The 113762-nt window shown below is 66.9% G+C and carries 108 protein-coding genes, 1 tRNA gene and 1 pseudogene (2 of these 110 running past the window's edge); 66 read left to right on the top strand and 44 right to left on the bottom strand.

The features are described 5' to 3' along the window. From ABQF30_RS17490 to ponA2, 6 genes are all read right to left on the bottom strand, one after another. Window positions 1-148, bottom strand: partial view of an SHOCT domain-containing protein gene (locus ABQF30_RS17490; RefSeq protein ID WP_448466008.1) — the 5' portion only. 116 nt of this gene lie to the left of the window's left edge; the window shows 148 of its 264 coding nt (coding positions 1-148); the start codon lies at window positions 146-148; its stop codon lies off the left edge, out of view. Window positions 149-226: 78 nt separating this feature from the next. Continuing rightward, the gene (locus ABQF30_RS17495) at window positions 227-892 is read right to left on the bottom strand and encodes a response regulator transcription factor (RefSeq protein ID WP_448466010.1); all 666 of its coding nucleotides are present in this window, start codon (window positions 890-892) and stop codon (window positions 227-229) included. Next, complete coding sequence (locus ABQF30_RS17500; RefSeq protein WP_448466012.1) at window positions 892-2046, bottom strand: sensor histidine kinase; 1155 nt, start codon at window positions 2044-2046, stop codon at window positions 892-894. The genes ABQF30_RS17495 and ABQF30_RS17500 overlap by 1 nt, the downstream gene beginning before the upstream one ends. 185 nt (window positions 2047-2231) lie before the next feature. Continuing rightward, a complete protein-coding gene (locus ABQF30_RS17505) occupies window positions 2232-3338 on the bottom strand; it encodes an L-cysteine desulfhydrase Cds1 (protein ID WP_448466014.1) in 1107 nt (368 codons plus the stop codon). A gap of 12 nt (window positions 3339-3350) precedes the next feature. Further along, complete coding sequence (locus ABQF30_RS17510) at window positions 3351-4325, bottom strand: metallophosphoesterase (RefSeq protein ID WP_448466016.1); 975 nt, start codon at window positions 4323-4325, stop codon at window positions 3351-3353. 81 nt (window positions 4326-4406) lie between these two features. Next, a complete protein-coding gene (ponA2, locus tag ABQF30_RS17515) occupies window positions 4407-6833 on the bottom strand; it encodes a transglycosylase/D,D-transpeptidase PonA2 (RefSeq protein WP_448466018.1) in 2427 nt (808 codons plus the stop codon). 295 nt (window positions 6834-7128) lie between these two features. On the opposite strand from ponA2, the gene ABQF30_RS17520 reads away from it, so the two are divergent. Further along, entirely contained in the window at window positions 7129-7479 is a 351-nt protein-coding gene (locus ABQF30_RS17520) for a WhiB family transcriptional regulator (RefSeq protein WP_448466020.1), read from the top strand. A 9-nt stretch (window positions 7480-7488) separates the two neighbouring features. On the opposite strand, the gene ABQF30_RS17525 is transcribed toward ABQF30_RS17520, so the two are convergent. Together ABQF30_RS17525 and ABQF30_RS17530 are read right to left on the bottom strand one after the other, a co-directional pair. Continuing rightward, window positions 7489-8619 carry an ATPase BagB gene (locus ABQF30_RS17525; RefSeq protein ID WP_448466022.1) on the bottom strand — a complete coding sequence of 377 codons (1131 nt, stop codon included), beginning with the start codon at window positions 8617-8619 and terminating at the stop codon, window positions 7489-7491. 2 nt (window positions 8620-8621) lie between these two features. Further along, window positions 8622-9662, bottom strand: coding sequence for an ATPase BagA (locus ABQF30_RS17530; RefSeq protein WP_448466587.1), 1041 nt, complete (start codon window positions 9660-9662; stop codon window positions 8622-8624). 44 nt (window positions 9663-9706) lie between these two features. On the opposite strand from ABQF30_RS17530, the gene ABQF30_RS17535 reads away from it, so the two are divergent. The 3 genes from ABQF30_RS17535 to ABQF30_RS17545 all read left to right on the top strand — a co-directional run bounded on the left by ABQF30_RS17535 (window position 9707) and on the right by ABQF30_RS17545 (window position 11150). Next, the gene (locus ABQF30_RS17535) at window positions 9707-9868 is read left to right on the top strand and encodes a Sp36 family protein (protein ID WP_317154953.1); all 162 of its coding nucleotides are present in this window, start codon (window positions 9707-9709) and stop codon (window positions 9866-9868) included. Then, window positions 9865-10329: a RidA family protein gene (locus tag ABQF30_RS17540; RefSeq protein WP_448466025.1), complete on the top strand. Its 465-nt coding sequence runs from the start codon at window positions 9865-9867 to the stop codon at window positions 10327-10329. Before ABQF30_RS17535 ends, ABQF30_RS17540 begins: the two co-directional genes overlap by 4 nt. Window positions 10330-10418: 89 nt before the next feature. Beyond that, window positions 10419-11150: an MBL fold metallo-hydrolase gene (locus ABQF30_RS17545; RefSeq protein ID WP_448466589.1), complete on the top strand. Its 732-nt coding sequence runs from the start codon at window positions 10419-10421 to the stop codon at window positions 11148-11150. Window positions 11151-11154: 4 nt separating this feature from the next. Here ABQF30_RS17545 and crp read toward each other — a convergent pair whose 3' ends face one another. Together crp and ABQF30_RS17555 are read right to left on the bottom strand one after the other, a co-directional pair. Next, entirely contained in the window at window positions 11155-11829 is a 675-nt protein-coding gene (crp, locus tag ABQF30_RS17550) for a cAMP-activated global transcriptional regulator CRP (RefSeq protein ID WP_003883807.1), read from the bottom strand. An 87-nt stretch (window positions 11830-11916) separates the two neighbouring features. Then, window positions 11917-12240, bottom strand: coding sequence for a hypothetical protein (locus ABQF30_RS17555; RefSeq protein ID WP_448466027.1), 324 nt, complete (start codon window positions 12238-12240; stop codon window positions 11917-11919). 107 nt (window positions 12241-12347) lie between these two features. Between ABQF30_RS17555 and nth the strand changes: the two genes are divergently transcribed. The 4 genes from nth to marP are packed head-to-tail and all read left to right on the top strand — an operon-like array spanning window position 12348 to window position 15760. Continuing rightward, entirely contained in the window at window positions 12348-13121 is a 774-nt protein-coding gene (gene nth / locus ABQF30_RS17560; protein ID WP_448466029.1) for an endonuclease III, read from the top strand. A 3-nt stretch (window positions 13122-13124) separates the two neighbouring features. Next, on the top strand, window positions 13125-13784 hold the full coding sequence (locus tag ABQF30_RS17565; RefSeq protein ID WP_448466031.1) for a TlpA family protein disulfide reductase: 660 nt from the start codon (window positions 13125-13127) through the stop codon (window positions 13782-13784). Then, window positions 13781-14569: an NUDIX hydrolase gene (locus ABQF30_RS17570; RefSeq protein ID WP_448466033.1), complete on the top strand. Its 789-nt coding sequence runs from the start codon at window positions 13781-13783 to the stop codon at window positions 14567-14569. The genes ABQF30_RS17565 and ABQF30_RS17570 overlap by 4 nt, the downstream gene beginning before the upstream one ends. Further along, complete coding sequence (marP, locus tag ABQF30_RS17575) at window positions 14570-15760, top strand: acid resistance serine protease MarP (protein ID WP_448466035.1); 1191 nt, start codon at window positions 14570-14572, stop codon at window positions 15758-15760. On the opposite strand, the gene ABQF30_RS17580 is transcribed toward marP, so the two are convergent. Then, a complete protein-coding gene (locus ABQF30_RS17580) occupies window positions 15761-16720 on the bottom strand; it encodes an alpha/beta fold hydrolase (protein WP_448466037.1) in 960 nt (319 codons plus the stop codon). After that, on the bottom strand, window positions 16720-17229 hold the full coding sequence (locus ABQF30_RS17585) for a phage holin family protein (RefSeq protein WP_448466039.1): 510 nt from the start codon (window positions 17227-17229) through the stop codon (window positions 16720-16722). The genes ABQF30_RS17580 and ABQF30_RS17585 overlap by 1 nt, the downstream gene beginning before the upstream one ends. Before the next feature lie 148 nt (window positions 17230-17377). On the opposite strand from ABQF30_RS17585, the gene ABQF30_RS17590 reads away from it, so the two are divergent. Continuing rightward, window positions 17378-18073, top strand: a complete 696-nt coding sequence (locus tag ABQF30_RS17590) for a S1 family peptidase (protein ID WP_448466041.1) — start codon at window positions 17378-17380, stop codon at window positions 18071-18073. An 88-nt stretch (window positions 18074-18161) separates the two neighbouring features. On the opposite strand, the gene acs is transcribed toward ABQF30_RS17590, so the two are convergent. Beyond that, on the bottom strand, window positions 18162-20123 hold the full coding sequence (gene acs, locus ABQF30_RS17595; protein ID WP_448466043.1) for an acetate--CoA ligase: 1962 nt from the start codon (window positions 20121-20123) through the stop codon (window positions 18162-18164). Between the two features lie 151 nt (window positions 20124-20274). On the opposite strand from acs, the gene ABQF30_RS17600 reads away from it, so the two are divergent. Next, complete coding sequence (locus tag ABQF30_RS17600; RefSeq protein WP_448466045.1) at window positions 20275-21015, top strand: Fic family protein; 741 nt, start codon at window positions 20275-20277, stop codon at window positions 21013-21015. A 413-nt stretch (window positions 21016-21428) separates the two neighbouring features. Here the strand turns inward: ABQF30_RS17600 and ABQF30_RS17605 are convergent, their stop codons facing one another. Beyond that, complete coding sequence (locus ABQF30_RS17605; RefSeq protein WP_448466046.1) at window positions 21429-22298, bottom strand: HAD-IB family hydrolase; 870 nt, start codon at window positions 22296-22298, stop codon at window positions 21429-21431. A gap of 405 nt (window positions 22299-22703) precedes the next feature. Between ABQF30_RS17605 and ssd the strand changes: the two genes are divergently transcribed. The 7 genes and pseudogenes from ssd to ABQF30_RS17640 all read left to right on the top strand — a co-directional run bounded on the left by ssd (window position 22704) and on the right by ABQF30_RS17640 (window position 27179). Further along, on the top strand, window positions 22704-23786 hold the full coding sequence (ssd, locus tag ABQF30_RS17610; protein ID WP_448466048.1) for a septum site-determining protein Ssd: 1083 nt from the start codon (window positions 22704-22706) through the stop codon (window positions 23784-23786). After that, window positions 23783-24943 (top strand): TadA family conjugal transfer-associated ATPase, encoded by a 1161-nt coding sequence (locus ABQF30_RS17615; protein WP_448466050.1) that lies wholly within the window; start codon window positions 23783-23785, stop codon window positions 24941-24943. Before ssd ends, ABQF30_RS17615 begins: the two co-directional genes overlap by 4 nt. Continuing rightward, window positions 24940-25722 carry a type II secretion system F family protein gene (locus ABQF30_RS17620; RefSeq protein ID WP_448466052.1) on the top strand — a complete coding sequence of 261 codons (783 nt, stop codon included), beginning with the start codon at window positions 24940-24942 and terminating at the stop codon, window positions 25720-25722. The genes ABQF30_RS17615 and ABQF30_RS17620 overlap by 4 nt, the downstream gene beginning before the upstream one ends. Continuing rightward, complete coding sequence (locus ABQF30_RS17625) at window positions 25719-26294, top strand: type II secretion system F family protein (protein WP_448466054.1); 576 nt, start codon at window positions 25719-25721, stop codon at window positions 26292-26294. Before ABQF30_RS17620 ends, ABQF30_RS17625 begins: the two co-directional genes overlap by 4 nt. A gap of 18 nt (window positions 26295-26312) precedes the next feature. Beyond that, window positions 26313-26516, top strand: a complete 204-nt coding sequence (locus tag ABQF30_RS17630) for a DUF4244 domain-containing protein (RefSeq protein ID WP_448466056.1) — start codon at window positions 26313-26315, stop codon at window positions 26514-26516. 20 nt (window positions 26517-26536) lie between these two features. Further along, window positions 26537-26839 (top strand): annotated as a pseudogene (locus ABQF30_RS17635) (TadE family type IV pilus minor pilin); the annotation flags it as partial. Next, the gene (locus tag ABQF30_RS17640; RefSeq protein ID WP_448466058.1) at window positions 26829-27179 is read left to right on the top strand and encodes an Rv3654c family TadE-like protein; all 351 of its coding nucleotides are present in this window, start codon (window positions 26829-26831) and stop codon (window positions 27177-27179) included. The pseudogene ABQF30_RS17635 and the gene ABQF30_RS17640, both read left to right, overlap by 11 nt. 2 nt (window positions 27180-27181) lie before the next feature. On the opposite strand, the gene ABQF30_RS17645 is transcribed toward ABQF30_RS17640, so the two are convergent. From ABQF30_RS17645 to ABQF30_RS17655, 3 genes are all read right to left on the bottom strand, one after another. Continuing rightward, entirely contained in the window at window positions 27182-28846 is a 1665-nt protein-coding gene (locus tag ABQF30_RS17645) for a SulP family inorganic anion transporter (RefSeq protein WP_448466060.1), read from the bottom strand. 18 nt (window positions 28847-28864) lie between these two features. Continuing rightward, window positions 28865-29890 carry a PAS domain-containing protein gene (locus ABQF30_RS17650; RefSeq protein ID WP_448466062.1) on the bottom strand — a complete coding sequence of 342 codons (1026 nt, stop codon included), beginning with the start codon at window positions 29888-29890 and terminating at the stop codon, window positions 28865-28867. Between the two features lie 268 nt (window positions 29891-30158). Then, window positions 30159-32513, bottom strand: a complete 2355-nt coding sequence (locus ABQF30_RS17655; RefSeq protein WP_448466064.1) for a DNA 3'-5' helicase SftH — start codon at window positions 32511-32513, stop codon at window positions 30159-30161. Window positions 32514-32813: 300 nt separating this feature from the next. On the opposite strand from ABQF30_RS17655, the gene ABQF30_RS17660 reads away from it, so the two are divergent. The 3 genes from ABQF30_RS17660 (at window position 32814) to topA (ending at window position 36632) form a co-directional block, all read left to right on the top strand. Beyond that, a complete protein-coding gene (locus tag ABQF30_RS17660; RefSeq protein ID WP_006243848.1) occupies window positions 32814-33017 on the top strand; it encodes a cold-shock protein in 204 nt (67 codons plus the stop codon). Window positions 33018-33116: 99 nt separating this feature from the next. Next, window positions 33117-33713, top strand: a complete 597-nt coding sequence (locus ABQF30_RS17665; RefSeq protein ID WP_448466066.1) for a hypothetical protein — start codon at window positions 33117-33119, stop codon at window positions 33711-33713. A gap of 102 nt (window positions 33714-33815) precedes the next feature. Beyond that, window positions 33816-36632 (top strand): type I DNA topoisomerase, encoded by a 2817-nt coding sequence (gene topA / locus ABQF30_RS17670; RefSeq protein WP_448466591.1) that lies wholly within the window; start codon window positions 33816-33818, stop codon window positions 36630-36632. Here topA and ABQF30_RS17675 read toward each other — a convergent pair. Continuing rightward, window positions 36629-38248 carry an adenylate/guanylate cyclase domain-containing protein gene (locus ABQF30_RS17675; protein ID WP_448466068.1) on the bottom strand — a complete coding sequence of 540 codons (1620 nt, stop codon included), beginning with the start codon at window positions 38246-38248 and terminating at the stop codon, window positions 36629-36631. The two genes, topA and ABQF30_RS17675, sit on opposite strands and share 4 nt — an antisense overlap. Window positions 38249-38330: 82 nt before the next feature. Between ABQF30_RS17675 and ABQF30_RS17680 the strand changes: the two genes are divergently transcribed. Further along, window positions 38331-39539 carry a DNA polymerase III subunit delta' gene (locus tag ABQF30_RS17680; protein WP_448466070.1) on the top strand — a complete coding sequence of 403 codons (1209 nt, stop codon included), beginning with the start codon at window positions 38331-38333 and terminating at the stop codon, window positions 39537-39539. 234 nt (window positions 39540-39773) lie between these two features. Further along, a tRNA-Thr gene (locus ABQF30_RS17685) sits at window positions 39774-39846 on the top strand. Here ABQF30_RS17685 and ABQF30_RS17690 read toward each other — a convergent pair. From ABQF30_RS17690 to galE, 6 genes are all read right to left on the bottom strand, one after another. Continuing rightward, on the bottom strand, window positions 39820-40722 hold the full coding sequence (locus ABQF30_RS17690; protein WP_448466072.1) for an alpha/beta fold hydrolase: 903 nt from the start codon (window positions 40720-40722) through the stop codon (window positions 39820-39822). The two genes, ABQF30_RS17685 and ABQF30_RS17690, sit on opposite strands and share 27 nt — an antisense overlap. Continuing rightward, window positions 40719-41084, bottom strand: coding sequence for a carboxymuconolactone decarboxylase family protein (locus ABQF30_RS17695; protein ID WP_448466074.1), 366 nt, complete (start codon window positions 41082-41084; stop codon window positions 40719-40721). Before ABQF30_RS17695 ends, ABQF30_RS17690 begins: the two co-directional genes overlap by 4 nt. 125 nt (window positions 41085-41209) lie before the next feature. Continuing rightward, window positions 41210-42106 carry a hypothetical protein gene (locus tag ABQF30_RS17700; RefSeq protein ID WP_448466076.1) on the bottom strand — a complete coding sequence of 299 codons (897 nt, stop codon included), beginning with the start codon at window positions 42104-42106 and terminating at the stop codon, window positions 41210-41212. Continuing rightward, entirely contained in the window at window positions 42103-44529 is a 2427-nt protein-coding gene (locus ABQF30_RS17705; protein ID WP_448466078.1) for a TPR repeat domain-containing protein, read from the bottom strand. Before ABQF30_RS17705 ends, ABQF30_RS17700 begins: the two co-directional genes overlap by 4 nt. 89 nt (window positions 44530-44618) lie before the next feature. Next, window positions 44619-46370 (bottom strand): hypothetical protein, encoded by a 1752-nt coding sequence (locus tag ABQF30_RS17710; RefSeq protein WP_448466080.1) that lies wholly within the window; start codon window positions 46368-46370, stop codon window positions 44619-44621. Beyond that, entirely contained in the window at window positions 46367-47350 is a 984-nt protein-coding gene (gene galE / locus ABQF30_RS17715; RefSeq protein WP_448466082.1) for a UDP-glucose 4-epimerase GalE, read from the bottom strand. The genes ABQF30_RS17710 and galE overlap by 4 nt, the downstream gene beginning before the upstream one ends. A 94-nt stretch (window positions 47351-47444) precedes the next feature. Between galE and ABQF30_RS17720 the strand changes: the two genes are divergently transcribed. Continuing rightward, window positions 47445-49226: an N-acyl-D-amino-acid deacylase family protein gene (locus ABQF30_RS17720; protein WP_448466084.1), complete on the top strand. Its 1782-nt coding sequence runs from the start codon at window positions 47445-47447 to the stop codon at window positions 49224-49226. Between the two features lies 1 nt (window position 49227). Then, a complete protein-coding gene (locus tag ABQF30_RS17725; RefSeq protein WP_448466085.1) occupies window positions 49228-49809 on the top strand; it encodes a TetR/AcrR family transcriptional regulator in 582 nt (193 codons plus the stop codon). On the opposite strand, the gene ABQF30_RS17730 is transcribed toward ABQF30_RS17725, so the two are convergent. Genes ABQF30_RS17730 through ABQF30_RS17740 form a run of 3 tightly spaced genes read right to left on the bottom strand, consistent with a single transcriptional unit; the run spans window position 49806 to window position 56316 of the window. Continuing rightward, window positions 49806-51062 (bottom strand): lipopolysaccharide biosynthesis protein, encoded by a 1257-nt coding sequence (locus tag ABQF30_RS17730; protein ID WP_448466593.1) that lies wholly within the window; start codon window positions 51060-51062, stop codon window positions 49806-49808. The genes ABQF30_RS17725 and ABQF30_RS17730 overlap by 4 nt on opposite strands. Continuing rightward, window positions 51059-52396, bottom strand: coding sequence for a M1 family metallopeptidase (locus tag ABQF30_RS17735; protein WP_448466087.1), 1338 nt, complete (start codon window positions 52394-52396; stop codon window positions 51059-51061). Before ABQF30_RS17735 ends, ABQF30_RS17730 begins: the two co-directional genes overlap by 4 nt. Continuing rightward, on the bottom strand, window positions 52393-56316 hold the full coding sequence (locus ABQF30_RS17740; protein WP_448466089.1) for a Pls/PosA family non-ribosomal peptide synthetase: 3924 nt from the start codon (window positions 56314-56316) through the stop codon (window positions 52393-52395). The genes ABQF30_RS17735 and ABQF30_RS17740 overlap by 4 nt, the downstream gene beginning before the upstream one ends. A gap of 225 nt (window positions 56317-56541) precedes the next feature. Here ABQF30_RS17740 and ABQF30_RS17745 point away from each other — a divergent pair, with 225 nt between their 5' ends. Next, window positions 56542-57519, top strand: a complete 978-nt coding sequence (locus ABQF30_RS17745) for a TerC family protein (RefSeq protein ID WP_448466091.1) — start codon at window positions 56542-56544, stop codon at window positions 57517-57519. A gap of 12 nt (window positions 57520-57531) precedes the next feature. Here the strand turns inward: ABQF30_RS17745 and ABQF30_RS17750 are convergent, their stop codons facing one another. Beyond that, window positions 57532-58707: a serine hydrolase domain-containing protein gene (locus tag ABQF30_RS17750; protein ID WP_448466093.1), complete on the bottom strand. Its 1176-nt coding sequence runs from the start codon at window positions 58705-58707 to the stop codon at window positions 57532-57534. A gap of 90 nt (window positions 58708-58797) precedes the next feature. Between ABQF30_RS17750 and ABQF30_RS17755 the strand changes: the two genes are divergently transcribed. From ABQF30_RS17755 to ABQF30_RS17780, 6 genes are all read left to right on the top strand, one after another. After that, complete coding sequence (locus ABQF30_RS17755) at window positions 58798-60396, top strand: aldehyde dehydrogenase (NADP(+)) (RefSeq protein WP_448466095.1); 1599 nt, start codon at window positions 58798-58800, stop codon at window positions 60394-60396. Between the two features lie 28 nt (window positions 60397-60424). Next, on the top strand, window positions 60425-61348 hold the full coding sequence (locus ABQF30_RS17760; RefSeq protein ID WP_448466097.1) for a 5-dehydro-4-deoxyglucarate dehydratase: 924 nt from the start codon (window positions 60425-60427) through the stop codon (window positions 61346-61348). Then, window positions 61348-62613, top strand: a complete 1266-nt coding sequence (locus ABQF30_RS17765) for a glucarate dehydratase family protein (RefSeq protein ID WP_448466099.1) — start codon at window positions 61348-61350, stop codon at window positions 62611-62613. The genes ABQF30_RS17760 and ABQF30_RS17765 overlap by 1 nt, the downstream gene beginning before the upstream one ends. 350 nt (window positions 62614-62963) lie before the next feature. Next, a complete protein-coding gene (locus ABQF30_RS17770) occupies window positions 62964-64184 on the top strand; it encodes a PP2C family protein-serine/threonine phosphatase (protein ID WP_448466101.1) in 1221 nt (406 codons plus the stop codon). After that, on the top strand, window positions 64181-65758 hold the full coding sequence (locus ABQF30_RS17775; protein ID WP_448466103.1) for a sensor histidine kinase: 1578 nt from the start codon (window positions 64181-64183) through the stop codon (window positions 65756-65758). Before ABQF30_RS17770 ends, ABQF30_RS17775 begins: the two co-directional genes overlap by 4 nt. Further along, window positions 65755-66201, top strand: coding sequence for a response regulator (locus tag ABQF30_RS17780; protein ID WP_448466105.1), 447 nt, complete (start codon window positions 65755-65757; stop codon window positions 66199-66201). The genes ABQF30_RS17775 and ABQF30_RS17780 overlap by 4 nt, the downstream gene beginning before the upstream one ends. Here the strand turns inward: ABQF30_RS17780 and ABQF30_RS17785 are convergent. Together ABQF30_RS17785 and ABQF30_RS17790 are read right to left on the bottom strand one after the other, a co-directional pair. Beyond that, window positions 66174-66629 carry an ATP-binding protein gene (locus tag ABQF30_RS17785; RefSeq protein ID WP_448466107.1) on the bottom strand — a complete coding sequence of 152 codons (456 nt, stop codon included), beginning with the start codon at window positions 66627-66629 and terminating at the stop codon, window positions 66174-66176. The genes ABQF30_RS17780 and ABQF30_RS17785 overlap by 28 nt on opposite strands. A 33-nt stretch (window positions 66630-66662) precedes the next feature. Further along, a complete protein-coding gene (locus tag ABQF30_RS17790; protein ID WP_448466109.1) occupies window positions 66663-67049 on the bottom strand; it encodes an STAS domain-containing protein in 387 nt (128 codons plus the stop codon). A gap of 217 nt (window positions 67050-67266) precedes the next feature. On the opposite strand from ABQF30_RS17790, the gene ABQF30_RS17795 reads away from it, so the two are divergent. Next, complete coding sequence (locus ABQF30_RS17795; protein ID WP_448466111.1) at window positions 67267-68193, top strand: LysR family transcriptional regulator; 927 nt, start codon at window positions 67267-67269, stop codon at window positions 68191-68193. A 224-nt stretch (window positions 68194-68417) separates the two neighbouring features. On the opposite strand, the gene ABQF30_RS17800 is transcribed toward ABQF30_RS17795, so the two are convergent. Next, window positions 68418-69398 carry a 2-hydroxyacid dehydrogenase gene (locus ABQF30_RS17800; RefSeq protein ID WP_448466113.1) on the bottom strand — a complete coding sequence of 327 codons (981 nt, stop codon included), beginning with the start codon at window positions 69396-69398 and terminating at the stop codon, window positions 68418-68420. Between the two features lie 296 nt (window positions 69399-69694). Between ABQF30_RS17800 and ABQF30_RS17805 the strand changes: the two genes are divergently transcribed. Genes ABQF30_RS17805 through ABQF30_RS17845 form a run of 9 tightly spaced genes read left to right on the top strand, consistent with a single transcriptional unit; the run spans window position 69695 to window position 79026 of the window. Then, window positions 69695-71248 (top strand): ABC transporter substrate-binding protein, encoded by a 1554-nt coding sequence (locus ABQF30_RS17805; protein ID WP_448466115.1) that lies wholly within the window; start codon window positions 69695-69697, stop codon window positions 71246-71248. Between the two features lie 19 nt (window positions 71249-71267). Further along, complete coding sequence (locus ABQF30_RS17810) at window positions 71268-72197, top strand: ABC transporter permease (RefSeq protein ID WP_448466117.1); 930 nt, start codon at window positions 71268-71270, stop codon at window positions 72195-72197. A gap of 11 nt (window positions 72198-72208) precedes the next feature. Then, complete coding sequence (locus ABQF30_RS17815) at window positions 72209-73201, top strand: ABC transporter permease (protein ID WP_448466119.1); 993 nt, start codon at window positions 72209-72211, stop codon at window positions 73199-73201. Next, window positions 73198-74184, top strand: a complete 987-nt coding sequence (locus tag ABQF30_RS17820) for an ABC transporter ATP-binding protein (RefSeq protein WP_448466121.1) — start codon at window positions 73198-73200, stop codon at window positions 74182-74184. The genes ABQF30_RS17815 and ABQF30_RS17820 overlap by 4 nt, the downstream gene beginning before the upstream one ends. Continuing rightward, window positions 74177-75166, top strand: coding sequence for an ABC transporter ATP-binding protein (locus ABQF30_RS17825; protein ID WP_448466123.1), 990 nt, complete (start codon window positions 74177-74179; stop codon window positions 75164-75166). Before ABQF30_RS17820 ends, ABQF30_RS17825 begins: the two co-directional genes overlap by 8 nt. Then, the gene (locus ABQF30_RS17830; RefSeq protein WP_448466125.1) at window positions 75163-75885 is read left to right on the top strand and encodes a sulfite exporter TauE/SafE family protein; all 723 of its coding nucleotides are present in this window, start codon (window positions 75163-75165) and stop codon (window positions 75883-75885) included. The genes ABQF30_RS17825 and ABQF30_RS17830 overlap by 4 nt, the downstream gene beginning before the upstream one ends. A 1-nt stretch (window position 75886) precedes the next feature. Continuing rightward, on the top strand, window positions 75887-76675 hold the full coding sequence (locus ABQF30_RS17835; RefSeq protein WP_448466127.1) for an IclR family transcriptional regulator: 789 nt from the start codon (window positions 75887-75889) through the stop codon (window positions 76673-76675). Window positions 76676-76691: 16 nt separating this feature from the next. Beyond that, a complete protein-coding gene (locus ABQF30_RS17840) occupies window positions 76692-78035 on the top strand; it encodes an enolase C-terminal domain-like protein (protein WP_448466129.1) in 1344 nt (447 codons plus the stop codon). A 1-nt stretch (window position 78036) separates the two neighbouring features. Beyond that, window positions 78037-79026 (top strand): 2-hydroxyacid dehydrogenase, encoded by a 990-nt coding sequence (locus ABQF30_RS17845; RefSeq protein WP_448466131.1) that lies wholly within the window; start codon window positions 78037-78039, stop codon window positions 79024-79026. Window positions 79027-79103: 77 nt separating this feature from the next. Here ABQF30_RS17845 and ABQF30_RS17850 read toward each other — a convergent pair whose 3' ends face one another. After that, window positions 79104-79574, bottom strand: a complete 471-nt coding sequence (locus tag ABQF30_RS17850) for a 2-oxo-4-hydroxy-4-carboxy-5-ureidoimidazoline decarboxylase (RefSeq protein ID WP_448466595.1) — start codon at window positions 79572-79574, stop codon at window positions 79104-79106. Between the two features lie 76 nt (window positions 79575-79650). Continuing rightward, a complete protein-coding gene (locus tag ABQF30_RS17855) occupies window positions 79651-80139 on the bottom strand; it encodes an inorganic diphosphatase (protein WP_448466133.1) in 489 nt (162 codons plus the stop codon). Between the two features lie 127 nt (window positions 80140-80266). Between ABQF30_RS17855 and dacB the strand changes: the two genes are divergently transcribed. The 4 genes from dacB (at window position 80267) to hpt (ending at window position 84290) form a co-directional block, all read left to right on the top strand. Beyond that, window positions 80267-81649: a D-alanyl-D-alanine carboxypeptidase/D-alanyl-D-alanine endopeptidase gene (dacB, locus tag ABQF30_RS17860; RefSeq protein ID WP_448466135.1), complete on the top strand. Its 1383-nt coding sequence runs from the start codon at window positions 80267-80269 to the stop codon at window positions 81647-81649. Continuing rightward, window positions 81646-82698, top strand: a complete 1053-nt coding sequence (locus ABQF30_RS17865) for an Rv3626c family coenzyme F420 biosynthesis-associated protein (RefSeq protein WP_448466137.1) — start codon at window positions 81646-81648, stop codon at window positions 82696-82698. Before dacB ends, ABQF30_RS17865 begins: the two co-directional genes overlap by 4 nt. Then, window positions 82677-83639, top strand: coding sequence for a tRNA lysidine(34) synthetase TilS (gene tilS, locus ABQF30_RS17870; protein WP_448466139.1), 963 nt, complete (start codon window positions 82677-82679; stop codon window positions 83637-83639). The genes ABQF30_RS17865 and tilS overlap by 22 nt, the downstream gene beginning before the upstream one ends. Window positions 83640-83714: 75 nt before the next feature. Beyond that, entirely contained in the window at window positions 83715-84290 is a 576-nt protein-coding gene (gene hpt, locus ABQF30_RS17875) for a hypoxanthine phosphoribosyltransferase (protein ID WP_448466141.1), read from the top strand. 1 nt (window position 84291) lies between these two features. Here hpt and ABQF30_RS17880 read toward each other — a convergent pair whose 3' ends face one another. From ABQF30_RS17880 to ABQF30_RS17895, 4 genes are read right to left on the bottom strand one after another with little or no spacing between them, the layout of a single operon-like run. Beyond that, window positions 84292-85014 carry an SIMPL domain-containing protein gene (locus ABQF30_RS17880; RefSeq protein WP_448466143.1) on the bottom strand — a complete coding sequence of 241 codons (723 nt, stop codon included), beginning with the start codon at window positions 85012-85014 and terminating at the stop codon, window positions 84292-84294. Window positions 85015-85035: 21 nt separating this feature from the next. Next, on the bottom strand, window positions 85036-86052 hold the full coding sequence (locus tag ABQF30_RS17885) for a zinc-binding dehydrogenase (protein WP_448466145.1): 1017 nt from the start codon (window positions 86050-86052) through the stop codon (window positions 85036-85038). Further along, on the bottom strand, window positions 86052-87242 hold the full coding sequence (locus ABQF30_RS17890; protein WP_448466147.1) for an LLM class flavin-dependent oxidoreductase: 1191 nt from the start codon (window positions 87240-87242) through the stop codon (window positions 86052-86054). Before ABQF30_RS17890 ends, ABQF30_RS17885 begins: the two co-directional genes overlap by 1 nt. Beyond that, the gene (locus ABQF30_RS17895) at window positions 87239-88201 is read right to left on the bottom strand and encodes an alpha/beta fold hydrolase (RefSeq protein ID WP_448466149.1); all 963 of its coding nucleotides are present in this window, start codon (window positions 88199-88201) and stop codon (window positions 87239-87241) included. Before ABQF30_RS17895 ends, ABQF30_RS17890 begins: the two co-directional genes overlap by 4 nt. Before the next feature lie 135 nt (window positions 88202-88336). On the opposite strand from ABQF30_RS17895, the gene ftsH reads away from it, so the two are divergent. From ftsH to ABQF30_RS17980, 17 genes are all read left to right on the top strand, one after another. Next, complete coding sequence (ftsH, locus tag ABQF30_RS17900; RefSeq protein WP_448466151.1) at window positions 88337-90655, top strand: ATP-dependent zinc metalloprotease FtsH; 2319 nt, start codon at window positions 88337-88339, stop codon at window positions 90653-90655. An 18-nt stretch (window positions 90656-90673) separates the two neighbouring features. After that, a complete protein-coding gene (gene folE / locus ABQF30_RS17905; protein WP_448466153.1) occupies window positions 90674-91291 on the top strand; it encodes a GTP cyclohydrolase I FolE in 618 nt (205 codons plus the stop codon). Between the two features lie 14 nt (window positions 91292-91305). Next, window positions 91306-92145, top strand: coding sequence for a dihydropteroate synthase (folP, locus tag ABQF30_RS17910; protein WP_448466597.1), 840 nt, complete (start codon window positions 91306-91308; stop codon window positions 92143-92145). After that, window positions 92138-92506, top strand: a complete 369-nt coding sequence (folB, locus tag ABQF30_RS17915) for a dihydroneopterin aldolase (RefSeq protein ID WP_448466155.1) — start codon at window positions 92138-92140, stop codon at window positions 92504-92506. The genes folP and folB overlap by 8 nt, the downstream gene beginning before the upstream one ends. Beyond that, window positions 92503-93030, top strand: coding sequence for a 2-amino-4-hydroxy-6-hydroxymethyldihydropteridine diphosphokinase (gene folK, locus ABQF30_RS17920; protein ID WP_448466157.1), 528 nt, complete (start codon window positions 92503-92505; stop codon window positions 93028-93030). Before folB ends, folK begins: the two co-directional genes overlap by 4 nt. Further along, window positions 93030-93506, top strand: coding sequence for a DUF3180 domain-containing protein (locus ABQF30_RS17925; protein ID WP_448466159.1), 477 nt, complete (start codon window positions 93030-93032; stop codon window positions 93504-93506). Before folK ends, ABQF30_RS17925 begins: the two co-directional genes overlap by 1 nt. A 77-nt stretch (window positions 93507-93583) precedes the next feature. Further along, window positions 93584-94984 carry a DUF6779 domain-containing protein gene (locus ABQF30_RS17930; RefSeq protein ID WP_448466161.1) on the top strand — a complete coding sequence of 467 codons (1401 nt, stop codon included), beginning with the start codon at window positions 93584-93586 and terminating at the stop codon, window positions 94982-94984. An 80-nt stretch (window positions 94985-95064) separates the two neighbouring features. Next, window positions 95065-96009 (top strand): Rossmann-like and DUF2520 domain-containing protein, encoded by a 945-nt coding sequence (locus ABQF30_RS17935; RefSeq protein ID WP_448466163.1) that lies wholly within the window; start codon window positions 95065-95067, stop codon window positions 96007-96009. Further along, window positions 96009-96953, top strand: coding sequence for a pantoate--beta-alanine ligase (panC, locus tag ABQF30_RS17940; RefSeq protein ID WP_448466165.1), 945 nt, complete (start codon window positions 96009-96011; stop codon window positions 96951-96953). The genes ABQF30_RS17935 and panC overlap by 1 nt, the downstream gene beginning before the upstream one ends. Then, a complete protein-coding gene (gene panD / locus ABQF30_RS17945) occupies window positions 96953-97387 on the top strand; it encodes an aspartate 1-decarboxylase (RefSeq protein ID WP_448466167.1) in 435 nt (144 codons plus the stop codon). The genes panC and panD overlap by 1 nt, the downstream gene beginning before the upstream one ends. A gap of 6 nt (window positions 97388-97393) precedes the next feature. After that, window positions 97394-98209 (top strand): type III pantothenate kinase, encoded by an 816-nt coding sequence (locus ABQF30_RS17950; protein WP_448466169.1) that lies wholly within the window; start codon window positions 97394-97396, stop codon window positions 98207-98209. 58 nt (window positions 98210-98267) lie between these two features. Beyond that, window positions 98268-99791 carry a lysine--tRNA ligase gene (gene lysS / locus ABQF30_RS17955; protein WP_448466171.1) on the top strand — a complete coding sequence of 508 codons (1524 nt, stop codon included), beginning with the start codon at window positions 98268-98270 and terminating at the stop codon, window positions 99789-99791. A 119-nt stretch (window positions 99792-99910) separates the two neighbouring features. After that, the gene (gene lsr2, locus ABQF30_RS17960) at window positions 99911-100255 is read left to right on the top strand and encodes a histone-like nucleoid-structuring protein Lsr2 (RefSeq protein ID WP_448466173.1); all 345 of its coding nucleotides are present in this window, start codon (window positions 99911-99913) and stop codon (window positions 100253-100255) included. 286 nt (window positions 100256-100541) lie between these two features. After that, window positions 100542-103088 (top strand): ATP-dependent protease ATP-binding subunit ClpC, encoded by a 2547-nt coding sequence (gene clpC1, locus ABQF30_RS17965; RefSeq protein ID WP_448466175.1) that lies wholly within the window; start codon window positions 100542-100544, stop codon window positions 103086-103088. 186 nt (window positions 103089-103274) lie between these two features. Next, a complete protein-coding gene (locus tag ABQF30_RS17970) occupies window positions 103275-103490 on the top strand; it encodes a CbtB domain-containing protein (RefSeq protein ID WP_448466177.1) in 216 nt (71 codons plus the stop codon). 3 nt (window positions 103491-103493) lie between these two features. Beyond that, window positions 103494-104288 carry a CbtA family protein gene (locus ABQF30_RS17975; RefSeq protein ID WP_448466179.1) on the top strand — a complete coding sequence of 265 codons (795 nt, stop codon included), beginning with the start codon at window positions 103494-103496 and terminating at the stop codon, window positions 104286-104288. 6 nt (window positions 104289-104294) lie between these two features. After that, window positions 104295-104843, top strand: a complete 549-nt coding sequence (locus ABQF30_RS17980) for a histidine phosphatase family protein (protein WP_448466181.1) — start codon at window positions 104295-104297, stop codon at window positions 104841-104843. Here the strand turns inward: ABQF30_RS17980 and ABQF30_RS17985 are convergent. Together ABQF30_RS17985 and mhuD are read right to left on the bottom strand one after the other, a co-directional pair. Further along, a complete protein-coding gene (locus ABQF30_RS17985) occupies window positions 104840-106204 on the bottom strand; it encodes a serine hydrolase (protein ID WP_448466183.1) in 1365 nt (454 codons plus the stop codon). The two genes, ABQF30_RS17980 and ABQF30_RS17985, sit on opposite strands and share 4 nt — an antisense overlap. Next, a complete protein-coding gene (gene mhuD, locus ABQF30_RS17990; protein ID WP_448466185.1) occupies window positions 106179-106496 on the bottom strand; it encodes a mycobilin-forming heme oxygenase MhuD in 318 nt (105 codons plus the stop codon). Before mhuD ends, ABQF30_RS17985 begins: the two co-directional genes overlap by 26 nt. 39 nt (window positions 106497-106535) lie before the next feature. On the opposite strand from mhuD, the gene ABQF30_RS17995 reads away from it, so the two are divergent. After that, complete coding sequence (locus ABQF30_RS17995; protein WP_448466187.1) at window positions 106536-107297, top strand: alpha/beta fold hydrolase; 762 nt, start codon at window positions 106536-106538, stop codon at window positions 107295-107297. On the opposite strand, the gene ABQF30_RS18000 is transcribed toward ABQF30_RS17995, so the two are convergent. Beyond that, the gene (locus ABQF30_RS18000; RefSeq protein WP_448466189.1) at window positions 107280-107498 is read right to left on the bottom strand and encodes a hypothetical protein; all 219 of its coding nucleotides are present in this window, start codon (window positions 107496-107498) and stop codon (window positions 107280-107282) included. The two genes, ABQF30_RS17995 and ABQF30_RS18000, sit on opposite strands and share 18 nt — an antisense overlap. A 71-nt stretch (window positions 107499-107569) precedes the next feature. Between ABQF30_RS18000 and ABQF30_RS18005 the strand changes: the two genes are divergently transcribed. Then, the gene (locus tag ABQF30_RS18005) at window positions 107570-108550 is read left to right on the top strand and encodes a GlxA family transcriptional regulator (RefSeq protein WP_448466191.1); all 981 of its coding nucleotides are present in this window, start codon (window positions 107570-107572) and stop codon (window positions 108548-108550) included. 56 nt (window positions 108551-108606) lie between these two features. On the opposite strand, the gene ABQF30_RS18010 is transcribed toward ABQF30_RS18005, so the two are convergent. Next, the gene (locus ABQF30_RS18010; RefSeq protein ID WP_448466193.1) at window positions 108607-109497 is read right to left on the bottom strand and encodes an iron-sulfur binding domain-containing protein; all 891 of its coding nucleotides are present in this window, start codon (window positions 109495-109497) and stop codon (window positions 108607-108609) included. Window positions 109498-109522: 25 nt separating this feature from the next. Between ABQF30_RS18010 and ABQF30_RS18015 the strand changes: the two genes are divergently transcribed. Both ABQF30_RS18015 and ABQF30_RS18020 read left to right on the top strand, forming a co-directional pair. Then, window positions 109523-110149, top strand: coding sequence for a carbonic anhydrase (locus ABQF30_RS18015; RefSeq protein WP_448466195.1), 627 nt, complete (start codon window positions 109523-109525; stop codon window positions 110147-110149). A 65-nt stretch (window positions 110150-110214) separates the two neighbouring features. Then, on the top strand, window positions 110215-110982 hold the full coding sequence (locus tag ABQF30_RS18020) for a hypothetical protein (RefSeq protein ID WP_448466197.1): 768 nt from the start codon (window positions 110215-110217) through the stop codon (window positions 110980-110982). A 7-nt stretch (window positions 110983-110989) separates the two neighbouring features. Here the strand turns inward: ABQF30_RS18020 and disA are convergent, their stop codons facing one another. The 3 genes in view from disA to ABQF30_RS18035 are tightly spaced (at most 45 nt apart) and all read right to left on the bottom strand, a layout consistent with a single transcriptional unit that may run on beyond the window. Continuing rightward, window positions 110990-112108: a DNA integrity scanning diadenylate cyclase DisA gene (disA, locus tag ABQF30_RS18025; RefSeq protein ID WP_448466199.1), complete on the bottom strand. Its 1119-nt coding sequence runs from the start codon at window positions 112106-112108 to the stop codon at window positions 110990-110992. Between the two features lie 21 nt (window positions 112109-112129). Continuing rightward, window positions 112130-113521, bottom strand: coding sequence for a DNA repair protein RadA (gene radA, locus ABQF30_RS18030; RefSeq protein ID WP_448466201.1), 1392 nt, complete (start codon window positions 113519-113521; stop codon window positions 112130-112132). Between the two features lie 45 nt (window positions 113522-113566). Further along, on the bottom strand, window positions 113567-113762 hold the final stretch of the coding sequence (locus ABQF30_RS18035) for a copper chaperone PCu(A)C domain-containing protein (protein ID WP_448466203.1). 380 nt of this gene lie beyond the right edge of the window; 196 of the gene's 576 nt are visible here — the last part of the coding sequence; its start codon lies off the right edge, out of view; its stop codon occupies window positions 113567-113569.

Raw genomic sequence — 113762 nt, forward strand, 5'->3', positions numbered from 1 at the left:
GGAGCAGGTAGACGACGCCGACGATCACCAGCGTCCAGAACGTGATGGGGATGAGGACGAACCACGGATTCCAGTCATGGTCGGCGAACCGCCCGCCGTGTTCGGCCAGGAATGCAGTTGCAGTGGGGGTGATTTCGTAGATGCTCATGCCTCAAGCCTGCGGCGTGCGAACCCCCAAAGCATCGGCCCGCGGGCGTCGATTCTCCTACGCCGCGGCGCGTACCCGTCACCCCTGCCAGCCGGGGCGCACCAGCCCGCTCTCGTAGGCGAGCACCACCAACTGGGTGCGGTCCCGCGCGCCGAGCTTGGTCAGGATGCGGCTGACGTGGGTGCGGGCGGTGGCCGGGCTCATGAACAGCCGCTCGCCGATCTCGGCGTTGGTCAACCCCTCGGCCACCAAGGCCATCACCTCACGTTCGCGTGCGGTCAGGTCGGGCAGCGCAGGGGCGATCGGCGTCTTGGCGTGCGCGGCGAACTCCGACACCAGCCGGCGGGTCACCGAAGGTGAGAGCAGTGCGTCACCGGCCGCGACCACCCGGACCGCCCGCACCAGTTCGGCCGGCTCGGTGTGCTTGACGAGGAAGCCGCTTGCCCCCGCCCGCATGGCCTCGAACACGTACTCGTCGAGCTCGAACGTGGTCAGCACCACGACCCGCACCGCGGACAGGGTCGGATCCTCGGCGATCGCCCGGGTGGCGGCCAGCCCATCCATCTCGGGCATCCGGATGTCCATCAACACGACATCGGGCCGCGTCTCGACGGCGGCCGCCAGCGCAGCGGAACCGGTATCCGCTTCGGCTACCACCTCGATGCCGTCCTGAGCATCGAGCAGCGCGACGAACCCGGCCCGCACCAGCGCCTGATCGTCTGCAACCACAACCCGAATCGTCATCAGCCATGGTCACTTTCGTCGAGCGGGAACCTGGCCCGCACGCTGAAACCGCCGGGTACGCGGTTGGCGGTGAAGACCCCACGCAGTGCCCTGACCCGCTCTCGCATGCCGGTGATTCCGCTGCCGCCTGCCGGCGGTCCGTCGCCGCGCGGGCGGCCGTCGTTGTCGATCGACACCGCGAACTCGGCAGGCCCGTACTCGACGGTGACTCTCGCGTCCGTCGCCGTGGAGTGCCGAACCACGTTGGTCAGCGATTCCTGCACGATGCGCGCTGCCGCCACATCGATCACCGCGGGCAGCGGCCGCGGCTCACCGTGCACCGCCGTCGTCACGGTCAGTCCGGTGGCGCGCGCGGGGCTCAGCAGCCTGTCCAGATCGGCGATGCCCGGTGTCGGCGCGGTGGGCTCGCCGCCGTCGGTGCGTAGCGCCGTAACCAGCGAGTGCACATCCGAAATGGCTTGGCGGCTGGCCTCTTTGATCGCTGCGAGCGCGGGGCCGGCGCGCTGCGGCTGGGCATCGAGGAGTTCCAGGGCGACCGAGGACTGCACGTTGATCATCGACAGGCTGTGGGCAAGCACGTCATGCAGCTCGCGGGCGATGGCCAGCCGCGCGGCGGTGGCCTGGCGCTGCTGCTCGGACCGCGCCTGCAGCGCCATCGCATCACGACGTTGCCGGCGCGCCACCAGGACCGAGCGGCGCTGCCGCAGCCCCTCGGCGATGGCGATCAGCACCAGCAGCCAGGACCCCAGCGCGCCGATGACCTCCAGCGGAGGGCCCGGCGCACCCCGCAACCAAGGCACGAGCCATGCCATCGCCACCCAGCCGAGCACCGGCAGCGGGTAGGTCCACCACCGCGGCCCGCTGGTGGCGGCCTGCAGGAATGCCACCACCAGCGACAAGAAGGCCGGCCCGGGACCGAACCCGGCCAGGAGGTAGGTCAGCGTGATCGCCAGCACCGCCAGCAGCACCGGATAGGGGTGGCGGATGCGGGCCAGCAGTGCCACCGGCCCGGCGATCAGCAACAGGTAGCCGAACCAGTTCAGCGGCAGCCAATGCGCATCGGGAACGCGATGTCGCATACCCGTGCTGCCGAACACCTGAATGGCCGCTACGACCAGCGGCACCAGCCAAACCACCGGGCGGCGGAGGTCCATGACTCCAGAACCTAGTCCGACGCCGGACGCCCCGGCATCCGCTCAGCGGCGTATGTCACCGTCCGCGCAGGGAAGGATGTGACGCGTCATGGCGTTGTAGAGGGCATGACCGTGTTGGGCGCCGCCATCTATCTGGGGTTCTTCGCCGTCGCTGCGTTGTGGTTGTTCCTGACGGCCGACGCGGATCAGGACCAGGAACCGGACCGCTCGAACTCGGCCAGCACCGCAGCCGGGCCCGACGGATCCAATCCTTGGTTGGTCAGCCAGTCGTCGTCGAAGTAGGTATCGGCATAGCGGTCGCCGCTGTCGGCCAGCAGGGTCACCACCGAACCGCTGCGGCCGTGCTTGATCATCTCGGCCAGCAACGCGAACGCCCCCCACAGGTTTGTCCCTGTCGACGGCCCGACCCGTCGGCCAAGGACCGTGCTGACGTGGTGGGCGGCCGCGACTGAGGCGGAGTCCGGAACCGCAATCATGCAATCCACCACGTCTGGCAGGAACGACGGTTCCACCCGCGGGCGGCCGATGCCCTCGATCCGTGACGACCCGGCGGTGACGACGTCGTCGCGACCCTGCGAGTAGCCGGGAAAGAACGCCGAGTTCTCCGGGTCGACGACGCAGAGCTGGGTGGCGTGCCTGCGGTAGCGGATGAACCGACCGATGGTCGCACTGGTGCCGCCGGTGCCCGCGCCCACCACGATCCACTCCGGAATCGGATGCGGCTCCAGGCGCATCTGCTCGAAGATCGACTCCGCGATGTTGTTGTTGCCGCGCCAGTCGGTGGCCCGCTCGGCGTTGGTGAACTGATCCAGGTAGTGGCCGCCCGTCTCCTCGGCCAGCCGCTGCGCTTCGGCATACACCTGCGACGACTCCGCGACGAAATGGCAACGGCCACCCTGAGCTTCGATGAGGGCGATCTTCGATGCGCTGGTCGACGACGTCATCACCGCGATGAACGGCAGACCCAGCAGCGCCGCGAAATACGCCTCTGAGACCGCCGTCGAACCGGACGACGCCTCGATCACCGTGGTGTTCTCTTCGATCCACCCGTTACACAGTCCGTACAGGAACAGTGACCGCGCCAGCCGGTGCTTGAGGCTGCCGGTGATGTGGGTGGATTCGTCCTTGAGGTACAGCGCGACATCTGAATCAGGACCGATGCCGTCGCACCACGCCGCGGGGAGGGGATAGCGCAGCAGATGAGTGTCGGCGCTGCGTTTGGCATCTGCCTCGATCAGCCGCACCGCGTTGTCAACCCACTGGCGCGGCCGGGTGCGCGACGCGGTCGTCATACCGTCAGCAGATCAGCGCGCCGAGACCGCCGGCGAAGATTGACCGGCACGTGACCCGGCGTGCCCACCGCCCGTCGGCGCGGCCACCAGGGTCAACAGCGAGGCCTCCGGGCGGCAGCAGAACCGCACCGGCGCGAACGGCGAGGTGCCGATGCCCGCCGACACGTGCAGTGCCATGTTGGCGCCCCACCGGGACGCGCCCTTGGCTCGCGACCGATCCAGTTCGCAGTTGGTGACGACCGCACCGTAGAACGGCAGGCACAACTGGCCGCCGTGCGTGTGCCCGGCCAGCACCAGCTGATAGCCGTCGGCGGCGAAGCGGTCCAGCACCCGCGGCTCGGGTGAGTGGGTGAGCCCCAGCGTCAGGTTCGCCACGGCATTCGCCGGACCGGCGATCGTGTCGTACCGGTCCCGTTTGAGGTGCGGATCGTCGACACCGGCCACCGAGATGTGCAGCCCGCCAACCTCGATGTCGCGGCGGGTGTGGGTGAGGTCGAACCAGCCCCGTTCGGTGAACGCCGCCCGCAGGTCCTGCCAGGGCAGCGGCTCACCGTGTACCCGATGCTGTGGATTGGTCAGGTAGTTCAGCGGGTTCTTGAGCCGCGGTGCGAAGTAGTCGTTGCTACCGAACACGAACAGGCCGGGCACCGAGAGCAGCTCGGTCAGCGACTGCACGACGGCAGGCACCGCCTTCGGGTGCGCCAGATTGTCACCCGTGTTGACCACCAGGTCGGGTTCCAACTTGGCCAGCTCCCGCAGCCAGGCCTGCTTGCGGCGCTGGTTGGGCCGCATGTGCAGATCGGAAAGATGCAGCACCCGCAGCGGCGAGGAGCCCGGTGCGAGCACCGGCATGGTCGCTTCCCGCAGCACGAAGGCGTTCCGCTCGATCAGGGATGCGTAGCCGATCCCGGCCACCAACGAGCCTGCGGTGACGGCGGCTGCCTTCTTGACTACCGAGGCGGTCTTGACGACTGAAACGGCTGACATGCACGCAGCCTACTGCCCCATGCTGTGACTGACCGATTTCACGCAGGCCCACGTGGGCAACTGCACATTACGGTGCGTCGATCACGGTGGCGGCGGCGGTGGGCCCAGCACCGGCACGGTGATCGGCGGCAGTCCGGGGATCTGAACGACGGTCTGGCCGATCTCCGGCGGCAGCGGGATCGAAATCGGCGGCGGCGGTGGCGGTGGCGCGATGCCGTTGCTGACCTGGATCGTGACGATCGAGCCCGGGATGGTCTGCCCGCTGGGTGTGGTGCCGACGACGGTGCCGTACCGCGAGCTGCTGTTCACCATGGCGGCCCCGTCGGCGACCTGGAACCCGGCCTCCTTGATCCGCTGGCGGGCGGCTCTCTCGTCGAGGCCGGACACGCTGGGCACCTGCGAGCCGGGCCCGCCGTCGACGAAGCGCGGATCCGTGGGCGGCAGGACGACCGGCCCGAAGTTGTTGGCGATGGGCTTCATCGCGGTGAACCAGGTGCGGGCCGGCTCGTTACCGCCGTACAGGTCGCCGTCACCGCACTTGCGCAGGGGGAATGAGCACAGCTCGCCCGGGCTGGAGGAGTCGTCGTAGATGTAGTTGGCGGCGGCGTACTGATTGGTGAAGCCCAGGAACCCGGACGAGCGGTGCGCCTCAGTGGTGCCGGTCTTGCCCGACATCGGCAGATCCCATCCGACCGACCCGGCCGCGCCGGAGGCGGTACCGCCGGCTTGATCGTCCTTGCTCATCGCGTTGGCGAGGGTGTTGGCCAGGCCCTCGGGGACCGCCTGCTCGCAGGTCTCGGTGGTCACCGACACCTCCTGGCCGCGGCGGTCGATCACCTGGGCGATCGGGTTGGGCGGGCACCACGTGCCGCCGGAGGCCAGGGTCGCCGCGACATTTGAGAGCTCGAGTGCGTTGATCTCGATGGGACCCAGCGTGAAGGAGCCGATGTTCTGGCGTTTGACGAAGTCGGCCAGGCTCTCGTTGCTGTCCGGGTCGTAATCGCGGGCGGTTCCCGGCAGGGCGTAGGAGCGCAGACCCAGACGCACCGCCATGTCGACCGCGCGCTGCACGCCGACCTGTGAGATGAGCTTGGCGAATGCGGTGTTCGGCGAGGTGGCCAGCGCCTTGGTGACGTCCATGGTGCCGCTGGTGCCCCCGACGTTGCTCACACACCAGGTGGCTGCCGGGCATCCAGGGGTGTCGCTGCTGCCCAGCCCCTTGGCCTGGAAGGAGCGGGGCACCTGCAGCTGGGTGTTGATGCCCATCCCCATGTCCATCGCCGCGGCCGTGGTGAAGAGCTTGAAGATCGACCCGGCGCCGTCACCCACCAACGAAAACGGTTGTGGCTGCATGGTTTCACCGGCATCGATGTTGAGGCCGTAGGTGCGGTTGCTCGCCATGGCCAGGACCGGGTGGGATTCCTTGCCGGGTTTGATGACGCTCATGACGCTGGCGCCGTCGCCGGTCGGGCTGGCGACACTGTCGACCGCGGATTTCACCGGCACCTGCACATCGGGATCCAGTGTGGTCTTGATCAGGTATCCGCCCCTGGCCACCTGCTCCTTGGACAGGCCGGCGCGCGCCAGGTACTCCAGCGCGTAGTCGCAGAAGAACGCCCGGTCACCGGCCGCGATGCAGCCGCGGGGCAGCTGGTTGGGCTGCGGCAGAATGCCCAGCGGCTGCTGCTTGGCCGCCCGCAGCGCCTCGGCCTCCTGCGGGATGTTGTCGATCATCGTGTCCAGCACCAGGTTCCGGCGGGCCAGTGCACCGTCGGGATTGGTGTACGGATTCAGCGTGCTGGTGGACTGGACCATGCCGGCCAGGAGCGCGGCCTGCTGCCAGTTGAGCTCGGAGGCGTTGATGCCGAAGTACGTCTGGGCAGCGTCCTGGACGCCGAACGCCCCGTTACCGAACGAGACGAGGTTCAAGTAGCGGGTCAGGATCTCCGGTTTGGTGAAAGTCTTGTCGAGCGTGAGCGCCATCCTGATCTCACGCAGCTTGCGCGCCGGGGTGGTCTCGATCGCCGCGCGCCGCTCGGCATCGGTCTGTGCGACCACCAGCAGCTGGTAGTTCTTCACGTACTGCTGCTCGAGCGTCGAACCACCGCGGGTGTCCAGGTCGCCACGCATGTAACCGGCGAGGCCGGTCAGTGTGCCCTGCCAGTCCACACCGTTGTGTTCGGCAAACCGTTTGTCCTCGATGGACACGATGGCCAACTTCATCGTGTTGGCGATCTGCTCGCTGGGCACCTCGAACCGGCGCTGCGAGTACAGCCACGCAATGGTGTTGCCCTTGGCGTCGACCATCGTCGACACCTGCGGTACCTCACCCTCCACGAGCGCTGCCGACCCGTTGGCAACCACGTCGGAAGCCCGGTTGGACATCAGGCCGAACCCACCGACCACCGGGAACATGAACGCGGCCGCCAGCACGCTGGCAAGCAGGCAGCACCAGGCGAGCTTGGTGACCGTGACCGCGGTGGGCGGTCGAGTCGACGGCTCCGGCATGCGTACAGAGTAACGAGCTTGCTGGCGCGGACTCCGGGCGAGCAGGCCGATCGCGACCAGGGGTTCTCGCTGGGGAAACGTCGACGGTTGCCGTAACCCGGTCAGACGGCACGCCCGTCCCAAAAAAGTGGGTCGCAAACTGTTGCGTTAATACCCTCTGACCACCTAGCTTGGACACACAGTGCGATCCAGGTAACACACTCTGGCGCAATGTGGTGCAGATCGCATCCGCGTTCTGCATCGGAGGGCTCGATGCCAGCCATCAGGGGTAGATGGCAGGAACGAAGGGATCGCTGTGTCAGGTACACGGACTGTCAACGTGAGCACTTCCACTCCAACCTCCCACTTGGTCCACGGTGGTGAGACCGAAGCCCGGATTGCATGGGTGTCGCAGGCGCGATGCCGGCAGGCCGACCCTGACGAGTTGTTCGTCCGTGGTGCAGCGCAGCGCAAAGCCGCAGTCATCTGCCGGCACTGCCCGGTGATCCTCGAATGCGGCGCTGACGCGCTCGACAACCGCGTGGAATTCGGTGTGTGGGGCGGCATGACCGAGCGCCAGCGCCGCGCCCTTCTCAAGCAACATCCCGAGGTCAGTTCCTGGGCGGACTTCTTCGCCGCCCAGCGCAAACATCGCAGTGCTGTTTAACGCAAGTGTCTAGGCGGGTTCTGCGACGCCGGTGATCTGATCGGCGATCGCCCGCAGCGCTTCCAGATCGGACACGTCGAACGGTAGTGACGGCACCCCGACGATCGCCACATGCGGGTTTGCCCCGGTGAATCGGGACAGCAGGCGCACTTCACGTTTGGCCGTCTGCGCACGGTCGGCATGGATACGCAGCACCGCCGCCGTCAGCGATTCCGGATCGTCGGCCGCCAACTCCTCGGCCGCCTCTTCTGCCTTGTCGGCGTGCAGTTCGCACAGCGTGGGGTGAGTGCGGTTGAGGATCAACCCGGCCAGCGGCATGTGCTCGCCGGCGAGCCGGTCGACGAAGAACGATGCCTCGCGCAGCGCATCGGGTTCGGCCGCCGACACCACCACGAACTGGGTGCCGCGGCGCTTGAGCAGCTCGTAGGTGCGGTCGGCCTTCTCCCGGAACCCACCGAAGGTGGCGTCCAGCGATTGCACGAAACCCGCTGCGTCGGAAAGCATTTGCGAACCCAGCACGGTGGACAACGCCTTCATGGCGAGGCCGACGGCCCCGGTGACGAGGCGTCCGATACCGCGTCCCGGCGCCAGCAGCATCCGCCACAGCCGGCTGTCCATGAAGCTGCCCAACCGTTTTGGCGCATCAAGGAAGTCGAGCGCGTTGCGCGACGGCGGGGTGTCCACGACCACGAGGTCCCACTTGTCCTCGGCCAGGAGTTGGCCCAGCTTCTCCATCGCCATGTACTCCTGCGTGCCGGCGAGTGAGGTGGCCACGGTTTGGTAGAACTGGTTCTCCAGGATGGCGTCTGCGCGATCGGTCCCGGAGTACTGGACCACCATCTCGTCGAACGTGCGCCGCATGTCGAGCATCATCGCGTGTAGTTCACCGGTCACCTCGGGTGCCAGCGGAACGCGCTGCGGAGTGTTGCCCAAATCCTTGACGCCCAGCGCCTGGGCCAGTCGCTTGGCCGGGTCGATGGTGAGCACCACGACGCTGCGGCCGTACTCGGCGGCCCGCAGCGCCATCGCGGCTGCAGTGGTGGTCTTGCCGACACCGCCTGCGCCGCAACACACTACGACGCGGTTGGAGGTATCGGCCAGGATTGTGCCCAGATCAAGGGCCGGTGGTTTTGCGCTCACGCTTATCTGACCCCCTGGGCCGCTAGTTCTTCGGCGAGTTCGTACAGGCTGCCGAGATCGACGCCATCGGCCAGCGCGGGCAGCGCCAGTCGCGGCACGTCGAGCGTATCGAGCAGCTCGGCGCTCTCTCCGCGGGCGGTGATCCGGGTGGCGTGTTGGATCGCCTCGGTCAGTAGTCCGGCGAAGTCGTTGTCGGACAAGGTGATTCCGGCCTGGGTGAGCCCGGCGCGGACGGCGTCGGCGTCCACGTCGCCCTCGGCGGCCTTGGCCAGGTCATCGGGCGACAGGTAGGCCGGGATGTTGCGGTTGACGATGACACTGCCGATCGGCAGGCCCATCTCGCTGAGGTCGTCGATCGCCTCCAGGGTCTCCTGGATGGGCAGTGCCTCCAGCAGCGTCACCAGATGGATGGCGGTCTGCTCGGAATGCAGGAGCTTGACGACACCGTCGGCCTGCGAATGCACCGGGCCACCCTTGGCCAGATCCGACACGGCCTTGGTGACGTCGAGGAAGCGTGAGATGCGCCCGGTGGGTGGGGAATCGACCACCACAGCGTCGTAGGCGGCGCGCTTTGATTTGTCTGTCTTTCCGTCCTTATTTCCGCGTACCACGATCTCTTTGATCTTGCCGGTGAGCAGGACGTCGCGCAGGCCGGGCGCGATGGTGGTGGCGAATTCGATTGCGCCGATGCGGCGCATCGCCCGGCCGGCCAGGCCGAGGTTGTAGAACATGTCGAGGTACTCCAGGAAGGCGGCCTCGATGTCGATGGCCAGAGCGTTGACCTGTCCGCCACCGTCAGCGGTGGCGACCTTGACCTCCTCGTAGGGCAGCGGTGGCACATCGAACAGCTGCGCGATGCCTTGGCGCTCCTCGACCTCCACCAGCAGCACCTTGCGGCCGCCGGCAGCCAACGCCAGGGCCAGGGCCGCGGCGATCGTGGATTTGCCGGTACCGCCCTTGCCCGTTACGAAATGCAGTCGCGCCTTGGTCAGCCGCGACGGCCAGCCGACATGTTTGGCGCCGCTCTCTGTGGTAGCCACCAGTGCATGCTAACCAAGGGATGGCGTGCGACCGATAAGCTCAGCCCATGACCGAACCGACCCGGTGGGAATACGCCACGGTGCCACTGCTGACCCACGCCACCAAACAGATCCTTGACCAGTGGGGCCACGACGGCTGGGAGCTGGTTTCGGTGCTGCCCGGGCCGACCGGTGAGCAGCATGTCGCGTATCTGAAACGACCGAAATGACCGCACCTTCTTGGTCGGGGCGCCTCGCCGAACTCGGCATCGAGCTGCCCCAGGTGGTGGCACCGCTCGCGGCCTATGTGCCTGCGGTACGGACCGGCAACCTCGTGTACACCGCAGGCCAGCTGCCCATCCAAGCCGGTGAACTGTTGGCCACCGGCAAGGTCGGCGCCGAGGTGAGTCCCGAGCAGGGCAAGTTGCTGGCTCGAGTCTGCGGGCTCAACGCGTTGGCGGCCGTGCATGCTCTGGTGGGTGTCGACGCCGTGGTCAAGGTGGTCAAGGTGGTCGGATTCGTCGCGTCCGCAAGCGGTTTCAGCGGGCAGCCCGGCATCGTCAACGGTGCCTCCGAATTGTTCGGCGAGATTTTCGGTGAAGCCGGTGCGCACGCGCGCTCGGCCGTCGGGGTGTCCGAGTTGCCGCGTGATGCGCCGGTCGAAGTGGAAATCATTGTCGAGGTCGCGTGAGTTTCGGCGGGCAGGAGCGCAGCGACCGGGGGTCAGATCTGGAGCACCCGGCCTACGGGCTGCTGAGGCCGGTCGTCGAAACAGACACGATGTCGGCCTCGGTGCTGCTGTGCAACAACCCCGGGCTGATGACGCTCGAGGGCACCAACACCTGGATCCTGCGCGCGCCGGGCAGTGACGAGATGGTGGTCGTGGATCCCGGACCCGACGACGACGAGCACATCGCCCGCATCGCCGAGTTGGGCAAGATCAGCCTCGTGTTGATCAGCCACAAGCATGAGGACCACACCGGTGGCATCGACAAGATCGTCGATGCGACCGGTGCGGTAGTCCGTTCGGTGGGCAGCGGATTCCTGCGCGGTCTGGGCGGCCCGCTGTCCGATGGTGAGGTGATCGACGCGGCGGGGCTGCGGATCACGGTGATGGCCACGCCGGGCCACACGGCGGACTCGTTGTCGTTCGTGCTCGGTGATGCTGTGCTGACTGCGGACACCGTGCTGGGGCGCGGCACGACCGTCATCGACACCGAGGACGGCAGCCTTCGTGACTATCTGCAGTCCCTGAATCGGCTGAAAGGCCTCGGCGGACGCACTGTGCTGCCCGGCCACGGTCCCGAACTCGGCGACCTTGCGGCGGTGGCCGCGATGTACCTGGCCCACCGGGAGGAACGGCTGGACCAGGTGCGTGGCGCGCTACAGGTTCTCGGTGACGACGCCAGTGCACGTCAGATCGTCGAGCATGTGTACACCGATGTCGACCAGAAACTGTGGGACGCCGCCGAGTGGAGCGTGCAAGCCCAACTCGACTACCTACGCGCCTGAAAAGCTAGCGGGCGCGGCGGGCCAGGCGCTCGGAGTCGGAGATCAGCACGCTCTTGCCCTCCAGACGGATCCAGCCGCGGTGGGCGAAGTCGGCCAATGCCTTGTTGACCGTCTCACGCGAGGCGCCGACGAGCTGGGCGATCTCTTCCTGAGTGAGATCGTGCGTGACGCGCAATGCGCCACCCTCCTGGGTGCCGAACCGCTGGGCCAGCTGGAGCAGCTGCTTGGCCACACGACCGGGCACGTCGGTGAAGATCAGGTCGGCGAGGTTGTTGTTGGTGCGACGCAGGCGCCGGGCGAGCACGCGGAGCAGCTGCTCGGCGATCTCGGGCCGGTCGGCGATCCACGCGCGCAGGGCGTCACGGTCCATGGAAACGGCGCGCACCTCGGTGATGGTGGTCGCGCTCGAGGTCCGGGGGCCCGGGTCGAAGATCGACAGCTCACCGAACATGTCCGACGGACCCATGATGGTCAGCAGGTTCTCCCGGCCGTCCGGTGAGCGGCGGCCGATCTTCACCTTGCCGGAGATGATGATGTACAGCCGGTCGCCCGGCTCGCCCTCGGCGAACACGGTATGCCCGCGCGGGAAGTCGACGGGCTGCAACTGCTTGGTCAGCGCCGATACGGCGGTGGGTTCGACTCCCTGGAAGATTCCGGCCCTGGCCAGGATCTCGTCCACGTTGCCCCTTAAGCTATTGGGTGTAATGACCTCTGACTGATAATTCCTGATCAGTCTAGAGGTACGCGGTTTCGCGACTAGCCCACGCTACACACGATTGGCATGGCGAGTCGGCTGAAACTCCGGATTGATCCCGTGCTGGTCGTAGCACCGTGTCGGCAAACGCTCACTCTCGATGCCGCCCGCCAACGTCTCAACCGCGAGGTGCCGCTCACGTAACCGTCGCTGCAAGTCGTCCAGGCTGTCGGGTCCGTCGACTCGGGCCGACTCATAGGACATGGTCGGGATGCGGGGCCAGGATCTGGCCTTGGTGACAGGTCGTTCGCGGGTCAATCCAGCTTCGAGTCGGTCGAGCCCGAACGTTGCCAGCATGAGCAACCCGGGGATGAGCGCTACCAGCAACCATGACACAAGGCAGTAGTTAACACGGCCCAGGTCTCAACGGGGTCACGAATCGTCACCGGTCAGATCCGCGGTCTGTACGAGAGGTGTCAGACCGGGTGACTACCCTGACATGCGTGACAGCGGGTGCCGCCCGAGCGGCAAGAACAGCTCGTCCCAAGAACTGGGACACCGAAACTCACCTCGGTTTGATTCGTCGCGCCCGCCGGATGAATCGTGCACTGGCCCAAGCATTTCCGCACGTGTACTGCGAGCTGGACTTCACCAACCCGCTTGAGCTCGCCGTGGCCACCATCTTGTCCGCGCAAAGCACGGACAAGCGGGTGAACCTGACCACCCCGGCGTTGTTCAAGAAGTACCGCACGGCGCTGGACTACGCGCAGGCCGACCGCACCGAGATGGAGGAGTTGATCCGGCCCACGGGGTTCTATCGGAACAAGACGAATTCGCTGATTCGGCTCGGTCAGGAGTTGGTGGCCCGATTCGACGGCAAGGTCCCCGACAACCTCGATGAGCTGGTGACCCTGCCCGGGATCGGCCGCAAGACCGCCAACGTCATCCTCGGCAACGCCTTCGACGTCCCCGGGATCACCGTCGACACCCATTTCGGGCGGCTGGTGCGCCGGTGGCGCTGGACCGCCGAGGAGGATCCGGTGAAGGTGGAGTTCGCGGTCGGTGACCTCATCGAACGCAGTGAGTGGACACTGCTGAGCCATCGGGTGATTTTCCACGGCCGCCGGGTGTGTCACGCGCGCAAACCGGCCTGCGGCGTCTGTGTGCTGTCCAAGGACTGTCCGTCCTTCGGCGCAGGCCCCACCGATCCCCTCACCGCGGCGGCACTGGTCAAAGGTCCCGAGACCGAGCATCTGCTGGCGCTGGCCGGGCTGTAGCGGATGAGCGTCTCGGCCCGTTGGACGGTGGTGGTGCTCGTGGTCTTGTTGGCCCTGGGCACGGCGTTCTGGTTGGAGCTGCGTGACGATCCGGAAGCGGCGCCGGATGCCGCGCCGTTGACCGCCCGCGATCACCGCGACGCCGATACCCCCGAGGCGCTCGCCGGCCCGCGCGCCCGCGCTGACCTGCCGCCCTGCCCCACACCGGGCCGAGGCCCGGGGCCGGAGGCGCTGGCTGGCATCACCTTGGATTGTGCCGGCGACGGTGCGCCTGTCGACGTCGCCGCTGCGCTCGCCGGGCGTGCGGTGGTGCTGAATCTCTGGGCGTACTGGTGCGGCCCGTGCGCCGACGAACTGCCGGCGATGGCCGAGTATCAACGCAGAAACCCCGACGTTCTGGTGCTGACCGTGCACCAGGATGAGAACGAGACGGCGGCGTTGGTGCGGCTGGCCGAACTCGGCGTGCGGCTGCCGACGCTGCAGGATGGCCGCCGGCTGGTCGCGGCTGCGCTGAAGGTGCCCAACGTCATGCCTGCGACCGTCGTGCTGCGTTCGGACGGTAGCGTTGCCGAGATCCTGCCCCGCTCGTTCGTCAACGCAGACGAGATCGCGGCGGCGGTCGAGGACAAGATCCGCTCTAGCCGACAGGAGCACGCGGGGTGAGGTCGACGCGCGACGGGCTGTTTCCCGACGCCGCCCCAGGTTGGCTCAAGCCACTCGTGAACAACCTGGACGGGGTGCCGCACGCGTACCGCCGACGGGTCCCACCGGATGTGCTTGCCACGATCGTCGAGGCGAACAACGAGGCCGCGCGGGCCGGTGCCCGCCGGGACGCCGCCGTGCTTGTGCTGTTCTCCGGCCCGCCCGATTCCCCTGCTGCGGCCCTGCCCGCCGATGCCGACCTGCTGGTGACGGTGCGGGCGTCGACGCTGCGCCACCATGCCGGGCAGGCCGCTTTCCCCGGCGGTGCCACCGATCCCGGTGACGAGGGCCCGGTGTCGACGGCCTTTCGCGAGGCCGCCGAAGAGACGGGCGTCGACACGACCCGGCTGCGTCCGCTGGCCACGCTGGACCGGATGTTCATCCCGCCGTCGGGTTTTCACGTGGTTCCGGTGCTGGCGTACTCGCCCGATCCCGGGCCGGTTGCCGTGGTCGACGAATCCGAGACCGCGGTCGTGGCGCGGGTGCCGCTGCGTGCTTTCGTCAACCCGGAGAACCGGCTGATGGTGTACCGCGAGGCCAACACCAGCCGGTTCGCCGGTCCGGCGTTTCTGCTCAACGAGATGCTGGTGTGGGGTTTCACCGGTCAGATCATCTCGGCCATTCTGGATGTCGCGGGGTGGACCGAACCGTGGGACACCGATGATGTACGTGAACTCGAGGAGGCAATGGCGCTCGTCGGACATGAGAACAGCTACGGTGAAGCCCACCGTCGAACTTGGAAATAGATGACACCTTCGCTCTGGCTTGATTTCGCCGTACTAGGCATCGCCTTCATCGCCGCCATCTCCGGCTGGCGGTCAGGCGCGCTGGGCTCACTGATGTCCTTCATGGGCGTCGTGCTCGGTGCCGTGGCCGGGGTGCTGCTGGCCCCGCACGTCATTCCGCACGTCAGCGGTGACCGGACGAAGTTGTTCGCGACGTTGTTCCTGATCCTTGCGCTGGTGGTGATCGGGGAGATCGCCGGGGTGGTGCTGGGACGCGCCGTGCGCGGCACCATCCGCAATCCGCTCTTGCGCGTGTTCGACTCGGCTGTCGGGGTGAGCCTGATGCTGGTCGCTGTCCTGGTGGCCGCCTGGCTTCTCGGAAGTTTGTTGACCGCGTCGGATCAGCCGAATCTGGCCGCGGCGGTGAAGGGCTCCAGAGTGCTGTCCGAAGTCGACAAGGTAGCGCCGAGCTGGCTGCGGACGGTGCCGACGCGGCTGTCGGGACTGCTCGACACCTCGGGCTTGCCCGATGTGCTTGAGCCGTTCGGACGCACCCCGATCGTCAACGTCGACGCCCCCGACGCCACGCTGGCCACCGATGCCGTGGTCGCTGCGACCCGGCCGAGCGTGGTCAAGATCCGCGGTATCGCGCCGAGCTGCCAGAAAGTGCTGGAGGGCAGCGGGTTCGTGGTGGCCCCCAATCGGGTGATGTCCAATGCCCATGTGGTGGCCGGGGCGGACAGCGTGACCGTCGAGGTCGACGGGCAGACCTACGACGCGGGCGTGGTTTCCTACGATCCCAACGCCGACATCTCCATCCTCGACGTGCCGAACCTGCCTACCGCACCGCTGGTGTTCGCCGAGCAACCTGCGCCGCAGGGCACCGACGCTGTGGTGATGGGTTACCCGGGCGGTGGCGATTTCCTCGCGACCCCGGCCAGAGTCCGCGAGATCATCGAGCTCAACGGCCCCGACATCTACCGGACCACCACGGTCACCCGTGAGGTCTACACGGTCAGAGGAACAGTGCGGCAAGGTAATTCGGGTGGCCCGATGATCAACCGCAGCGGCAAGGTGCTCGGCGTGGTGTTCGGCGCGGCGGTCGACGATGTCGACACCGGTTTCGTGCTCACCGCCAAGGAAGTGGAACGTCAGCTCGCCAAGATCGGTAGCACCGAACGGGTGCCGACCGGCGTCTGCATCAACTCCTGATCAACCGCCGCCCAGCTGGGCCAGGAACCTGTGCAGCTGTTCGTTGACCGCGTCGGGCTGTTCCTCGTGGCTGAAATGCCCGGCGCCGGTGATCGATACGTATCGGCCGTGCGGGGCGAACCGTTGGGTTCGGTACACCGGATCGGCCAGCACATAGGGGTCGGCATCGCCGCGCATGTGCAGCACGGGGACGTTGACCGGCCGCTTCATCGACCGCATGAACCGCCGGCCTTCTGCCCGCAGTTGGCTGCGTACCGCCCAGCGCTGGTACTCCAGCGCCGAATGCGCCGCCCCTGGAATCTGGATCGCTTGGCGCAGATATCCCATCGTCTCGGAGAAATCTTGGCTTCCTTGCCATTCCGCGCCTGCCCGGCTGCGCACCAACTGCTCCAACTCGTCGGCGCCGCGCCGGGTCAGGGTGTGTTCCGGCCACCTGGGCAGCTGGTAGCGCAGCATCGGGGGTAACAGGGCCAGCCCTTGATCTCGCCGGGTCAGGGCCGAGGCTCGTAGCGCGACGGGATGCGGTGAGCTCACCACGGCGATCGCCCGGACCACGCGTGGGTGCAGGACCGACGTCGCCCAGCACACCAGGCCGCCGTCGGCGTGGCCCACCAGTGTCGCGGTCTTGTGTCCCAGTGCACGCACCAGGCCGGCGGTGTCGCCGGCCAGCGTCCAGCCGTCGTATCCGCGGGGCGGTTTGTCGCTGTCGCCGTAACCGCGGAGGTCCACCGCGACGACGCGGGCGCCCGTCAGCGCGGTGAGCTGATGACGCCAGGACCACCAGAACGAACCGAAGCCGTGCAGCAGAATGACCAGGGGCCGCTCGGCAGCGGCCTCGGAAGTCGGTGTCGGGTCAGTGGATCCGGCCTCCACGACGTGGAACCGAATGCCATTGGCGTGCACCTGTAGATGACGCCAGGGCCCGTCGATCCGGGTGACCGACGGGTCGGGTGGGGGCACTACCAGCCTGACGGGTCGGACGCCTGCTTGCCTGGCGCAGCCGTCAGCGCGGTGCTCTTATCGTGGCCCGGTGTGAGCGCCTCACGCGTCTCCTTGACCGATTCGATGGTCTGCTGTGGACCCTTGATGCGTCGCACCTTGAGGAAGCCGAGCAGCGCCAGCCCCGCTGTGACCACCACCATGATGCCGAACACGATCAGGAACGCCACCCAGCGCCACAGCCACGTGTCGAGGAGCTCGGCGAGGAAGAAGAAAAAGAAGAACGTCGAGTAGAACAGCACCACCAGGGCGGCGATGAAGAAGATGCTGCCGGTGAGGCCCTTCTTGACGTCACGGGTGATCTCGGCTTTGGCCAGCTCCACCTCGGCGCGCACCAAGGTGGAGACCTGCGTCGTGGCATCTTTGACCAGATCGCCGATCGACGGGTCCGGCTTGGGGGCGTTCGGATCCACCAGCGGAATCGAGGTCACCGTTGCCGGAACACCGTTCTTACGGTCACCAATGCTCACGGATACTTCCTCCCGAATCCAATGCGGTTTCGCGGTTCATGTTGCCATGCGGTGCCGGGGTAAACGATCCCGGCCAGCGAACCGGGCCAAGTAGACTGCTCATATTCGATTGAGGTTGCGCGGGTCGGGCGCGTCGATTGGGGGACACTTGGCCACCAGGCACCGCTGGCAGCTGTTGATTTTGGCATCTGTGGCGACTCTCGTCGCGTTGCTGACGCCGGCCCCCGCGCACGCCGACCCGCCGGTCGCGCTCGGCGGCGGGTCCGGCATCGTCGTCAACGGGGACTCGTTCTGCACGCTCACCGCGATCGGCCACGACAGCGCGGGCCGGCTCATCGGCTTCACTTCGGCGCACTGTGGGGGACCTGGCGCCACGGTGACGGCGGAAGGTGCGCCTAACGCCGGTGTGCTGGGCACGATGGTCGCCGGAAACGATGCACTGGACTACGCGGTGATCCAGTTCGATCCCGCGAAGGTGGCGCCGACCAAGAACGTCAACGGTTTCCAGATCGACGGCCTCGGCCCGGATCCGGTGTTCGGTGATGTGGCATGCAAGCTGGGCCGCACCACGGGCTACTCGTGTGGCGTGACATGGGGGCCGGGCCAGGATCCGGGCACGATCGTCAACCAGGTGTGCGGCCAGCCAGGTGATTCCGGTGCGCCGGTGACCGTGAACAACCGGCTTGTCGGCATGATCCACGGCGCCTTCACCGAAGAGCTGCCGACCTGCGTGGTGAAGTTCGTGCCCCTGCACACCCCGGCCGTGACGATGTCGTTCAACACCCAGTTGGCCGACATCACCGCCAAGAATCGCCCTGGCACGGGTTTCGTCCCGATCGGCTGACTTAGGCCTCCCGCGGAATAGCGTTCCCGGTCGTTAAATCGCGCGATTAACAACCGGGAACGCTGTTCCGCGGAGCGGGGCGTGGGGATTACTTGCTGGCGCGGATCGCCTCGAACACGCTCGGGTCGACCAGTGTTGAGGTGTCGCCGAGTTCGCGGCCTTCGGCCACATCCCGCAACAGACGGCGCATGATCTTGCCGCTGCGGGTCTTGGGCAACTCGGGCACCACGTGAATTTCGCGGGGGCGCGCGATCGGGGAGATCTCGGTGGCCACCTGGGCGCGCAGTTCCTCGACCATGTTCTCGGCGCCACCGTGCGCAGAGGCCTTGAGGATGACGAACGCGCAGATCGCCTGTCCCGTGGTGTCATCGGATGCGCCGACGACGGCCGCTTCGGCGACTCCGGAATGGCCGACGAGTGCCGACTCCACCTCGGCGGTCGAGATGCGGTGGCCCGAGATGTTCATGACGTCGTCGATGCGGCCGAGCACCCAGATGTTGCCGTCGGAGTCATATCGGGCGCCGTCGCCGGCGAAATACCAGCCCTGCTCGGCGAACCGCGACCAGTAGGTGTCCTTGAACCGCTCCGGGTCGCCCCAGATGCCCCGCAACATCGCCGGCCACGGTTGATCCAGCACCAGGTAACCGGTCACGTGTTCGGCCTCGTCGGCACCGGGCACAAGATCGTTGCCGTCGTCGTCGACGATCTTGGCCGAGATGCCGGGCAGCGGGGTCATCGCCGAGCCGGGCTTGGCAGCGGTCACGCCGGGCAGCGGGGAGATCATGATGGCCCCGGTCTCGGTCTGCCACCAGGTGTCTACCACCGGAGTCTTGTTGGCGCCGAACGCTTCCCGGTACCAGCGCCAGGCCTCCGGGTTGATCGGCTCACCGACCGAACCCAGTAGTCGCAGGCTCGACAGGTCATGAGCGGCCGGTATCTGACGGCCCAGCTTCATGAACGTGCGGATCAGGGTGGGAGCCGTGTAATAGATTGTCACACCGTACTTTTCGATGACCTCGAAATGACGGTGCTCGGTAGGCGAGGTCGGGGTGCCCTCGTAGACCACCTGGGTGACGCCGTTGGACAGCGGCCCGTAGACGATATAGGTGTGCCCGGTGACCCAGCCGATATCGGCTGTGCACCAGTACACGTCGGTCTCCGGTTTGACGTCGAACACGTTGTGGTGGGTGTAGGACGACTGGGTCAGGTAACCGCCCGAGGTGTGCACGATGCCCTTGGGCTTACCGGTGGTCCCCGAGGTGTAGAGCAGGAACAGCGGATGCTCGGAGTCGAACGCCTCCGGAGTGTGATGCGGCGACGACGGTTCCACGATCTGGTGCCACCACAGGTCGCGGCCGTCGGTCCAGTTGACGTCGATTTCGGTGCGCCGCACCACAACCACGTGCTCGACCGACGGTTGACCGTCAACCGCCTCATCCACCGCGGCCTTGAGCGACGCAGCCTTGCCGCGGCGGTACTGCCCGTCGGTGGTGATGACCAGCTTGGCCTCGGCGTCCTCGATGCGTGCCTTCAGCGCAGCGGCCGAGAACCCGGCGAACACGACGCTGTGCATTACACCGAGCCGCGCGCACGCCAGCATCGCCACGATGGCCTCTGGCACCATCGGCATGTAGATGGCGACGCGGTCGCCGGCGACCAGGCCCAGATCGGTCAGCGCATTGGCGGCCTTGCAGACCTCGTCCTTGAGCTGGGCGTAGGTCAGGGTGCGGGAATCGCCGACTGGCTCACCCTCCCAGTGGATTGCCACCCGATCGCCATTGCCTGCTTCGACGTGGCGGTCCACGCAGTTGTAGGCGACGTTGAGCTTGCCGCCCACAAACCACTTGGCGAACGGAGCCTCCGACCAGTCCAGTACCTCGGTGAACGGGGTCTGCCAGGTCAGCCGGTTCGCCTGGTTCTCCCAGAACGTCAGTCGATCCTGCTCGGCTTCGGCATACAGTTGGTCCGTCGCGTTGGCATTGGCCGCGAAATCGGCGGGCGGCGGATAGGCTGACGGAACTTCGGCGTGCGTCACTGACGGGTTCGACATGGCTGTGAGCCTAGTCACCAAACGTTGCACAGGCGTTGGGTCCTCACATGACTGTTGCCGGGCGGTGGCCCTGATGCGCTGAACGGTCGGACAAGGCGAGTTCAGCGGTCGGCTAGCGTGTGCCCATGGCCGATTTTCTCGCTCCGCTCGGATGACCGATCCGCTCGCCCCACTGCTGGATCTGCCCGGGGTGGCCGAAGCCAGTGAAGAGGCCCGCGAGGCGCTCGGCCGGGCTCACCGGCACAAGGTCAATCTGCGGGGTTGGCCGCAGACCGCTGCCGAAGCAGCGATGCGCGCTGCACGGGCGTCGGCGGTGCTCGACGGTGGATCGATACAACTCTCTCCCGAGGGTGAACCGGACGCGGTGACCGCAGGCGCGATCCGGGTCGCCGAAGCACTTGAGGGTGGTGCGACGACCCTGGTCGGGGTTTGGCAACGCGCCCCACTGCAGGCTCTTGCGCGGCTGCATTCACTGGCGGCGGCCGATCTGACCGATGACGAGCACCTGGGCCGGCCGCGGTCCGACCCCGCCGTCGGACCCCGGTTGGAGCTGTTGGTGGAGATGCTGACCGGCGGGTCCCGGATGCCCGCCCCGATACTGGCCGCCGTCGCGCACGGCGAACTGCTCGCCTTGGCGCCGTTCGGCTCGGCCGACGGGGTGGTGGCTCGCGCGGTGTCTCGGTTGGTGACGATCGCCAGCGGGCTCGATCCGCACGGCCTTGGTGTCCCCGAGGTGCATTGGATGCGCAAGCCCGGTGATTACCGGGCCGCGCTGCGCGGATTCTCGTCGGGCACGCCGGACGGTCTGACGGCGTGGCTGCTGCTGAGTTGTCAGGCCCTGCATGCAGGGGCCCGCGAAGCCTTGCAGATCGCCCAGGGCGCGGCCGGCTGAGACGTCACCAGCAACGCAAAGCGGGCGACGTTCCGAACTGTGTTCGGCTCGCCGCCCGCTAGCACGGGTTCCGGTTACCAAGCGTGCAATGGTGGGTTGCGTGGGTGGCCTCGGCGTCCTTGCGATGCGCTTCAGCTGCAACTCCACCCAAGGAGCCGTCGTAACCGTCCGCTCTTCGCAATCACGCAGGCCCGCAACACTTTTGCCTATTCCGCGGCATGTGCTCCGCGTGGGTGCCGGGACCCGTGCTAGGAGCCTGGTTCGGGAGATCTAGCCTTCTCTTCCGGCTACATCTTGGCCTCGCCAAGCTTCCGTGGTTCCTTTGTACTCCGTGACCACAGTCACAGCAAGGGTCAAATTCTCCGCGAGTCCGGATCGTTACGCCTGCGCTTCCAGCTACTACAGCGGGTAGCTCAGAAGGTGAACCGGCGCAGCAACGAGTACGTCAGCGCGCCGGCGGCGAGCGCGCTGATCCCCACCGCCGCGGTGGTGGCGACGGCGGCTCCGGACGGGGCCGGGAGCCGGTCGCGTAACGACACCGGTTTGGTGAAAGTCAGTACGGGCCAACCCCGCCCGGCCGCTTCCTTGCGCAGCGCGCGGTCGGGATTGACTGCGGTCGGGTGGCCCACCGCTTCGAGCATCGGGACGTCGGTGATCGAATCCGAGTACGCATAGCAGTGGTCGAGCGAATAGCCCTCGCGGGCGGCGAGTGCTCGGATCGCCTCGACCTTGCCCTCGCCGTAGCAGTAGAACGCGATCTCGCCGGTGTAACGCCCGTCCTCGACCACCATGCGAGTGGCCATCGCGTGGGTGGCGCCAAGAGCCCTGGCGATCGGCGCGACGATCTCTTCACCGGACGCCGAAACCACCACGACGTCGCGGCCGCACAACTTGTGATCGGCGATCAGTTCGGCGGCCTCGGCGAACACCAGTGGGTCCACGATGTCGTGCAGTGTCTCGCCGACGATCGACTTGATCTGCTCGACGTCCCAACCGGTGCACATGTTGGTGATGTAACTGCGCATCCTGTCCATTTGATCGTGATCGGCGCCCGACATCAGGAACAGGAACTGTGCATAGGTCGACTTGAGGACGGCACGGCGGTTCAGCAGACCCTGATCGAAGAAGGGTTTGCTGAATGCGAGGGTGCTCGACTTGGCGATCACGGTCTTGTCGAGGTCGAAGAATGCTGCCGTGCGCACCGGCCGACCGTTCGGTGGGCCGGGTTGCGTTGTGTTCGATTCCCCTGCAGCCCGATCGGATGCGGTCACAAGCGCCAGCATAGAGGCAGCCGTGGTGCGATATCCGTCCGAGAGTGCAAAATGGCAGTTCACGACACATTCTGCGGAACGCGAAAGGTGAAGTGCACGCCGGTAACCCGCAGATGCGTTCCTTGCGTCTTTTGGCAGTTCCGTGTGTATAGTGAGCATTACTCGGCTTATGCCGAGGGTGTATCAGCCCGACCCCCCGGGGCTGATACGCGACGACCTCCGCCTCCTCCCCCCCTGGCGGGGGTCGTCTTCTTTCTGGGGAAGGATCAGTCTCCGCAAACATCGCCAAGATTGCCGTGGCGGTTGCGGAACGTCGTTTTAACACCTGTCAACTGCGGTTATCCCCAGCTTGATTTCCATCCACAATCCGCGATTTGGTGATGGTGCCGCGACCCCGCCCGGCCGCATGGTTGGCACATGGCCACTCACCAGAACCTGAGCAGCGACGTACTCGCGTTGATCGGCGACCCGCTGCTGCGTGCGGACGTGGACCGGGTGGCCGCTGCCGCGGGCGTGGGGCTCGTGCATGTCGACAATCCATCGAGCCGCAAGGTGTGGACGGGTGCCGCGGCGGTCCTGCTCGACGCCGCTGCCGCACAGCGGTGTGCCGAACGGGCACTGCCACGCCGGGACCGAGTGGTGCTCATCGGCCGTGCCGACCCGCGGCCCGCGGACTGGCAGGCGGCGATCTCAGTGGCCGCACAACATGTCGTCACGTTGCCGGGGCAGGACGCCGAACTGGTGGCAGCACTGTCCGATGCGGCCGGCCGCGACGACGCCGGGCGAGGGCCCGCGGTTGCCGTCGTCGGAGCCAGGGGTGGTGCCGGCGCCACGGTGTTCGCGGTCGCGCTGGCGCAGTCAGCCGCTCAGTCAGCTTCAGGGGCACTGCTCATCGACGCCGATCCGTGGAGCGGCGGTATCGACCTGGTGCTCGGCAGCGAGGACGAGCCGGGCCTGCGCTGGCCGGAACTGGCGCTGAAGGGCGGTCGGGTGGGCTATCCGGCGCTGCGCGACGCGCTGCCACGCCGTGACGGGGTCAGCGTGCTGTCCAGTGGACGTACCGGTGTCGACATCGACTCCGGACCGCTCGGTGCGGTGATCGACGCAGGGTGCCGTGGTGGGGTGACCGTGGTGTGCGACGTGCCGCGACGCTGCACCGCCGCGGCGGAGACCGCGCTGGACGCGGCTGATCTCGTCGTTCTGCTCACGCCTGCCGACGTGCGGTCGTGCGTTGCGGCGGCGGCTGCCCGGCCGTGGATTCTCGCGTGTAATCCCAATGCCGGTGTGGTGGTGCGGGGGCCGGCACCCGGCGGGCTGCGGGCCGCCGAGGTCGCCCGCATCGTGGATCTGCCCCTGCTTGCGGCTATGCGGCCACAGCCAGGCCTTCACGACCACCTCGAGCGGGGCGGGCTGCGGCTGCGCAGGGGGTCACCGCTTACCGGCGCCGCGCGCCGGGTGCTCACCGTGTTGGCCCAGCACCCGGCCTTGGCGGCGGCATGAGCGCATCGCTGATCGACCGGGTGCGTGAGCGGCTGGTAGCGGAGGCCTCCCCACTGAGTCCCGACGTGGTGGCCGCGGCGATCCGCGCCGAGTCCGGTGGCCTGCTCGGCGACACGGAGGTGCTCAACAGCCTGCGGGTCCTGCAGACCGAGCTGACCGGCGCCGGCCTCCTCGATCCGTTACTGTGCGCCGAGGGCACCACCGACGTCCTGGTCACCGCGCCCGACGCGGTGTGGGTGGACGACGGGAACGGGTTGCGCCGCAGCGCTGTCCGGTTCGCCGGCGAAGCCGCGGTGCGGCGGCTGGCGCAGCGGTTGGCACTGTTGGCGGGGCGCCGGCTCGACGAGGCGCAGCCGTGGGTGGACGGCCAGCTCAGCGGCATCGGCTCGTTCACGGTTCGCCTCCACGCGGTGTTGCCGCCGGTGGCCACGGGCGGCACCTGCCTGTCTCTGCGGGTGTTGCGGCCTGCCACCCAGAACCTCGAAACCCTGGTCGGGTCGGGGGCGATCGCGCCGGAGGCCGCCAGCCTGCTGCGCCGGATCATCGGCGCCAGAATGGCTTTCCTGATTTCGGGTGGCACGGGATGCGGCAAGACCACGCTGCTGTCCGCGGCGCTCGGGGCGGTGGCCGACCATGAGCGGATCGTGTGTGTGGAGGACGCTGCCGAGTTGGACCCGCCGCACCCGCATCTGGTGAAACTCGTTGCGCGCGGCGCCAATGTCGAAGGGGTCGGCGAGATCACCGTGCGCGACCTGGTCAGGCAGGCGTTGCGGATGCGGCCCGACCGGATCGTCGTCGGTGAGGTCAGAGGCGCCGAGGTGGTCGACCTGTTGGCCGCGCTGAACACCGGGCACGACGGCGGTGCGGGCACCGTGCACGCGAACAGCCCGGCCGAGGTGCCCGCTCGCTTGGAGGCCCTCGGTGCGCTCGGCGGTCTCGACCGGGCAGCCCTGTACAGCCAGTTGGCGGCCGCGGTGCAGGTGCTGATGCACGTCGGCCGGGACCGCGCGGGCAGGCGGCGGCTCACCGAGATCGCGGTGCTGCAGCGTGGCCGTGACGGCACCCTCGACGTCCTGACCGCCTGGCATGCCGACACCGGATCAGGTTGTGGCGCAGAGATTCTCAACACCCGACTCGCAGAGCGGGGGCTACCGTGACGGGCGCCGCCCTGGCGCTTGCCGCAGCGCTGCTGGTCTGGCCTGCCGCGCCACGGCGCCTCACCGAGTTGCGGCGGCTACGCCCGGGGCGCCGACGCGTGCGGGCACTGCCCGTCGTGGTGGTGTCGGCCGGGGCGGTGGCGTGGCTGGTTCCGTTGGCGGTGGCGCTGGCCATGGGCGCGATCGGGGCCACGGTGGCGCTGCGGCGCCGTAGGCACGCAGGAGAACGAGTTCGTCGGCAAGAGTCCGACGCCTTGCAAGCCGCGCTGGACGTCCTGGTCGGTGAGTTGCGCATCGGCGCTCATCCGGTGAGCGCGTTCAGTACCGCCGCAGGCGAGGTTTCCGGCCCGGTGGGCGAAGGCATGGGTGCGGTCGCGGCCCGGGCCCGGCTCGGTGCGGACGTCGCCGCCGGACTCGAGGACGTGGCAGGCAAGTCCCAGCTGCCCGTGCACTGGCAACGGCTCGCGGCATGTTGGCGGTTGGCGCAGGCACATGGTCTTTCGATTGGCACCTTGATGAGCACCGCACAGCAGGACATCGTTGAGCGGGAACGCTTCTCGGCGCGGGTCAGCGCGGCGATGGCGGGACCCAGAACCACCGCAACCGTATTGGCCGGGTTGCCCGTGGCCGGGATAGCACTGGGGCAGGGGATCGGCGCCGAGCCGCTTGCGTTCCTGCTGGCCCCTGGGGTCGGTGGCTGGTTGTTGGTCATCGGCGTGTTGCTGGCCTGTGCCGGCCTACTGTGGTCGGAGCGGATCACCGCGGGCGTTTTGAGATGAGCTGGGCGGCATTACTTCTCGCGGCTGCGCTGCTCGTGGGCGCCCATCCGGCCCGGGTCCGGACGAGGGTCGCTCCCGCCGCGGTGCAGGTTCGGACGCCGCCACGGGTGCCCGCCGACGATCCGCTGGCCGCCGCATCGGCCTTCGACCTGTTCGCGGCGTGCCTGGCCGCGGGTATGGCCGTGCCGAGCGCAGCTTCGGCCGCCGCGCCGTCGGCACCACCGGCCCTGGCCCAGCTGCTCAACCGTGCCGCCGAGCTACTGGCGCTGGGTGCCGACCCGGCCATCGCGTGGACGAATGACGCGTTACCACAAGATAAGAACGTCGATGCCCTGTTGCGGTTGGCCCGCCGGTCGGCGTCCTCGGGCACGGCATTGGCGCATGGGGTGGCGGACCTGGCCGGCCAATCTCGCCACGATGCGGCGGCCGCAGCGGATGCGGCCGCCGAGCGTGCGTCGGTGCTCGTCGCGGGCCCGCTCGGATTGTGCTATCTGCCGGCGTTCGTGTGTCTGGGAATAGTGCCGGTGGTCGTCGGCCTTGCCGGTGATGTGCTGGGATCAGGATTGTTGTGAACAACAGGAGGGAAAACCATGGGAGCAAACACGTTTCGGGAAATTCGGCTGCGCATGACATTGCTCATGCTCGACGAATCCGGCATGTCCACAGTCGAATACGCGATCGGCACGGTCGCCGCTGCGGCGTTCGGCGCCATCCTCTATACGGTGGTGACCGGGGATTCGATTGTCAGTGCACTGACCAACATCATCACCCGCGCGCTCAACACCAACGTCTAGGCGATGACGGCGCCGTCACCGTCGAAGCGGCCTTCGCGATCGCCGCGCTCGTGGTGGTTCTCGTCCTGTGTGCCGGTGGGCTCAGCGCGGTGTCGGCGCAGGTTCGGTGCGTCGATGCGGCACGGGAGGCCGCCCGGTTGGCGGCCCGCGGCGATGCCGGCTCGGCGACGGAGGTGGCCCGGCGCATCGCCCCGCGCGCTGCAGTCGTCGAGATCCGCCGGGACGGTGCTTTGGTGGTGGCGCGCGTCAGCGTCCCCGCAGCACTGCCGGGGCTCACCGTCTCGGCCGAAGCGGCGGCCGCACCGGAACCCGGTGTCGGGTGATCGCGGTTCGGCCAGCCTGCTGGCCGCGGCCATGATCGCGATCCTGCTGATCTTCACGGCCTGCGCCGCCTACCTGGGCGCCGCGGTGATCGCGCGGCACCGAGCCCAGGCGGCAGCGGATCTGGCGGCGTTGGGCGCGGCGGGCGCGGTCGCATCCGGTCCGGACGGGGCGTGTGCGCAGGCCACCCGGATCGCCTCGGCGATGCGCGCCTCGGTCACGGCATGCCGCATTGACGGGCTCGATGTGGTGCTCGACGTCCAGGTGGCCGTCGACCTAGGCCGGTGGGGCGTCGGTCCTGCCAAAGCCGCTGCTCGTGCGGGCCCGGCAGAACCTGGGTGACCTCAGTCGTCGCGCTGCAGAAATTCCGCGACCGCGTCGTCGACCTCGAGGTGGATTCCCGTTCCGGCGAGCCGCGATTCGATGCCCGCAATCTGGAGTTCGTGTCGGATCTCGCTGCGCACGCGGGCGAGTTGAAGGCCGACCCCGCGGTGATCGAGTTCGTCGAGAAGTTCATCGAGGACCTGGGCCGCGGTCGAGTCGACATCGTCGACCGACTCCATGTTGAGGACAACCGTGGAACTGTGGTGGGCTTCGACGTAGTTGAGCACGTCATCGCGCAGCCTGGGGGCGTTGGCGAAAAACAGTGCCGCGTCGAACCGGTACAGCAGCAGCCCTGGAATCGTCGCCGCGTCGGCGTGGTCGGCGATATCGCGATAGGTGTTGGTGCCCGGGATTTTCCCGAGGACAGCGGTGTGCGGGGAAGCTGCCCGCAGCACGACGAGCAGCAGAGTCAACGCGATCGCGACGGCGATTCCCTTCAGCATGCCCAGTCCGAGGACGGCCGCGACCGTCAGCACCGCCACCCAGAACTCGGTGCGCCGGAATCGCCACAGCATGCGGAACTCGGCGAGATCGAACAACCCGAACCCGGCGACGATCACGATGCCGGCGAGAGTGGCCGTCGGTAAGTAGTCGAACACCGGACCGAGTGCGACGAGGGTGGCGATGACAAACGCTGCCGCAACAACATTGGCCAATTGGGTGCGGGCACCCGAGTCCGCGAGCACGAAGCTGCGCGACTGGCTGCCGTTGACCGGAAACGAGCCGATCAGGCCTGCACCGATATTGGCGGCGCCGATGCCGAAGAACTCACGGTTGGCGTCGACTCGATCCCTGGTTCCCTGCGTCAGTGAGCGCGCAGTCAGCACGCTGTCCGGATAGACCAGCAGCGCCACCGCGAATGCCGGGCCGATCAGCTGCACCAACTCAGACCACGACACCTGCGGAATGCCTGGCGCGGGAAGGCCGCTGGTGAACTCGCCTACCACCGCGACATCGACGCCGAAGGCGGCCACGACCGCTATCGACGCGATCACCGCCACGAGGGCGCCGGGAACGGCCGGCGCGAAACGCTTCATCGCGACGATCAGAAGTACCGACGCGATCCCGAATGCCACGCTCACCCAAGCGGTTTGGTCGACGTTGCGCAACACCGCGCCGATCTCGGTGAGATAGGGCTCGGGATCTATGTCGGTACCGAGGAACCCCTGGAGCTGGCTGGTGATGATGAGAATGCCGGAGCCGAACACGAATCCTGCCAGCACCGGCCGGGACAGAAAGTCCGCCACGCGTCCCAGCCGCAGCATGCCGCCGACCAGCAGGATGATCCCGACGAGGATCGCCAGCATCGCGGTGAGCTCGACATAATGCTGGGATCCGGCCTGTGCGGTGGACGACAAGATCGTCGCCACCATGATGGCCACGGTGGACTCGGCACCCACGTTCAGGAACCGCGACGAACCCCACAGCCAGTAGAGCAGCATGGCTCCGACCGCGGCGTAGAGACCGACCACCGGGGGCAGGCCGGCGAGTACCGCAAACCCCAGTGACTGAGGAACCAACATCGCCCACAACGTCACGCCGCCGAGCAGGTCTGAGCGCAGCCACCTGCGCTGGTAACCCGTCACGGTCTGCAGACCGGGGATCAACCTGATCAGATCGGTCATCGCAGGCTCCTGACGGAATCAGTCGACGTCGTCGAGGTTGGCTGCGGCGATCTCGGTGTCGGTGGGCAGTCGCAATGCCAACAGGCCGGCATAGGTGGCCGGTTCGAGCTCGACCCGGTTGATCGTCATGTGCACCGGTTGCCAGCCGCCGTCAGTCGTCCGCATACGCAGCACCGCAGTGGTCAGGCCGCTGGCGAATTCCGTTGTCATCGTGGACATGTGGCGTGCGTCGGCAGGATGTATGCGGGCCGGCCCGCCCTCGCGGCTGCGCCAATCGAAGAACGGGGCCGGATCGTCGAGCCACTTCAGCAGCTTCCAGTCGTCGAGGTCGACGAGTGCTCGGTGCACGCCCGGTTGGGCCAGCCCTTCGAGGATCCGCTGTGCCAGGTTGTCCACCGGGACCGCGGGCCCGTCGCGCTCGCTGCGCCAGTTCATCGCTCGGCTGATCAGCCGATCTCGCCCGTCGTCCTGTGTTTCGAGCATGATCCGCGCGACGAACCCTACCGTGACGAGGTCGCCACGGAAATCGGTGACGTCCCATGCGGTGCACAGCTTGTTGCCCACCTCGGGTTTGATCGTCATCGACAGCACCTTGGCCTCGCTCGGGTTGAGATCCCGGGTGGGCAGGTCGTCGGCGAATGCGCGACCCTCGGTGGACTCGGTTTCCGGGTTCAGCCCGCTGTTGCGGATGGATTCCGCAGTATCGGTGGCGATGCCGGTTGTGAGGTCCCACTTCAGCGGTCCGGGGATCGGGCGCTGCGGTGGCTCGACGTCGAGGGGACCGACCCAGACGTGCACACCGTGGATGCATCCATCGGACATCCGCACCACTTCGGTGCGGATTACGCGGTCGTTCTTCGGGGTGATGCTGGACAGGCCTTGACCTGCCCGTACGGTCTCGCCGATGGCGCTTTGAATTGCCATCAGGTTGGGGTTTCTGCGCAGAAACACACTGATGGGAACGAGATTCTTGGTCTGTGGACCTCTTGCGACCACAGCGGGCTCGCTGCCGAGTGTCTCCACGAGCAGCCAGTCGTGGGTCATGCGCGGCATTTTACCGGGGGGCCCGGTCGCCGTTCACAGGCGCAGGAACAACGAAATCCGCACGATATCGGCTGTGCGGGGGCTTCGGCAGGCGGGCTCCGGGGACGTGCGACTTGCGAACATGAGTGATTTCACGTTAATTTGCCACTGCGCCCGGCCTCCGGGATTGGGAACGGATCGCGTTGTCCGACCGTTCGTCGCAACGTCTGCGTGTTCGGCGTGTCCGAAGTCTTGTGATCCGTGCAGTCGGCCGTCGAGGGGTCGGTCGTCAGCACGGTCGGGGGTCACGCGGGGGATTGCTCAGCGCGCCGAGCACCAGGCGGAGTACCCGTACCGCACCCGCCTTGTCGAGTGGATCGTTGCCGTTCCCGCATTTCGGCGATTGAACACACGACGGGCAGCCGTGCGGGCACTCGCACGCCTCGATCGCCGCAGCTGTCGCCTCCCACCACGTGCTGAGCCGGTGAAAGCCGCGGTCGGCGAATCCCGCCCCGCCCGGATAGCCGTCGTAGACGAAGATGGCGGGCAATCCATCGACGGGGCCCACCGCCGTCGAGACCCCACCGATGTCACCGCGGTCGCAGCTGGCCACCAGCGGGAGCAGGCCGATCGCGGCGTGTTCTGCGGCGTGCAGCGCGCCGGGTACGGCGATCGGGTCGATACCGTTGTGCTGCAATGCTTCCGGGGTGATCGTGCACATCACCGCCATGGTGTCCAAGGTGCGGGCGGGCATGTCGAGTTCGACGAAGTCGATCACCTCGCCGTCGATGCGGCGCCGCAGATAGCCGACGACGGTGTTGGTCACCGACACCGGGACCAGGCCGACCGTGACCGGGCCGAAGGTCGTCCGTTCGCCGGGCCCCGTGACGGAGATGTCGGTGAGGTCCCTGGCAAACGTGCTGTAGCCCGGGTCCGCGGCATGCACGAACGCGATGCCGTCCTCGAAGTCGAGGGAATCGACGAGGTAGCTTTCGCCCTGGTGCAGATACACCGCGCCGGGATGCACCGATGCCGAGGCCTGACCGGCGCCCGTGCTGCCCAGCATCCGGCCGGTGTCGGTTTCCAGGATGGCGATCTGACCACCGATCGAGCCACGGATATCGACTGCGGGATGCGGGTCGACGCCGGGGGAGGGGAAGTAGCCGCTCGGGCGTTTGCGCAGCAGGCCGTCGTCGACGAGCGTCTCGGCCACCGCTTCGGCGTTCCACATCCGCACTTCGGCGTCGGTTAGCGGTAATTCTGCTGCTGCGCAAAGTAATTGGGGCCCGAGCACATGCGGGTTGGTGGGGTCGATCACCACCCGTTCGATTGGCTTGTCCAGCAGGGCGGCCGGATGGTGCACGAGGTAGGTGTCCAACGGATCGTCGCGCGCGATCAGCACGATCAACGCGCCCTGACCGCGTCGCCCGGACCGCCCGGCCTGCTGCCAGAACGACGTCACGGTGCCGGGGAAGCCGGCCATCACGACCGCATCGAGGCCGGCGATGTCGATGCCGAGCTCCAGCGCGTTGGTGGTGGCCAGCCCGCGCAGGTGCCCGTCGGCCAGGGCGTGTTCGAGTTCGCGCCGGTCTTCGGCGAGGTAGCCGGCCCGGTAGGAGGCCACCCGCTCGGCCAACTCCGGTGCGCTCTCCTGCAATCGGGTGCGGGTCCCCAGTGCCGTGAGTTCGGCACCGCGGCGGGAGCGTACGAAAGTCAGCGTGCGCGCGCCCTCAGTGATGAGGTCGGCCATCACCCGGGAGGCCTCCGCACCCGCCGAGCGCCGCACCGGGGCGCCGTTCTCCCCGGTGAGCTCGGCCAGCAGCGCCGGCTCCCACAGCGCGATGGTGCGCGCGCCCTGCGGCGACCCGTCTTCGGTGACTTCGGTGACCGTCTGGCCGATCAGTTCGGCCGCGGTCGCCGCGGGTGCCGCGGTGGTGGCGCTGGCGAAGATCACCGTCGGTGTCAGCCCGTCGGCCGAATATCGTTCGCACAACCGCAGCAGCCTGCGCAGCACCATCGCCACATTGGAGCCGAAAATGCCACGGTAGTAATGGCATTCGTCGACCACGATGTACTTGAGATTGCGCAGGAACACCGCCCAGCGGGCGTGGTTGCGTAACAGCGAGAGGTGGATCATGTCCGGGTTGGAGAAGATCCAGCGGGACCGCTCGCGGGCGAACCGGCGAACTTCTGTCGCACTGTCGCCGTCGTAGGGCGCCGGGGCGACATCCCGGAGTGCGGGGACACTTTCGGACAGGGCCTGCGCGGTGCGCAGCTGATCGTGCCCGAGGGCCTTGGTCGGCGACAGGTAGAGCACCCGGGCCCGTGGATCTAACGCCAGGGCGGACAGAATCGGCAGTTGATATGCCAAGGACTTCCCCGAGGCGGTACCGGTGGAGATCACCACGTGGCGTCCGTCGTGCGCGAGCTGGGCGGCGGTGAGCTGGTGCGACCAGGGTGCACTGATGCCGCGATCCTGCAACGCCCGAACCACCTCTGGATCGGCCCATTCCGGCCAGGACAGAGGTTTGCCGGGGCGCGCGGGCAAATCCGCGACATGCCGTAGCGGATGCTCGTCGGCCGGAGTGCCGTCGACGGCGCAAGCGAGCAGCTCACGGCCGAAATTCAACCCCCGTTCCGACACGCCCTGACCTCCTCTCATCCACCCCGCTACGACCTACCCGGCGTTGTAAACGAATTGTTCACCACACGCGGCACGCGGAGACTGTCGCAGCAGCCCTGAACATGATTGACTGATCACGGTCGCAGCTTCTGTGTTCGTGTACTTGCACTCGCAGGATCGTCGTTGCGATCGCGGTTCCTGCGAGGGTTGTAGGTCGGGTCAAGTTCCGACGACTCCACGAAGGTATGGCGGTCGGAACGGGCCCGGTACGCCGGAAGTCGGTGGACCGCACCCGGTAAGAAGAGAAGGAAAGAACAAAAGATGCCACAGGGAACTGTGAAGTGGTTCAACGCGGAGAAGGGCTTCGGCTTTATCGCTCCCGAAGATGGGTCGGCGGACGTGTTTGTCCACTACACGGAAATCCAGGGCAGCGGCTTCCGCACCCTGGAGGAGAACCAGAAGGTTGAGTTCGAGGTCGGCCAGAGCCCCAAGGGCCCGCAGGCCACGGGTGTTCGGGCAGTCTGAGTCAAGCAAACCCAACACAGACGCCCCCGCGAAAGTGCCGCACTGGACACCGCGGGGGTGTCCTCGTTTTGAGGGCTCTCGCTGGCTTAGTGTCGCTTTGTGAGCCAGCTGTCCTTCTTCTCGGCCGAGTCGGTGCCGCCGGCAGTCGCCGACCTCACCGGGATGCTGGCTGGGCCCGGGCAGATCGTTCTGGTCGGCAGCGGTAGTCAGCAGGCTGCCCGGATCTCGGTCGTCGTCGACGCGCCGTGGCGCGCTCAAGGGCTCGCCGAGATGATCGGCCAGGCGGGGCTGGCGCCGGAGATCGCCCGCACCGACGAGAACAACCCGCTGGTGCGCACCGCGCTCGAACCCCAGCTCGTGCCGATTGCGCGGGACTGGACCAGGGGTGCGGTCAAGACCGTGCCCGCGCAGTGGTTGCCTGCGTCCAGGGAGTTGCGGGCCTGGACACTGGCCGCCGGGACGCCGGAGGCCGCCGACCGCTATCTGCTCGGGCTGGACCCACATGCCCCTGACACGCACGCGACGCTGGCCTCGGCGCTGATGCGGGTTGGGATCGCGCCCACATTGATCGGTACCAGAGGGGCGCATCCGGCGTTGCGGATCAGTGGACGACGACGCCTGTCGCGCCTGGTAGAGAACGTGGGGGAACCGCCTGGGGACGCCGCGGCGTTAGCGCACTGGCCGCGTATTCAATAGTGCGCAACCGGAGAGCCGGTTTGCGTACGCTCGCGCAGAGTGCGAAATTGTCAGTTGCTTCGCGTGGCGAGGCAACTATATGGAGTGGAGCGTAAGCACAAGTTGGCTGGCGACGACCAGAAGCGCGGTGGCGACGGAGGAACGCGCAATGTTCGGCGACTCGTGATTGTCGAGTCGCCGACTAAAGCACGCAAGATAGCCAGCTACCTGGGCTCCAACTACATCGTGGAGTCTTCCCGCGGGCACATTCGTGACCTGCCGCGGGCCGCGGCCGATGTCCCCGCGAAATACAAATCCGAACCGTGGGCCCGCCTCGGGGTCAACGTCGACGCGGATTTCGAACCTCTCTACATCGTCAGCCCGGACAAAAAGGGCACGGTCACCGAGCTCAAAGGCCTGCTCAAGGACGTCGACGAGCTCTATCTGGCCACGGACGGTGACCGCGAAGGCGAGGCCATCGCCTGGCACTTGCTGGAGACTCTGAAGCCGCGCATCCCGGTCAAGCGGATGGTCTTCCACGAGATCACCGAACCGGCGATCCGTGCAGCCGCCGATAATCCGCGTGACCTGGACATCGACCTGGTGGACGCCCAGGAGACCCGGCGCATCCTCGACCGCCTGTACGGCTACGAGGTCAGCCCCGTGCTGTGGAAGAAGGTCGCTCCGAAGCTGTCGGCGGGCCGGGTGCAGTCGGTGGCCACGCGCATCATCGTGCAGCGTGAGCGGGAGCGCATGGCGTTCCGCAGCGCCGGCTACTGGGATGTCACCGCGGAACTGGACGCCAGTGTTTCCGATCCGCAGGCGTCGCCGCCGCGATTCACCGCGAAGCTCAACACCGTCGACGGCCGCCGGGTCGCCACGGGCCGCGATTTCGACTCGCTGGGCCAGCTCAAGAAGCCCGACGAGGTGCTGGTGCTCGACGAGGCCGGCGCCGGAGCCCTGGCGACGGGCCTGCGTGGGGCCCAGCTGGCCGTCAGCTCCGTCGAACAGAAGCCGTACACCCGTCGGCCGTATCCGCCGTTCATGACCTCCACGCTGCAGCAGGAGGCGGGCCGCAAGCTGCGATTCTCCTCGGAGCGCACGATGAGCATCGCGCAGCGCCTGTACGAAAACGGCTACATCACCTACATGCGTACCGACTCGACCACTTTGTCGGAGTCGGCGATCAACGCGGCGCGCAACCAGGCCGGCCAGCTCTACGGCCAGGAATACGTGCATCCAACCCCGCGGCAGTACACCCGCAAGGTGAAGAACGCCCAGGAGGCGCACGAGGCGATCCGGCCCGCTGGAGACGTGTTCCAGACGCCCGGGCAGCTGCATGCGCAGCTCGACACCGACGAGTTCCGGCTCTACGAACTGATCTGGCAGCGCACCGTGGCCTCCCAGATGGCCGACGCGCGCGGCACGACGCTGTCGCTGCGGATCGCCGGGCAGGCCGCATCGGGTGAGCAGGTGGTGTTCAACGCCTCCGGCCGCACCATCACGTTCCCCGGCTTCCTCAAGGCCTACGTCGAGAGCATCGACGAGCTGGCCGGCGGCGAGTCCGACGACGCCGAGAGCCGTCTGCCCAATCTCACGCAGGGCCAGCGCGTCGACGCTGCGGGTCTCACCGCCGACGGCCACCAGACCAGTCCGCCCGCCCGCTACACCGAGGCCTCGCTCATCAAGGCCCTCGAAGAGCTGGGCATCGGCAGGCCCTCGACGTACAGCTCGATCATCAAGACCATCCAGGACCGCGGCTACGTGCAGAAGAAGGGCAGCGCCCTCGTGCCGTCCTGGGTGGCGTTCGCGGTGGTCGGCCTGCTCGAGCAGCACTTCGGCCGGCTGGTGGACTACGACTTCACCGCGGCCATGGAGGACGAGCTCGACGAGATCGCCAATGGCCAGGAGCGACGCACCAACTGGCTCAACAACTTCTACTTCGGCGGCGAGCACGGCGTCGAGGGTTCGATCGCGCGCGCGGGCGGGCTGAAGAAGCTCGTCGGCGGCAACCTCGAAGGTATCGACGCACGAGAAGTCAACTCCATCAAGCTCTTCGACGATTCCGAAGGGCGCGCCATCAATGTCCGGGTGGGGCGCAACGGGCCGTACCTGGAGCGCATGGTTGACGATCCCGACAATCCCGGTGAGCTCAAGCCGCAGCGCGCCAACCTCAAGGACGAGCTGACCCCCGATGAGCTGACCCTCGAGTTGGCCGAAAAGCTTTTCGCCACACCGCAAGAGGGCCGCGTGCTGGGTGTCGACCCGGTCACTGGACACGAGATCGTCGCCAAGGACGGCCGATTCGGCCCGTACGTCACCGAGATCCTTCCCGAACCTCCCGAGGATCCGGATGCGGGTTCTCCGGCAAAGAAGGGCAAGAAGCCGACAGGGCCCAAGCCGCGCACGGGTTCGCTGCTGCGGTCGATGGACTTGGAGACCGTCACGCTCGACGACGCGCTGAAGCTGCTGTCGCTGCCGCGGGTGGTGGGCGTCGACCCGTCCAACAACGAGGAGATCACCGCGCAGAACGGCCGGTACGGCCCATATCTCAAGCGCGGCACCGATTCCCGCTCGCTGGCCAACGAAGAGCAGATGTTCACCATCACGCTCGATGAGGCCCTGAAGATCTATGCCGAGCCGAAACGCCGTGGCCGCCAGGCTGCGTCGGCACCGCCGCTGCGGGAGCTGGGCACCGATGCGGCGTCGGGCAAGCCGATGGTGATCAAGGACGGCCGGTTCGGGCCGTATGTCACCGACGGTGAGACCAACGCGAGCCTGCGCAAGGGTGATGACGTGCTGTCCATCACCGACGAGCGGGCTTCGGAGTTGCTGGCCGATCGCCGCGCCCGCGGGCCGGTGAAGAAGGCCGCGAAGAAGGCTCCGGCCAAGAAGGCGGCCAAGAAGGCCCCGGCGACGAAGGCCGCCAAGAAGGCTTAGCCCGTCAAGTCGCTTTCGGTGACGCTTTCGGTGACACCACTGGCGAAGTCGCGGGGCGACATCAGCTTCACCGGGCGGGCCAGCTGGGTGGGAACGGTGCGGCCGCGCAGCTCGACGATCTCGCCGACGTCCCAGCACAGCGCCTCGGCGTCGAGCGCACCACTCACTGCGATCGCCGAAGCCAGCACGTGCCCTTGCTCCAGCTTGGCCAGCTCGGTGAGCCGCGCGGCCTCGTTGACCGGGTCGCCGATCACCGTGTACTCGAACCGGGCCTTGGCGCCGATATGGCCGGCGATCGCGCGCCCGGCCGAGACCCCGATGCCGAACTCGGTGTCTGTGCCTAAGACGGCGACCAACTCGTCGTGCAGTTCGCGGGAGGCCGCCAGTGCACCGCCGGAGGCGTCGGGATGCTCGATGGGGGCGCCGAAGATGGCCAGTGCGGCGTCGCCCTGGAACTTGTTGACGAACCCGCCGTGTTTGTTGACCGTGTCGACGATGACGCGGAAGAACTCGTTGAGCAGGTTGACGACCTCGGTCGCCGGAATCGTCGACGCCAGATGGGTGGAGCCCACCAGATCGACGAACAGCACCGCGACGTCGCGTTCCTGGCCGCCGAGCTCGGTGCCGCGTTCCAGGGCCCGACGCGCGACGTCCTCGCCGACATAGCGGCCGAAGAGGTCGCGCAGCCGTTGCCGCTCGGCCAGGTCGCGCACCATGTCGTTGAACCCGGCCTGCAGCAGGCCGAGCTCGCTCGCGTCGTAAATCTGCATGTGCGCGTTGTAGTTGCCGCGCTGCACCTCGCCCAGCGCCCAGCGCAGCTGGCGCAGCGGATCGGCGATCGACATGGCCACCAACACGGTGCCTGACAGCCCGATCACCAGCGCAGCGATGGCCAGCAGCAGGATCGGGGTGGTCAACCGGTCGGCCGGGGCCGTCAGGATCGCGAACTTGCTGGCCACCAGGGCCAGCACGATGGCCAGGATCGGCACGCCCGTCGAGAGCACCCACGTCAGCACCTGGCGCAGGATGACTCCGGGCGCCCGGAAGTTCTCCGGCACGCCGCCGCGGAGCGCGGCAACCGCGACCGGCCGCAGCACCCGCTCCGACTGCAGGTAACCGATGATGGCGGTGGCGGTGGCGCCCAGCGCGGTGGCGACCGCCACGACGGGCGCCGATTGGCTGGCCACCGGCCAGCTGGCCACGATGAACACGATCGAACCAAGGCACCAGTTCGTGACGCCGATGAGCGTGCGGTAGAACGGCATCTTCAGCGCCCGGGCGCGGGCCAGTTCGGTGATGCTCGGATCGCTGTTGGCCAGCAGGGTGTCGCGGCGCTGCCAGCGGATCACCGGAATCAGCAACCGCAGGCTCAGGTAGGCGCCGATGATGAACGACACGAACAGGTAGCCAAGGAAGATCGCCAGGTTGGACGCGGGCAGATCCTGCAACTGGATCCGATCCTCCGGCGGCAGGCCGAAGCGCAGGAAGCCAAGCACGAACAGCGCACCGATGATGTCGGCCTGCAGCATGCCGAGGGTGAAGACCGGCCACGGGGTACGCGCCACCCATCGCGCGAATGCACCGATTCGCGCGATCGGTATCGGCTCCGTGGTCACCCGTTAACCGTATCGGGCCGCGGGGACGTTTCTACGCCGGTGTGAGCTGGTTGTGTCGGCTTGACCACTACTGTTGGGGGTGATGAGCGGGGTGTTTTCGCGTTTGGTGGGCCAGCACGCGGTGGAAGAGGAGCTGGTGGCGGCTGCTGCGGCGGCCCGAGGTGATTCCGCGCACAATGGCCTGGCAACCGGGACCATGACGCACGCGTGGCTGATCACAGGCCCGCCAGGGTCGGGGCGGTCGGTGGCGGCGCTGTGTTTTGCCGCTGCACTGCAGTGCACGTCGGACGGCGTGCCAGGGTGCGGTGCCTGCCGGGCGTGCACGACGGCGATGGCCGGTACCCACGCCGACGTGCGGCGCATCGTGCCCGAAGGGCTGTCCATCGCCGTCAAGGAGATGCGCGAGATCGTCCAGATCGCGTCGCGCCGGCCCGGGACCGGGCGTTGGCAGATCGTGGTGATCGAGGATGCCGACCGGCTCACCGAGGGCGCGGCGAATGCACTGCTCAAGGTCGTCGAGGAGCCGCCGCCGTCGACAGTGTTCCTGCTGTGTGCGCCGTCGGTGGATCCCGAGGACATCGCGATCACCCTGCGGTCGCGGTGCAGGCACGTGGCGCTGACGACGCCGTCGGTGGAGGCCATTGCCGACGTACTGATCGCCGGCGACGGGCTGCCCGAGGAGGACGCGCGCTGGGCTGCGTCGGTCTGCGGCGGCCATGTCGGCCGGGCGCGACGGCTGGCGACCGATCCTGAGGCCAGGGAGCGCCGGAAACGGGCGCTCGGACTGGCTCGGGACGCTGCGACCCCGTCGCGGGCGTATGCCGCCGCCGAGGAGATGGTGGCCGTCGCCGAGGCCGAGGCGCTGGCGCTGACCGTCGGGCGCAACGAGACAGAGACCGAGGAGCTGAAGACGGCGCTCGGGGCCGGCGGCACCGGCAAGGGCACCGCGGGAACCGTGCGGGGTGCCGCCGGCGCGCTCAAAGAGCTGGAGAAACGGCAGAAGTCCCGGCAGACGCGGGCGTCACGCGATGCCTTGGATCGGGCACTGATCGACCTGGCGACCTATTTCCGGGACGCCCTGCTGGTGTCGTCGGGAGCCTCTTCGGTGACGGCCAACCACCCGGACATGGCCGACAAGGTGAGCGCCATGGCCGCCCACGTGCCCGCAGACCGGCTGCTGCGCTGCATCGAGGCGGTGCTGGCCTGCCGCGACGCCCTGGCCACCAACGTCAAGCCGAAGTTCGCCGTCGACGCCATGGTCGCGACCGTCGGGCAGGCGCTGCGGAACTGACGTCCGGCGGGCAGGAGCGCAGCGACTCGGGAATCGACGTCCGGCGGGCAGGAGCGCAGCGACTCGGGAATCGACGTCCGGCGGGCAGGAGCGCAGCGACTCGGGAATCGACGTCCGGCGGGCAGGAGCGCAGCGACTCGGGAATCGACTTTGGTCGGAAGCGGACCCTGCCGTAGACTCGTCCCGCCCGGTCCTAGGGCTTGCTCCTCGCGCAAGCACTCGTCGGCCGGGCACGCCGCCCTAGCTCAGTCGGTAGAGCAATTCACTCGTAATGAATAGGTCAGGGGTTCGATTCCCCTGGGCGGCTCTCTTGGTTTGCGTAGACGGTCGTCAGGAATTCGTCGACCAACGGGACCACCTCGTCGAGGTGTGTTTCCAACAGCCAGTGACCGCCGCCGAGTAGGTGGACCTCGGCATTGGGCAGGTCGCGTTCGTAGGCGCGGGCTGATTTCTCGGGCATGTAGCCGTCGTGCGGCCCCCACACGATCAGGGTGGGCGGCCGGCGGTCCCTCAAGTAGGCCTGCTCAGCGGGGAACCATTCCAGTGTGGTGGGCTGATCCTCGAGGAGTCGGATGAGGTTGGCGATGCGCTCCGGCGTCGACATCAGCGACCAGTGCAGGGTCCATAGATCGGGGCTGATGCGGTCGGCCACCTCGTCGGGCAGTTCGCCGCGGAACTCGGTTTCGAAGCCGTGCAGCGTGACGTGCTGGGCGATCCTGCGCCGGGCATCGGGACCGGGGTTGTTCCAGGATTCTGTGAGGAAGTCGTATTTGGGGCCGAAGGCGTCCTCGTAGATGTCGCCGTTCTGGATGACCAGCCCGGCAACGCGTTCCGGTTCGGCTATGGCGAGCTGGAAGCCGAGCTGGGAGCCGTAGTCGTGCAACCAGATCACGTAGCGGTCGAGGTTCAGCGCGTCGACGAAGCTCTGGAGGAACTGGCTGTAGGCGGCGAACGTGTACCCGAAGTCATCGGGGGAAGGTGTTGCGCTGTAACCGAACCCGGGGAGGTCGGGCGCGATCAGTCGCCATTTGTCGCCGAGGCTCGACATGAGGTTGCGGTACACGTACGACGAGGCCGGGTAGCCGTGCGGGAGTAGCAGGGTCGGGGCGTCGACGGGCCCGGCCGCGCGATAGAAGGTGTCGACGCCGTCGACGGTGATGCGGTGGTGGGTAACGGGTGTCACGGTTCTTCGAGTACCCGCTTGGCCACTTTCATTGCCGTGTTGGCGCTGGGGAATCCGGCGTAGCCGCTGGAGTGGTAGATGACCTCGGCGATCTCGTCTTCGGTGAGGCCGTTGTTCCGGCCGATCTTCACATGCGATTCGAACTCATCGGTGGCCCGCAAGGCGATCAAGATGCCCATCGTCACCAGGCTGCGGTCACGACGGCTCAGGCCCTCCCGGCTCCAGAGCCGCCCGAAGATGTTGTCGATCCCGATCGTCATCAACTCATCGCCGAACGTGCCGTCAGGTTCAGTGCTCTCGGGCGCCGCCTCGGGGAGTAGTTCACGGAAGACCTGGAGACCTGTTTCACGGACATCTGTCATGCCTGTCAGCTTGGCATGGCTATTGGCCTGGGGCTTCTGGCCATCCAGGGTCAGGCGGCAATGTCGGGGGGGATCGGCCCTGATGTACTTCTCGCGGTGCCAACAGTCACGCCTGCAACCGCTCGCTATCCGGCTTGCAGTGGCCAACCGGGTACCGCGTCTCCGTGCAGTGGCGGTTGATCTTTGTACCCGGTCATCATTTCGCGACGCTGGGATTCGTTGTCGGGCATGGCGTCGCTGCAGCGCTGAACAAGCTCGGGTGTCGGGAAGTTCTTGGTGTTTGGGCGACTGAGAGGTCCCCAGCCCCAAGTACTCGATGCGGTGACAAACCAGTTTCCGAAGACGTCGATCTGTGGTGCCGGCGCGGGGCCGCGCTGCGGGCCGCTGACAGGTGCAGGACCGTCGACGGGAACCCGTGGATCATGTTGGGTGAAGTCGATGCGGCGCACTGACACGCCAGAGTCAATTCCGCTGGATTCAGGTGTGACACCATCGCGGGTTTCTCGTGAGGAAACCGAGATGTAGGCGTCGGGGCGAGCCACACTTTTGATGACGTTGGAGTACCAGCCTGTACAGACGATGGCGCTGTATCCGTCGTCGATGGGTGTGATCTGAAGGAGGTGGTTGGAATTGAAGCCAAAGTGCTGCACGCCTTTTGGCGGCTCGCTGCGTGCATACACCCACAAGGGCCGGATGCCGATGAGCTCCTCCGAATAGTCACCTTCTCTCGGCTGGTTTTCGGGTGTCGCGCGCAGAAACCCGGGATAGACGTTCTGAATATCGAACGTCATGTTCGCCACCTCGTACGATTCGTTGTACGCGCGGACCGCCACTGCGGGTCCGGTGTTCAAGTCAATCCCCGGCGCTGCCGTCCAGTGGAAACGGAACTCGTTGAGCAGTGTCGGCCAGTTTGGATATTGCTGGTCATTTTGGGGAGACGTCGCGGATTCCAGCTCCCGGCCGGGTGTGCACCCGGCGAGCACCGCAACAGCTATGAACAGGTACAGCCAGCGCATGATCATTTCTGCTGGTAACCGTGGTTTACGGCAGCGGTGTAGGTCTGCCAGTAGTCTGTTGTCAAGATATCGAACCCGTGTGTCGGGTCAACGTCGTCTAGATAATTCGCGATCTGTCGTTGGAAATCATTGAAATTGTCGTTGCCTCCCTGCCCGGGTGCGACAAGCACGCCATCCTTGAGGTTGTCGCCAAAAATCGACGGGTCTCCGAATTGATTTCTGATCAATGTTTCTGCCATGTGTTTCTGGATCTGGTATGGGTCCGGAAGATCAACGTTGGCGGGTTGCCCCTCGACGGGTTCGTTTCCGATGAAGAACTCCTTACCTACCGCGAGCACACCGGTTGCCTGACTTACACCTGGAATCGTCACCGTCGAGCCAAGGTCTTTACCCAAGTCGAACAGTTGGGATCGTAGCTCCCACGCGGAATGCTTCGCCTCGTACTCGTTGTGCAGTCTGTCCCGGGCTTCGTCATACGATCCCAGATCCAACGCCGCCTGCAGTCGACCAGCATGACTGGCAGCGAGTTTGTCATCGGTTACTTGGGGGTCGGCCGCCGACAATGCAGCCACATCGAGCGAGTGCTCGACGTGTGACTTCGCGCTGTTGAACGCGATCTCGCTAGCACTCAGGGGATGTCCATCGCCCTGCTGTGCGCCAGCGGGCGGTTGGTCAGACATCAGGACGCTCATCAGGTTCCGGGTGTTCTCGGGTGAAGGTGTTCCGGCCGGATCGAGGGGTGAGAAGAGTCCGTTGTTGTCGCCGTCATGCGCACCGATCATGTCGTCGTAGTAGGGCGCGAAGTCTCGAGCCCAGTCTCGTGTGAGTTCGGGATTGACCTGCCCCAGCGCTAGTCCGTCCGTTCCCGGCAAGTTCAACAATCGGTCGTGGTACTCACTCGTGAACTCGGCCAAAGCATGGGCAGTGTCGGCAGCGCGGTTATTGATGTCTTGATTTGCGGTCTCGCCCACCCAATCGAACAGTCCGCCGGCCGCCAGGCCATCGTCCTGCCATTGGTGCTGTGTCAGGTTGTCCAGAAATTTCTCGCCCGCGGGCGTCAGGAAAGTCTGATTGCCGGCGGGCTGATGAGTTTCGGGCGGGCCGACAATTGCATCGTGAATAACGATCTCGTCTTTGTTGACCGCGTTGAACATGTTCTGAAGTGTCGGGTCGACCTGTTGGTGGTACCAGCGAGGCCGGTCATTCTCGAGGTCTGTGCCGGGCACAGCCCAACCATTTGATTGTTCGAGCAACCGTTGGCTTTGGGAGAACAATCCGGAGTCGAGGTCGGTACCTGCCTGCAGATCCCGGTTACCTCGCTGAATGATGTCGGCCAAATCGTTGAGTCCGCTCACCGGCTGTGACGCCCCGATCAGTTCCCCGGGCACGATCGCGCCCGACTCATCGGTATGTGAGGCACCAAACTCGAGCGGGGTCAGCACGGGTCCGTCGAGTACCTTTTGGATCCCGTCCGGCAGTGCATGCTTTCCACCGCTGGCTGGGTGATCGATCGACGGCGGTTGGGTGCCGGGTTCGCCGGTCTTGATGTTCTCGTTCGATGCGAGTTGGAAGACATCTGCGATTCGGCCGCCAGTGCCGGGCGCCTTGGCGTCCGCCTTGTCCATGGCGGCTTCAATCTCGGCAGGAGTCTTGTCGCCGAAGGCTCGTGAGAAGCCCTGAAGGTACGCCATCCGCTCAGGCGGAAGCTGAAGGGCGCCGTTGTCGAGCGCTTCCTGCTGCCCGGGATCAAGCGTCGTATTCGCGACAAGCCGCTCGCGTTGCTCGGGTGTCAGATCGCCGTTCTGCAGGGCTTCGGAATCCGCGGCACCAGTCTCGGCTGGAGATTGACCTTCGTCTGGTTTGCCATCACCGTCTTCGTCGCCTTTGAGGCCTTGGACGTCGTTCGGCTTCTCTCCATCAGGCCCGAACTTCTGGTTGGTTAACGCGTCGAACTCACCTTTGAGCTTGTCGACGTTCCCTTTGATCCCGATCATCTCGTTGGTGGCCGACTGGACGATGCCGTTGACGTCGCTGATGCCTTTGTTGGCGATGGGGATCAGTTTGCGTTCCCGGTCTTGGGCAGAGGTGGCAGGCAGGGAGTCGACCATGCTGTTGACCCAGCCGAGGGTCGTGTCGAGGTTCTGCCGGCCGGTGGTCACAACGGCGGCCGCGTTCTTGACCTCGGCAGCCATCTTCTTGTCGAGGCCGGCGAGTTTCTCGTACACCGAGGCGTGTTCTTTGTTGGCCGCGGCGTAGGCCTGCGATGCGGTTCCCTGCCAGCGGTCATCCGGCGCGGCGGCTTCGACATTGGCCTTCATCTCCAGCAGGCGTGAGCTGCCGTCGTACTGTGAGCCGTCGTCGGGCATCCCTTGCCCGAACGTCTCGCGGGCCTTCGACCACGTCGAGTAGAACCCATCAAGCACGCCCACGGATTGCCCCCCTCGTCAGGACAGTGAACCCAGTATCGCCGACGACAACCTACCGCGATGACACAAATTGGGCCGCGCCGAAGTACGCGCTAGAGCGGCGCCAGGAATCCCACCGGCCCGGGCGAAATACATACCGACAGGGCAGAGGTGTTGGCTGCCACGGTGATTGCGTCGCCAGCCCCGGGCAGCCGGACGAACACCCGGTTCAGCCCCGGTCGCACAGGCACTTTGGTCTCGGGCCCCTCGGGCAGCGACATGGTCAGGGAGCCATCGCTGTTGGCCAGATAGTTGATCTCGGCGGTCCAATCGGCAGGCAGCAGTGGCCCGTCCAGTGGCATGCGCACCGGGGCGTCGGGCTGGATCAGGTGGCCGCAGCGGGGCTCTGGGCCTTCCACGATGGTGCGAACCCACGTCACTTTCGCGTCGACCAGCCTGCCGGTCTGGTCGAACATCCGGAGATCTGTTGTGGCCGAAGCGAATTCAGGACGAGGATCGGCGAGTGCGAACATATGACTGGCGAGGTTCTCCGGCCAGGCCACCCGCTGCAGGATCAGCGGGTCGACCTCCTGGTCCAGGAGCGGTGCCGAGGATGTGGTCGCGAGGCTGGCACGTGCGTTGTCGAGATAGGCCGGCACCGGGCTGTCACGCCATACCCGCAGGAAGGTCATCGTCGAGTAAAGACTGCTCGCCACAAACAAAGCAGTCAGCGTCACCACCGTGACAGTCCGTGCGCGCGAAGCGGAGAACCGGGCAGTCCGGTTCTCCGCACAGAACCCGACGGCCATGAGCAGTGCCAGCACCACCACCAGGTCGGGCAGGTAGCGCAGGGCCTGGGCCAATTCCAGCGCGGTGAACCGTGACGAGCGCATCAGATAGATGGGTATCTGGCAGGCGACGGCGTAACCGGCAGCGACCGCGAGCACCGGCCAGATCCGGTCCTTGCGAATGAGCACCACCGCCACGGCAACGGCGAGAACAACCCAGCCCAACACCATGACGGCGACACCAGGTGTGGCCCACGGCGAGGCCGGCGCCCAGCGCTGCCATGACCAGGGTCCGCCGACCAGGCCGGGCACGATGCCGTGGGTCACCGAGCGGCTCAGCAGATCCCACGTCATCGCCAGATCGAAGCTCCAGCGCTTCTGGTCGACGACAAGCACATAGACGCCGATCCACGCGACCGTCAGCGCCAGACACGAAACCCATAGCCGATAGCCGCGCCGCCATACCTCGGCTAATCCGAAGGACGACGTCACATACCCCAGCAGCGCCACCACCGCGAACGCGACGAACGGGATCACCGCGGCCTTCTCGAAGAACAGCAGCCCGCCGAAGTACACGAGCACACCGAAAACCGCGTGGCGCGTCGCGCCGGTGCGCACGTAAAGGACGGCCTCACCGCACACCCAGGCCAGCGCCGCGAGCATCGGCAGGGAGTTCAGGCCGGCCGCCCACCAGGCGAACCCGGGCACCCCGAGCGGCGTGAACAACGCGAACGTCAGCGGCACCAGCAACACCGGCCGCCAGCCGAGGATCACCCACAGTGCGCGCAGCAACGCCAGCGAGGCCAGTAGTTGCAGCACCACCAGGCTCAACGCCGGCCAGACCCAGGAGAACGGCGCAAGTCGGGTGATCGCGCCGGACACCAGGAACGCGGCGGGCATGACGTGGCCGTCGTGGTCGTCGAACAGGAATGACGGGGACAGCAGGTCCTGGGTTCCGGCGCGCCCGACGAGGATGAGGTCGTCCCAGTAGAAGTAGCCACCGAAGGCCAGTACCGCCCGGACCACCAGTTGCAGCGCGATCAGCGCAGCGGCAGTGCGGGCGACCCAGTTCGTCACTCGGCCGCGGGGTACGACGCGCCTGCCGCCTGGCGCGCCCGCCACGCCGAGGCGACCATCTCTTCCAGGGTGTGCCGCATCTCCCAGCCGAGATCGCGTCGTGCCAGGCTCCCGCTGGCCACGATGCGTGCGGGGTCGCCGGCCCGGCGGGGCCCGATCGATGGTTCGAACTCGATGCCGGTCACCGTGCGGATCGCGGTCATGATCTCGCGCACCGAGGTGCCGGCTCCGCTGCCGAGGTTGTAGACCCGCTCAACCGGCTGCCCGGCATCGAGCCGGCGGGCCGCCGCCACGTGCGCCAGCGCCAGGTCGGCGACGTGAATGTAGTCGCGGATGCAGGTGCCGTCCGGTGTCGGATAGTCCTCGCCGTTGATCCGTGGCGTCTCACCCCGAAGAAGCATGTCGAAGACCATCGGGAACAGATTGTGTGGACTGGCGTCGAACAGCGACTCTGAACCCGAACCCACCACGTTGAAGTAGCGCAGGCTGGTGTGGGCGAGTCCGCCGGCCCGCTCGACGTCGCGCAGTAGCCATTCCCCGATCAGTTTGGATTCCCCGTAGGGAGACTCCGGCAGGGTCGGCGTGTGCTCGTCGACGATGTCGACGTCCGGGGTGCCGAATGTCGCGGCGCTGGACGAGAACACCATCTTCTCGGCGCCGGCATCGCCCATCGCCTTGAGCAGGTTCACCATCGCGGAGACGTTCTGCTCGTAGGTGTGCAGCGGCCGCTTGACCGAAACTCCGGCGTACTTGAAACCGGCGACGTGGATCACGCCGTGCACGCTGTGCTCGGAGAAGGTGCGATGGACCGCGCCCTGGTCGAGCAGGCTGGCGCGGACGAACGGCACGGTCTCGGGCACGAACTGTTCGAGGCCGGTCGACAAGTCGTCGATGACCACCACGGGCAGTTCGGCGTCGAGCATCGCGCGCACCACGTGCGAGCCGATGTAGCCGGCTCCACCGGTCACCAGCCAAGTCATACCGCCTCCTCTCCCGGGCCCACCGCAGCAGTCTAGGGAACGCCCTTTCGGTAGAAAGATTGTGAGTACTCACTATCTGCGGTAACGTCCGGCTATGTCCTACGACGTGATCGTTCGCAACGGCCTCTGGTTCGACGGCACGGGCAAGCCACCGCAGGTCCGCACGCTGGGAATTCGCGACGGCGTGGTGGCCGCGGTGTCGGCCAAACCACTCGATGAGGCGGGCTGCCCCGACATCATCGACGCGGGCGGCAAGTGGGTTATCCCGGGCTTCATCGACGTGCACACCCACTATGACGCCGAGATCCTGCTCGATCCGGGTCTGCGCGAGTCGGTCCGCCATGGCGTCACCACGGTGCTGCTCGGGATGTGCTCGCTGTCGACGGTGTACGCCGACACCGAGGACGCCGCCGACCTGTTCAGTCGCGTCGAGGCGGTACCTCGCCAGTACGTGCTGGGTGCGCTGCAGGAACACAAAACGTGGTCGGGCCCGGCCGAGTATGTGAACGCCATCGACAACCTGCCGCTCGGCCCGAATATCGCCTCACTGCTGGGGCATTCGGATCTGCGGGCCTCGGTCCTCGGTCTGGACCGCGCCACCACCCGCGGTGTGACGCCAACCGATGCCGAACTGGAGACGATGGCCGACAAGCTCGACGAGGCCCTCGACGCCGGAATGCTCGGCATGTCCGGGATGGACGCCGCGATCGACAAACTCGACGGCGACCGCTTCCGGTCCCGCGCCCTGCCCTCGACTTTCGCCACCTGGCGCGAACGCAAGCGACTGATCAAGGTGTTACGCAAGCGCGGTCGCATTCTGCAGAGCGCACCCAATGTCGCCAAGGCCCAGGAGGCGCTGAACTTCTTCCTGCAGAGCAGTGGAATGTTCGGCCGCCGCCGCGGCGTGAAGATGAGCCTGCTGGTCTCGGCCGACGCCAAGTCCTCACCAGGGGCCGTGCACGTGCTGGGGCCGGGCACCCGGCTGCTGAACCGGATCCTGGATGCCAAGGTGCGCTTCCAGCATTTGCCGGTGCCGTTCGTATTGTATTCGGACGGAATCGATCTGCCGGTGTTCGAGGAGTTCGGCGCCGGTACCGCCGCGCTGCATCTGCGTGACCAACTTGATCGCAACAAGCTGCTCGCCGACCCCGAGTACCGCCGCCGGTTCCGTCGGTCGTTCGACCGCCGCAAGCTCGGACCGACGTTGTGGCACCGCGACTTCCACGACGCGACCATCGTCGAATGCCCCGACAAGAGCTTGATCGGCAAGAGCTTCGGGCAGATTGCCGACGAGCGTGGCATCCACCCGCTCGACGCCTTCCTCGATGTGCTCGTCGACAACGGTGAACGCAACGTGCGGTGGACCACGATCGTCGCCAATCACCGACCCAAGCAACTCGACAAGCTGGCCAAGGAACCGTCGGTGCACATGGGGTTCTCGGATGCCGGTGCGCACCTGCGCAATATGGCGTTCTACAACTACGGGCTACGGCTGCTCAAGCGCGTCCGTGACGCGCAGTTGGCCGGGCGTCCGTTCCTCACGACCGAACGCGCCGTACATCGCCTGACCGCCGAGGTCGCCGACTGGTTCGGCGTGGATGCCGGCACCCTGCGCGAAGGTGATCGGGCCGACTTCGTGGTGATCGACCCGAAAGGTCTCAACGACGACGTTGACGCCTACCACGAAGACGCCGTGCCGTTCTACGGCGGCCTGAGCCGCATGGTGAATCGCAACGACGACGCCATCGTCGCGACGGCGGTCAACGGCACCGTGGTGTTCCGCGACGGACAGTTCCGCGACGGCTACGGACAGACCGCAAAATCCGGTCGATACCTGCGTGCCGGCTCGGAGTCGCGCGTGAAAACGCCTGCCTGACATGGCAAGAACCCAGCAGCAACGCCGCGAGGAGACCGTGGGACGCCTGCTCGACGCAAGCATCGACACAATCGTCGAGGTCGGGTATGCAAGGGCCTCGGCCGCCGTGATCGCCAGGCGCGCCAAGGTTTCCGACGGCGCATTGTTCCGGCATTTCCCCACGATGGGGGACTTCATGGCGGCCACCGCCTATGAGGTGATGCGTCGCCAGCTTGAGTTGTTCACCAAGCTCATCACTGAGATCCCGGCCGAGCAGCCACCGCTGGAGTCGGTGCTGACCATCCTGCGGGACATCACCGGCAACGACACCAACACCGTGATGTACGAACTCATGGTCGCCGCACGCACCGACGAGAAGCTGCGGGCCACACTGCGTGACGTGCTCACCGAGTACGCCACCAACATCTACGAAACCGCCAGAACCGTACCGGGATCTGAGCAATTCCCGGACGACGAGTTCGTCGCCGCGGTGGCCATCCTGATCAACACCTTCGACGGCGCCGCGATCGTCCGGCCGGTCTTGCCGCAGCCCGAGCTCGAAGACGCCCGGATCGCGTTGCTGACAGCGCTGCTGAGCCGCTAACTATCCCCGGGCATCCTGGCAAGAGCCACCAGGTGCACGGCGATTCCCACCAGGGGTCCGCACAACAGTGCGACCACAGTGCGGGTCTCCAAAGCCACCGGCAGCAGCAGCAATCCCACCGCCGTGACGGTTGCGACGATCCAGCCCAGCGCATAGGCCCGGTGCAACGCGGCTGCCACCGTGGCGGCGCCGGTCAGAGTCAGCATCGCGATGGCCACCGCAGCTCCGGTCAACCAGGCCAGCAGCGCCCCGTCGGCGCGGTATTCGGGACCGAAACCCACCCGCAGCAACCACGGGCCCACCAGCGCGGCGGCCAGTACGCCAACGGCGCCCAGTCCGGCCACCACCGCGGCCGGGGCCAGCAGCGCGCGCAGGCGGGCACCGCGCTGGTCGACGAAGTGCGCGATCAGGTTGCCCTGCATTGCGGTCAGCGGCACCAGTAGGGGAGCGCGGGTGAGGGTGACGGCCAGGATCACGACGCCGCCTGCGGCGCCGAGGTCACCGGAGGTTGCCTTGAGCAGTACCGGGAAACCCATCACCAGGATCGCGCTGGCGCCGGCCGCGGCGATCGAATGCGCGGCGCCGCGTAGGAATGTCGCGGTGCCGCCCGCGGTGACCAGTTGTGCCGCCATCCGCGCCGCCGGTGAGGCGATGAGCATGATCAGCCACGCCAACGCACCCGCCACGGTGGCCCACAGGAAGCCGACCAATCCCCAGCCCAGCACGAAGGTGGCTGCCGCGACTACTACCCGGATCCCGGCGTCGGTCACCATCAGGGCGCCGTACTCGGTCCACCGGTTTACGCCCGCGAGCATGCCCAGCAGCGTGGCATGCAGGCAGAATCCGGCCAGCCCGACGCTGAGCAGCACGATGCTCAGCGTCTGAGACTCGGCGAACACGTGAGAAGACCACAGCGGTGAACTGGCGGCGATCACCAGCGCCGCGATGACCCCGACGGTCGCCGCGACCCGCATGGGGTGGGTGCGCGGCGAGGCAGTCAAATCGATGTGCCGGGCCGACCGCACCTCGCGGGTTGCTTCCTGCAGCAGGCCGTTGGCGGCACCGGTGACGAGCCCGAACGCGCCCCAGAACACCCCGAAGACCGAGAAACCTTCCGGCTCCAGGTTGCGGGCCGCCAGGTACAGCACCGCGTAGCCGCAGATCGCGGTGACGGCGGTGGCTGCCCCGACCCGGGCGACGCTGCTGCGGGTGATGGGGCCTGTCCCGGGGGCTACGCCGCCGCCGTCGGTCACAGTGGCGGCAGCGCTTTCGAGTACAGCCACGCCTGCCACAGGGGTTGCAGCGACTCACTCGTGTAACCGGCGGCCAGCCCGGTGAAATCGTCGGTGAACGCGGTGCTGTGGCGGTAGCGGGTGGTCCAATCCTTCAGCAGCGCAAAGAAATTCTTGTCTCCGATGCGCTTGCGCAGCACATGCAGGGTCAGCGCGCCCCGCTTGTACACCCGATCGTCGAACATGTCTCGCGGTCCCGGATCGGCCAGCAGCAGGTCCTGCGGCAGGTCGCGCAAGCCCTGGTAGTAGCGGTGCGCCCAGTCCGCTGCGGAGGGCCCCCCGCTGTTCTCCGACCACAGCCACTCGGCGTAGCACGCGAAGCCCTCGTGCAACCAGATGTCGCGCCAGCGCCGTGCTGTCACGGAGTTGCCGAACCACTGGTGTGCCAGCTCATGGGCGATGAGCCGCTCGGCGCCGCGGTGGCCATCACAGTGGTTGGCTCCGAAGATCGAGATGCCCTGTGCCTCAAGGGGTATCTCCAGGTCGTCGTCGGTCACCACCACGGTGTATCCGTTGGCCAGCGGATAGGGGCCGAACAGTTTGACGAAGAGCTTCATCATCTGTGGCTGACGGCCGAAGTCGTGGTCGAAGGAGCGGCGCAGCCTCGATGGCACCGCGGCGTGCATGGGCACCGGCGACTTGGTCATCCGGTGGCTCTCGTACATGCCGATCTGCAGGGTGATGAGGTACGTCGACGTCGGTTCCGGCTGCTCGTAAGTCCACACGGTGTGCCCGGCGCGGACCTTGCGGGACACCAGCTCACCGTTGGCGATGGCGCGATACGGGCTGTCGGTGCTGATCTGGATGCGGTAGCTTGCCTTGGCGCTGGGGTGGTCGTCGCAGGGGAACCAGGATGCCGCCCCGTTGGGCTGCCCGGCCACCAGCGCGCCGTTGGAGAGTTCTTCGAAACCCACCTCACCCCAATGTGATTCGATCGGGCACGGGGTGCCGCTGTAGCGGACGACGATCGTCATGGCGGCCCCGGCGGGCAGCGCCGACGACAGCGTGATCGACAACTTTCCACCGGTACACCGGAACTGGGCGGGCCTTCGTCCGTTGACCGCCACCTTCGACACCGCCATCGAACCGGACAGATCCAGCGTGAAGGTGCGCAGCGCCGCCAGGGTCACCGCCGTGATGGTCGCCGAACCGGCCAGGCGGTTGATCGCCACCTTGTACTCAAGGTCCAGTTCGTAGCGCGACACCCGGTAGCCGAAATTGCCGTTGCCCGGTAGATAGGGGTCGATGACGGGTGCGGGGGAGGCCTTCTTCGCTATCTTCTTCGATCTCGTCACGCGGCAGCGACTTCTTCTGATTTCTTTGCGGCGGCGCGCTTCTTGCCGTACATGTTCCACGGCGCGATCGGATTGCCCTGCCACCGGGTGGACGGCGGGACCTCGTCGCCGCGCATCACCAACGAGCCCGGACCGACGGTGGCCCCGGCTCCCAACCGTGCTGCAGGCAGCGCCACGCAGTGCGGTCCCAATGTCGAACCTTCCTCCAGCACAACGCTGTCCATCCGCATGATGCGGTCGTGGAACAAGTGGGTCTGCACCACACAGCCGCGGTTGACGGTGGCGCCGGTGCCCAGTGTCACCAGATCGGCCTCCGGCAGCCAGTAGGTTTCGCACCATACTCCGCGGCCGATGGACGCGCCCAACCCGCGCAGCCACAAATTCATCACCGGCGTGCCACTCGCCGCGCGGGCGAACCAGGGGGCGGCCACCGTCTCGACGAACGTGTCCGACACCTCGTTGCGCCACACGAACGACGACCACAGCGGATGCTCGACCGCGCGAATTCGCCCGATCACCAACCATTTCGCGATCACCGCGATCGCTCCGGCCAGCGCACCCGCCGCCAACAGCACCACGCCGCTGGCCAGTGCGGTCCACAGATAGCCGAACCGGACCGCCAGCGCTTGCACCGCGCCCAGCACCGCGACGCCGATCCCGAACGTGACGATCACCGGTATCAGCCGGCAGGTCTCCACTACGGACCGCATGATCTTCAGGCGCGTGGACGGGTGGAAGGTGCGAAGCACGTCGGCGGCAGTGGCGTTGCGGCGCAACCGCACCGGCGGGCTGCCCAGCCACGACGAGCCCGCTTTGGCCTTGTGCGGGGCGGCCGACAGCACCGCGACCAAACCGTCGTCCGGAACCTTGCGGCCAGGCTGCGTGATGCCCGAGTTGCCGAGGAATGCGCGCTTGCCGATCGTGGCCTTCGCTACGTGGATCCAGCCACCGCCCAACTCGTAGGAGGCCACCATGGTGTCGTCGGCCAGGAAGGCGCCGTCTTCCACGACCGTGAACTTCGGGGTGAACAACGCCGTCGAGATCTCGGTACCCCGGCCGACTTTCGCGCCCAGCAGACGCAGCCACCATGGGGTGAGCAGGCTGGCGTAGATGGGGAACAGGTAGTTGCGGGCGGCGTCCATCAAGCGTTCTGTGGCCCACAGCTGCCAACCCACCCGACTGCGCACGGGGTGGTAACCCTCGGACAGGCGCAGGGACAGGATCCGCACGCCGATCACGGTCAGCGCGGCGTAGCTCACCAATGCCGCTACTGCGGCAACGGGAGTCCAGGCCAGCGCGGGCAGGATCGCGTCGGCGGCCGACGCGGTGCCGCGAATGCCCCAGCCGATCACCGCCAGACCGACCGCGAGCGCGACCAGTGGCAGGCTGCCCAACAGGATCGAGGTCACGCCGTAAACCGGCACCCAGAGCGGGGCGCGGCGCGGCCGGTGGTCGGGCCACGGGTGCCGCGCCTTGCCGGACTTCACCGCAGGCGAGCCCTTCCAGAACTGGCCGTTCTTGACCTTGCCGACGACCGCCGATCCGGGCGCCACATCGGCGTTCTTGCCCACGGTGGCCCCGGGCAGCAGCGTCGTGCGGGTTCCGATGGTCGCGTCATTGCCGATCGACACCGGCCCGACGTGGAACTGGTCTCCGTCGATCCAGTGACCGCTCAGGTCGACTTCGGGTTCCACCGATGCGCGGTGGCCGATCTTGAGCATGCCGGTGACGGGAGGAGCCGAGTGCAGGTCGACGCCCTTGCCGACGGTGTTACCCAGCGCGCGGGCGTAGTAGACCATCCACGGCGCGCCGGCCAGATTCTCCGCGCCGCTCGCGTCGGCGAGGCGTTCGGCAATCCACACCCGTAGGTGCACGGCCCCTCCGCGCTGATAGGTGCCTGGCTGCAGCCCGCTCAGCAGCATCCTGGCGAACAACACCGCGATGCCCATCCGGCCCAGCGGGGTGATGAACAGCACGAACCCGGCGAGTAGCAACCACCAGTTGACGGGGTGGGCCCACGACACCAGGTTCAGCTCCGCGGCCACGTTGTTCAGCAGCGCCAGCCACACCACCCACTGCACTCCGGTGAGGGTGGCCAGCGGCAGGGAGAGCGCGACCTGGGCGACCTGGGTGAGCCGCGACGTCGGTTTGACCACCCGGGTCTGGACCCGCGGCGGCGGCTTCAGTTCATCGAGATAGCCGGCCAGTGAACCCAGCCGGGGGTGGTCGTAGAGATCGGCGACGGTGACCTGCGGATAGCGCTGGCGCACCGCAGCGACCAGCTGGGCGGCGGACAGCGAGCCGCCGCCGAGCGCGATGAAATCTGCCTCGGGCCCGTCGACGGGCGTGCCGAGTACGTCGCGCCACAGCCCGGCCAGCCAGCCCGTGGTGCCGCCGAGTTCGGGGGCGTCCTGCTCGGCGTCCCCGGGCGGTGGCCACGGCAGCGCATTGCGGTCCACCTTCCCCGATGTGCGCGTGGGCAACTCGTCGAGCAATACCAGCCGCGGCACGAGCGCGGCGGGCAGCGATTCGGCCAGGGCGGCGCGGGCGGCAGCCAGATCGAAGGACGGATCGGCGCTGGCGATATAGCCGACCAGCAGCGGGGTGCCGCTTGCGGTTTTGCGGACCGCGGCCGCACCGCCGCTCACGCCGGGCAGGTGTACCAGCGCGGAATCCACCTCGCCCAGTTCGATGCGACGCCCGCCAACCTTGACCTGGTCGTCGGCGCGGCCCTGGAAGTACAGCCCGTCGGTCTCGAGCCGGACCAGGTCACCGCTGCGGTAGGCGCGGCTCCACCCCAGCGTCGGCATGGCGGCGTACTTCTCGGCGTCCTTGTCCGGATCCAGATAGCGAGCCAGCCCCACCCCGCCGATCACCAGCTCGCCGACCTCGCCGAGCGCGACAGGCAGGCCCTCCTTGTCGACCACGGCCAGGTCCCAGCCGGCCAGCGGCAGGCCGATGCTCACCGGGCCCTGCCCGTCCAACTGTGCGGCACAGGCGACGACGGTGGCCTCGGTGGGGCCGTAGGTGTTCCACACCTCGCGGCCGTCGACCGCGAGCCGTTGCGCAAGCTCGGGTGGGCATGCCTCGCCGCCGAAGATCAGCAACCGGACCGCCTCGAGCGCCTCGGCCGGCCACAGTGCGGCCAGGGTCGGTACCGTCGACACCACGCTGATGTCGCGGCTCACCAGCCACGGACCCAGGTCCATCCCGCTGCGCACCAGCGAGCGGGGTGCGGGCACCAGGCAGGCACCGTGGCGCCAGGCCAGCCACATCTCCTCGCACGACGCGTCGAATGCGACCGACAGCCCGGCCAGCACCCGGTCGCCGGGCCCGATCGGATTGTCCTGCAGGAACATCCGTGCCTCGGCGTCGACGAATGCGGCGGCGCTGCGGTGGGTGACCGCGACGCCTTTCGGGGTGCCGGTCGAACCCGAGGTGAAGATGATCCAGGCGTCGTCGCGGCCCAGCGGTGCCGCGGCACGCCAGCCCCGCGACGAGCCCGGTCCGCGGATCAGACCTTGTTCGGTGATCACGCCGACCACATTGGCCTCGCCGAACACCAATTCGGCGCGTTCCTCGGGATCGTCGGCGTCCACCGGAACATAGGCCGCCCCGGTGGCCAGCGTGGCCAGGATCGCGACGTAGAGCGCGTAGCTGCCCGACGGCATGCGAATACCGATCCGGTCTCCGCGACCGATGCCGCGGGCCGCAAGCCATGCGACGCTCTCGTCGACGTCCGCGGTCAACTCGGCGTAGGTGAGTTGGACCGTGCCGTCGTCCAGGGCGGGTGCATCCGGGAAGCGGTGGGCGGTCTCGCGAAGGATGTCGATGAGCGTGCGCGGCTCGGGCGCGAGCGGCGAAAGCACATACTGCGCGGGGATCTGGTGTCCGCGATCTGCTTCATCCGCTGCTGTCACGTGTACAAACTACTAAGTCTGCGGTGCTGGGGCCTGATCGTGCGCGGCGTGCCCGCTCGATTTCGGATCGCGCTCGCCATCAGGCAGACTTGTCGGCGGAGGGGAGTATTCCTTCGCTGCGGTGTCGTCATCACGTCGGTCTTCATGGATCCGATCGGTGCCGCGGGCCTGCTTTCGGGCAGGTGGAAGAGACCTCCGGCGTTGTTTGGCGACCGGAGGTAATTGATGCAGGTAACCCAGCTCGAATGGATCATCACGCTCACCGTGACGATCGCCGTGCTGTTGTTCGACGTGATCGTGATCGGGCGGCGGCCGCACGAGCCGTCGACGCGGGAAACCGCGACCTATCTGTCGATCTACATCACCATGGCGGTGCTGTTCGGGGTGTGGGTGTGGTTCTTCCACGGCAGCCAGTTCGGGCTGGAGTTCTTCGCCGGGTGGCTCACCGAGTACAGCCTCTCGGTCGACAACCTGTTCATCTTCCTCATCATCATGGCGAGCTTCAAAGTGCCGAGGATTTATCAGCAGCAGGCGCTGCTGGTCGGCATCATCCTGGCGCTGATCTTCCGCGGCATCTTCATTGCCCTCGGCGCGGTGGCCATCAACCAGTTCTCCTGGGTGTTCTACATCTTCGGTGCGTTCCTCGTGTACACCGCGATCGGCCTGGTCAAGGACACCGACCACGACGACGACGGCGACAACAGGGTCGTGCGGTTCGCACGCAAGCACCTGCGGACCACCGACAAGTGGGATGGCCTAAGGCTGTGGATAAGGGAAGACGGGGCGAACGGTGCCAGATTAATGACGCCGATGTTCCTGGTCATCGTCGCGCTGGGCACCACCGACCTGCTGTTCGCGCTGGATTCGATCCCGGCCATCTACGGGCTCACCCAGGAGCCGTATCTGGTGTTCACCGCGAACGTGTTCGCCCTTATGGGGTTGCGCCAGCTGTACTTCCTGCTCGGCGACCTGCTCAAGCGGCTGGTGTACCTCTCTCAGGGGTTGGCGTTCATCCTCGCCTTCATCGGCGTGAAGCTGATCCTGCACGCGTTGCACGAGAACGAGCTGCCGTTCATCAACGGCGGCGAGCCGGTGCATGTGCCGGAGATCCCGACGCTGGCCAGCCTCGGCGTGATCGTCGTGACGCTGATAGTCACCACCTTCGCGAGCCTGTACAAGACCCGGGTGCGCGACGCGCGGTAGGCGCGTTCTGCGTCAGGCGAGAGCGTCGTAGAACAAGGTCAGGTAGCGGGCCGTGCGCTCAGAACCTTCGATGCCTGGCCCCATTTTGTTCATCACGTAGGCGAACGTGGCGCGCCGGTCGGGGTTCATGGTTTCCCATGACCCGCCCCAGCCGCCCCAGAAGCAGATCTTCTCGTCCGGGATGAACGGAATGGATTCCAGCTGCGGCAGGCCGAACCCGAGGCCCCATTTGATCGGGTGGTTCGCCAGCACCACGTCCGGACCTTCGACCTGCACCTCGAAGATGCGTTCGATGGTCTCCGGTCGCAGCAGCTTGACACCGCTCACGTTGCCGCCCAAGGAGATCGCCGAGAGTATTCGGGCCAGCGCACGCGCATTCGTATGGCCGTTGGCCGCGCCGATGTCGGCCGCCCGCCATTCGGCCGTGTTCGCGGCGCTTGGATCGGGGGCCGGGCCGGTGAACGTCTTCAGCATCGGTTCCGGCCACTGGTCCATGGGTGGAAGGTCGAACGGTTCGGTGGCGGGAATGATCTCGGCGATGCGATGGGCGTCCTGCACCGCGGCGCCGAGTTGGAAGTCCGCTTCGAGCGGGCCGGCGATCTCTTCGGCGACGAACTGCTTGAGCGATTTTCCGGTGATCCTGCGAACCAGCTCGCCGATCAGATGGCCGAGGGTCAATGCGTGATAGCCAGATGCGGCGCCCGGCTCCCACCACGGAGCCTGGGCGGCGAGCATGGCGGTGGACTTGTCCCAGTCGTAGAGGTCTTCGATGACTACCGGTTGATCCCAGCCTGATACCCCGGACGAATGGGACAGCACGTGGCAGACCAGGACGTCCTGCTTGCCGTTGGCGGCGAATTCCGGCCAGTAGGCCGCGACCGGGGCGTCCGGGTCGAGTAGGCCGCGGTCGATGAGCATCAGCGCCGCCAGACTGGCCACCGTCTTGGTCGACGACCACACGTTGACGATGGTGTTCTCGGTCCAGGGAGTTGTTCGCGCTGTGTCGGCGTATCCGCCCCAGATGTCGACGACAAGGTCCCCGTCGATGTCGACGGCAATCGCTGCGCCGGTCTCCTGACCACTGTCGATTGCTTCTGCCAGTGCGTCCCGAATGGGGTGGAAGCGGGGGGCGCAGTGGCCGTGTATGCGGTCGCTCACCGCCACATCATGCGGGAGCGAAGCAGCCATCCGGGGCGGAACGAACTAATACAAACCGTGCATGAGTAAGCCGCAAATTTGACTTGGACAAGTATTTATCCGGGTCGTACGGTTTCCACTATGACATCCATGGCACAGACGTCAGACCTGACCGGACAGATGTTGATCGCCGGAACGCCGGCGCGCGGCAGCGGCATTGAGATCCGCGGCATCGATCCGCAAACCGGAACCACACTCGAACCCGCCTACGCGTACGGCGATGGATCGCATGTCGAAGCCGCGTGTGCTGCAGCCGCCGAGGCTTTCGGGGCCTACCGGGCCGCGCCGATCGAAACCCGGGCCCGCTTCCTGGAAACCATTGCTGCCAACCTCGAATCCATCAGCGATGCGCTAGTCGACCGCGCGCATGCCGAGAGCGGCCTGCCCCGGCCGCGTCTGACCGGTGAGGTGGGGCGCACCGCAGGGCAGTTGCGACTGTTCGCCGGTGTACTGCGTGAGGGCAGCTGGAACGAGGCCCGCATCGATCCCGCACTCCCGGACCGAACCCCCTTGCCGCGTCCCGACATTCGTCAGCGCAGCGTGCCGCTGGGGCCGGTCGTGGTGTTCGGGGCCAGTAACTTCCCGCTCGCCTTCTCCGTCGCCGGTGGCGATACCGCCTCCGCGCTGGCCGCGGGCTGCCCCGTTGTGGTCAAAGCGCACGACGCGCATCCCGGCACCTCCGAACTCGTCGGCCGTGCCATCACCGAAGCCGTCGCCGCCACCGGGCTGCCGGCCGGTACGTTCTCGCTGCTGTACGGGTCCGGCCCGGAATTGGGCATTGCGCTGGTCACCGACCCCCGCATCAAGGCGGTCGGTTTCACCGGATCCCGCACCGGCGGCATGGCGTTGGTGTCGGCCGCGGCGGCCCGGCCCGAACCCATCCCGGTGTACGCCGAGATGAGCGCCATCAACCCGGTCTTCCTGCTAGGCGGTGCTCTGGCCAGCCATGGCGCCGATCTGGGCCGTGCCTTCGTCGGCTCACTGACCATGGGCTCCGGACAGTTCTGCACCAACCCCGGCCTAGTCGTCGCGATCGACGGTCCCGACCTGGACACCTTCGTCGCGGCGGCAGCCGAGGCAGTGACCGCGGCCGCGCCGACCCCGATGCTCACCCCCGGTATCGCCGACAATTTCCGCACCGGCGTCGAGGCGCTGCAGAACGAGGCCGAACTCATCGCCCGTGGATCCGACGCCGACGCGCCTGCAGTCTCCTGCCGCGCCGCGCTGTTCCGGACCGAAGCCGGCACCTTCCTGGGCTCAAAGGCATTGCAAGAGGAAGTGTTCGGTGCCTCCGGTGTCGTCATCCGATGTGCCGATGTCGCCGAGATGCGCCGGGTCGCGGCCAGCCTGGAGGGGCAGTTGACCGCCACGATCCATGCCGACGAGACCGACAACGGCCAGGCCGCCGAACTGCTGGACGTGCTCGAGCTCAAAGTGGGCCGGATTCTGTTCAACGGCTGGCCAACCGGTGTCGAGGTGGGGCATGCCATGGTGCACGGCGGGCCATTCCCGTCGACCTCTGACTCGCGCACCACCTCGGTCGGTGCTCGCGCGATCGAACGGTTCCTGCGGCCGGTGTGCTACCAGGATGCACCGAAGTCATTGCTGCCCAGCGCTATTGCCGATGGAAACCCGGACGGGTTGTGGCGGCGCATCGACGGCCAACTCACCAAAGACTGACCACCAAGAAATCTGAGGAGTAGAAAACATGCTCGACGGCGTCCTGTTCTTTCCCGTAACGCCGCTCACCGCATCCGGTGAGGTGGACGTTGACCGGCTCGCGCAGCACGTCGCCAAGGGCGTCGACGCTGGGCCCGGCGGAGTGTTCATCGGTTGCGGCACCGGCGAATTCCACGCCCTGGAGCCGGACGAGATGCGCACCGTGGTGCGCACCGCCGTCGAGGCGGTGGGCGGCCGGGTTCCGGTGTACGCGGGCGCCGGCGGTTCGATCGCTTCGGCGAAAGCGTTCGCCCGGGTTGCCGCCGAGTCGGGCGCCGACGGGCTGCTGCTGCTCCCGCCGTACCTGGTGGAGATGCCGCAGGCCGGCCTGGTGGCCTACACGCGTGAGGTCAGTGCCGTCACCGATCTTCCGGTGGTGGTCTACAACCGCAACAACGCGCGCTTCACCGAGGCGTCGGCCATCGAGGTCGCACAGCTGCCCAACGTCGTCGGGTTCAAAGACGGCACAGGCGATTTCGACCAGGTCGGCCGCATCGTGCGCGCGGTGACCGATGCGCTGGAGCCGAGCGGAAAGCCGTTCCAGTTCTTCAACGGCCTGCCCACCGCCGAGGTCTCCCAGCAGGCCTACCGGGCCATCGGGGTGACGCTGTACTCGTCGGCCACCTTCGCCTTCGCCCCCGACGTGGCGCTGGCCTTCTACCAGGCGCTGGAAACCGCCAACGAACCGCTGACTGCGGCGCTGCTGCGCGAGTTCTACCACCCGCTGGTCCGACTGCGCGACAAGGTTCCCGGTTACGCGGTGTCCTTGATCAAAGCCGGCGTCACCATGGAAGGCTTGCCTGCCGGTCCGGTGCGGGCCCCGCTGGTCGACGCCAGTCCCGAGGACGTCGCCGAATTGCAGCGCATCCTCGCTGCGGGCCGTGCGGTGATCGCCGACGCACTGGTGCACTGATGTCGGGCAACCGGATCCGTATCACCGGCGCCCGCATCACCCCGGTCGCATTCGCCGACCCACCGCTGCTCAACACCGTCGGTGTGCACCAGCCGTACGCGCTGCGGGCGATCATCCAACTGGACACCGACGCGGGGCTGACCGGCCTCGGCGAGACCTACGCCGACACCAAGCATCTGCAGCGACTGACGGCCGCCGCCAACGCAATCGTCGGCCGGGATGTATTCGCGCTCAACGCCATCCGCGCAGCGATCGCTGACCGGCTGCGCGGCGACAACACAGCGGTCGGGACTGCGGGCATGATCACCTCGGCAAGCGCCGTCGACCAGGTCTTCTCGCCGTTCGAGGTCGCCTGCCTCGATGTGCAGGGACAGGCTATCGGCAGGCCGGTGTCAGATCTGCTCGGCGGCGCCGTGCGCGACGCGGTGCCGTTCAGTGCCTATCTGTTCTACAAATGGGCCGCCCATCCCGGTGCCGAGCCCGACGGCATGGGTGAGGCGCTCGACCCCGACGGCATCGTCGCGCAGGCCCGCCGCATCATCGACGAATACGGCTTCACCGCAATCAAACTCAAGGGTGGAGTGTTTGCACCCGAGGAGGAGATGGCGGCCATCGAAGCGTTGCGCGCCGCGTTCCCCGACCATCCGCTGCGCCTCGACCCCAACGCGGCCTGGACTCCCCAGACCTCGATCAAGGTGGCCTCCGGCCTGGCGGGCGTGCTGGAGTACCTGGAAGATCCTGCTCCCGGCCTGGACGGCATGGCCGAGGTTGCGGCCCAGTCGCCGATGCCGTTGGCCACCAACATGTGTGTGGTCGCGTTCGACCAGCTGGCGCCTGCCGTCGCCAAGAAGTCGGTGTCGGTGGTGCTGTCCGATCACCACTACTGGGGCGGGCTGCAGCGGTCGCGGTTGCTCGCCGGAATCTGCGACACCTTCGGCCTGGGCCTGTCCATGCACTCCAACTCGCACCTGGGCATCAGCCTGGCTGCGATGGTGCAACTGGCTGCTGCCACACCCAATCTGACCTATGCCTGCGACACGCACTGGCCGTGGAAGACCGAGGACGTCGTCGCACCAGGTGTGCTGCGGTTCGTCGACGGCTCCGTGCCGGTGCCCACCGCGCCCGGTTTGGGTGTGCAGATCGACGACGAAAGTCTGGCCGCGTTGCACGAGCAGTACCTACGGTGCGGCATTCGGGACCGCGACGATACCGGGTACATGCGCAGCATTGATCCCTCGTTCGTGGCGACAAGCCCGCGCTGGTAACTCAGGTCTCAGGAGCGCGTCCTGGGCAATGTCGGCGGTAGGCGCTGTGCCGAGCGTGCGGGTTATCAATGCGATCGAGGAGAAATGCCGCAGTAACCGACACACTCGCCACAGGGTCTGCTTCACGACATGACGGACCCGTCCGATCGCGACGGGCATTAAGCAAAATGGCCGAAGTCTGGTGTGCTGGATCGGCGACTTGTGTCGCCGGTCGACCGATGCTCCCTAGCGACCATGCAAGCATCCGCGATGAATTGACGCCCGCGACTAGGTATTGTCGAGAAGTTGTCACTAAAGCAGAGGGTCAGCGCGACCGGGGTGACCGAATTGCGTAAAGGACGTGATGGCCCATGCGCGCGCCACTAGACCCGCAGCTGCACACCGCGGCCAGTTCGAGCGTTGCCCGTACGCCGAGTACGCCCCGGTTATCCCTGCTACTGGTCGAGGACGACCGCGCGGACGCGTTGCTCGTGGAAGAGTTGATCGCAGATGCCGCCGCTGACATCGACTTCATGTGGGCGCAGTCCATAACCGAAGCCGCCCGCACAATTTCGGACCGACGGCCCGATTGTGTGCTCCTCGATTTGAACCTGCCCGACTCGACCGGGATCGACGCCGTGCATCGCCTGAGCAGGCTCGATGCCACCATCCCGATCATCGTGCTCACCGGCCTGACCGACGAGCATTTCGGGGTTTCGGCCGTCGCATCAGGCGCCCAGGACTACCTGGTCAAGGGCCGGGTCGATCCGGAGATGCTGCGGCGTGCCGTGTTGTACGCCATCGAACGCAAGCGCGCCGAGTTCACCGCGGTCGACTTGCATGCCAGCCAGCTGCGCGCGCAGGAGAACGCGCGACTCGAACGTGGGTTGCTTCCGTCGCCGCTGCTGTTGGCGGACCCGGGTGTCGAGATCGTCACGCAGTCCCTGCCGAGCCGACGGGACGCCCTGATCGGCGGGGACTTCTACGACGTCGTGCAGACGTCCGATCGGACCGTACACGTGATGATCGGCGATGTCGCAGGTCATGGCCCGGATGCTGCCGCAGTCGGCGTGGCACTGCGGATCGGTTGGCGCGCACTCACTTTCGCCGGGCTGCGCGGTAACGAGCGGATGCATCAGCTTGACCGGATCCTGACCACCGAGCGTCCTGGGAAGGGAATCTTCGCTACTCTGCTGAGCGTGGCGTTGGCTCCCGACAGCGGTGGCTTCACCGCTGTCCGCGCCGGGCATCCCGGTATGTTGCTGCACGGCCGGAACACCGTGGACTGGCTCGAACCGCCTGCTGGGCCCGCCCTCGGCCTCGGCGCCAGCGAGTGGCCGGTGAACCATCTGCAATTGGATGAAGGACACGGTCTCCTGTTACTCACCGACGGACTGTTCGAGGGCCATGCGGGCCGCGGGGACGAACGCCTCGGCGAAGACGGATTGCTCGCACTGGCCCGTTCCGTTGCGGCGCTGCCCGGGCCTGAATTCGTGGCCTCGCTCATAGGCCAAGCCGAGTCCCGTGCCGGGTTGCACGGCGGACTGACCGACGACATCGCGGTTATCCGCGTGGAGCGCTCGTCACCATGAAGCTCACGGTGCAAGCCTGGCAGAACCTGGTGTTGTCGGTCATGGGGATCGTGGTGCTGTCCGGTGCGGTGACCGGCGCCGTCCTGATGGACCGGACCGACGACGTCTCCACTGAACTCACCAACCATATTCAGCCTGCCCGGGTGGCCGCCTACCAGTTGCAGGTGGCGCTGCGCGACCAGGAAACAGCGGTGCGCGGCTATGCAATTGCGGCCGACCGCCAGTTCCTGGCGCCATACACCGATGGGCAGCGCACGGAAACGGCTGCCGCCGAGGAAATCCGGTCCTACCTGGCCGGCCGCAGCGACCTCATCGCCGACCTCGACGCGATCGAAGACGCCGCTGCGGCGTGGCGCACCACATATGCGGAACCGCTCATCTCCAGCGTCACCCCGGGTAGGCCTGCCGTCGTAGAGACGAATCTGAATGAGCGTGGAAAGGTCGAATTCGACCGGCTGCGTGACCTTTTCGTCGTGCAGAACAACCATCTCGGCGCGGCGAGGCAAGCCGGCGTCGACGAGCTTGCGCGGGTACACGATTGGCGCGACGGTGTCCTGGGCGCGATGATCGCCGCTTTCCTCCTCATGGTGGTACTGCTCGCGGTGTGGGTGCGCAGCGCCGTCACCCGGCCGCTGGCCGCTCTTGCGGAATCCTGCCGGAGAATCACCGACGGAAATTTCAGTGAGCGCATCATTCCCAAAGGGCCCCACGATATTCGGGAGATTGCGGCTGACGTCGACGACATGCGCCAGCGGATCGTGGACGAGCTCGACGAGTCGCGATCTGCCAAAGCCGCCCTTGACGAGCAGGCCGACGAACTGCGGCGGTCCAACGCCGAGCTCGAGCAGTTCGCCTACGTGGCATCGCATGATCTGCAGGAGCCTTTGAGAAAGGTCGCCTCCTTCTGTCAGTTGCTCGAGAAGAGGTATGGCGACCAGCTCGATGAGCGCGGGATCGAGTACATCGGATTCGCCGTCGACGGTGCCAAGCGCATGCAGGTGCTCATCAACGACCTGCTCACCTTTTCGCGCGTGGGGCGGCTCAACGCAACGCACACCGAGGTGGACCTCAACAGCTCGGTGGACACCGCGCTGAGCAACCTTGCCACCGCAATCGCCGAATCGGGGGCCGAGGTGACCCTTCCGTCCCAGCCGCTGCCGGTGGTCGACGGCGACCCGACTCTGCTGGTGATGCTGTGGCAGAACCTGATCGGCAACGCGGTGAAGTTTCGGCGTTCGGACGTCGCCCCGCGCATCGTGATCGACTGCCGAGAAGGCACGGGCGACTATTCGGACAACTGGGTGTTCACTTTGTCGGACAACGGCATCGGCATCGCCGAAGAGTTCGTGGACAAGGTTTTCGTGATCTTTCAGCGGCTCCATGGCCGCGATGCCTACGGCGGAACGGGCATCGGACTCGCGCTGTGCAAGAAGATCGTCGAACATCACGGCGGAACCATCTGGATCGACACGTCGTACCGGGACGGAACCCGGTTGCACTTCACACTGCCCGCCACGCCCGCCACCGAGCCGAACGCAATACCGCACGCCCTGCTGGAAGGAAGCTCCGAATGACCTCACTACCCGACAGCCGAGCGATCGACATCCTGCTGGTCGAGGACGATCCCGGCGATCAGCTGATCACCCGGGAAGCCTTCGAGCACAACAAAATCAAGAACAATCTGCACATCGCCCACGACGGTGAGGAGGGGCTGGACTTCCTGTACCGGCGAGGCGGGTTCGAAGATGCGCCGCGGCCGGACCTGATCCTGCTCGACCTCAATCTGCCGAAGTACGACGGCAGGCAGTTGCTGGAGAAGGTGAAGTCCGACGAGAATCTGTGTCACATTCCGGTCGTCGTGCTCACCACTTCGTCGGCGGAAGAAGACATCCTGCGGAGCTACCGGCTGCACGCCAACGCCTACGTCACCAAACCGGTTGATCTGGACCAGTTCATGAACGCGGTACGGCAGATCGACGAGTTCTTCGTTCAGGTGGTGCGGCTCCCGCCGTCCTGAGCGGAGAGGTGATCCCACTGCAGACGGACGTGAGTGCCGTTGGGCGTCGGGTCGATGGTGGCTCGGTCGGTGAGGGCATGCATAAGGGGTATCCCGCGGCCACGGGCAATGTCGTTGGTCGGTTCGCTGATCCGCCAGGTGCCCTCGTCGTCGACCGTGACGGTGAGGACCGCCGTCCGCCCGTCGTAGTGGGCGCGCACATGCATGACGCCGGGTTGCCGGGCACCCACGTATGCGAACTCCGCCGCGTTGGCCAACGCCTCGTTGACGGCCAGCACCACGTCACTTGCCTTCACTGGGTCGAGCGTCACGTGCCTGCGCAACCAATCCGCGAACTCTTGGCGAATCTGGGCGGCTCGTTCCGGGGCTGCGGCGACGTCAACCTTGGCGAAGCTCGCATTACAGGCTGACTGCACTGACTTTGTCATAACGACCTGCTGGCTACCCGATTGTGCCCCGTTTTATGTCGACAGTGCAGACAACGCTTCGTCGAGCGTGGCGAACAGGCCGACGACGTCGGCGATCCCGACGAGTTTCAGCGGCCGACTGGTGGCGGGTCCGTCGGCGACCACGGCGAACCGCACCGCGGGACTCAGCTCATCCTGCGCAGCGACCAGCACGCCCATGCCTGCAGACGCCAAGAATTCGACGTCGGTCAGATCGACCACCACGGCCGACGGTGAACTCTTCGCGGTAGCGCCAAGCGCAGCCTCGAGTTGCGGGGCGGTGAGCATGTCCACCGTGCCGGCCACCGAAATCACGTTGATCTCGCCGATGCGGCGTTCCTCGACGGCGCAGGTGGTTGCCGCCGCGGCACCACCGATGGCCGGATCTGGCTGGCTAGTCATCGTCACCTCCGACGTGTTTCTGCCCTTATGACGACAGTCGACAAATACTAGCGGCTCTAGCGGTCTGGCCACCGTACAGCTTCTTACCCGCGGGGAGGTGAGCCCGAAACCTGAGTACCCGGATCACCCCGGCGGTTAAATGCACGCCTGGGCGATCGCGGGTCGCTATTCATACGGTTCGCGCATTTATCAACGGCGCCGCGGATAGGCTGCAGCGGTGTTTTCACTGTCCAGGCTCTCCTGCTTCATCGCCGTCGCCGAGGAGCTGCACTTCGGCCGCGCCGCTGAGCGGCTGCACATGACCCAGCCGCCGCTGAGCCGGCAGATCCAGCAGCTGGAGAACGAACTCGGCGTGCATCTGATCGACCGGACCACCCGCTCGGTCACGCTCACCCCCGCCGGGGTGGCGTTCCTGCCCGACGCCCGGCGGATCCTGCAGCTGGCCGAAGGCGCCGCGCTCAACGTAAGGCGGGTTCCCGCAGGCGATCTCGGCACTGTGGTGATCGGTTTCACCGCGGCCTCAGCGCACGCCATCCTGCCGCCATTGCTCGATGCCGCCCGCGCACAGCTACCGGACGTGAAACTCGATCTGCGAGAGATGGTTACGGCGGTTCAGATCGAGGGGTTGATGACCGGCGAGCTGGACCTGGGGATGGCCAGGCCGCCGCTCAAGCGCCCCGGCCTGGTATCCCGGCCGCTGTTACACGAACAGCTCATCGCCGCGCTGCCGGCCGATCATCCACTGGTGGAAGTGGGCCGCCAACTCACGCTCAACGACCTCGACGGCCAGGACATGGTCATGTATTCGCCGCTGCAGGCGCGGTATTTCAACGAACTGCTGATCAGCGCGTTCACCATCGCCGGTGCCACCCCGCGCTACGTCCAGTACGTCACGCAGGTGCACACGATGCTGGTGCTGGTGCGCTCGGGAATCGGCATTGCGCTGGTGCCTGCGTCGGCGGCCACCCTGCATCCCGAGGGCGTCGTGTTCCGGTCGATCGGGGCGTTCCGTGAACGTCCGGTGGAACTCGACGCCGTGTGGCGGGGTGACAGCACCAACCCGGCGTTGCTGCGGCTGCTGCGCGACGTGCTCCCGCCGCGCGAATGGACCACCGACGACCTGGTCGAGGATTTCGTGGGTTGACGAGGCCGGCGAGATATAGCCTGGCGTGCATACAACGCGAGAACTCGAGGGGAGTTCACCATGCCGCGACGTGACCGCCGGGACCGGGTTGACCGGGACCGGGACATCTACTATCCGCCTCAGCCGGCAGTGCGCCCGCAGTCCAAGGTTGCCTGCGGTTGCCATTGCGGTTCGTGCAATTCAGGTGCGCACTGCCACAACATGGGCACCGGCTGCAACGTGCGCTAACCGGCGCTCGAAGCAGCAGGCATCGGCACCGGGGTGACCAGCTCGCCGGACTCCAGGAACTTGTCGAGGTTGGCCAGCGTCAGCGCCTCCATGGCGGCCCGGGTTTCGACGGTGCCGCTCGCGACGTGGGGTAGTAGCACCACGTTGTCCATGGTGAGCAATGCCTCGGGCACGTGCGGTTCGTCGGCGAACACGTCGAGCCCGGCCCCTGCCAGCCGTCCGTGGGCCAGTGCGTCGACCAGGGCGTCCTCGTCGACCACGCTGCCACGGGCGATGTTGACCAGATAGCCGCTGTGACCGAGTGCGTCGAGCACCTCCCGGTCGACCAGATGCCTGGTCCCGTTGCCGCCTGCGGCGGCGATCACCAGGACGTCCACCTGTCGGGCGAGCTCGACCGGAGAAGAAGCGTATTGGTAAGGGCTGTCGGCGATCTCGCGACGATTGTGGTAGCTGATCGGGCAGCCGAACGCGGCGAGTCGGGTGGCGATGGCCGTGCCGATCCGGCCCAGCCCGATGATCCCCACCCGTGCGCCCGAAACCTTGTGGGTCAACGGGTAATTGCCGTCGACGGGCCAGCGGCCGGCGCGTAGATAGCGGTCAGATGCGGAAAACTGTCGCATGGCGTCGATCAGCAATCCGACAGCCGTATCGGCCACACAGTCGCTGAGGACATCGGGGGTATTGCTGACGGCGACCCTTCTGGCGGCAGCTTCCCCGACGTCAGTGGTGTCGTAGCCGACTCCGAAGTTCACCACCGCACCCAGGTTCGGCAGCGCCGACATGAGTTCGGCGTCCACGCCGGTGCGTCCCGAGGTCACCACCGCGGTGATCGTGGCGCCGTGCTCGGTCAGGAAGGCGTCGCGCTCGGCGCCGTCGGGCAGGACGTGGGCTTTGTAGCTGGTCCGCAGCGTCTCGGCGAGCGATGGCTTGAGCGGGCCCACCTGTAGGACGCGGTGGGTCGAATCGACGGGGGACATGCAGTTACGGTAAGCCCGCCTGCAAATACCCGTCCAACACGGAAATAGCATGGGTTAATACGCAAGCTGCATAATTGCCCCGACGGCATTGCCTCGGCCGCATCACTGCGGCGTCCCCGACCATAATGACGCAGGTCAACGCCATATTTGTCGCCTTCTGGCCATGCATTTGAGATGCGGATATACGCCGCTCTGCCCGATTTCAGTGGGTTGACGGTCCCTGCCGAACGTTCCTAGCGTGTGTCTGCGGTCACAACCAGCATCCACATACGTGGACGTCACCCTGGAGGATCCCGATGCGCCGAACTCAGCACACGCTGGCCTTCCTCGCCGTTGCTGTATGCGCGGTCGCCTCCGGGTGCACCGTGGCGAACACCGCGCAGGGCGGCTACGACCCCAACACCCTGCGCATCGTGCTGCCTCAGGAACCGCCCACGCTGGAGCCCTGCGAGAGCTCACTCACCTCGACCGGCGTGGTGGTGCGCTCCAACATCACCGAGCCGCTCATCGAACGCAATCCCAAGACCGGCGACCTGCTGCCGCTGCTGGCCACCGGTTGGCGCCAGACCGCGCCCACCCAATGGACTTTCGACGTTCGCGAGGGCGTCACGTTCTCCGACGGCACGCCTTTCACCGCTGCCGACGCCGCGTTCTCGATCGACCGGGCGGTCAACTCGGACCTGCAGTGCAACGTCGACGGATACGTGTTCGGCGACGATGTGCTCGACGTCTCCGCGCCCGACGCCAAGACCGTCATCGTCGGCACCCCAGAACCCGATCCGATTCTGCCGCTGCGTATTTCGTTCGTCGAGATCGTGCCGAAGGCCACCAGCATGAAAGAAAAGGTGCGCGAGCCGATCGGTACCGGCCCCTACGCGATCGAGGGCTGGGAGTACGGGCAGAAGCTCGTACTGCACCGCAACGACAAATACTGGGGCGATAAGCCCGATTTCGCTCGCGCCGAATACCAGTGGCGCAGTGAGGGCAGTGTGCGTGCGGCCATGGTCGTCAACGACGAGGCCGACATCGGAACCTCGGTGGGGCCGGAGGACGGCGCCGAGGAACTCGGCGTGCCGTTCCCCAACAACGAGACGACGGCGTTGCGTATCACCGCCACCGAAGCACCGCTGGATGACATCCGGATCCGCCATGCCATCAACTACTCGGTAAACCGCGCGGGCATCGTCAAAGCACTGTTCCGCGGCTTGGGCGAGCCGGCGTCACAGCTGATCCCCGAAGGCGTCGTCGGCTACAACGAGGACCTGCAACAGTGGCCATACGACCCCGAGAAGGCCAAGCAACTGGTCGCCGAGGCCAAAGCCGACGGCGTTCCGGTGGACCGCCAGATCCGGCTGATCGGCCGCAACGGTCTGTTCCCCAAGGTCACCGAGACCGTCGAGGTGATCCAGAACGAGCTGTCCAAGGCCGGGCTGAACGTGAAGATCGAGATGATGGACACCGCGGCCCAGTTGCAGTACCAACTACAGCCCTTCCCGGCCGATGCCGGACCGTTCCTCGCGCTGATCCAGCACGGCAACCAGGCCGGTGACGCGGCATTCAGCGTCGACCAGTACATGCGCAGCGACGGCGCGCAGAGCGCTTACGGCACAACGGCGTTCGACAAGAAGATCGAGGCGGCCGGTGAGCTCACCGGGCAGCAACGCCAGGACGCGTACGCCAAGGTGTTCGCCGACGAACCCAACGAGATCGGGCAGTTCGCCTATATCGCCCATATGACCGGTGTTCTCGCGAAGTCGCCCAGGGTGGACTATCAGCCCGACGCCGCGACCGGTGACGAGATGCGCCTGGCGACAATGACGTTCGCCAGCGACCGCACCGACGAGCAGTGACCAGCGGAAGGCCCTAGCCATGTTCCCATTCGTCCGGCGCCGGATGTACACCAGCGCGATCCCGTTGCTCATCGTCCTGCTCGGGGTGTTCCTCCTGGCCCGGCTCACCGGTGATCCGACCAACCTGTACCTGCCCGAGTCGGCCACGCCCGAGCAGCGCGAGGCGTTCAGGGCCGCCAATGGCTTCGATGAGCCGATGCTCACCCAGTTGGTGGACTACTTCAAGGGCGTCATCCACCTCGACTTCGGCACGTCGCTGCGCACCGGGGAGGCGGCATCGGAGATGGCGCTGCGGGCGTTCCCCGCCACCTTGCAACTCGCCGTCACCACAATGCTTCTCGCGATCATCGGTGCGGTGATCATCGGCTGCTGGGCCGCCTACCGGCCCAACTCCATCGCCGACCGGTTCTCCAGCCTGCTGTCGATGACCGCGGCGTCCATCCCGGACTTCTGGTTCGCCATCACCGGCGTCTGGCTGTTCGCAGTGCTGCTGGGCTGGTTGCCCACCTCCGGCGTCGACAACGGTGTGCTGTCCTGGGTCCTGCCGATCGCGACCCTGATGATCCGCCCGCTCGGGGTGCTGACCCAGGTGGTCCGCGGTGCGATGGTGTCGGCTCTTTCCGCGCCGTACATCCGGCTGGCGCGCAGCAAGGGTGCCGGCGACCTGCGGGTGGTCAGCCACCACGCATTGCGCAATGCGGCCGCGCCCGCGCTCACCGTCGCCGGCGACCTGGCCGTCGGCCTCATCAACGGCGCCGTGGTGGTCGAGGCCATCTTCGGGTGGCCCGGCATCGGCAAGCTGATGATCGACGCGATCCTGCAACGTGACTTCGCGGTGCTGCAGGCCGCCGTATTGCTCACCGCAGTCAGCATTTTCATTCTCAACATCGCCATCGACGCCTGTTACGCACTGCTCGACGCCCGCGTCCGCGAACCGGCCAAGGTTTAGGAGTCAACCTAATGAGCGAACAAATCGACCTTGTGCCGGTGAAACCGACGACTGCAATCGTTGGTGAGGCCGAAACCGCGACAGCCCGAAGGCGCGACCGCAGTGTCTGGCTGCGGATGCTCGTCAACGATCGCGTGGCCGCGGTGGCGGCCGGCGTGCTGACCCTGGTCTTCCTCACCGCCATCTTCGGGCCCATGCTGGTCGGCAACCTTGCCACCGACATCAACCTCGACAATTCCAACCTCGCCCCGTTCACCCTGAGCCACGGCTGGGCCAACATCCTGGGCACCGATCCGCTCGGCCGCAGCATGCTGGCCAGGCTCATCGTCGCCAGCCGCACCACACTGTCGGTAGCCGTTCCCGCCGTGCTGATCTCGGCGATCGTCGGATCGGTGATCGGGATGTGGGCCGGATATCACCGAGGCTGGCGGGAAACCCTCGCGATGCGGGTCGCCGACGTCATCATGAGCTTCCCGTCGCTGCTGCTCGCCGTCGTGGTGCTCTACGTGTTCTCACCCAGTGCGTCCAACATCGTTCTGGTGTTGGCGATCACCAGGATCCCGGTCTACCTGCGCACCGCACGCGCCGAATCGGCCGAGCTGCAGAGTCCGGTCTTCGTCGACGCGGCCCGCACATTCGGCGCGGGCGCCACGTCGATCATCACCCGCCACGTCGTACCGATCGTGCTGCCCACGCTGCTCACCGTCGCCACGCTGGACTTCTGCTACGTCATGCTGGCCGAATCCTCGCTGAGCTTCCTGGGTATCGGAATCCAGCCGCCCGATATCAGCTGGGGCCTCATGGTGAGCCAAGGCCGCACCTACCTGCACACCGCATGGTGGTTGTCCTTCTTCCCCGGCCTGGCCATCGTCATCACCACGGTGTCGGCCACCATCCTCGCCGCCTGGGCGCGGATCGCCACCGACCCCGCTCAGCGCTGGCGGCTCACCGTGCCGCAGAAACGCCTGTCCCGCTTCACCAAGACCACGAAAGCGCTGTCATGAGCACTGCCATCGCTGATCCAGCACTGCAGGTCGACGGATTGTGCGTCGACATCCGCACCATCACCGGAACTGTCCGCGCGGTGAACAACGTGTCGTTCGCGGCCCACCGCGGCGAAACCCTGGCGCTGCTGGGCGAATCCGGGTGTGGCAAGTCGATGACCGCCACGGCGCTGGTGGGCTTGCTGGAGCCGGTCGCCGAGGTCGTCTCGGGCACCGCCACGCTCGGCGCCACCGATCTGTTCAGCGCAGGCCGCAAGAAGCGCCGGGAGCTCGCGGGCACCGAACTGGCAATCGTCTTCCAGGACGCGCTCACCGCGCTCAACCCGCTCTACACGGTGGGAACCCAACTGGCCGAACCCTTCCGGATCCATCAGGGGATGAGCGCCAAGGAGGCTAAACGCCGGGCCGTCGAACTGATGGACCGCGTCGGGATTCCGCAGCCCGAAACCCGGTTGAACTCCTACCCGCACCAGTTCTCCGGCGGCATGCGCCAGCGACTACTCATCGCGATGGCCGTGGCGCTCAACCCCAGCGTGCTGATCGCCGACGAGCCCACCACGGCGCTCGACGTCACAGTGCAGGCCCAGATCATGGCATTGCTGCGGGATCTGCGGACCGAGTACGACATGGCGGTCGTGCTGATCACCCACGATCTTGCGCTGGTGGCCGAGGAGGCCGACCGCGTCGCGGTGATGTACGCCGGGCAGGTCGTCGAAACCGGCCCGGTGGCAGAGGTTTTCGCCAACCCGCGACACCCTTACACCAAAGGCCTGCTCGATTCGGTTCCGGTCAGCGCGGTTCGCGGCGACACGCTCAAGTCGATCGGCGGCTCCCCGCCCGACCTGCATTCGATCCCGCCGGGTTGCGTGTACCAGGACCGGTGCCCGCTGGCCCGCGACATCTGCGTCACCACCCGGCCGGTGCTCGAAGGTGACGGCCGGCGCAGTGCGTGCCATTTCCCGCAGGAGGTGCAAAATGTCTGATCAGCTGTTGACTGTCCGCGATCTGCACAAGTCGTTCCGGGTTCCGGGCGCCAAGAACCGGCTGGCCGCCCTCGACGGCATCAACCTGGACCTGGCACGCGGTGAGACGCTGGGCCTGGTCGGTGAATCCGGCTGTGGAAAGTCCACCCTGGCACGGACATTGATGATGCTGGAGCGCCCAGACTCGGGCACCGTGTCTTTCGACGGCATCGACCCGTTCAGCCTGCGCGGCAAGGATCTGCTGAAGTTCCGCCGCCGGGTGCAGATGGTGTTCCAGGATCCCTACGCGTCACTGAACTCCCGCATGACGGCAGCCGACATCATCTCCGAGCCGTGGCGCACCCACAGGACGCTGTACCCGAACCGCGCGGACCGGGAGATGCGGGTCCGTGGGCTGCTGGACATGGTCGGGCTTGGCGCCAAGGCGGCCGACAAGTATCCGCAGGAGTTCTCGGGCGGACAGCGACAGCGTATCGGCATCGCGCGGGCGCTGGCTCTCGACCCGGACGTCATCATCTGCGACGAACCGGTTTCGGCCCTTGACCTTTCGGTGCAGGCACAGGTGCTCAACCTGCTCAACGATCTGCAGGCCGAACTCGGCATCGCCTACATCTTCATCTCGCACGACCTGTCGGTGGTCCGCCACGTCGCCGACCGCGTGACGGTGATGTATCTCGGCCGGATGATCGAAAGCGGCGCCACCGAGGACGTTTACCGGAACCCGCGCCACCCCTACACCGCGGCACTGATGTCGGCGGCCCCGAAACTCGATGCCGAGCAGCGCAACAACCGGATCCTGTTGAGCGGCGAAGTGCCGTCGCCGCTGAATCCGCCGTCGGGCTGCCGGTTCCGGACGCGGTGCTGGAAAGCCACCGAGATCTGCGCGGAGCAGGCACCGCCGGCCGTCGCAGACCTGGAAATCGCAAGCCACCTCGCCGAATGTCACCATCCGTTGCAGCCGGCCGTGCCGGTCTCGGCGTGAGTGTCGCCGGATACCTGACAATCGCCGCAGCGATCGTGCTGGCGTCGTGCATGCAGGCCTCGATCGGCTTCGGGATGGGGATGCTGGCGGCGCCGATCGTCGCCATCGTCGATCCCGGCCTGATCCCGGGCACCCTCATCATGCTGGCCACCATGGTCACTCTGATGGTGGTGGTGCGCGAACGCGAGGACATCGACCTGGCCGGAACAGGCTGGGCCCTGGCCGGGCGCGTGCCGGGAACCATCGCCGGGGCGCTGCTGCTGATGGTGCTGCCGGAGCGGGCGCTGGCCTATGCGCTTGCCGCCGTGGTGCTCGGCGGGGTTGCGCTCACCAGCTTTGGCTGGGTACCCGTGCCGCACCGGCGCAATCTGGTGCTTGCCGGCGCCACTTCGGGCCTGCTCGGCACCGCCACCTCGATCGGCGGGCCGCCGATGGCGTTGGTGTGGCAGAACAACACCGGTGCGCGGCTGCGCGGGACGATGAGCGGCTTCTTCCTGGTGGGGTCGGTGCTGTCGATCGTGTTGCTGGCGATCACCGGGTCGATCGACCACCACACCGTCACGGTATTTGCCATGCTGATTCCGGCCTGCGTCGTCGGCTATGTCTTGTCCCGGTGGGTCAACCGCCATCTGGACCGGCAACGGCAACGGTGGGCGGCGATCGTGATCTCCACACTCGGGGCCGTGGTGCTGATCGTCCGTCAGTTGATGGGAGGCTGAGATGACCGGTGTGAAATCCGCGGTCCGCACCGTGGAGCTGCTCGAGTACCTGGCAGCCCGGCCCGATCAGCCGACCCGCATCCGGGAGATCTGTGCGGCGCTGGAGATGCCACGCAGTTCTGCACACGCACTGTTGCGAACCCTGGTGGCACAGGGCTGGGTGCGCATCGATGAGGCGGGGGACGACGCCGGCACGCAATACAGCATCGGTATCCGCGCACTGCTGGTCGGCACCAGTTACCTCGACGCCGACCCGTATCTGCCGATGATCACGCCCTTCCTCGACGACCTGCGCGGCCAACTGGACGAGACATTCCATCTGGGCCGGCTCGACGGTGATGACGTGGTGTACCTGGCCACACGGGAATCCCGGCAGTATGTGCGCGCCACCAACAAGGTTGGGCGTCGGCTGCCGGCCTACGCCACCGCGCTGGGCAAGGCGCTGCTGGCCGAACGGTTCGGCGCCGAGCTCGACGTGCACATCCCCGCGACGCTGACCCCGCTGACCCCGCGCACTGTCACCGACCGTGGCGTTCTGGACGCTGCGCTCGACGAGGTCAGGGTCCGCGGATACGCCACCGACAACGAGGAAAACACCCCGGGCATCAAGTGTTTCGCGGTCACCCTGCGCTATCAGCAGCCCGCACAGGATGCAATCAGCGCGTCGGTGCCGTTGTCGCGCCTCACGCCGGAGCGTGAACGCGAGATCGTCGACGCGTTACGCATGATGTGCGACAAGGTGTCCCGGGTGGTGCGGCCGGTAGCCAATGGAGACAAGTGGTTTGCATGAAGATGAGGAGTACGTCATGAGCACAGAAACCCCCGTCGTCACGAACATGACGGTGGTCCCGATCGCGGGACACGACAGCATGCTGCTGAACCTCAGCGGCGCGCACGGACCGTTCTTCACCCGAAACCTGCTGATCCTCAAGGACTCCGCCGGTAACACCGGGGTCGGGGAGGTGCCGGGCGGCGAGGCGATCCGGCGCACCCTCGACGACGCCCGGACGCTGGTCGAGGGCAGGTCGATCGGGGAGTACCACGCCACCCTGGCAAGCATCCGGCGCGAGTTCGGCGATCGTGACAGCGGCGGCCGCGGTGCGCAGACCTTCGATCTGCGGGTCGCCGTCCATGCCGTCACCGCGGTGGAATCAGCACTGCTGGATCTGCTCGGCAAGCACCTCGGGGTGCCGGTTGCAGCACTGCTGGGTGACGGGCAACAGCGTGACCGGGTGCAGGCGTTGGGCTATCTGTTCTTCGTCGGTGACCGCAACCGCACCGACCTGCCGTACCAGTCGGCCGCCGACGAGCCGGCAGGCGCCGATGATTGGCTGCGTATCCGCCACGACGAGGCACTTACGCCGGAGGCCGTGGTGCGGCTGGCCGAGGCGGCCCGGGCGCGCTACGGGTTCCGCGACTTCAAGCTCAAAGGCGGTGTTCTGCCCGCAGCCGATGAGGCCAAGGCCGTCACCGCACTGGCCGAACGGTTCACCGACGCCCGAATCACCCTGGACCCCAACGGCGGCTGGCTGCTTGCCGATGCCATCGACACCTGCCGGCAGCTGACAGATGTGCTGGCCTACGCCGAGGATCCGGTCGGTCCGGAGGGCACGTTCTCGGGCCGGGAGGTGATGGCCGAGTTCAAACGGGCCACCGGCCTGCCGACCGCCACCAACATGATCGCCACCGACTGGCGCGAGATGGGACACGCAATTCGCTCCGGCGCCGTAGACATCCCGCTCGCCGATCCACACTTCTGGACCATGAGCGGCTCGGTGCGCGTCGCGCAACTCTGTGATGCCTGGGGGTTGACCTGGGGCTCGCACTCCAACAACCATTTCGACGTTTCGTTGGCGATGTTCACCCATGTCGCGGCCGCCGCGCCCGGAAACATCACCGCCATCGACACCCACTGGATTTGGCAGGATGGCCAGCGCATCACCAAGCAGCCCTATCGGATCGTCGACGGCTACCTCGATGTGCCCGCCGTGCCCGGTCTGGGCGTCGAGCTGGATGACGAACGCGTGGCCGCGGCCCACGAGCTGTACCTGGCCAAGGGGCTCGGCGCGCGCGACGATGCGGCAGCCATGCAGTTCCTGATTCCCGGCTGGAAGTTCGACAGCAAACGCCCTGCGCTGCAACGGGGTTGAGATGAGAATCGCCAAGATTGTGGTGGCCGATTCCTACCTGGTGCCGCACCGCGCGAGGCTGGAAGCCGCACTGCCCGCAGCCGCAACCGTGTGCTGGCACACTCCCGGTGACAGCGGGGTGCTCGACGACCTTCCCGACGCCGACGTCTTCGTCGGCAGTCGGTTCACCGCCGAGATGGCCGCCGCGGCAGGCAAGTTGCGCCTGGTGCATGTCAACGGTGCAGGCACCGACAAGATCGCATTCTCTCACCTGGCTCCGGACGTACTGGTGGCCAACACGTTTCACCACGAGCAATCGATCGCGGAGTACGTCGCGGCAGTGGCGGTGCTGCTGCGGCGGCACCTGCCTGAGCAGGACCGCGCGCTACGCACGGGCAGGTGGGCCACCCCGGGTTACGACCGGTCGATCGGGCAGAGCAGCTCATTGCAGGGTGCGAAAGTCGGATTCATCGGGTTCGGGCACATCGGCCGGAGCAGCTGGAATCTGCTGCGCGCCTTCGGGGCCGACGGTATGGCAGTCACCGGCAGCGGCAACCTCGATGCCTCGGCGGAAGGCCTGGCGTGGGCCGGCGACACGAGCCGGCTGGGACAGTTGATGACCGAATCCGAACTGGTCGTGGTCTGCGCGCCGCTCACCGAGCAGACCGTCGGCATGATCGGGGTCGAAGAACTGCGCGCGCTCGGACCGGCCGGAGTTCTGATCAATGTCGGCCGGGGTCCACTGGTGGTGGAATCGGATCTGTACGAAGCGCTTTCGACGGGTGTGATCGCCGCGGCAGCGATCGACGTGTGGTACCGGTATCCGGATTCAACCGGCTACGGCAGCCCCGGCCGGATGCCGTTCCGTACCCTGCCGAACGTTTTGATGACCCCGCACGTATCGGGCGTCACCACCAACACGTTCGCCGGCCGGGCCGGCGACATCGCTGCCAACATCGTCAGGCTGGATCGGGGCGAACCGTTGCGCAATTTGGTGCGCAACTCCGGCTGAGACCCGAGATTGCACTCAGGGACAAAAATCGGCGGGATCTTGTCCCTGAGTGCATTCTCGACGCCCCGGGCCGCGAATCACCAGTTGTAGAAACCACCCTCGGGTCCCAGCATCCGCTCCAGCCGGGTGCGGTTGATCCTGGCCATCTCGTTGCGGACCACTTTGCGTTCGGTCTCGTCGTCGTTGTGCAGCCGGTCGTGGATCGTGGCGATGACGTCGTGGGCGCAGGATCCGGCGACGTACATCACGAAGCCGAACCCGAACTGTTCGACGTAGCTCTTGGTGGCCCGATCCAACTCGGCGCCTGCCTGCGCGTCGCAATCCCGGACCACGCACGGGTAGGCCTGCAGGATCTTGTCGATCGAATGCTCGCCGAGGCTGAACAACAGCGTGTCGGCCTGCCGGAACAACGCGTCGTGACGTGAGTACGGACGGCCGCGGGCAAGATCAGCGGCCATCGGCACGCTGTAGCAGCACTCGTACACCGCGTGCACGGCCCGGCGTAGCGGCAATGCGTTGTACGCCTCGAGCCCCATGCCCTGATGCATCAACACATGGACATCATCGGAGCCGCATAGGACAGCGGGGTTACCCCGTGTTACGGCGAGGCTAAATCAGGCCGGATCAATGACCTGAGCTCTTGAACCGCTCCACCGAGCGCTTCAGCTCGGCTTCGGCCTCTTCGCGGCCCACCCAGTCGGCGGTCTTGACGAACTTGCCGGGCTCCAGGTCCTTGTAGTGCACGAAGAAGTGCTTGATGGCGTCGAGCTCGAACTGCGACACGTCACCCAGATCCTGGATGTGGTCCCAGCGCGTGTCGCCGGCCGGCACGCACAGCAGCTTGTCGTCGCCGCCGGCCTCGTCGGTCATCCGGAACATCGCGACGGGGCGGGCCTCCACCACGCAGCCCGGGAACACCGACTCGGGCAGCAGCACCAGCGCGTCGAGCGGATCGCCGTCCTCGCCGAGGGTGTTCTCGAAGAACCCGTAATCGGCCGGGTACCCCATCGCGGTGTAGAGGTAGCGGTCGAGCTTCACCCGTCCGGTCTCGTGATCCACCTCGTACTTGTTGCGTGAACCCTTTGGGATCTCGATGACGACGTCGAACTCCACCGTCGCGGCTCCTTCGCATCTGCGGTCAGTCTGGGGTCGTCGGTGCGACGACGCGGGTCAACCCTAATGGAGCGATAGGCTGGCGCAGCGGGGTGGCTTCCCCGGTCCAGTCGAGAGCAGGAGAAACATGCGGCCCACTCGGTGGCGGCGGTCCACCCATGTGGCGGTAGGCGTCGCGGTCATTGTGCTGGTCGCCGCCGTCGTCGCGGCGGCTGCCGTGCTCACCGGGCACCGGTCCAGCGACGCGCAGGCGGTCGCGCCCGCGCCGCCGCCCGCGACTGCCAGCCCGGGTGTCATCCCGGTCGACTTTTCGGCACCCACGCCCACCGAAAGCGGCCTGGCGGCCGCGTTGGTGCCCGCCCTGGCCGATCCCAACCTCGGCGTCGTCACCGGCCGGATCACCGATGCAGACACCGGTGCCGAGCTCTGGGAGCAGAACGCCGACGTGCCCATGCAGCCCGCATCGGTCAACAAGGTGCTCACCACCGCGGCCGCACTGCTCACGCTCGACCGTGACGCCAGGCTGACCACCACCGTGCTGGCTTCCGACGACCAACCCGGCCTCGTGGTGCTCAAGGGCGGCGGCGACACCACGCTCTCGGCGGCCCCCGCCGACACCGATACCTGGTACAGGGGTGCGGCCCGGATCAGCGACCTCGCCGACCAGGTGAGGCAGAGCGGGGTCCGGGTCACCACCGTGCGCGTGGACACCAGCGCCTACAGCGGGCCGACGATGGCTCCCGGCTGGGATCCGGCCGACATCGGGTTCGGCGACATCGCACCGATCGAGTCGGTGATGCTCGACGGCGGCCGCATCCAACCGGTGACAGTGGAATCCAAGCGGTCCATCAGCCCGGCGCTGGACGCCGGCCGCGCCCTGGCCGCTGCCCTGAAGGTCGAACCCGAGTCCGTGACGCTGATGCCTTCCGGGTTGACCGGTGGCAGGCAGATCGCCGAAGTGCAGTCCGCCCCGCTGATCGAGCGGTTGCGGCAGATGATGAACGAATCCGACAACGTGATGGCCGAGTCGATCGCCCGTGAAGTCGCCGACGAACTGAATCAGCCACAGAGCTTCGAGGGCAGCGTCGAGGCAGTGCTGGACCAACTGGACAGCATCGGGATCGACACTTCGGGTGCCGACCTCGTCGACGCCAGCGGTCTGTCCGTGGACGACCGGCTCACCGCGCAGACCCTCGACGAGATCGTCAACGCCGCGACCGGCCAAACCGAACCCGCGCTGCGGCCCCTGGTCGACCTCCTGCCCATCGCGGGCGGCAGCGGCACCCTGTCCAACCGCTACCTGGACACCGAAGGCGGTAAGGCCGCCGCAGGCTGGCTGCGGGCCAAGACCGGCTCCCTGACCGGCACCAACGCCCTGGCCGGGATCGTCACCGACAAGAACGGCCGGGTGCTGACGTTCGCGTTGATCTCGAACTATGCCGGTCCGACCGGCCGCACCGCGATCGACGGACTGGCCGCCGTCCTGCGTTCATGCGGATGTGGCACATGAGTAGCCCCACCATGACAGCGGGCCGGGCCGTCGACTGGGAGTTCGCCGCGACGGTCGGGGCGAAGCTGGCCAGGCCGGCTCCGGCAGCCACCGACTACACCCGCCGTCAGGCCGTCGAGCAGCTGGCCGACAGTGCCCGGGCCGCCGAACTCCCGGTGCGTGAGGTGACGGGCCTCAACGAGGGAGCCGAGCTGCCCGAGGCCCGCATCGTCGACCGTCCCGAATGGATCAGGGCCGCGACCCGCTCGATGAAGGTCATGACCGGTGGGGCGACCGACAACGGTGAGAAACCCGGTTTCATCACCGGACGGGTCACCGGCGCACAGACCGGCGCGGTGCTGGCCTTCATCTCCTCGGGCATCCTCGGCCAATACGATCCGTTCGGCCCCGACGGCGGCGAGCTGCTGCTGGTGTATCCCAACGTGATCTCGGCCGAACGCCAATTGCGGGTCTCCCCAGCCGATTTCCGGCTCTGGGTGTGTCTGCACGAGGTCACCCATCGCGTGCAGTTCCGGGCCAATCCATGGCTCGCCGACCACATGTCCCAGGCCCTGGCGGTGCTCACCGCAGACGGCGGCGAGGATGTCGCGGCGGTCATCGGCCGACTCTCGCAGTATGTCCGCAGTCAGCGCAACGGCGATCCCCCGGAACCGAATTCGAGCGGAGTCATCGGTCTGATGCGTGCTGTTCAGGCCGAGCCGCAGCGCCGTGCGCTGGATCAGCTGCTGGTGCTGGGCACATTGCTCGAAGGTCATGCCGACCATGTGATGGACGCGGTGGGCCCGGCGGTCGTCCCGTCGGTGAACACCATTCGACGCCGTTTCGACCAGCGCAGACAACGCAAGCAGCCACCCGTGCAACGCCTGGTGCGGGCACTGCTGGGATTCGACGCCAAGCTCAGTCAATACACGCGCGGCAAGGCATTCGTGGACCACGTGGTGTCGAACGTCGGGATGACCCGCTTCAACACCGTCTGGTCGAATGCCGAAAGTCTGCCGCTACCAAGTGAAATCGACGAACCGCAGCGATGGATCGATCGGGTGCTGTAGCGACGCTGCAGCGGACGGTGACGGCGTTCGGAGCGCAGATCGAGGACGACCGCTGGTGCGTCGCGCTGTCCGGCGGCCCGGATTCGCTGGCGCTCGCAGCGATCGCCGCACAGGACCGGCCCACCACCGCGCTGATCGTCGAGCACGGGTTGCAGTCAGGCTCGCGCGCGGTGGCCGAGACGGCGCGCCAGCAGGCACTCGCAGTGGGATGTGCTGCAGCACAGGTTATTCCGGTGGTGGTCGGCCGCGCCGGCGGTCCGGAGGCCGCCGCCCGCCAGGCCCGCTACACCGCGCTGCAGGCCGCCCGCGACGGGGCGCCGGTGCTGCTCGGCCACACCCTCGACGACCAGGCCGAGACGGTCCTGCTCGGGCTCGGTCGCGGATCGGGCCCGCGGTCGATCGCCGGGATGCGCCCGCACGACCCGCCGTGGCACCGGCCGCTGCTGGGCGTTCGACGCTCGGTCACCCACGCGGCCTGCGACGAACTCGGCCTCAAGCCGTGGCATGACCCGCACAACTTCGAGCGGCGGTTCACCCGGACGCGGCTGCGCCTCGACGTCATGCCGCTGCTGGAGGAGGTCCTGGGCGGGGGAGTGGCCGAGGCGCTGTGCCGCACGGCGACCGCGCTGCGGGAGGACACCGACACCCTCGACGAGCTCGCGCAGCGCACGCTCGACGAGGCGGCCAGGACTGATGGCGGCCTGGATATCGCCGCGTTGACCGGGTTGCCCGACGCCGTGCGGCGGCGCGTGATCCGCGGCTGGCTGCGCTCCGGCGGCGCCACCGACCTGACGGACACCCAGATTCGTGGGGTGGACCGGCTGGTCACCGGCTGGCGCGGGCAGGGCGGGGTGGCCGTGGGGTCCACGCTGCGCAGGCAGCGGCTCATCGCGGCCCGCCGGGATGGGGTGTTGGCCCTGCACATCGAGCAGGTTCAGTAGACGTCGAACCCCGGTCTCCTCTGGTCTCGTCCGGTCTCGTTGGTCAGCAGCCCCATCACATGGCACGCTGTGCACGTGGCTGCCGAATCTGCCGAGGTGTATCCGGGGGACATCAAGTCGGTGCTCCTGTCCGAGGAACAGATCCGGACGCGCACCACCGAGCTCGCCGAGATGATCGCCGATCACTACCGTGACGACCTCGGCGACGACGACCTGCTGTTGATCACCGTGCTCAAAGGCGCGGTCATGTTCGTCACGGATCTGGCGCGCAGCATTCCGCTGCCCACCCAGCTGGAGTTCATGGCGGTCAGCTCGTACGGGTCCTCGACCTCGTCGTCGGGTGTGGTGCGGATCCTCAAAGACCTCGACCGCGACATCAACGACCGCGACGTGCTGATCGTCGAGGACATCATCGACTCCGGGCTGACGCTGTCCTGGCTGCTGCGTAATCTCGCCACGCGCCGCCCGCGCTCACTGCGGGTGTGCACGCTGCTGCGCAAACCTGACGCGGTCCGGACCGACATCGACGTCGCCTACGTCGGTTTCGACATCCCGAACGAGTTCGTCGTCGGTTACGGCCTGGACTACGCCGAGCGCTATCGCGACCTGCCCTACATCGGCATGCTCGACCCGAAGGTCTACACGTCCTGACTCAGCTGAGTTCCCAGACCACCGTCACGGAGAAGTCCACCGTCTGCTGACCGGGCTCCAGCGGCACCGCTTCCATGGCCGCCCGCGGCATCGGCCTGGGCGGAGTGGAGCCGGACTCCTCGGATATCGAGATGACCTTCCCGAGGCCGAGGCCGGACAGTTCGGCGTACTGCTCGGCGCGGTCCCTGGCGTCTTCGAAAGCCCGAGCGCGCGCGTCGCGCACCAGATCCGAGTCGTCCTCGATCGAGTAGGCCACCGAGTTGATCCGGGTGGCGTCCCCGCCGGTGCTCGCAATGAGCGCCAGCGTGTTCGACGCCTCGGCGGTGTCGCGGATCTTGACCTGGATTGCGTTGCTGGCCCGGTAGCCCGTGATCGCCCCGTTGCCGGCAGCGTCGGGCGCGAACTGGGGCTGCACGCTGACCTGCGTGGTGCTGATGTCCTTGCGGTCGATGCCGGAGCCGACCACGGCGTCGATCACCGCCTGCTGGCGCTGGCTGGACTGGTTGAGCGCGCCGGACACATCGGGGGCCAGGAACTCCATCGCCACGTCGGCGGTCAGGGTGTCGGGGACGCCCTGCACCTGGCCGGATCCGACGACGGTGACCTGCCGGGGCTCGGTCGATCCACCCGCGGCGGGACCCGAGGCCGCGTCGCAACCGGTCAGTACGGCGGCGATCAGACCCGCCACGGCGACGACGAGCAACTTCGTTTTCGCGATCGGCATTCCAGGAACCCTACCGGCCGCTCAGGGCGTCACGAGGATCTTGCAATGCCGGTCGGGGTCGGCGAGTTCGTCGAATGCGCCGCCCACCTGGTCCAGTCCCACTGAGCCGGTGATCATCGGGGCGACGTCGATCTCGCCCTCGGCGATGGCCCGCAATGAGCTTGCGAATTCGGCCGGGTCGTAGCCGAACACGAACTGGATGTTGATCTGTTTGGCGATCGCGTAGAACGGGTGCACGGTGTCGGGCTGCATGCACACCCCGGCGACCACCACCCGGGCACCCACCGGCGCGCGCCGGAGCACGTCATCAATGATGCCCGGTGCGCCGACCGCTTCGAAGACCACCTTGGGTGTGGACCGGTGAAACGGTGAGTCCTCGGCCGGGTCGAGCGTGACGTGCGCCCCCATGGTGGCCGCGAGCTCGCGACGTGCCGAGGAAAAGTCAGACGCCACAATGGTTTCCACCCCGCGCAACTTCAGGGCGGCGATGATCGCGATGCCGACCGGGCCGCAGCCGACGACCAGCGCGGTCTCGCCACGCTCGATGCGCGACGCGTTGACCGCGTGGAGTCCGACGGCCATCGGCTCGGTGAGCGCCGCGCGGTTGGGGTCGAGCCCGTTGGGTATCGGCAGCAGCAGCGGAGCCGAGAGGAGCATTCGTTCGGCGTAGCCGCCGACAGTGGTGTTGCTGTAGACGATCATCTCGACACCGCTCGGCGATATCAGTGCCGGCACGGAGGTCACCAGGGTTCCGGGCGGATGCGTCTCGGTGGCAGGCCCGGCGTCGAGGATCTCGGCGCTGAACTCATGGCCCATGAAGATGTCGCCGGACAGGTCGATGCCGGCGTTGATATCCGGCAGCCCCTCCACCTGGGCCCCGACCGCAAGCATCTCCTCACCGTGTTTGGCGAAATGCAGGTCGGAGCCACAGATTCCGCATGCCTTGACGTCGACGAGGACCTGACCGGGTCCCGGAACCGGTTCGGGCACGTCGTCGCGCACGACCATCCGACCGCCACGCAGCACTGCGGCGCGCATCAGCTCCTGCCCTCCTTCGATGTTTCCGCGGTGTGCTCGGTCATGGCGTTCACGATCGCCTGCCCGGCCCGGCCGAGCAGCTGGTCGCGCATGCCCTTGGCCCAGTCGTGCGATGCGCGTGACGCGGTCAGCTGGCCCTTGAAGTGCGGGATGACCTCGCGGGCGAACAGCTCATAGGAGTGGAACGTCGCCGCAGGTGGGGCCCAGTCATGCCCGAGCAGCAGGAAGGTGCCGAAACCGCCGGAACGGTCCAGCAGATCCTGGATGTAGGTGATCGCGTCGGCTGTGGTTCCGATGCAGCAATTACCTTTGGACGCATAGTTTTCCACGAACTCGTACGCTGAGTCAGCGGCCTCGGCCTTGTCGGACAGCGGCACGAACCCGGCCGCGCCGAAGTAGTTGGCGAAATCCTGCAGGCCATAGGTGCAATCTTCGATGGCCTGCTCGCGGGTGTCGGCGAGGTGGATGATGCCCAGCACCCGCCAGTCCTTGCGATCGGGCTCTGGCCTGCCGGCTTTGGCGGCCTGATCACCGACGATGTCCCAGGTGGTCTCGAGTGCGGCCATACCGCCGGGGACCGACATCGACAGCGAAAGCAGCGACGTGCCGAGCTGGCCGGCGAGTCGGGGACCGGACGGCGAAACCATTGCCGCGGTGGAGATTTCCGGGTATGGCCAGGTGTAGGGCCGGATGTGCAGCGCCGCGTCGCGCAGGGTGAACCAGTCCGTCTTGCGGTCGATACGCTCGTCGGGCGCGGCCCGGAACAGCGCCAGGATCGCCTCAAGGGAGTCCTGCATCATCGGGCGCTGGTCGACCGGATCGATGCCCATCATGTAGGCGTCCGACGGCAGCGCCCCCGGTCCGGTGCCGAACATCACCCGGCCGCGGGTGAGGTGATCAAGCAGCACCCAACGGTCGGCCACCATCAACGGGTGGTGATACGGCAGCGACACCACGCCGGTGCCCAGCCGGATGTGCCTTGTCCGTTCCGCGGCAGCGGCGATGAAAACTTCCGGGCAGGCGATGAGTTCGTAACCGCCCGAGTGGTGTTCGCCGAACCACGCTTCGTCGTATCCGAGGCGGTCCAGCGCCTCGACTCGATCCATGTCGTATTGCAGTGCGGTCGTGGGTGATTGACCGACCGGGTGGAACGGCGTGATGAACACCCCGAAGTTGAGCGGCCTCGTCATTTCACGCTCCCGAGGAACTCCAGCAGCGCGGCGTTGACCTCGTCGGGTCGTTCCTGCTGCAACCAATGGCCGGCCCCGTCGAGCAGCACTTCGCGGTAGTCGCCCGTGGCCGCCTCACGTGCCCGGTCGCGCGGGGTGAAACTCAGCACCGGGTCGGCGCTGCCGGCGAGGAAGAGCGTCGGCACGGTGATGGTCTCGGCCGGGGTGGTCTCGGTCAGCTCCCAGTTGCGGTCGAAGTTGCGGTACCAGTTCAGGCCGCCGGTGAACCCGCTGCGGGTGAACTCCTCGACATAGTGGTCGATCTCGTCGGCGGTGATCCAGTCCGGTAGGCCGTCGGGTTCGGGCAGGCGATCGATGAAGCCTTCGGGCCCGGGCGCGACCATGCGCTGTGCGGCGAACTCGTCACCGGTGGGGCGCAGGCCACCGAGCATTCGGCGCATGGTGCGGGCGGGGTCGCCGCCGAGTTCGGCGTCGGCGACGCCGGGTTCCTGGAAATAGAGGATGTAGAAGAAGTTGTCGCCGAAGATCTTGCGCCAGGTCCGAGTGGGCGGCGACGAGGCGCGGGGTAGCGGCGGAACGCTCAGCGCCGCCACGCCGGCGACCCGGTCCGGGAAGAACAGCGGGAAATTGGTCACGACGGGTGAGCCCCAGTCGTGGCCGACGAGCACGGCCTTCTCCGCGCCGACATCATCGAGCAACCCGGCGATATCGGCGGTCAGCTCCACGATGTTGTAGTCCTCGATGGCCTCGGGCTTCGTCGAGCCGCCGTAGCCGCGCTGATCGGGCGCCAGGACGTGATAGCCGGCCTCGGCCAGCACCGGGATTTGATGTCGCCACGAATAGGCGAGTTCGGGGAATCCGTGGGCCAGCACGACCACCGGATTGCCACGCTCACCCGCCTCCGTCAGTCGCAACGTCACGCCGTTCGTATCGACTAACCGTTCGGTTGGTGTGATCACGGTCTCACCCAAGCACAGCGGGCCGCCGGGGGGCTAGACACCGTCGGGAACTACCGGACGTTGGTCTAGCGGTAGCCTTGTAAATTGCCCGGCTGCGCATATCGGAAGGACCAGGCCGTCGAAGGCCGATTATCGATGAACCGGAAAAATGTTATCCGCACGCTGACCGTCATCGCGGTTGTGTTGTTGCTGGGCTGGTCGTTTTTTTACTTCAGTGACGACACCCGCGGCTACAAGCCCGTCGACACCTCAGTGGCGTTGACTCAGATCAACGAAGACAACGTCAACAGCGCCCAGATCGACGATCGCGAGCAGCAGCTGCGGCTGGATCTCAAGAGCGGCAACGGTGACACCGAGAGCAGCGACAAGGTACTCACCAAGTACCCGACCGGCTACGCGGTGAAGCTCGCCGATCAGCTGGACGCCAAGAACATCAAGTACAGCACCACCGTCAACCAGGGCAGCGTGCTCGGCTCGCTGCTCATCTACATGTTGCCGCTGTTGCTGCTGGTCGGCTTGTTCGTCATGTTCTCGCGCATGCAGGGTGGCAGCCGGATGGGCTTCGGCTTCGGTAAATCGAAAGCCAAGCAGCTGTCCAAGGACATGCCCAAGACCACGTTCGCCGACGTCGCCGGTGTCGACGAGGCGGTCGAGGAGCTCTACGAGATCAAAGACTTCCTGCAGAACCCGTCGCGGTACCAGGCGCTGGGCGCCAAGATCCCCAAGGGCGTGCTGCTCTACGGCCCGCCCGGAACGGGCAAGACCCTGCTGGCCCGCGCGGTCGCGGGTGAGGCCGAGGTTCCGTTCTTCACGATTTCCGGTTCGGACTTCGTCGAGATGTTCGTCGGCGTCGGCGCCTCGCGCGTGCGCGACATGTTCGAGCAGGCCAAGCAGAACAGCCCGTGCATCATCTTCGTCGACGAGATCGACGCCGTCGGCCGTCAGCGCGGCGCAGGTATGGGCGGCGGACACGACGAACGCGAGCAGACGCTGAACCAGTTGCTGGTCGAGATGGACGGCTTCGGCGAACGCCAGGGCGTCATCCTCATCGCCGCCACCAACCGGCCCGACATCCTCGACCCCGCGCTGCTGCGACCGGGCCGCTTCGACCGTCAGATCCCGGTGTCAAACCCCGACCTGGCCGGCCGTCGCGCGGTGCTGCGCGTGCACTCGCAGGGCAAGCCCGTCGCACCCGACGCCGATCTCGACGGGTTGGCCAAGCGCACCGTCGGCATGTCCGGCGCCGACCTGGCCAACGTGATCAACGAGGCGGCGCTGCTGACCGCCCGCGAGAACGGCACCGTCATCACCGGGCCCGCGCTCGAGGAGGCCGTCGACCGCGTCGTCGGTGGTCCCCGCCGCAAGAGCCGCATCATCAGCGAGCACGAAAAGAAGATCACCGCCTACCACGAGGGCGGGCACACGCTGGCCGCCTGGGCGATGCCCGACATCGAACCGATCTACAAGGTGACGATCCTGGCCCGCGGCCGCACCGGCGGCCACGCGGTGGCCGTTCCCGAGGACGACAAGGGTCTGATGACCCGCTCGGAGATGATCGCCCGCCTCGTGTTCGCGATGGGTGGCCGCGCCGCCGAGGAGTTGGTGTTCCGCGAGCCCACCACGGGTGCGGTGTCCGACATCGAGCAGGCCACGAAGATCGCGCGTGCCATGGTCACCGAGTACGGCATGAGCTCCAAGCTGGGTGCGGTCCGTTACGGCACCGAGCACGGCGATCCGTTCCTGGGCCGCACGATGGGTACTCAGGCCGATTACAGCCACGAGGTCGCACAGATCATCGACGACGAGGTCCGCAAGCTGATCGAGGCTGCGCACACCGAGGCGTGGGAGATCCTCACCGAGTACCGCGACGTTCTCGACACGCTGGCCGGCGAGCTGTTGGAGAAGGAAACGCTGCACCGCGCCGAGCTGCAGGCCATCTTCGGCGACGTGAAGAAGCGTCCGCGCTTGACGATGTTCGACGACTTCGGTGGTCGGGTGCCGTCGGACAAGCCGCCGATCAAGACCCCCGGCGAGCTGGCGATCGAGCGTGGCGAGCCGTGGCCGCCGCCGGTTCCCGAGCCGGCGTTCAAGGCCGCCATCGCGCAGGCAAGCCGTGAAGCAGAGGGCACCCAGCAGAACGGCGCTGCGACCAACGGGGCGCCGACCAACGGCGCGCCCGCCGGACCCACCCAGCCCGACTACGGTGCGCCCGCGGGCTGGCACGCCCCCGGCTGGCCACCGCCACCGCAGCAGCCGCAGCCGCAGCAGCAGCCGGGACACCAGCCGCAGCAGGGGTATTGGTATCCCCCACCACATCCGTCGGGATGGCAACAGCCTCAGCCGTACCCGTATCAGCCCTACCCGCATCCCGGCCATCCCTCCGGTGCTTCGGAGGAACCCGGCCAGGACGGTGGTCACACAGGAGACCGGTCCAATCCGCCGGCTCACGGCTGATCCGAAACGGAGGCTTCGATGACGCGATCGCTGCGTGAGCATCACAACAACTCAGCAACGGTCAACCGGGTGTTCGATCAACCACGGGCTGAGGCGGCTGTGCGTGAGCTGCTCATCGCGATCGGTGAGGATCCGGACCGGCAGGGTCTTGTCGACACCCCGGCGCGCGTCGCGCGCGCCTACAAGGAGTTGATGGCCGGCCTGTACACCGACCCCGACGCGGTGCTCAACACCACCTTCGACGAGGGGCACGACGAACTCGTGCTGGTGAAGCAGATCCCGCTGTACTCCACGTGCGAACATCATCTGGTGTCGTTCCACGGGGTGGCGCACGTCGGCTACATCCCCGGCGTGGACGGCCGGGTGACCGGGTTGTCGAAGATCGCCCGGCTGGTCGACCTGTACTCGAAACGACCTCAGGTGCAGGAACGGCTGACCGCGCAGATCGCCGATGCGATGATGCGCAAGCTCGACCCGCGCGGCGCCATCGTGGTGGTGGAGGCCGAACATCTCTGCATGGCCATGCGCGGGGTCCGCAAGCCCGGCGCGATCACCACCACCTCGGCGGTGCGCGGACAGTTCAAGACCGACAAGGCATCTCGAGCCGAGGCGCTGGAACTCATCCTGCGCAAGTGAATTCACTGAGCCCGATGGCCGCTGGAGGAACGCGCGTGCAGGTCATGGGCGTCGTGAACGTCACCGACGATTCGTTCTCCGATGGTGGACAGTTCCTCGACCGTGACCGTGCCGTGGAGCACGGCCTCGCGCTGGCCGCAGCGGGTGCCGCGATCATCGACGTCGGGGGTGAGTCCACCCGGCCAGGCGCCACCCGGATCGATCCGGAAGTTGAGGCCGCCCGCGTCGCTCCGGTGATCAGTGAGCTTGCCGCCCAGGGGATTACCGTCAGCATCGACACGATGCATGCCGATGTGGCGAAGGCGGCGCTGGCGAGCGGGGCGCAGATCGTCAACGACGTGTCCGGGGGGATGGCCGATCCCAACATGGCGCCCCTGGTGGCCGACGCAAAAGTGCCGTGGGTGCTGATGCATTGGCGGTCGGTGGGTTCGGCACTCCCACACGAGGTGCCCGGCTACGGCGACGTGGTCGCGGAGGTGCGCGCCGAATTGCTCGCGGCGGTGGACGCCGCGGTCGCCGCGGGCGTCGATGCCGACCGGCTGATCATCGACCCCGGTCTGGGTTTCGCCAAGACCGCCCAACACAATTGGGCGTTGCTGCGGGCGTTGCCGGATCTGGTGGCCACCGGGATCCCGGTTCTGGTCGGGGCGTCACGCAAACGCTTTCTCGGTACCCTGCTCGCCGGCGCCGACGGTACGCCGCGCCCGCCGGACGGCCGGGAAACCGCCACCGCGGTGATCTCGGCGCTCGCCGGCCTGCACGGGGCATGGGGAGTTCGCGTACACGATGTGGTGGCCTCGGTCGACGCGCTGAAAGTGGTCGAGGCATGGGAGTCCGGAGGTCGGGTTGGCTGATCGAATCGAGTTGCGCGGCTTGAAGGTTCGCGGCAATCACGGCGTCTTCGACCATGAACGCGCCGACGGTCAGGATTTCATCGTCGACATCACGGTGTGGCTGGATCTGCGGGCCGCGGCCGCCAGCGATGAGCTCTCCGACACTCTCGACTACGGTGCCCTGGCCCAGCGTGCCGCCGACATCATCGCGGGCCCGCCGCGCAACCTCATCGAAACGGTGTCGGCCGAGATAGCCGACGGCATCATGTCCGACGAGCGACTGCACGCGGTCGAGGTCGTCGTCCACAAGCCCAGTGCGCCAATCCCGTTGACGTTCGATGATGTCGCGGTGGTGGCCAGGCGGTCGAGGAGCACGAAGTGACTTCAGTGGTTATTTCCATCGGGTCGAACCTCGGCGACCGGCTCGCGCGGCTGCAGTCCGTGCTCGACGGGCTCGGCACCGCAGTGCGAGCGGTGTCGCCGGTGTATGAGACCGACGCCTGGGGCGGCGTGGATCAGGGACCGTTCCTGAACGCGGTGCTCATCGCCGATGATCCGGAGCTGGACGGGCATGGTTGGTTACGGCGCGGCCAGGAGTTGGAGGAGGCGGCCGGACGGGTGCGCGGCCAGCGTTGGGGCCCTCGCACGCTCGACGTCGACCTGGTCACCTGCCATGCCGGTGATGTCGAGGTGATCTCACGTGACGACGGCCTGACGCTGCCGCATCCGTTGGCTCACCTGCGCGCGTTCGTGCTGATTCCGTGGCTCGCGGTGGACCCGGAAGCCGCGCTGACAGTGGCCGGTGAATCGCGTCCGGTGCAGCGTCTGCTGTCCGAGATCGACCCGGCCGAGCGGGCCGGAGTCAGGCTCACCGACTACGTGCTCGGATTGCGAACCGAGGACTGATGGGGCCGACCCGTAAGCGTGACCTCGCAGGCGCGGCGGTCGTTGCCGCCGTGCTGGGCTACCTCTTGGTGGTCCTGCTCTACCGCTGGTTCCCACCGATCACCGTGTGGACCGGGCTGTCGTTGCTTGCTGTCGCAATCGCCGAGGCGGGTTGGGCCTTCTACGTGCGCGCCAAGATCAAAGATGGGCAGATCGGGGTTGGCGGGGGCCGCCTGCATCCACTTGCCGTGGCCCGTTCGGTGGTGATCGCCAAGGCGTCGTCCTGGGTGGGCGCTCTGGTGGCGGGTTGGTGGATCGGTGTGCTGATGTACCTCTTGCCGAAACGCGCCACGATGAGAGTTGCCGGCGTGGATACCCCTGGCGTGGTGGTAGCCGCCGTCAGCGCGCTGGCGCTGGCAATCGCCGGGCTGTGGTTACAGCATTGCTGCAAGTCTCCGGAGGAGCCGCCGGACAACGGTGAGGCTGCACCCGAGTAAACGGACGTGAAACCTGGACCGCCGAATCGCCGCGCCGGTCGACACGCTAGGTGACCTGTGGCGGGTACAGTCGGCCCATGACCGTTCTGCCCCGCGGTGGTCGGCCACGGCGCGGCGGCCGAAGGCCAGGCTGGCTGCTCTTGACGGTGTTGCTGGTGCTCGCCATTCTGGCGAGCTCAGCGCTGGTGTTCACCGACCGTGTTGAGTTGCTGAAATTAGCAGTCATCCTGGCGCTGTGGGCTGCCGTGGTGGCGGCCTTCGTCTCCGTCATCTATCGCCGCCAGAGTGACCTCGACCAGGCCAAGGCGCGGGACCTGAAATTGGTCTACGACCTGCAGTTGGACCGCGAGATTTCGGCTCGACGCGAATACGAGCTGACCGTCGAGACGCAGTTGCGCCGCGAATTGGCCTCCGAGCTTCGGGCTCAGGCCGCCGACGAGGTTGCTGCACTGCGCGCCGAGCTGACCGCTTTGCGGGCCAATCTGGAAATCTTGTTCGACACAGACCTCGCACACCGGCCGGCCATCGAAACCGACAGGAACGCCGTGCGCACCGCCGGACGCGTCACCGCCAGCCGGTTGGACGTGCCGGACGTGCGCGATGTCGAAGCCACCGACATCCGCATGCTGCGCACCGAGGAGAGCCCCATCATCGACGTCCCGGCCGAGCCGCACCCGCCGGAGAACGGCTGGACGTCATCGGCCGGCGGAGCACACCGATTCCCGTCGCCACCCACGGAGCAGCAACGGCGCCGGCGTCGGCAGGACGAGGTGCAGCAACCACCGCGCAAGCAGGAACCGCAACCGGCCGCGCGCCGGCAGGAACCGCAACCGGCGGCCCGTCAGCAAGAACCGGCCGCCCGCAAGCCCGAACCGCAGCCCGCGGCCCGCAAGCCCGAACCGCAGCCTTCGGCCTGGGCGCCACCCCCACCGGCTCCGCCCATCCCGCCGTTGCAGCCATCTCCGACCATCGACGCGCCACGCTCCGAACCCGACGCGACCGGGTGGGAGCCGGCACCCGCCGAGGGGCAGTGGCTCCCCGCGGGTGCACCGGGTAGCAATTGGACGGCTCCCTCGCCCTCGCCCTCGCCCTCGCCGTCGCCGACATCGGCGAACGGTTCTTCGGCCGAATATGTCGGTCGGCGCCGGGCTCGGGAGTCCGCCGCAGCCGAACCCGCCACACCGACTCCGCCTGCCGAGCCACCTTCAGAGCCGGCCCCGCCGGCTCCGGTGATGTCCGCCGAACCGCTCCGCGGCCGCCACTCTGCCCCTTCTGAGGGCGTCGAGCCTGCCCGGCCCGGCACCCCTGCGCAGCCGGCCCCGGTGTTGGCGACCGAACCCACTCCACCGCCTCCACGGCACCGCAGCACTGAGGAACCCAGTGGTCAGCACGCCGACGGCCAGTCGGCGGCCGAGTTGCTCGCAAGATTCCAGGCGGCCCCGACCGGAGGCGGGCGTCGCCGACGTCGAGACGAGTGAGTTAGTCTCGTGGCAACCGTCCGGTACCCGCAGTGCGGGACTGGAACGGATGAAACCACTTCAACCTGAGGTCTTCTGCAATGGAGCAGTCCCCCGCAAGCGGGTGGTGCCCCCCTGACGGTTTGCGTCCGGCGCGGCTCACTGTCGGCGTCATTTCGGCTGGTCGGGTCGGCACCGCGGTCGGCTATGCGCTGGAGCGTGCCGAACACGTGGTGGTGGCGTGCAGCGCCATCTCGAAGGCTTCTCGGCTGCGGGCGCAACGTTGGCTGCCCGACACCGCGATCCTGCCCGCCCACGACGTCGCCAAGCGTGCCGAACTGCTGCTTCTCACTGTTCCCGACGCTGAACTGGCCGGGGTGGTCTCCGGTTTGGCCAGCACCGGCGCGGTCCGGCCGGGCACCATCGTGGCGCACACCTCGGGTGCCAATGGCGTTGCGGTGCTGGCTCCGTTGGCCGAGCAGGGCTGTATCCCGTTGGCGATCCACCCGGCGATGACGTTCACCGGCTCGGACGAGGACATCGCGCGGCTGCCCGACACGTGCTTCGGAGTGACAGCCGCCGATGAGGTCGGTTACGCGATCGGCCAATCCCTCGTGCTCGAGATGGGTGGCGAGCCGTTCCGGGTGCGTGAGGACGCCAGGGCGCAGTACCACGCCGCCCTGGCGCATGCCAGCAATCACCTGGTCACCTTGGTCTTGGACGCGGTCGATGTGTTGCGGACATCGCTGCGCGGTCAGGAACTCCTCGGCCAGGAACTCGTCGGCGACACCCCGGGTGGCCTGCCCGAACGGGTGGTGGCCCCGCTGGCCCAGGCCGCGCTCCAGAACGCGCTGCAGCGTGGGCAGGCCGCACTGACCGGCCCGGTGGCGCGCGGCGACGCGGCAGCCGTCGCCGTCCACCTGAATGCCCTTCGGGAGCTGGATCCTCAACTGGCACAGTCGTATCGGGCCAATTCACTACGCACTGCCCAGCGTGCCCACGCACCCGAGGACGTCTTCGCGGTGCTGGCGGAAGCGAGTCAATGATGGCCAGCGGCAGATTGCCGAAATTCAACCCCGGCGAGCTCAACGTCTACTCCGCACCCGGCGACGTCGCCGCGGTCACCCGGGCACTACGCGCCACCGGGCGACGGGTGACCCTGGTACCCACCATGGGCGCCCTGCACGAGGGTCATCTCACTCTCGTCCGGGCCGCCAAGAAGGTGCCCGGCGCGGTCGTGGTGGTGTCGATCTTCGTCAACCCGCTCCAGTTCGGCGCGAACGAGGATCTCGACGCTTACCCGCGCACCCTCGAGAACGACCTTGCCGTGTTGCGGGCCGAAGGTGTCGAGGTCGCGTTCACCCCCACCGGCTCCGCCATGTATCCCGAGGGGCCGCGTACCTCGGTGCACCCGGGTCCGCTCGGTGATGAACTCGAAGGTGCCTCGCGCCCAGGGCATTTCGCCGGAGTGCTGACGGTTGTGTTGAAGCTGTTCCAGATTGTGCGGCCGGATCGCGCCTACTTCGGCGAGAAGGACTACCAGCAGTTGGCGCTGCTCCGGCAGATGGTCGCCGACCTCAACGTCGACGTGCAGGTCGTCGGGGTGCCCACCGTGCGGGAGTCCGACGGGCTGGCGCTGTCCTCGCGCAACCGCTACCTCGATACCGACGAGCGCGAGCAGGCCGGCGCACTGTCGGCAGCGCTGTTGGCCGGCAAGTACGCCGCGGCCGGCGGGGCGGACGCGGCGGTGGACGCCGCAAGGGCGGTGCTCGACGAGGTTCCCGCCATCAAGGTGGACTACCTAGAGGTCCGCGACCCTATGCTGGGCCAAGCGCCGCGCGAGGGCTCGGCCCGACTGCTGATCGCCGCACGGCTGGGACGTACCCGCCTGCTCGACAACATCGCCATCGATGTCGGAGCATCCGCCGGCATCGACGGGCATCCCCGGGTCTCCTCCGACGACAATCACGAACTTCCTTGGAGAAACTGATGCAGCGCACGATGCTGAAGTCCAAGATCCACCGCGCAACCGTGACGCAGGCCGACCTGCACTACGTCGGCTCGGTAACCATCGATGCCGACCTCATGGAAGCCGCCGACCTGCTCGAAGGTGAGCAGGTGACGATCGTCGACATCGACAACGGCGCCCGCCTGGTGACCTATGCGATCACCGGTGATCGCGGCACCGGGGTGATCGGAATCAACGGTGCCGCAGCCCATCTCATCCACCCTGGCGATCTGGTGATCCTCATCGCCTACGGCGTGATGGCGGATGCCGAAGCTCGCACCTACAAGCCGCGGGTGGTGTTCGTCGACGCCGACAACCGCCAGATCGACCTCGGGAGCGATCCCGCGTTCGTTCCGGCGCAGGCTGGTTTGTCGTCCTCGCGTGCGGGTGCGCCCGAACTGCTGTCCCCGAGGTAGGTCCCCGTGCTTCTCGCTATCGACGTCCGCAACACCCACACCATCGTCGGGCTGATCTCCGGGACCGGGGATCACGCAAAGGTGGCGCAGCAGTGGCGGATTCGCACCGAGTCCGAGGTGACGGCCGACGAGTTGGCACTCACCATCGACGGCCTCATCGGGGACGACTCCGAGCGGCTGACCGGCGCCGCCGGATTGTCGACCGTGCCCTCGGTGCTGCACGAGGTCCGGTTGATGCTCGAACAGTACTGGCCGTCGGTGGCCCACGTGCTGATCGAGCCGGGGGTGCGTACCGGCATCCCGTTGCTTGTCGACAATCCCAAAGAGGTCGGCGCTGATCGGATCGTCAATTGCCTTGCGGCGTACCACAAATACGGGACAGCGGCCATCGTCGTCGACTTCGGCTCGTCCATCTGTGTAGATGTCGTGTCGGCCAAGGGCGAATTCCTCGGCGGGGCGATCGCACCCGGGGTACAGGTGTCCTCGGACGCTGCGGCGGCCCGTTCGGCGGCGCTGCGCCGAGTCGAGTTGACCCGGCCGCGTTCGGTGATAGGCAAGAACACCGTCGAATCCATGCAGGCCGGTGCGGTGTTCGGGTTCGCCGGGTTGGTCGACGGGCTGGTCAACCGGGTACGCGAAGACGTCGACGGATTCGCGGGCAGCGACGTCGCAGTGGTGGCCACCGGCTACACCGCCCCGCTGGTCCTGCCCGATCTGCGCACCGTCGAACACTATGACCCGCACCTCACGCTCGACGGCCTGCGGCTGGTCTACGAACGCAATCGCGACAGCCAGCGCGGCCGCCTCAAACCCGCCCGGTGAGTTCTCGCGCTCGGTAGTGAGCGCGGCCACGTCGAGTATTCATTTAAGCTGGCATTTCGTGACCCCAGCCGATCGTGACGAAACGTCCCAGACCCAGGCCGACATCCCCGAGCAGTTCCGGATCCGTCAGGCCAAGCGGGAGCGGCTGCTCGCCGAGGGCCGTGATCCCTATCCGGTCGTGGTGCCGCGCACCCACACACTGGCCGAGCTGCGCAGTGCCCACCCGGAGCTGCCCGCCGACACCCAGACCGGTCAGATCGTCGGTGTATCGGGCCGGGTGGTGTTCGCCCGCAACTCGGGCAAGCTGTGCTTCGCGACGCTGCAGGAGGGTGACGGCACCCAGCTCCAGGTGATGATCAGCCTGGCGCAGGTGGGTCAGGAGGCGCTCGACGCCTGGAAGAGTGACGTCGACCTCGGCGACATCGTGTTCGTCCACGGCGAAGTGATCAGCTCCAAGCGCGGTGAACTGTCCGTTCTCGCCGATTCCTGGCAGATGGCGGCCAAGGCTTTGCGGCCGCTGCCGGTTGCTCACAAAGAAATGAGCGAAGAGGCCCGGGTGCGTCAGCGCTACGTCGATCTCATCGTGCGACCGGAGGCCCGCACCGTCGCGCGCCAGCGCATCGCGGTGGTTCGTGCAGTTCGGTCGGCACTGGAGCGTCGGGGTTTCCTCGAGGTCGAGACGCCGATGCTGCAAACGCTGGCCGGCGGCGCCGCCGCACGGCCGTTCGTCACGCACTCCAACGCGCTCGACGTAGATCTCTACCTACGCATCGCGCCGGAACTGTTCCTCAAACGCTGCCTCGTCGGCGGTTTTGAGAGGGTTTTCGAGTTAAATCGAAACTTTCGTAACGAAGGCGTGGATTCAACGCACTCGCCGGAATTTGCGATGCTGGAGACTTATCAAGCGTACGGCGACTACAACGATTCCGCGGTCGTCACGCGCGAGCTTATCCAAGAGGTCGCCGACGACGCGATCGGCACCCGCCAGGTGCCATTGCCGGATGGCACCGTCTACGACTTGGACGGGCAATGGGAGACGCTTGAAATGTATCCCTCGCTGTCCGAAGCCCTCGGCGAGGAGATCACCCCGCAGACCCCCGCCGAGAAGTTGTGGCAGATTGCCGACTCTCTTGAGGTTGAGATTCCCCGTGACCGCGGCTACGGGCACGGAAAATTGGTCGAGGAACTCTGGGAGCACACTGTCGGTGAAAAGTTGTGGGCGCCGACGTTCGTCCGCGATTTTCCGGTGGAGACCACCCCACTCACCCGCGCTCATCGCAGCATTCCCGGGGTCACCGAGAAGTGGGATCTCTACATTCGCCGATTCGAACTGGCCACCGGATACTCCGAACTCATCGACCCGGTAATCCAGCGGGAGCGGTTCGAAGCGCAAGCCCGCGCGGCCGCCGCCGGTGATGACGAGGCAATGGTTCTCGACGACGATTTCCTTGCCGCATTGGAGTACGCCATGCCGCCGACCACCGGAACGGGAATGGGTATCGATCGCTTGTTGATGGCTTTGACCGGCTTGTCAATTCGCGAGACAGTTTTGTTCCCGATTGTTAGGCGTCAAGGCAACTGAACCGGCTCGATCCCTGCGTTGTTGAAATAGTGCGCGTCTGTGTGGCACATTAGGGTCAAGGTGCGGGACACTCAAAAGTAGTGACCAATGCGTAGGCAAGAAGGGTTCGGTGCGGGATAATGGCCAAAAAAGTGACCGTCACGTTGGTTGACGATTTCGATGGAGAAGCCACCGCCGACGAGACGGTTGAATTCGGGCTCGATGGCGTGAGTTACGAGATCGACCTTTCCTCCAAGAATGCTACGAAGCTGCGCAATGATCTGAAGCAGTGGGTCGAGGCCGGACGCCGGGTCGGGGGCCGTCGGCGCGGTCGTGCGGCCGGTACCACCGCACGTGGCCGCGGAGCCATCGACCGCGAGCAGAGCGCGGCCATCCGCGAATGGGCACGCCGCAACGGACACAATGTGTCGACCCGCGGCCGCATTCCCGCCGATGTGATCGACGCATTCCACGCGGCAACATAACCGATCGTTGCCAGTGCGCCGGGCCGGGCTTTGTAGCCGGTCCGGCGTTTTCGCTAGCGGCGAACTGCGCGCGGGCCCGTTCCGGAAACGATTTGTTGACCGGTGGCGTTGCTGTTAGGCAGCACTGGGTGCAGGTCGGGCGACGTGTCGTACGGCCCTGGTTGTCTGGGCGGAACGGACCGCCAACCTCCGCGCCCGGAGGCGCCGCCCATTAGAGTGGACGGCAGGTATTGCGCGCGGAGTGCCGTGTGTTTGTACCGCTACGTGATGGAAGCAGGTAACACCGATGTTTGAGAGATTCACCGACCGTGCCCGCAGGGTCGTCGTCCTGGCTCAAGAAGAGGCCAGGATGCTCAACCACAACTACATCGGCACCGAGCACATCCTGTTGGGACTTATTCATGAGGGCGAGGGTGTAGCGGCCAAGTCGCTGGAGTCGCTCGGCATCTCGCTGGAAGGCGTGCGCAGCCAGGTCGAGGAGATCATCGGCCAGGGCCAGCAGGCGCCGTCGGGCCACATCCCGTTCACGCCCCGCGCCAAGAAGGTGCTGGAGCTGAGCCTGCGCGAAGCGCTGCAGCTCGGCCACAACTACATCGGCACCGAGCACATTCTGCTCGGCCTGATCCGTGAGGGTGAGGGTGTCGCCGCGCAGGTGTTGGTCAAGCTGGGTGCCGAGCTGACCCGCGTGCGTCAGCAGGTCATTCAGCTGCTGAGCGGCTACCAGGGCAAGGAGGCCGCAGAGGCCGGCACCGGTGGCCGTGGCGGCGAGTCCGGCAACCCGTCCACCTCGCTCGTGCTCGACCAGTTCGGCCGCAACCTGACCGCGGCCGCGATGGAGGGCAAGCTCGATCCGGTCATCGGCCGTGAGAAGGAAATCGAGCGGGTCATGCAGGTGCTCTCCCGCCGTACCAAGAACAACCCGGTCCTGATCGGCGAGCCGGGCGTCGGCAAGACCGCCGTCGTCGAGGGCCTGGCGCAGGCGATCGTGCACGGCGAGGTCCCCGAGACGCTGAAGGACAAGCAGCTGTACACGCTTGACCTCGGCTCGCTGGTGGCCGGCAGCCGGTACCGCGGTGACTTCGAGGAACGCCTCAAGAAGGTGCTCAAGGAGATCAACACCCGCGGCGACATCATCCTGTTCATCGACGAGCTGCACACGCTCGTCGGGGCGGGTGCCGCCGAGGGCGCGATCGACGCCGCGTCGATCCTGAAACCCAAGCTCGCTCGTGGCGAACTTCAGACGATCGGCGCCACCACCCTCGACGAGTACCGCAAGTACATCGAGAAGGACGCCGCCCTGGAGCGCCGGTTCCAGCCGGTGCAGGTCGGGGAGCCGACCGTCGAGCACACCATCGAGATCCTCAAGGGCCTGCGCGACCGCTACGAGGCGCACCACCGCGTCTCGATCACCGACTCCGCGATGGTGGCGGCGGCCACGCTGGCCGACCGCTACATCAACGACCGGTTCCTGCCGGACAAGGCCATCGACCTGATCGACGAGGCCGGTGCCCGGATGCGTATCCGCCGGATGACCGCTCCGCCGGACCTGCGCGAGTTCGACGAGAAGATCGCCGACGCCCGCCGGGAGAAGGAGTCTGCGATCGACGCGCAGGACTTCGAGAAGGCGGCCAGCCTGCGGGACCGGGAGAAGAACCTGGTCGCGCAGCGCGCCGAGCGCGAGAAGCAGTGGCGTTCGGGTGACCTCGACGTGGTCGCCGAGGTCGACGACGAGCAGATCGCCGAGGTGCTCGGCAACTGGACCGGAATCCCCGTGTTCAAGCTGACCGAGGAGGAGACCACTCGGCTGCTGCGCATGGAGGACGAGCTGCACAAGCGGATCATCGGCCAGGAGGACGCCGTCAAGGCCGTCTCCAAGGCCATCCGGCGTACTCGCGCCGGCCTCAAGGATCCCAAGCGGCCGTCGGGCTCGTTCATCTTCGCCGGGCCGTCCGGTGTCGGTAAGACCGAGCTGTCCAAGGCGCTGGCCAACTTCCTGTTCGGCGACGACGACGCGCTCATCCAGATCGACATGGGCGAGTTCCACGACCGCTTCACCGCCTCGCGGCTGTTCGGTGCCCCTCCGGGCTACGTCGGCTACGAGGAGGGCGGCCAGCTCACCGAGAAGGTGCGCCGCAAGCCGTTCAGCGTGGTGCTGTTCGACGAGATCGAGAAGGCACACCAGGAGATCTACAACAGCCTCCTGCAGGTCCTCGAGGACGGCCGCCTCACCGACGGTCAGGGTCGCACGGTCGACTTCAAGAACACCGTGCTGATCTTCACCAGCAACCTCGGCACGTCCGACATCTCTAAGGCGGTCGGCCTGGGCTTCACCCAGGGTGGCGGCGAGAACAACTACGAGCGGATGAAGCAGAAGGTCAACGACGAGCTGAAGAAGCACTTCCGCCCGGAGTTCCTGAACCGCATCGACGACATCATCGTCTTCCACCAGCTCACGACCGATCAGATCGTGCAGATGGTCGACCTGATGATCGGCCGGGTTTCCAAGCAGCTCAAGGCCAAGGACATGACCATGGAGCTGACGGACAAGGCCAAGTCGCTGCTGGCCAAGCGCGGGTTCGATCCGGTGCTGGGCGCTCGTCCGCTGCGCCGGACCATCCAGCGTGAGATCGAAGACCAGCTGTCCGAGAAGATCCTCTTCGATGAGATCGGCCCCGGTCAGATGGTGACGGTCGACGTCGAAGGCTGGGACGGCGAGGGTGCGGGCGAGGACGCCAAGTTCACCTTCGTCGGTGGGCCCAAGCGGGCCGAGCCCGTCGAGCCGGACCTGGCCGGTGCCGGTGCGGCTGGTGCGCCCAGCGTCGCCAGCGAGTAATCAGCTCAACGTCAGAAGGCCCCCGATATCCATCGGGGGCCTTTTGCGTGGCTTAGGATGCTGCTGTCAGCGACGGGCGAAGGAATCTGGTGAGAATCCAGAACGGTCGCGCCACTGTGCACAGTCAGACCCTGCGCCCGTCACCGCCTAAACGGGGACGCGAAGATCCCCGGAAAGGATCCACAGATGACTTCTCCAGAGGCTCGTAAGAGCCACGCACCCGCGATCGATCTGTCGGCCACCAGGGCCGTCGTGTGGCTCACTCTGACGGCCTTCCTGGCGTTGGCGATCCTTTACTTCGTGGGCATGGACCAGGGCGCAACGTCGGTGTTCGGCAATAACACCTACATTCACGAATTCGTGCACGACGCCCGCCATCTTCTCGGCTACCCCTGCCACTGACGCATGGAAAAGCACGTAATCGGGCGCGGCATCCTGGCCGGCGCCCTGGCAGGAGTACTCGCTTTCATTTGGGCGAAGATCTTCCTCGAGCCGGTAATCGGCCGCGCCATCGATTTCGAGGATGGCGTCGGCGCGGCGCATGAGTCACTTGCACATGCCCACGGCGGTCACAGCCACGGGGGCGAAGGCGGCGCGGCGATCACCCGCGCTGTGCAGTCGAACATCGGCATGGGTTTCGGCGTGCTGGCATTCAGCGTGGCCATGGGGGCATTACTCGCCGTCGTTTTCATCGTTGCCTACGGCCGCACCAGCCTGTCGGCCCGCGCGTTGGCTGCGCTGACCGCAGGCGGCATGCTCGTCTCACTGTGGATCGTGCCGGCGTTGAAGTACCCGCCGAACCCGCCGGCGGTCAGCCTGGACGAAACGATCAAGCAGCGCACCCTGCTGTACGTGTTGTTGGTAGTGGTTTCGGCGGCGCTGTTCGTCGGCTCGGTCCTGCTCGGTCGCAAGCTGGCACCCAGGTTCGGGACGTGGAACGCGACGCTGATCGGTATCGCCGACTATGTGGTGTCGATGGCGGTGGTGTTCCTGATCCTGCCTGCGACCGACGAGACACCCGGGCCGTTGCTCGACGATGCCGGCAACATCGTCTTCGCCGGCTTCCCTGCCGACGAGCTGTACGAGTTCCGGCTGTATTCGCTTGGCACCCAGGTGGTCATCTGGGCGACCATCGGTCTGGTGTTCGGAGCGTTGGTATCGCGGCTGCTGGGTGAGAAGAAGCAGACCGTTGCCGCGTAAGTTCCAGTGAGCGAAGTCGTCCGGCTGTCGTTGGTGTCGCACGCCATGACCGAGGCCATGGCAGCTGGACGATTCGCCACCGACGAACCGCTGAGCCAGGTGGGCCACCGTCAGGCCGACGCGTCATTCGAGTTGGGCCTAACCGACGCCGCATTCTGTGCGCCGGAGAAGCGCACCAGACAGACCGCCGAGTTACTCGGTCTGCGGGCCACCGTGGAGCCGCAATTGGCCGACCTGGACTGCGGGCGGTGGCGCGGCGACGTGCTGAGTGAGGTCCTCCCGGCGGACCTGGACGTCTGGCTGACCGATCCGACCCGGGCGCCGCACGGCGGTGAAACGGTCGTCGAGCTCATCGACCGGGTGCGCGTCTGGATGGACAGCCTGCCTGCGCGGCGGGGACGGCTGGTCGCGGTCACGCATCCCGCGGTGATCCGGGCGGCCATCCTGATCGCCCTCGATGCACCGCCGAAATCGTTCTGGCGCATCGATATTGCCCCGCTGAGCCGCACGGTGATGCATTTCCGTGGGCACGCCTGGACGTTGCGTGGCAATTAGGCGATCGGCGCGAGCGCGAACGCGCGCTTGGCGATCGACAGCAGCCAGCCGGCTGCGGTGGGGCTGCGGAACTGTGGCCAGTTCAACTGGAAGCTGACGACCCACGGCTGTCCGGTGTGGTCGACCGCGTACCAGCTGAAGGTCAGGTCACCGGGCAGGTTTCCGCCCTTGGCGCCGATGTAGTTCCACTTCGCCGGGTCCAGGTCGATCCCCGGAAGCGCCGACAGGATCTGCTTGACGGGGGCAGCCTCGCCGACAGCTGACGCCTGCAGTGCCGCATGCACCCGGCAGATGTCGGCCGCGCTGCCGAACCATTCCAGTCCATCGTTGGATGCCGGGGTGTGCGTGCGGTTCGGATCAGGTTGGTACGGGCGGGAATTGGTCTGCTGGAACAGCTGCACCCGATCTTTCGGGGAGGCCTGCTTCCACTGCTCGCGCAGGTTCGGCTCACCCCAGCCGACGGAGAACACCTGGTGCATCGTCGGGAACGGCGTCATGCTCGCGGGGTCGTGATGTCCCGCGGTCACCAGCGCACGTTCCACCGCGCCGGTGCCCACTCGTCCGATCAGCAGGTCGGTGGCCATGTTGTCGCTGGCCGAGATCATCTGCTGGGCGGCGGTGCGCACGGTGATCTGCGCGCCCGGCGGCAGCTTGTCCAGCCCCGCAGAGCCGAGCTTCTTGCCCTCCCTGGTGATGGTCAGGTGGTCATCCCACTTGACCGTGCCTGCCTTCACGGCATCGGAGACGGCAAGCAGCACATAGAGTTTGAAGATCGAGGCCAGTGGCAGCGACAGGTCGGTGTTGGTGCCCGCGACAACGTCGCACTTGCCGTCGGTCACCTTCGACACCTGGTACGAGTAGCGCGCCCCGGACTTCGTCAGCTCGGTGTCGATGTCGGACCAGTCGTCGATGACCGGCGGCTTCAGCGTGATCTCGAAGTCGTCGACCAATCCGGCGTCGTTGGTCTTCAACTCGATGTCCTGCGCCACGTTGTACGACGTGAGCACGTGCAGCGTGGCCTGCCCGGCGCCGATGTCGACCGACGTCACGCGGAACGGGCGATCCCACCAGATCGAGTCCAGCTTCGTGCCGACCTCGTCGACCTCGTCGGCGGCAGCCAGGGTGCGCACGCCGATCGGGCCGATGGGCCAGTCGGAGTTGAGCATGTCCATGGTCTGCTTGGCCCGCAGTCCCGGTGGGGTGTTGGTGTCGATGTGGGCGCCGTGGGACACCCCGGCGGCCGGCGCAACGCGTTGTGAACAGCCACAGGCCAGGGCTGCGGCGACCGCGACGATGGCCGTCAGACCGGCCGCGCGGTGCAGAGCCCGACCCGGGCTACGCCTGAGCGCCGGGCCCCGCAACGTCCAACACAACCTCGAACTCCAGCAGCGAGGCCCCGGTTGCCACGGGGTTTGCCTGTTGACCCTTGTGCGCCTCGATGGCCGGACCGGAGGCCCAGGCCTGGAATGCTTCTTCGGTTTCCCACTGTGTCACCACGAAGTAGCGGTCTTCGCCCTTGACCGGACGCAGCAGCTGGAAGCCCAGGAAGCCCGGCTGATTGTCGACGGCGTGTGCACGGTGCGCGAACCGCTTCTCCAGTTCCGGGCCGGCGTTGGGCGGGACCTCGATGGCGTTGATCTTCACGACGGGCATGGCGTTCAGGCTACCGTGCTAGGTGGGCAAGATAACGGCATGGTCACAGATCTCCTCACCCCTCGCGGTGGTCACGGCGAGCCCATCGTGCTGGTGCACGGCTTGATGGGACGCGGCAGTACCTGGTCGCGACAGTTGCCCTGGCTTACCGCTCTCGGTGAGGTGTACACCTACGACGCACCGTGGCATCGCGGTCGCGATGTACCCGACCCGTATCCGATCAGCACCGAGCGTTTTGTCGCCGACCTGGGCGACGCGGTGGCCGCGCTGGGGCGACCGGTGGCCCTGGTCGGGCATTCGATGGGTGCGCTGCACGCATGGTGCCTCGCCGGCGCCCGCCCCGAGTTGGTCACCGCGGTGGTCGTCGAGGACATGGCTCCCGACTTCCGGGGCCGCACCACCGGCCCGTGGGAGCCGTGGGTGCATGCGTTGCCGGTGGAATTCGGTTCGGCACAAGAGGTTTACGACGAATTCGGTCCCGTGGCGGGACGGTACTTCCTCGAGGCGTTCGACCGGACCGCCACCGGCTGGCGGTTACACGGCCACCCGCAGTGGTGGTTGGACATCGCCGCCGAATGGGGGACGCGGGACTACTGGGAGCAGTGGCGGGCAGTGCGGTTGCCGACGCTGCTGATCGAGGCAGGAAACTCGGTGGCGCCACCGGGCCAGATGCGTCGGATGGACGAGACCGGCTATCGGACAACATATTTGCACGCCGCCGAAGCCGGTCATCTGATCCATGACGAACAGCCCGAGCTCTACCGAACCGCGGTCACGCAGTTCCTAACGGCGCTCACCTAGCACCCCGGCCGATGGCCAGACCGGGTCGTGTTCGAACCGGGTGCGGATCGCGTCGAGGTCGTGTTGGGTGCGTGATGCGTCGTAATCGGGGAACTGGTCCAGTTGGATTCGCAAGTTGCCGCCCCGGTGCGCTGCCCAGGCCAGCGCTGCGGCGACCGCAAACGGCGAAACCAAGATCATCAAGGCGAGTGCAACAGTCATGGCAGTAATTGTTGTGGCGGTTATATCCCGCCAACAGTGGCCGCGCAGACACCTTGCAGTAAAATACTGCCATGGTTAGAAGCGTATCGACGTTGGTGCTCGATGGGCTCGCGGTTTTCGAGTTCGGGGTGATCTGTGAGGTCTTCGGGATCGACCGGTCCGCCGATGGTGTGCCGAACTTCGACTTCAAGGTCTGCGGCCCGGAACCGGGTAAACCAGTGCGGACTTCGGTCGGTGCGACGATCACGCCCGATCACGGCCTCGACGATCTGGTCGGCGCTGACCTGGTGGCGATCCCGGCGATAGCCGGAACCGATTACCTGCCCGAGGCGCTGGCGGCGGTGCGGGCTGCCGCCGATGCCGGGTCGATCATCCTGACCGTGTGCTCGGGTGCCTTCCTGGCCGGTGCGGCCGGCCTCCTGGACGGCAGGCCCTGCACCACGCACTGGATGCACGCCGATGAACTGGCGAGGATGTATCCGACCGCAAAGGTGGACCGCAACGTGCTGTTCGTCGACGACGGCAATCTGATCACCAGTGCAGGCACCGCGGCGGGCATCGACGCGTGCCTGCATCTGGTCCGTCGGGAACTGGGCAGCGAGGTGACCAACAAGATTGCCCGCCGCATGGTGGTCCCACCACAGCGGGACGGCGGCCAACGGCAGTTCATCGACCAGCCGATCCCGATTCGATGTTCGGAACGCTTTGCACCGCACCTGGATTGGATCGTCGGCAACCTGGACAAGCCGCACACGGTGGCGACCCTGGCCAGGCGGGCGGCGATGTCGACCCGCACCTTCGCGCGCCGCTTCGTCGAGGAGACGGGCACCACGCCGATGCAATGGATCACCGATCAGCGGGTGCTGTACGCCCGGCGGTTGCTGGAGGAGACCGACCTGGACATCGACTGGATTGCCGGCCAGGCCGGATTCGGCACGGCGACGCTGCTGCGCCACCACTTCCGGCGCGTCATCGGCGTGACGCCGTCCGACTATCGCCGCCGATTCGCCTGCGCCGGTGATGTATCCGAGACAGCGGAGGCCACCGCCTGATCAGCGGGCTCCTCCGTCGCCTGCATCGTCACCTTCGGGGTGGGATGCTCGGTTCCTCAGCGGGCTCCTCCGTCGCCTGCATCGTCACCTTCGCCCGCAAGCGCGAACCGGCCGTCGGCGGTCTGCTCGACCAGCCCGTCTATGAGAAGTGAATCCAGCGCCCGGTCGCGTTGCGCGGTGTCGGTCAGCCACGCCACGTCCAGCTGCGCGCGAGTGACTGGGGAGCTGTTGTCGCGCAACACGTCCAGCAGCTTTCCGCGGACCTGACGATCGGTACCCGCGTACCGCTGCACCCGCCTTGCGACGGTGCTTGCCGGATAGCCCGCCGAACGCCATTGGCAGTGGCTCAGTGGGCAGTTGCCGCACCGCGGCGCCCGCGCGGTGCACACTGTCGCGCCCAACTCCATCAGCGCTGCTGAAAATGTAGGCGCATCAGTGCTTTTCGGCAGCAGGGCGGCGACGTCATCCAGGTCGCGCGCGCTGGGCGGTGAATCAGCCCTGCCGTGCACCGCCCTGGCGACGACTCGACGCACGTTGGTGTCGACCACCGGCACGCCGGCGGCATAGGCGAAGCAGGCCACTGCCCGCGCCGTGTAGGCGCCGATGCCGGGAAGCGTCAGCAGTGTTTCGACGTCCGAGGGCACCACGTCGCCGTGGTGGTCCGCGACGATCTGAGCGCATTCGTGCAGCCGTTTCGCCCGTCGCGGGTAGCCCAGCTTGCCCCAGGCGCGCAGCACTTCGGCAGGACCTGCGGCGGCAGTGGCCGACGGCGTCGGCCAGCGGTCGATCCAGGCCAGCCAGATCGGCTCCACCCGGGCCACCGGGGTCTGCTGGAGCATGAACTCGCTGACCAGAATCTGCCACGGCGTGACCTCTGGGCGCCGCCACGGCAGATCGCGCTGCGCATGCCCGTACCAGCGCAGGAGTTCGCCCGGCTCGATGCTCATTTGAGGCTCGGGCAGAATGGCTGGCATGCCCAATTCGAATCCAGTGGCCGCATGGAAGGCACTCAAGGAGGGTAACGAGCGCTTCGTCGCCGGCGAGCCCCAACATCCCAGCCAGGACATCGCACGTCGAGCCAGCCTTCGGCACGCGCAGAAGCCCACGGCGGTGGTGTTCGGCTGCGGTGACAGCCGGGTTGCCGCGGAGATCCTGTTCGACCAGGGCCTGGGTGACATGTTCGTGGTGCGCACTGCGGGCCACGTCATCGACAACGCGGTGCTCGGCTCGATCGAATACGCGGTGTCGATCCTCGAAGTGCCGCTGATCGTGGTGCTGGGCCATGACAGTTGCGGCGCGGTCAAGGCGGCGATCACCGCACTGGACGACGGTCAGGTGCCCGGCGGCTACGTGCGCGACATCGTGGAGCGGGTGACCCCGTCGATCCTGATGGGCCGGCATGCCGGGCTCACCCGTGTCGACGAGTTCGAGGCCTGGCACGTCAAGGAGACCGTCGCGCAGCTGCAGATGCGCTCGTCGGCCATCGCCAGCGGCCTTTCCGCGGGCACCCAGGCCATCGTCGGCGCCACTTACCATCTGGCCGACGGAAGGGTGGAGTTGCGCAGCCATCTGGGCGATATCGGGGAATCCGCCGCATAAGCTCACCTGCGACACGCCGGGGCGCCTGGGGCAACTGGGGATGACCTGGGCTTACCGTGAAAGTCGTGTTGGATCTGGAACCTCAGGGCCCCCTGCCCCCGGAAATTTACCGGCGGCGCAGGGCGCTGGCCATCGGACTGGCGGTCGTCGTCGTGGGGGTCATCGCCGCGATCGTCGCGCTGATCGTGACCAGCGGCTCGGGCGCCGAGACCACGTCCGCAGACAAGCCGACCGCCACCGCCGCCCCGCCAACCCCGTTGCCGGGGGAGAACCCTGAGGTCAAGACGCCGGTGGTGCCGCCGGCGCAGCAGGCTCCAGCGCCGACGCCGACTCCGACCGCCGCGGTGACGCCACCTCCGGTTCTCAAGGAGGGCGACGACTGCCCGGATTCGACCCTGGCCGTCAAGGGCATCACGAGCCAACCCCAGTATGTCGTCGGGGAGCAGCCGAAGTTCACCATGGTGGTCACCAACATCGGTCTGGTGGCCTGCCAGCGCGACGTCGGTGCCGCGGTGCTCGCCGCATATGTGTACTCGCTGGACAACACCCGGCTGTGGTCCAACCTGGACTGCGCACCGTCAAACGAAACCCTGGTGAAGACGTTCAACCCGGGTGAGCAGGTGACCACCGAGGTGACCTGGACGGGGATGGGTTCGGCGCCGCAGTGCCCGCTGCCCCGAGAGCCGATCGGCCCGGGCACCTACAACCTGATAGTCCAGTTGGGCAATCTGAGATCCGCGTCGGTGCCATTCGCCCTGGCCGATGCCGCCCAGCATCCCGGCCCGCCGCCTGGCGGTGCCCCGGTCGCCCCGGGCCCGGTTGCGGGTAACTGACGGCCGGTCAGGCGAGCCGGTCGGCGATTGTCGACTCGGCGAGCAGGGAGAGCCCTTCGCGGATGTGCCGGGCCCACATCGACCCGATGCCCTCTACCGATTGCAGATCGTCGGAACTGGCCGCGAGCAGTCCCTGAAGGGACCCGAACGAGCGGACCAGCAGGTCGACGTGGGCGAACTGCAGCCGCGGAATGCCCGCCATCGCCCGGTAGCCACGTGAGCTCATCGCGGAGTCCTGAGCTTCGGCGGTCGACGGATACCCGAAAACTCTTGCCAGCGTGGTGAAGTCGAGCAGCTCGTTGTCGGTCAGGGCGTCCAGCTCGTCGAGCGTGGCGCTGACCTGAGCCGCTGTCGGCGGGTCTGGGTTGGCGTGGTAATCCCGCACGATCAGTTCACGCGCTTCGTCATTGTCGCCGACCAGTTCATCGAGCTGAAGCTTGAGCTGACGGCCGTCCGTGCCGAGCTCGACCACGTCGGCGTCGATCTCCAAGCTGATGCGGCGCACCATCTCCAGGCGCTGCACCACCGTCATGACGTCCCGCAACGTCACGAAGTCCTCGATCTCGGCGGTCGACAGCTGCCTGCTGACCTCATCCAGCCTGCCTTTGTAGCGCTCCAGGGTGGCGATGGTCTGATTCGCCCGCGACAGGATGGTCGCCGAATCGGGCACCACATGGCGCTCGCCGGCGACGTACACCGTCACGATGCTCATCGAGTGGCTCACCGATATCACCGGATAGCCGGTTTGGATCGCGGTGCGCTCGGCCGAACGGTGGCGGGTGCCCGATTCGTCGGTGGGGATCGACGGGTCCGGCACGAGTTGGACGTTGGCCCGCACGATGCGGCTGCCGTCGCTGGACAGCACCACCGCGCCGTCCATCTTGGACAGCTCGCGCAGCCGGGTGGGGGCATAGCGGACATCGAGGGCGAACCCGCCGTCGCAGATGGACTCGACGCTGTCGTCGTACCCCAGCACGATCAGTGCGCCGGTGCGGCCACGCAGAATCCGCTCCAAGCCGTCGCGCAGCGGTGTGCCCGGGGCGAGTCGGCCCAGGGTTTCCCGCAACGTCGGTCGGGCCAGGTGCACGACGGTGCGGCCTGTTCTGCCGCCGGACTTCACGGCCATCAGGCCTCCTAGGGTTGGCCGTTATTGTCGCAAATTCTCGCTGATCTCCTTGAGGGCCCGCAATGCCGCCCCGATGTTGTCGACGGTGATGACCCGCAACCCGGCCGGTACCGAGCTAATCCCCGGCGCCACCACTGCGCAGGTGAAGCCGAGCCGGGCCGCCTCGGCCAGCCTGCGGTCCATGCCGGTGACCCGTCGCAGATCGCCGGCCAGGCCCACCTCGCCGATCGCCACAGCGTTCATCGGCATGGCCACGTCGAGGTAGGCCGAGCCGATGGCCAGCGCCACGGCCAGATCCGAGGAGGGGTCGGTGAGCCGCATGCCGCCGACGGTGGACAGGTAGAGGTCGTTGGCGCCGATCGGCAGGCCGCATCGGGTCTGCAACACCGCGCCGATCATGGCGGCGCGGGCCGAGTCGATACCGCTGACGGCCCGCCGCGGCGGGCCCGTCGGGGACGCGACGAGCGCCTGCACTTCGCCGATCATCGGGCGTTTGCCGTCCATCGTCACCGTCACCGCGGTACCCGGAACGGCGACGGGCCGCTGATCCAGAAACAGCCCGGACGGATCGCTCACACACTCGATTCCGTTGTCGTGCAACTGAAAACAACCCACTTCGTCGGCGGCGCCGAACCTGTTCTTCACGCCGCGCACCATCCGCAGCGTCGAGGCGCGGTCCCCTTCGAAGTGCAGCACCACATCCACGAGATGCTCCAACGACCGCGGGCCCGCGATGGCACCGTCCTTGGTGACGTGGCCGACCAGGATCATCGCCACCGCCGGGTCTCCGACGGCCATCTTCGCGTGGCCGGTGAGTGCCGTAGTCACCGCGCGAACCTGTGTCACCCCGCCGGTGACGCCGTCGGCCTCGGTGGTGGACATCGTCTGCACCGAGTCGACCACGACGAGGCTCGGCTTCACCTCGTCGATGTGACCCAGCGCGATCTGGAGGTCGGATTCGGCCGCCAGATACACCTCGTCGTGCGTGCAGCCCGTGCGTTCGGCGCGCAGCCGGATCTGGCCCGCGGACTCCTCACCGGACAGGTAGAGCGCACGTCTGCCGGTGTGCGCCCATCGGTTGGCGACCTCGAGCAGCAACGTGGACTTGCCGACGCCGGGATCGCCCGCCAGCAGCGTGACCGAACCCGCCACCAATCCACCGCCGAGCACGCGGTCCAGTTCACTGACCCCGGTCGAATAGTGCCGGGTGATGCCCGGGTCGATCGAGGTGATCGGGACGGCGGGGGAGGTGGGAGCCACCGATCGGCGGGCCGCGCCGCCGACCGAAGCCAGCACGGCTACCTCGTCGACGGTGCCCCAGGTGCCGCAATTCGCGCAGCGGCCAACCCACTTCGGGGTGGCATGCTCACATTCCGAGCAGCGGTACTGCGAACGTACTTTCGAACCGGCCACGTCGTGACAGTATCGGCTGACACCGACACTTCACCGATCAGTACGTCAGTGATGGCCGCCCGTGTCGCCGCCCTCGGCCTCTTGGGTCTCGCCGGACTTGTCGCGTCGCGGCGTCTCGCCCGCCGAGATCGGCACGGAAACGGTGGTCTCACCGTTCTCGAAGTTGAATGTGAAGTCGTAGAGCAGGCCGTTGGAAATCGGCTTGGTCAGTGTCACCTCGGCCGTCACGGCCTCGGTGCGC

The sequence above is a fragment of the Mycolicibacterium sp. XJ870 genome, assembly GCF_053483975.1.

Excerpts from the sequence above, each read along its gene's own strand:
- ABQF30_RS17495 (WP_448466010.1), bottom strand. The coding sequence starts at position 892 with ATGACGATTCGGGTTGTGGTTGCAGACGATCAGGCGCTGGTGCGGGCC.
- ABQF30_RS17500 (WP_448466012.1), bottom strand. The coding sequence starts at position 2,046 with ATGGACCTCCGCCGCCCGGTGGTTTGGCTGGTGCCGCTGGTCGTAGCG.
- ABQF30_RS17505 (WP_448466014.1), bottom strand. The coding sequence starts at position 3,338 with ATGACGACCGCGTCGCGCACCCGGCCGCGCCAGTGGGTTGACAACGCG.
- ABQF30_RS17510 (WP_448466016.1), bottom strand. The coding sequence starts at position 4,325 with ATGTCAGCCGTTTCAGTCGTCAAGACCGCCTCGGTAGTCAAGAAGGCA.
- ponA2 (WP_448466018.1), bottom strand. The coding sequence starts at position 6,833 with ATGCCGGAGCCGTCGACTCGACCGCCCACCGCGGTCACGGTCACCAAG.
- ABQF30_RS17535 (WP_317154953.1), top strand. The coding sequence starts at position 9,707 with ATGACCGAACCGACCCGGTGGGAATACGCCACGGTGCCACTGCTGACC.
- ABQF30_RS17540 (WP_448466025.1), top strand. The coding sequence starts at position 9,865 with ATGACCGCACCTTCTTGGTCGGGGCGCCTCGCCGAACTCGGCATCGAG.
- ABQF30_RS17545 (WP_448466589.1), top strand. The coding sequence starts at position 10,419 with ATGTCGGCCTCGGTGCTGCTGTGCAACAACCCCGGGCTGATGACGCTC.
- ABQF30_RS17565 (WP_448466031.1), top strand. The coding sequence starts at position 13,125 with ATGAGCGTCTCGGCCCGTTGGACGGTGGTGGTGCTCGTGGTCTTGTTG.
- marP (WP_448466035.1), top strand. The coding sequence starts at position 14,570 with ATGACACCTTCGCTCTGGCTTGATTTCGCCGTACTAGGCATCGCCTTC.
- acs (WP_448466043.1), bottom strand. The coding sequence starts at position 20,123 with ATGTCGAACCCGTCAGTGACGCACGCCGAAGTTCCGTCAGCCTATCCG.
- ABQF30_RS17600 (WP_448466045.1), top strand. The coding sequence starts at position 20,275 with ATGACCGATCCGCTCGCCCCACTGCTGGATCTGCCCGGGGTGGCCGAA.
- ABQF30_RS17605 (WP_448466046.1), bottom strand. The coding sequence starts at position 22,298 with ATGCTGGCGCTTGTGACCGCATCCGATCGGGCTGCAGGGGAATCGAAC.
- ssd (WP_448466048.1), top strand. The coding sequence starts at position 22,704 with ATGGCCACTCACCAGAACCTGAGCAGCGACGTACTCGCGTTGATCGGC.
- ABQF30_RS17615 (WP_448466050.1), top strand. The coding sequence starts at position 23,783 with ATGAGCGCATCGCTGATCGACCGGGTGCGTGAGCGGCTGGTAGCGGAG.
- ABQF30_RS17625 (WP_448466054.1), top strand. The coding sequence starts at position 25,719 with ATGAGCTGGGCGGCATTACTTCTCGCGGCTGCGCTGCTCGTGGGCGCC.
- ABQF30_RS17630 (WP_448466056.1), top strand. The coding sequence starts at position 26,313 with ATGGGAGCAAACACGTTTCGGGAAATTCGGCTGCGCATGACATTGCTC.
- ABQF30_RS17645 (WP_448466060.1), bottom strand. The coding sequence starts at position 28,846 with ATGACCGATCTGATCAGGTTGATCCCCGGTCTGCAGACCGTGACGGGT.
- ABQF30_RS17650 (WP_448466062.1), bottom strand. The coding sequence starts at position 29,890 with ATGACCCACGACTGGCTGCTCGTGGAGACACTCGGCAGCGAGCCCGCT.
- ABQF30_RS17660 (WP_006243848.1), top strand. The coding sequence starts at position 32,814 with ATGCCACAGGGAACTGTGAAGTGGTTCAACGCGGAGAAGGGCTTCGGC.
- ABQF30_RS17680 (WP_448466070.1), top strand. The coding sequence starts at position 38,331 with ATGAGCGGGGTGTTTTCGCGTTTGGTGGGCCAGCACGCGGTGGAAGAG.
- ABQF30_RS17695 (WP_448466074.1), bottom strand. The coding sequence starts at position 41,084 with ATGACAGATGTCCGTGAAACAGGTCTCCAGGTCTTCCGTGAACTACTC.
- ABQF30_RS17700 (WP_448466076.1), bottom strand. The coding sequence starts at position 42,106 with ATGATCATGCGCTGGCTGTACCTGTTCATAGCTGTTGCGGTGCTCGCC.
- galE (WP_448466082.1), bottom strand. The coding sequence starts at position 47,350 with ATGACTTGGCTGGTGACCGGTGGAGCCGGCTACATCGGCTCGCACGTG.
- ABQF30_RS17720 (WP_448466084.1), top strand. The coding sequence starts at position 47,445 with ATGTCCTACGACGTGATCGTTCGCAACGGCCTCTGGTTCGACGGCACG.
- ABQF30_RS17725 (WP_448466085.1), top strand. The coding sequence starts at position 49,228 with ATGGCAAGAACCCAGCAGCAACGCCGCGAGGAGACCGTGGGACGCCTG.
- ABQF30_RS17745 (WP_448466091.1), top strand. The coding sequence starts at position 56,542 with ATGCAGGTAACCCAGCTCGAATGGATCATCACGCTCACCGTGACGATC.
- ABQF30_RS17750 (WP_448466093.1), bottom strand. The coding sequence starts at position 58,707 with ATGGCTGCTTCGCTCCCGCATGATGTGGCGGTGAGCGACCGCATACAC.
- ABQF30_RS17755 (WP_448466095.1), top strand. The coding sequence starts at position 58,798 with ATGACATCCATGGCACAGACGTCAGACCTGACCGGACAGATGTTGATC.
- ABQF30_RS17760 (WP_448466097.1), top strand. The coding sequence starts at position 60,425 with ATGCTCGACGGCGTCCTGTTCTTTCCCGTAACGCCGCTCACCGCATCC.
- ABQF30_RS17765 (WP_448466099.1), top strand. The coding sequence starts at position 61,348 with ATGTCGGGCAACCGGATCCGTATCACCGGCGCCCGCATCACCCCGGTC.
- ABQF30_RS17770 (WP_448466101.1), top strand. The coding sequence starts at position 62,964 with ATGCGCGCGCCACTAGACCCGCAGCTGCACACCGCGGCCAGTTCGAGC.
- ABQF30_RS17775 (WP_448466103.1), top strand. The coding sequence starts at position 64,181 with ATGAAGCTCACGGTGCAAGCCTGGCAGAACCTGGTGTTGTCGGTCATG.
- ABQF30_RS17780 (WP_448466105.1), top strand. The coding sequence starts at position 65,755 with ATGACCTCACTACCCGACAGCCGAGCGATCGACATCCTGCTGGTCGAG.
- ABQF30_RS17785 (WP_448466107.1), bottom strand. The coding sequence starts at position 66,629 with ATGACAAAGTCAGTGCAGTCAGCCTGTAATGCGAGCTTCGCCAAGGTT.
- ABQF30_RS17790 (WP_448466109.1), bottom strand. The coding sequence starts at position 67,049 with ATGACTAGCCAGCCAGATCCGGCCATCGGTGGTGCCGCGGCGGCAACC.
- ABQF30_RS17800 (WP_448466113.1), bottom strand. The coding sequence starts at position 69,398 with ATGTCCCCCGTCGATTCGACCCACCGCGTCCTACAGGTGGGCCCGCTC.
- ABQF30_RS17805 (WP_448466115.1), top strand. The coding sequence starts at position 69,695 with ATGCGCCGAACTCAGCACACGCTGGCCTTCCTCGCCGTTGCTGTATGC.
- ABQF30_RS17810 (WP_448466117.1), top strand. The coding sequence starts at position 71,268 with ATGTTCCCATTCGTCCGGCGCCGGATGTACACCAGCGCGATCCCGTTG.
- ABQF30_RS17815 (WP_448466119.1), top strand. The coding sequence starts at position 72,209 with ATGAGCGAACAAATCGACCTTGTGCCGGTGAAACCGACGACTGCAATC.
- ABQF30_RS17820 (WP_448466121.1), top strand. The coding sequence starts at position 73,198 with ATGAGCACTGCCATCGCTGATCCAGCACTGCAGGTCGACGGATTGTGC.
- ABQF30_RS17825 (WP_448466123.1), top strand. The coding sequence starts at position 74,177 with ATGTCTGATCAGCTGTTGACTGTCCGCGATCTGCACAAGTCGTTCCGG.
- ABQF30_RS17835 (WP_448466127.1), top strand. The coding sequence starts at position 75,887 with ATGACCGGTGTGAAATCCGCGGTCCGCACCGTGGAGCTGCTCGAGTAC.
- ABQF30_RS17840 (WP_448466129.1), top strand. The coding sequence starts at position 76,692 with ATGAGCACAGAAACCCCCGTCGTCACGAACATGACGGTGGTCCCGATC.
- ABQF30_RS17845 (WP_448466131.1), top strand. The coding sequence starts at position 78,037 with ATGAGAATCGCCAAGATTGTGGTGGCCGATTCCTACCTGGTGCCGCAC.
- ABQF30_RS17850 (WP_448466595.1), bottom strand. The coding sequence starts at position 79,574 with ATGCATCAGGGCATGGGGCTCGAGGCGTACAACGCATTGCCGCTACGC.
- dacB (WP_448466135.1), top strand. The coding sequence starts at position 80,267 with ATGCGGCCCACTCGGTGGCGGCGGTCCACCCATGTGGCGGTAGGCGTC.
- ABQF30_RS17865 (WP_448466137.1), top strand. The coding sequence starts at position 81,646 with ATGAGTAGCCCCACCATGACAGCGGGCCGGGCCGTCGACTGGGAGTTC.
- tilS (WP_448466139.1), top strand. The coding sequence starts at position 82,677 with ATGGATCGATCGGGTGCTGTAGCGACGCTGCAGCGGACGGTGACGGCG.
- ABQF30_RS17880 (WP_448466143.1), bottom strand. The coding sequence starts at position 85,014 with ATGCCGATCGCGAAAACGAAGTTGCTCGTCGTCGCCGTGGCGGGTCTG.
- ABQF30_RS17885 (WP_448466145.1), bottom strand. The coding sequence starts at position 86,052 with ATGCGCGCCGCAGTGCTGCGTGGCGGTCGGATGGTCGTGCGCGACGAC.
- ABQF30_RS17890 (WP_448466147.1), bottom strand. The coding sequence starts at position 87,242 with ATGACGAGGCCGCTCAACTTCGGGGTGTTCATCACGCCGTTCCACCCG.
- ftsH (WP_448466151.1), top strand. The coding sequence starts at position 88,337 with ATGAACCGGAAAAATGTTATCCGCACGCTGACCGTCATCGCGGTTGTG.
- folE (WP_448466153.1), top strand. The coding sequence starts at position 90,674 with ATGACGCGATCGCTGCGTGAGCATCACAACAACTCAGCAACGGTCAAC.
- folP (WP_448466597.1), top strand. The coding sequence starts at position 91,306 with ATGGCCGCTGGAGGAACGCGCGTGCAGGTCATGGGCGTCGTGAACGTC.
- ABQF30_RS17925 (WP_448466159.1), top strand. The coding sequence starts at position 93,030 with ATGGGGCCGACCCGTAAGCGTGACCTCGCAGGCGCGGCGGTCGTTGCC.
- ABQF30_RS17930 (WP_448466161.1), top strand. The coding sequence starts at position 93,584 with ATGACCGTTCTGCCCCGCGGTGGTCGGCCACGGCGCGGCGGCCGAAGG.
- ABQF30_RS17935 (WP_448466163.1), top strand. The coding sequence starts at position 95,065 with ATGGAGCAGTCCCCCGCAAGCGGGTGGTGCCCCCCTGACGGTTTGCGT.
- panC (WP_448466165.1), top strand. The coding sequence starts at position 96,009 with ATGGCCAGCGGCAGATTGCCGAAATTCAACCCCGGCGAGCTCAACGTC.
- panD (WP_448466167.1), top strand. The coding sequence starts at position 96,953 with ATGCAGCGCACGATGCTGAAGTCCAAGATCCACCGCGCAACCGTGACG.
- lsr2 (WP_448466173.1), top strand. The coding sequence starts at position 99,911 with ATGGCCAAAAAAGTGACCGTCACGTTGGTTGACGATTTCGATGGAGAA.
- clpC1 (WP_448466175.1), top strand. The coding sequence starts at position 100,542 with ATGTTTGAGAGATTCACCGACCGTGCCCGCAGGGTCGTCGTCCTGGCT.
- ABQF30_RS17970 (WP_448466177.1), top strand. The coding sequence starts at position 103,275 with ATGACTTCTCCAGAGGCTCGTAAGAGCCACGCACCCGCGATCGATCTG.
- ABQF30_RS17975 (WP_448466179.1), top strand. The coding sequence starts at position 103,494 with ATGGAAAAGCACGTAATCGGGCGCGGCATCCTGGCCGGCGCCCTGGCA.
- mhuD (WP_448466185.1), bottom strand. The coding sequence starts at position 106,496 with ATGCCCGTCGTGAAGATCAACGCCATCGAGGTCCCGCCCAACGCCGGC.
- ABQF30_RS17995 (WP_448466187.1), top strand. The coding sequence starts at position 106,536 with ATGGTCACAGATCTCCTCACCCCTCGCGGTGGTCACGGCGAGCCCATC.
- ABQF30_RS18000 (WP_448466189.1), bottom strand. The coding sequence starts at position 107,498 with ATGACTGTTGCACTCGCCTTGATGATCTTGGTTTCGCCGTTTGCGGTC.
- ABQF30_RS18005 (WP_448466191.1), top strand. The coding sequence starts at position 107,570 with ATGGTTAGAAGCGTATCGACGTTGGTGCTCGATGGGCTCGCGGTTTTC.
- ABQF30_RS18010 (WP_448466193.1), bottom strand. The coding sequence starts at position 109,497 with ATGAGCATCGAGCCGGGCGAACTCCTGCGCTGGTACGGGCATGCGCAG.
- ABQF30_RS18015 (WP_448466195.1), top strand. The coding sequence starts at position 109,523 with ATGCCCAATTCGAATCCAGTGGCCGCATGGAAGGCACTCAAGGAGGGT.
- disA (WP_448466199.1), bottom strand. The coding sequence starts at position 112,108 with ATGGCCGTGAAGTCCGGCGGCAGAACAGGCCGCACCGTCGTGCACCTG.